80 protein-coding genes and 4 pseudogenes are annotated in these 88930 nt (G+C 47.9%); 26 read left to right on the top strand and 58 right to left on the bottom strand.

Going from position 1 to position 88930, the window contains the following annotated elements; all coding sequences use genetic code 11:
- Nucleotides 1–7: 7 nt before the first annotated feature.
- Nucleotides 8–88 (top strand): IS3 family transposase, encoded by an 81-nt coding sequence (locus RJP21_RS31370; protein WP_397386297.1) that lies wholly within the window; start codon nucleotides 8–10, stop codon nucleotides 86–88.
- Between the two features lie 135 nt (nucleotides 89–223).
- Here the strand turns inward: RJP21_RS31370 and RJP21_RS27715 are convergent, their stop codons facing one another.
- Nucleotides 224–1246 (bottom strand): SGNH/GDSL hydrolase family protein, encoded by a 1023-nt coding sequence (locus RJP21_RS27715; protein WP_310862146.1) that lies wholly within the window; start codon nucleotides 1244–1246, stop codon nucleotides 224–226.
- Between the two features lie 276 nt (nucleotides 1247–1522).
- Between RJP21_RS27715 and RJP21_RS27710 the strand changes: the two genes are divergently transcribed.
- Together RJP21_RS27710 and RJP21_RS27705 are read left to right on the top strand one after the other, a co-directional pair.
- On the top strand, nucleotides 1523–2584 hold the full coding sequence (locus RJP21_RS27710) for a GntR family transcriptional regulator (RefSeq protein WP_310862145.1): 1062 nt from the start codon (nucleotides 1523–1525) through the stop codon (nucleotides 2582–2584).
- 40 nt (nucleotides 2585–2624) lie between these two features.
- A complete protein-coding gene (locus RJP21_RS27705) occupies nucleotides 2625–3632 on the top strand; it encodes an SGNH/GDSL hydrolase family protein (RefSeq protein WP_310862144.1) in 1008 nt (335 codons plus the stop codon).
- Between the two features lie 358 nt (nucleotides 3633–3990).
- Here RJP21_RS27705 and RJP21_RS27700 read toward each other — a convergent pair whose 3' ends face one another.
- From RJP21_RS27700 to RJP21_RS27690, 3 genes are all read right to left on the bottom strand, one after another.
- The gene (locus RJP21_RS27700; protein ID WP_310862143.1) at nucleotides 3991–5538 is read right to left on the bottom strand and encodes an extracellular solute-binding protein; all 1548 of its coding nucleotides are present in this window, start codon (nucleotides 5536–5538) and stop codon (nucleotides 3991–3993) included.
- Between the two features lie 99 nt (nucleotides 5539–5637).
- The gene (locus tag RJP21_RS27695) at nucleotides 5638–6549 is read right to left on the bottom strand and encodes a carbohydrate ABC transporter permease (RefSeq protein WP_310862142.1); all 912 of its coding nucleotides are present in this window, start codon (nucleotides 6547–6549) and stop codon (nucleotides 5638–5640) included.
- Nucleotides 6550–6718: 169 nt separating this feature from the next.
- Nucleotides 6719–7585, bottom strand: a complete 867-nt coding sequence (locus RJP21_RS27690) for an ABC transporter permease (RefSeq protein ID WP_310862141.1) — start codon at nucleotides 7583–7585, stop codon at nucleotides 6719–6721.
- Nucleotides 7586–7884: 299 nt separating this feature from the next.
- Here RJP21_RS27690 and RJP21_RS27685 point away from each other — a divergent pair, with 299 nt between their 5' ends.
- A complete protein-coding gene (locus RJP21_RS27685; protein ID WP_310862140.1) occupies nucleotides 7885–10134 on the top strand; it encodes a helix-turn-helix domain-containing protein in 2250 nt (749 codons plus the stop codon).
- Between the two features lie 148 nt (nucleotides 10135–10282).
- Here the strand turns inward: RJP21_RS27685 and RJP21_RS27680 are convergent, their stop codons facing one another.
- From RJP21_RS27680 to RJP21_RS27650, 7 genes are all read right to left on the bottom strand, one after another.
- Complete coding sequence (locus RJP21_RS27680; protein ID WP_310862149.1) at nucleotides 10283–11902, bottom strand: hypothetical protein; 1620 nt, start codon at nucleotides 11900–11902, stop codon at nucleotides 10283–10285.
- A gap of 392 nt (nucleotides 11903–12294) precedes the next feature.
- The gene (locus tag RJP21_RS27675) at nucleotides 12295–12963 is read right to left on the bottom strand and encodes an SGNH/GDSL hydrolase family protein (protein ID WP_310862139.1); all 669 of its coding nucleotides are present in this window, start codon (nucleotides 12961–12963) and stop codon (nucleotides 12295–12297) included.
- Complete coding sequence (locus tag RJP21_RS27670; RefSeq protein WP_310862138.1) at nucleotides 12960–16007, bottom strand: alpha-mannosidase; 3048 nt, start codon at nucleotides 16005–16007, stop codon at nucleotides 12960–12962. Before RJP21_RS27670 ends, RJP21_RS27675 begins: the two co-directional genes overlap by 4 nt.
- A gap of 90 nt (nucleotides 16008–16097) precedes the next feature.
- A complete protein-coding gene (locus tag RJP21_RS27665; protein ID WP_310862137.1) occupies nucleotides 16098–17723 on the bottom strand; it encodes an ABC transporter substrate-binding protein in 1626 nt (541 codons plus the stop codon).
- 109 nt (nucleotides 17724–17832) lie between these two features.
- Nucleotides 17833–18729 (bottom strand): carbohydrate ABC transporter permease, encoded by an 897-nt coding sequence (locus tag RJP21_RS27660; RefSeq protein ID WP_310862148.1) that lies wholly within the window; start codon nucleotides 18727–18729, stop codon nucleotides 17833–17835.
- Nucleotides 18730–18740: 11 nt separating this feature from the next.
- Nucleotides 18741–19595, bottom strand: coding sequence for an ABC transporter permease (locus tag RJP21_RS27655; protein ID WP_160045632.1), 855 nt, complete (start codon nucleotides 19593–19595; stop codon nucleotides 18741–18743).
- 334 nt (nucleotides 19596–19929) lie between these two features.
- Entirely contained in the window at nucleotides 19930–20778 is an 849-nt protein-coding gene (locus tag RJP21_RS27650) for a helix-turn-helix domain-containing protein (RefSeq protein WP_310862136.1), read from the bottom strand.
- 163 nt (nucleotides 20779–20941) lie between these two features.
- Between RJP21_RS27650 and RJP21_RS27645 the strand changes: the two genes are divergently transcribed.
- A complete protein-coding gene (locus RJP21_RS27645) occupies nucleotides 20942–21883 on the top strand; it encodes an MTP-1 family protein (protein ID WP_310862135.1) in 942 nt (313 codons plus the stop codon).
- A 334-nt stretch (nucleotides 21884–22217) separates the two neighbouring features.
- Nucleotides 22218–23297, top strand: coding sequence for a substrate-binding domain-containing protein (locus tag RJP21_RS27640; protein ID WP_310862134.1), 1080 nt, complete (start codon nucleotides 22218–22220; stop codon nucleotides 23295–23297).
- Between the two features lie 75 nt (nucleotides 23298–23372).
- On the opposite strand, the gene RJP21_RS27635 is transcribed toward RJP21_RS27640, so the two are convergent.
- Together RJP21_RS27635 and RJP21_RS27630 are read right to left on the bottom strand one after the other, a co-directional pair.
- Nucleotides 23373–23579: a hypothetical protein gene (locus RJP21_RS27635; RefSeq protein ID WP_310862133.1), complete on the bottom strand. Its 207-nt coding sequence runs from the start codon at nucleotides 23577–23579 to the stop codon at nucleotides 23373–23375.
- A gap of 24 nt (nucleotides 23580–23603) precedes the next feature.
- Nucleotides 23604–24530 carry an AraC family transcriptional regulator gene (locus tag RJP21_RS27630; RefSeq protein WP_310862132.1) on the bottom strand — a complete coding sequence of 309 codons (927 nt, stop codon included), beginning with the start codon at nucleotides 24528–24530 and terminating at the stop codon, nucleotides 23604–23606.
- A 172-nt stretch (nucleotides 24531–24702) separates the two neighbouring features.
- Here RJP21_RS27630 and RJP21_RS27625 point away from each other — a divergent pair, with 172 nt between their 5' ends.
- Nucleotides 24703–25545, top strand: a complete 843-nt coding sequence (locus tag RJP21_RS27625) for an oxidoreductase (protein WP_310862131.1) — start codon at nucleotides 24703–24705, stop codon at nucleotides 25543–25545.
- 242 nt (nucleotides 25546–25787) lie between these two features.
- On the opposite strand, the gene RJP21_RS27620 is transcribed toward RJP21_RS27625, so the two are convergent.
- The 11 genes and pseudogenes from RJP21_RS27620 to RJP21_RS27570 form a co-directional block, all read right to left on the bottom strand.
- Nucleotides 25788–26582: a Cof-type HAD-IIB family hydrolase gene (locus tag RJP21_RS27620; RefSeq protein WP_310862130.1), complete on the bottom strand. Its 795-nt coding sequence runs from the start codon at nucleotides 26580–26582 to the stop codon at nucleotides 25788–25790.
- A gap of 347 nt (nucleotides 26583–26929) precedes the next feature.
- Nucleotides 26930–27360 (bottom strand): annotated as a pseudogene (locus RJP21_RS27615) (cyanophycinase); the annotation flags it as partial.
- Nucleotides 27361–27397: 37 nt separating this feature from the next.
- A pseudogene (locus RJP21_RS27610) lies at nucleotides 27398–27974 on the bottom strand (dihydrofolate reductase family protein).
- Nucleotides 27975–28101: 127 nt separating this feature from the next.
- Entirely contained in the window at nucleotides 28102–28485 is a 384-nt protein-coding gene (locus RJP21_RS27605; RefSeq protein WP_310862129.1) for a DUF4288 domain-containing protein, read from the bottom strand.
- Between the two features lie 65 nt (nucleotides 28486–28550).
- Nucleotides 28551–28682, bottom strand: coding sequence for a hypothetical protein (locus RJP21_RS27600; RefSeq protein ID WP_310862128.1), 132 nt, complete (start codon nucleotides 28680–28682; stop codon nucleotides 28551–28553).
- Between the two features lie 117 nt (nucleotides 28683–28799).
- The gene (locus RJP21_RS27595; protein ID WP_310862127.1) at nucleotides 28800–29783 is read right to left on the bottom strand and encodes a tRNA dihydrouridine synthase; all 984 of its coding nucleotides are present in this window, start codon (nucleotides 29781–29783) and stop codon (nucleotides 28800–28802) included.
- A 1247-nt stretch (nucleotides 29784–31030) separates the two neighbouring features.
- Nucleotides 31031–32035: a carbohydrate-binding protein gene (locus RJP21_RS27590; protein ID WP_310862126.1), complete on the bottom strand. Its 1005-nt coding sequence runs from the start codon at nucleotides 32033–32035 to the stop codon at nucleotides 31031–31033.
- Between the two features lie 506 nt (nucleotides 32036–32541).
- The gene (locus tag RJP21_RS27585) at nucleotides 32542–33258 is read right to left on the bottom strand and encodes a 3-ketoacyl-ACP reductase (protein ID WP_160044986.1); all 717 of its coding nucleotides are present in this window, start codon (nucleotides 33256–33258) and stop codon (nucleotides 32542–32544) included.
- Nucleotides 33259–34010: 752 nt separating this feature from the next.
- A complete protein-coding gene (locus RJP21_RS27580; protein WP_310862125.1) occupies nucleotides 34011–35237 on the bottom strand; it encodes an RtcB family protein in 1227 nt (408 codons plus the stop codon).
- Between the two features lie 41 nt (nucleotides 35238–35278).
- Nucleotides 35279–35422 (bottom strand): hypothetical protein, encoded by a 144-nt coding sequence (locus tag RJP21_RS27575; protein WP_310862124.1) that lies wholly within the window; start codon nucleotides 35420–35422, stop codon nucleotides 35279–35281.
- Nucleotides 35423–35454: 32 nt separating this feature from the next.
- The gene (locus RJP21_RS27570; protein ID WP_310862123.1) at nucleotides 35455–36954 is read right to left on the bottom strand and encodes a TROVE domain-containing protein; all 1500 of its coding nucleotides are present in this window, start codon (nucleotides 36952–36954) and stop codon (nucleotides 35455–35457) included.
- Nucleotides 36955–37562: 608 nt separating this feature from the next.
- On the opposite strand from RJP21_RS27570, the gene RJP21_RS27565 reads away from it, so the two are divergent.
- Nucleotides 37563–38873: a helix-turn-helix transcriptional regulator gene (locus RJP21_RS27565; protein WP_310862122.1), complete on the top strand. Its 1311-nt coding sequence runs from the start codon at nucleotides 37563–37565 to the stop codon at nucleotides 38871–38873.
- A complete protein-coding gene (locus RJP21_RS27560; RefSeq protein WP_310862121.1) occupies nucleotides 38860–39684 on the top strand; it encodes a WYL domain-containing protein in 825 nt (274 codons plus the stop codon). Before RJP21_RS27565 ends, RJP21_RS27560 begins: the two co-directional genes overlap by 14 nt.
- Nucleotides 39685–39913: 229 nt before the next feature.
- Here the strand turns inward: RJP21_RS27560 and RJP21_RS27555 are convergent, their stop codons facing one another.
- The 7 genes from RJP21_RS27555 to RJP21_RS27525 form a co-directional block, all read right to left on the bottom strand.
- Nucleotides 39914–40336, bottom strand: a complete 423-nt coding sequence (locus RJP21_RS27555) for a tetratricopeptide repeat protein (RefSeq protein ID WP_310862120.1) — start codon at nucleotides 40334–40336, stop codon at nucleotides 39914–39916.
- Nucleotides 40337–40364: 28 nt separating this feature from the next.
- A complete protein-coding gene (locus tag RJP21_RS27550) occupies nucleotides 40365–40547 on the bottom strand; it encodes a hypothetical protein (protein ID WP_310862119.1) in 183 nt (60 codons plus the stop codon).
- Between the two features lie 17 nt (nucleotides 40548–40564).
- On the bottom strand, nucleotides 40565–40768 hold the full coding sequence (locus RJP21_RS27545; protein ID WP_310862118.1) for a hypothetical protein: 204 nt from the start codon (nucleotides 40766–40768) through the stop codon (nucleotides 40565–40567).
- 195 nt (nucleotides 40769–40963) lie between these two features.
- On the bottom strand, nucleotides 40964–41476 hold the full coding sequence (locus RJP21_RS27540) for a hypothetical protein (RefSeq protein WP_310862117.1): 513 nt from the start codon (nucleotides 41474–41476) through the stop codon (nucleotides 40964–40966).
- An 85-nt stretch (nucleotides 41477–41561) separates the two neighbouring features.
- Nucleotides 41562–41933 carry a hypothetical protein gene (locus RJP21_RS27535; protein WP_236575894.1) on the bottom strand — a complete coding sequence of 124 codons (372 nt, stop codon included), beginning with the start codon at nucleotides 41931–41933 and terminating at the stop codon, nucleotides 41562–41564.
- A 439-nt stretch (nucleotides 41934–42372) separates the two neighbouring features.
- Complete coding sequence (locus tag RJP21_RS27530; protein ID WP_310862116.1) at nucleotides 42373–43185, bottom strand: hypothetical protein; 813 nt, start codon at nucleotides 43183–43185, stop codon at nucleotides 42373–42375.
- 74 nt (nucleotides 43186–43259) lie between these two features.
- On the bottom strand, nucleotides 43260–44207 hold the full coding sequence (locus tag RJP21_RS27525) for a DUF6891 domain-containing protein (RefSeq protein ID WP_310862115.1): 948 nt from the start codon (nucleotides 44205–44207) through the stop codon (nucleotides 43260–43262).
- Nucleotides 44208–44249: 42 nt separating this feature from the next.
- Here RJP21_RS27525 and RJP21_RS27520 point away from each other — a divergent pair, with 42 nt between their 5' ends.
- Complete coding sequence (locus tag RJP21_RS27520) at nucleotides 44250–44636, top strand: NAD(P)/FAD-dependent oxidoreductase (protein ID WP_310862147.1); 387 nt, start codon at nucleotides 44250–44252, stop codon at nucleotides 44634–44636.
- 164 nt (nucleotides 44637–44800) lie between these two features.
- On the opposite strand, the gene RJP21_RS27515 is transcribed toward RJP21_RS27520, so the two are convergent.
- Nucleotides 44801–45412 carry a TetR/AcrR family transcriptional regulator gene (locus RJP21_RS27515; protein WP_201452251.1) on the bottom strand — a complete coding sequence of 204 codons (612 nt, stop codon included), beginning with the start codon at nucleotides 45410–45412 and terminating at the stop codon, nucleotides 44801–44803.
- Between the two features lie 140 nt (nucleotides 45413–45552).
- Here RJP21_RS27515 and RJP21_RS27510 point away from each other — a divergent pair, with 140 nt between their 5' ends.
- Nucleotides 45553–46896 carry an MFS transporter gene (locus RJP21_RS27510; protein WP_310862114.1) on the top strand — a complete coding sequence of 448 codons (1344 nt, stop codon included), beginning with the start codon at nucleotides 45553–45555 and terminating at the stop codon, nucleotides 46894–46896.
- A 160-nt stretch (nucleotides 46897–47056) separates the two neighbouring features.
- On the opposite strand, the gene RJP21_RS31365 is transcribed toward RJP21_RS27510, so the two are convergent.
- Complete coding sequence (locus RJP21_RS31365; protein ID WP_397386295.1) at nucleotides 47057–47230, bottom strand: MmyB family transcriptional regulator; 174 nt, start codon at nucleotides 47228–47230, stop codon at nucleotides 47057–47059.
- A 9-nt stretch (nucleotides 47231–47239) separates the two neighbouring features.
- Between RJP21_RS31365 and RJP21_RS27505 the strand changes: the two are divergent.
- Both RJP21_RS27505 and RJP21_RS27500 read left to right on the top strand, forming a co-directional pair.
- Nucleotides 47240–47362: pseudogene (locus RJP21_RS27505) on the top strand (SDR family oxidoreductase); the annotation flags it as partial.
- Nucleotides 47363–47576: 214 nt separating this feature from the next.
- On the top strand, nucleotides 47577–48731 hold the full coding sequence (locus tag RJP21_RS27500) for an epoxide hydrolase family protein (protein WP_160044999.1): 1155 nt from the start codon (nucleotides 47577–47579) through the stop codon (nucleotides 48729–48731).
- A 285-nt stretch (nucleotides 48732–49016) separates the two neighbouring features.
- On the opposite strand, the gene RJP21_RS27495 is transcribed toward RJP21_RS27500, so the two are convergent.
- Nucleotides 49017–49493: a MarR family transcriptional regulator gene (locus RJP21_RS27495; protein WP_310862113.1), complete on the bottom strand. Its 477-nt coding sequence runs from the start codon at nucleotides 49491–49493 to the stop codon at nucleotides 49017–49019.
- 234 nt (nucleotides 49494–49727) lie between these two features.
- Here RJP21_RS27495 and RJP21_RS27490 point away from each other — a divergent pair, with 234 nt between their 5' ends.
- Nucleotides 49728–50129 carry a RidA family protein gene (locus RJP21_RS27490; RefSeq protein ID WP_310862112.1) on the top strand — a complete coding sequence of 134 codons (402 nt, stop codon included), beginning with the start codon at nucleotides 49728–49730 and terminating at the stop codon, nucleotides 50127–50129.
- Nucleotides 50130–50153: 24 nt separating this feature from the next.
- Entirely contained in the window at nucleotides 50154–51650 is a 1497-nt protein-coding gene (locus RJP21_RS27485) for a monooxygenase (protein ID WP_310862111.1), read from the top strand.
- Nucleotides 51651–52320: 670 nt separating this feature from the next.
- Here RJP21_RS27485 and rlmD read toward each other — a convergent pair.
- The 4 genes from rlmD to RJP21_RS27465 all read right to left on the bottom strand — a co-directional run bounded on the left by rlmD (nucleotide 52321) and on the right by RJP21_RS27465 (nucleotide 56482).
- Nucleotides 52321–53835 carry a 23S rRNA (uracil(1939)-C(5))-methyltransferase RlmD gene (gene rlmD / locus RJP21_RS27480; protein WP_310862110.1) on the bottom strand — a complete coding sequence of 505 codons (1515 nt, stop codon included), beginning with the start codon at nucleotides 53833–53835 and terminating at the stop codon, nucleotides 52321–52323.
- Nucleotides 53836–54435: 600 nt separating this feature from the next.
- Nucleotides 54436–55317 (bottom strand): diacylglycerol kinase, encoded by an 882-nt coding sequence (locus RJP21_RS27475; RefSeq protein WP_310862109.1) that lies wholly within the window; start codon nucleotides 55315–55317, stop codon nucleotides 54436–54438.
- Nucleotides 55318–55425: 108 nt separating this feature from the next.
- Nucleotides 55426–56202 (bottom strand): sirohydrochlorin chelatase, encoded by a 777-nt coding sequence (locus RJP21_RS27470; protein ID WP_310862108.1) that lies wholly within the window; start codon nucleotides 56200–56202, stop codon nucleotides 55426–55428.
- On the bottom strand, nucleotides 56192–56482 hold the full coding sequence (locus RJP21_RS27465; RefSeq protein ID WP_160045006.1) for a YerC/YecD family TrpR-related protein: 291 nt from the start codon (nucleotides 56480–56482) through the stop codon (nucleotides 56192–56194). Before RJP21_RS27465 ends, RJP21_RS27470 begins: the two co-directional genes overlap by 11 nt.
- Nucleotides 56483–56884: 402 nt before the next feature.
- On the opposite strand from RJP21_RS27465, the gene RJP21_RS27460 reads away from it, so the two are divergent.
- The gene (locus RJP21_RS27460) at nucleotides 56885–57430 is read left to right on the top strand and encodes a hypothetical protein (protein WP_310862107.1); all 546 of its coding nucleotides are present in this window, start codon (nucleotides 56885–56887) and stop codon (nucleotides 57428–57430) included.
- A gap of 234 nt (nucleotides 57431–57664) precedes the next feature.
- On the opposite strand, the gene corA is transcribed toward RJP21_RS27460, so the two are convergent.
- The 4 genes from corA to RJP21_RS27440 all read right to left on the bottom strand — a co-directional run bounded on the left by corA (nucleotide 57665) and on the right by RJP21_RS27440 (nucleotide 61954).
- Nucleotides 57665–58624, bottom strand: coding sequence for a magnesium/cobalt transporter CorA (corA, locus tag RJP21_RS27455; RefSeq protein ID WP_310862106.1), 960 nt, complete (start codon nucleotides 58622–58624; stop codon nucleotides 57665–57667).
- Nucleotides 58625–58885: 261 nt separating this feature from the next.
- Nucleotides 58886–59875, bottom strand: coding sequence for an inorganic phosphate transporter (locus RJP21_RS27450; protein WP_310862105.1), 990 nt, complete (start codon nucleotides 59873–59875; stop codon nucleotides 58886–58888).
- Nucleotides 59876–59890: 15 nt separating this feature from the next.
- The gene (locus RJP21_RS27445) at nucleotides 59891–60505 is read right to left on the bottom strand and encodes a DUF47 domain-containing protein (protein WP_036714980.1); all 615 of its coding nucleotides are present in this window, start codon (nucleotides 60503–60505) and stop codon (nucleotides 59891–59893) included.
- A gap of 336 nt (nucleotides 60506–60841) precedes the next feature.
- Entirely contained in the window at nucleotides 60842–61954 is a 1113-nt protein-coding gene (locus RJP21_RS27440; RefSeq protein ID WP_310862104.1) for a DUF3048 domain-containing protein, read from the bottom strand.
- A gap of 283 nt (nucleotides 61955–62237) precedes the next feature.
- Here RJP21_RS27440 and RJP21_RS27435 point away from each other — a divergent pair, with 283 nt between their 5' ends.
- Both RJP21_RS27435 and RJP21_RS27430 read left to right on the top strand, forming a co-directional pair.
- Entirely contained in the window at nucleotides 62238–62753 is a 516-nt protein-coding gene (locus tag RJP21_RS27435) for a DoxX family protein (RefSeq protein WP_160045011.1), read from the top strand.
- A 476-nt stretch (nucleotides 62754–63229) separates the two neighbouring features.
- Nucleotides 63230–63766: a DoxX family protein gene (locus tag RJP21_RS27430; protein ID WP_310862103.1), complete on the top strand. Its 537-nt coding sequence runs from the start codon at nucleotides 63230–63232 to the stop codon at nucleotides 63764–63766.
- Between the two features lie 91 nt (nucleotides 63767–63857).
- Here RJP21_RS27430 and RJP21_RS27425 read toward each other — a convergent pair whose 3' ends face one another.
- The gene (locus RJP21_RS27425) at nucleotides 63858–64637 is read right to left on the bottom strand and encodes a DODA-type extradiol aromatic ring-opening family dioxygenase (RefSeq protein ID WP_310862102.1); all 780 of its coding nucleotides are present in this window, start codon (nucleotides 64635–64637) and stop codon (nucleotides 63858–63860) included.
- Between the two features lie 294 nt (nucleotides 64638–64931).
- A complete protein-coding gene (locus RJP21_RS27420; protein ID WP_310862101.1) occupies nucleotides 64932–65759 on the bottom strand; it encodes an alpha/beta hydrolase in 828 nt (275 codons plus the stop codon).
- 261 nt (nucleotides 65760–66020) lie between these two features.
- Here RJP21_RS27420 and RJP21_RS27415 point away from each other — a divergent pair, with 261 nt between their 5' ends.
- The 3 genes from RJP21_RS27415 to RJP21_RS27405 all read left to right on the top strand — a co-directional run bounded on the left by RJP21_RS27415 (nucleotide 66021) and on the right by RJP21_RS27405 (nucleotide 68158).
- Nucleotides 66021–66143 carry a hypothetical protein gene (locus tag RJP21_RS27415; protein WP_310862100.1) on the top strand — a complete coding sequence of 41 codons (123 nt, stop codon included), beginning with the start codon at nucleotides 66021–66023 and terminating at the stop codon, nucleotides 66141–66143.
- A 74-nt stretch (nucleotides 66144–66217) separates the two neighbouring features.
- Nucleotides 66218–66880 carry a DUF1129 family protein gene (locus RJP21_RS27410; RefSeq protein WP_310862099.1) on the top strand — a complete coding sequence of 221 codons (663 nt, stop codon included), beginning with the start codon at nucleotides 66218–66220 and terminating at the stop codon, nucleotides 66878–66880.
- Between the two features lie 330 nt (nucleotides 66881–67210).
- Nucleotides 67211–68158, top strand: a complete 948-nt coding sequence (locus RJP21_RS27405; protein WP_310862098.1) for a hypothetical protein — start codon at nucleotides 67211–67213, stop codon at nucleotides 68156–68158.
- 178 nt (nucleotides 68159–68336) lie between these two features.
- Here RJP21_RS27405 and RJP21_RS27400 read toward each other — a convergent pair.
- From RJP21_RS27400 to RJP21_RS27350, 11 genes and pseudogenes are all read right to left on the bottom strand, one after another.
- Nucleotides 68337–68615: pseudogene (locus tag RJP21_RS27400) on the bottom strand (transposase); the annotation flags it as partial.
- Between the two features lie 80 nt (nucleotides 68616–68695).
- Entirely contained in the window at nucleotides 68696–70774 is a 2079-nt protein-coding gene (locus tag RJP21_RS27395) for a serine hydrolase domain-containing protein (RefSeq protein WP_310862097.1), read from the bottom strand.
- A gap of 59 nt (nucleotides 70775–70833) precedes the next feature.
- On the bottom strand, nucleotides 70834–72003 hold the full coding sequence (locus RJP21_RS27390; protein WP_310862096.1) for a serine hydrolase domain-containing protein: 1170 nt from the start codon (nucleotides 72001–72003) through the stop codon (nucleotides 70834–70836).
- Between the two features lie 1405 nt (nucleotides 72004–73408).
- Entirely contained in the window at nucleotides 73409–73840 is a 432-nt protein-coding gene (locus RJP21_RS27385) for a hypothetical protein (protein WP_310862095.1), read from the bottom strand.
- Nucleotides 73841–74003: 163 nt separating this feature from the next.
- Nucleotides 74004–74552 (bottom strand): hypothetical protein, encoded by a 549-nt coding sequence (locus RJP21_RS27380; RefSeq protein ID WP_310862094.1) that lies wholly within the window; start codon nucleotides 74550–74552, stop codon nucleotides 74004–74006.
- Between the two features lie 21 nt (nucleotides 74553–74573).
- Nucleotides 74574–77576 (bottom strand): hypothetical protein, encoded by a 3003-nt coding sequence (locus RJP21_RS27375; RefSeq protein WP_310862093.1) that lies wholly within the window; start codon nucleotides 77574–77576, stop codon nucleotides 74574–74576.
- 24 nt (nucleotides 77577–77600) lie between these two features.
- Nucleotides 77601–78302: a DUF4280 domain-containing protein gene (locus RJP21_RS27370; RefSeq protein WP_310862092.1), complete on the bottom strand. Its 702-nt coding sequence runs from the start codon at nucleotides 78300–78302 to the stop codon at nucleotides 77601–77603.
- A complete protein-coding gene (locus RJP21_RS27365; protein WP_310862091.1) occupies nucleotides 78303–78839 on the bottom strand; it encodes a hypothetical protein in 537 nt (178 codons plus the stop codon).
- A gap of 8 nt (nucleotides 78840–78847) precedes the next feature.
- The gene (locus tag RJP21_RS27360) at nucleotides 78848–79990 is read right to left on the bottom strand and encodes a pentapeptide repeat-containing protein (RefSeq protein ID WP_310862090.1); all 1143 of its coding nucleotides are present in this window, start codon (nucleotides 79988–79990) and stop codon (nucleotides 78848–78850) included.
- A gap of 16 nt (nucleotides 79991–80006) precedes the next feature.
- Nucleotides 80007–80675 (bottom strand): hypothetical protein, encoded by a 669-nt coding sequence (locus RJP21_RS27355; RefSeq protein ID WP_310862089.1) that lies wholly within the window; start codon nucleotides 80673–80675, stop codon nucleotides 80007–80009.
- 67 nt (nucleotides 80676–80742) lie between these two features.
- Nucleotides 80743–81561 (bottom strand): contractile injection system protein, VgrG/Pvc8 family, encoded by an 819-nt coding sequence (locus RJP21_RS27350; protein ID WP_310862088.1) that lies wholly within the window; start codon nucleotides 81559–81561, stop codon nucleotides 80743–80745.
- A gap of 442 nt (nucleotides 81562–82003) precedes the next feature.
- Between RJP21_RS27350 and RJP21_RS27345 the strand changes: the two genes are divergently transcribed.
- The 5 genes from RJP21_RS27345 (at nucleotide 82004) to RJP21_RS31350 (ending at nucleotide 84377) form a co-directional block, all read left to right on the top strand.
- Complete coding sequence (locus RJP21_RS27345; RefSeq protein WP_310862087.1) at nucleotides 82004–82630, top strand: hypothetical protein; 627 nt, start codon at nucleotides 82004–82006, stop codon at nucleotides 82628–82630.
- 262 nt (nucleotides 82631–82892) lie between these two features.
- Entirely contained in the window at nucleotides 82893–83279 is a 387-nt protein-coding gene (locus RJP21_RS31360) for a helix-turn-helix domain-containing protein (protein ID WP_397386294.1), read from the top strand.
- Nucleotides 83230–83601 carry a helix-turn-helix domain-containing protein gene (locus RJP21_RS27340; protein ID WP_310862086.1) on the top strand — a complete coding sequence of 124 codons (372 nt, stop codon included), beginning with the start codon at nucleotides 83230–83232 and terminating at the stop codon, nucleotides 83599–83601. The genes RJP21_RS31360 and RJP21_RS27340 overlap by 50 nt, the downstream gene beginning before the upstream one ends.
- A gap of 12 nt (nucleotides 83602–83613) precedes the next feature.
- Complete coding sequence (locus RJP21_RS31355) at nucleotides 83614–84180, top strand: DDE-type integrase/transposase/recombinase (protein WP_397386296.1); 567 nt, start codon at nucleotides 83614–83616, stop codon at nucleotides 84178–84180.
- Nucleotides 84168–84377, top strand: coding sequence for an IS3 family transposase (locus tag RJP21_RS31350; protein WP_397386293.1), 210 nt, complete (start codon nucleotides 84168–84170; stop codon nucleotides 84375–84377). The genes RJP21_RS31355 and RJP21_RS31350 overlap by 13 nt, the downstream gene beginning before the upstream one ends.
- Nucleotides 84378–84773: 396 nt before the next feature.
- Here RJP21_RS31350 and RJP21_RS27335 read toward each other — a convergent pair whose 3' ends face one another.
- The 3 genes from RJP21_RS27335 to RJP21_RS27325 all read right to left on the bottom strand — a co-directional run bounded on the left by RJP21_RS27335 (nucleotide 84774) and on the right by RJP21_RS27325 (nucleotide 88557).
- Nucleotides 84774–85043: a hypothetical protein gene (locus tag RJP21_RS27335; RefSeq protein WP_310862085.1), complete on the bottom strand. Its 270-nt coding sequence runs from the start codon at nucleotides 85041–85043 to the stop codon at nucleotides 84774–84776.
- An 81-nt stretch (nucleotides 85044–85124) separates the two neighbouring features.
- Nucleotides 85125–87200, bottom strand: a complete 2076-nt coding sequence (locus tag RJP21_RS27330) for an ATP-binding protein (protein ID WP_310862084.1) — start codon at nucleotides 87198–87200, stop codon at nucleotides 85125–85127.
- Entirely contained in the window at nucleotides 87184–88557 is a 1374-nt protein-coding gene (locus tag RJP21_RS27325; RefSeq protein ID WP_310862083.1) for an SIR2 family protein, read from the bottom strand. Before RJP21_RS27325 ends, RJP21_RS27330 begins: the two co-directional genes overlap by 17 nt.
- Nucleotides 88558–88930 lie beyond the last annotated feature (373 nt).

Genomic DNA, 88930 nt, shown 5'->3' with positions numbered 1-88930 from the left:
TCGTTATATTCGATTTTATAACTACCACCGATTTCAGAAAAAATTAAACAACCTTAGTCCGGTTGAATACCGAACTAAGGTTGCCTAGGTCTTTTTTATAACTGTCTACTTGACGGGGGTAACTCCAAGCATCCTGTTGTCTTCTTTTTATGTAGGCGTACATTCGGTGAATCTTATATCGAAATTACCTTTACCATCCGTTTTTCCCGATACAAGAACGATGTCAAAACACGCATTCCGTTGCGATCGTCGGACGCTGAAGCAGTTCCCAGCCAGTTTTTGCTGATATAAATGAGGCCAGCTCCGAGCCCATGCGGTAATGCGTCTGATAGCCGGGATGGTAACGGCCGCCCCATCCTTCGACCTCCGGATGAATCAATCCCAAATCAACCACGAATACCTTGGCGTTTCCGTTTTGATTATAATGGGACACGACTTGTTTCACGCTGGCAAGATAGTTGTTATTCATGGTTCCGACACAGCAAAAGACATACGGGTCGTTATATGTTTCCAGGATAACCCGGATGAATTCGATATAAGCGGCAATATACTCCTCATCAACAATCGGTGTCGAATAATCGTTCTGGCCCAGATTAATGACAACTCCATCAGGAATATACCGAGAAAAGTCCCATGGCGCCGTTCCTTTGCCGAGCGTCCCGGAAAAATGTTCCGGCAATCCTTGTTTGCCTCCTATCGCATCCTGCCAAACGCCGATTCCGCAGATGGCCATCGTATGATATTCCGCGTTTAACATTCTGGCGCTGATTCCGACGTAGGACATGTAGCCGTCATCCAGATCCGGAGCTTCTGCGAGCTCATGCGGATGGCCGATTCCCGCTCCATCCGTGATGGAATCGCCGAAGTATTCCAGCCGGACGGGTTTTGCCGGGGGCGGGGCAAGGAAGCTTCCGCCGTCAGGCAGAGAAAATTGATGAAACGTTATACTGCCGGTCAGAATCCCCGTACGCTTGTGGATCTCCAACGTATGTTCACCATCCGGCAGCCCCTGTTGGATGATGTATTCATGCACGCCCTTCTTCAGGTTGATCCAATTACGGGCGACGCCGTCCACTACAATTTCAACGTAATCCTGGCCGCTGAATCCCTCAGCCGTCATCGAGATGGCCGTACCTCGGAAGGCAACAAAAACGGCGCTGTTTACCCATCCGCATGTCGGCTTCTCTTTCTCGGCGAGATCGAATCTCCCCATCAGCCTGGCATATTTCGTAAAGCTAAATTCCAAAGCTGCTCCTCCCCCCAGCATCTGCATCGAAGTAGACTTTCTGAACAATCCCATTCCCATAAAATAAAGTATACTTTATTATTCGATAATTATATATTAATACTATCATCTTTGTTATATTAGGTCAATGAAAAACCTCGTTTACCGGTTCAATATATACATATATAATAGTAATATAAACGTTATATTGAATTCACTATATAATTAAAGTATACTTTTATATAATCTAAATAACGTCAGATAGAATTCAGGAGACTGTAAAAAAGGAGAGTTTTTGTGAACGAGCCGAAGTATAAGACGGTAAAACAAGCGCTGCTGCATCAGATTGAAGCCGGCGAGCTTCGACCTGGCGATCGATTGCCGAATGAAGAAGACCTGATGAAACAATTCCAAGTCAGCGGCATCACGATCCGAAAAGCGATGACGGAACTGGCCAACGAGGGCGTGATCACGAGAATCAAAAGAAAGGGCTCTTTTGTCAACGGAGCTCAAGCCGCGGACCATTCGAGCCGTTTGATCGCATTCATTTTATCGGCAGAGGACAATTACGATGTCTCTTATATGAAGATCATCAAGGGCGCGCAACAAGCGGCGGCCGAATTCGGTTACTCCTTGATCGTCGAATGGAGCAACGAAAATTTGGCCGTTGAACGAGCATCCATTCAGAAAATGCTGGACCGCAAAGTCGACGGCTTCCTCATTTATCCGTTCGATCCGAAGCAAAGCAAGGATAACTACCTGTTCATCGAGCAAAACAACATCCCCTACCTATTGGTAGACCGGTACAACGTGGATCATCCCAGCTATTTTTCCGGATGCAACAACTACGATGGGGCGATCCTCGCCACCCGGGAACTGATCCGCCTGAAGCATACGAAAATAAAATTCGCGAGCTACCACTTCTTCCTTCATTCCGAGCAGGAGCGGTTCGCAGGTTATTGCAGCGCCATGCGCCAAGCCGGGCTTCCGGTAACCGACGATCATTTGTTGACCCGCATGGATTATGACGCCTTAGCCGACAGCGTGATGAAGCGGGACGTTACCGCTTTGTTTTGCTCCAATGACAAGCTCGCCATTGAAACCATCGAACAACTGACCGGCCGCGGCGTCAATGTTCCGCAGGATGTTTCCGTCATGGGATTCGACGATTGGGACCATGCCGGCAACCTGTCGATCGGACTGTCCACCGTTCGGCAAGACTTCGAAGAGATCGGCAGAAACGCCACGAATTTGTTGAACCAGGTTATCCAGGGCAAAACCCATGGAGGCAGCACGAAAATATTGTCGGGCGTTTCGTTGGTGCTCCGGGAGTCTACATCCGAGAATCCTTACGCATAAACCCTTTACTCCAAATAGATCCATGAAAGGAAGGTATATTATGAAATTCGACTTTTTGAATTCAAGTCTGAGACACGGGCTCTTCCGTCAAGAGCAGGACGGAATCTCCTGCTTTCTTCCCGGCAGCGCGATAACCGTGCGTTTTCAAGGGCGGGAAATCACCGCCGAAATCAAGGACGTCAACGGGGAAGGGAAAAGCTGGGTTAACGTCTATATCGACGATCTTCCGGTACGGGTGATGAGAATCGATCCGGATAACCGGCTGTACCAGCTTGCGGATGACCTGGAGGACGTCCCTCATACGTTAACGCTGCAAAAACGTACGGAAGCGGCATTCGGCACCATTAAATTTACCGATCTAACGGCGGAGAACGGGTCCTTTTTAAGCCCGCCGTCCCCTTTGCCCCACCGGCTGCTCATCATTGGCGATTCGATCACGTGCGGCTTCGGCAACGAGGCGCAGATTCCATGCGATTGCGATGCTTCGCGCGAAAATATCGCGCTTGCTTACAGCTCGCTGACCGGTCAGCTTTTGGGAGCCGAAACGTTGATCGTCGGCGCGTCCGGCACCGGCTGCTATCAGAATTTCGGCGGTGCCAAGGAAGGCCGCATGTCGGATTATTTTATGGATACCCTCTGTCCTGTTCTCGATCAAGAAGCCATGGATCCGTTTCATCCTGACATGATTGTCGTTAATCTGGGGACCAATGATTGGTCCGCGCCCATCCAGCCTTCGGATTACATCGAACAATACCGCAAATTGACGGGCTTTATCCGCGGAAGATATCCGTCCGCCCCATTGTTCTGCGCCATCGGTCCGATGACGCTTGATCCCGCTCCCCATTTGAAGGCTCTCGTCCAGCGTCTTCGCGAAGAAGGCGACGACAACGTTCATTTTGTGGAATTTCCGCTCATCAAGCGGCCGGAAGACGGAATGGGAGGCTGCGGACATCCCTCCGTCAAGAAACATCGGCAAATGGCCGAACAATTGGCCGGGACGATCCGTCAAGTTTGTTCCGTTCCAGCCCCGTTTACCGGCAGCCGTTAAAAAACATAACGACCCGCAAAAAAGGAACGCTTCCGATACGAAGCTGTCCGAACTTATCAAGGGCGATTTCTTCAAAATATCCAAACATGCCTCGTAATTACTTTCGTTATATGTTGCGGCTCGATGCAGAAAGAAACGGAATAGCGTAAACTCAAACGCTAGTCCGTTTCTATTTCATGAGTCGCCATTTTGAGCCGTTTTCGCTCGACATGGGTCGCTCCCCATTGAAGCAAGGTTCAGCTTCGCTGAAAATTTATATAATCTAAAAAAAGCCTGCTGAAGTTTTTCAGCAGGCGGACCGCCTCTATAGAAAGCGGTCCTTTTTTTTGCGTGTGGTCGTTTCGATGAACGGCCATTTCTATTTTGCCAAGTAGGCGTCGACCTGTTTCTGCAGTTCGGTCTGGATTTTCTTAAGCACCGCTTCGCCTTCCGATTTGAACTTGGCGAAGTACTGGTCCGGATCAAGCGCGCCGTTAAATAATCCGCTGTAATATTTGGCCTGAATGGTCGAGAACTGGGCCACTTCGTTCTTCACCGGCGTCGGATCGAAAGTGAATCCGGTGAGGATGTCCTTCGTGAAGTTGTCGGCCTTCGTAATGAACTGACCGTACTTCCGAGTCTCTTCGTCCGTACCGGTCCACTCCCGCTCCAACGTAGGATTGAGCATGAGCTGGAACGAGACGATGCCGCCATCGTTGTTCAGCGTTTCGTATTGATGCTCGCCGGCCGCTTTCCAGTTCACGCCTTCGATGCCATGCTCCAGCAAATCATAATTCTCCTGCTTGTTCGCCCAGTCGAGGAACATCATCGCGCGGTCTTTATGCTTGCTCGTCTTCACGATGCAGATAAAGTTATCCATCTTGAAATTGGACAGGTTCTTCCCTGGGGTGAGGTCAAACAGACGCACGGCTTCCAGTTCGCCGCCCGGTACGACCTGTTTCAGCTGGTCGTTGAACGATTGGGGAATCCCAAAGGCCATTTGGGGCGTAGCCGCCACTTTATTCTGAAGCTGCATTTCCGCCGGACTGCTTTTATTCGTCAAGACGTCCTGCGACATGACTTTGTCCACGAACAGCTTGCGGACATCCTGGATGCCTGACCAGATCTTAGGTTCCTTGGTTTCAAAGAAGTTGTAGACCTTCCCGTCGTTGCCCTTGTAGTACAACATCAGGCTGGCTCCGGCAAAATTCGTCGGACGGATGTTGACGCTGGTATCGTCCCGGATCAGCCAGTTGACCCAGCTGTAGGTCACATCGTCCGCGCCTGCGAGAAGCGGCGTAATACCGGATTTGCCGTCACGGACGGCGTAGAGATAAGCTTTCAAATCTTCATACGTCTTTACGGGCGGCAGGTTTAACTGCTCCCTCAGATCCTTCCGGATGAAGATTGATCTCTGTTGGGTGTAGGCGCTTCCCAACGGAACGCCGTAGATGCTGCCGTTAATTTTGTTCGCATCCCACATTTGTTGCGGCCGCGTCTTTTTCACATTGGGGCCGTATTGGTCCAGAAGTCCGCTTAGTTCTTCGTAATAGCCCTGGGAAGCCATCGTATCCAAATGCAGCCACGGAGCGTCGAACATCAAATCCACGCTCTCTCCCGAAGCCAGCATGACGTTGGTCTTCTGATTCAGGTCGGCAAAGTCGACGAATGTAAATTTAACCTGCGTATTGATGTCGGCTTTTAATCTCTTGTTGACTTCTGCCAGCACCTCGTCATAGTTGGGCCCCTTTGCCCCTGGAATGACAACCTCCAAGGTGACCGGATCAAGGGATGAAGCGCCGGAAGCGCCGGATTCCCCGGAACCGGCTGGCGCGGCGGCGTCCCCGCCGGCGCCGGAGCACCCGGATAAAGCGACGGCTAGTCCGAGCAGCACCGGCATCAGAAACTTGCTTTTTGATTTGGCCATGTCAATGAACTCCCTTCAATATATTCATCTTTTCAACCTTTATAGAAAGCGGCTGGGACGATCCAGATCAACATGCTCAGCCATTGCATATCAATCCGTTCAACCTTTTACCGAGCCGAGGGTCAGGCCTTTGACAAAATACTTCTGCACCATCGGATAGACGAGTATGATCGGACCGATCGTCAGGCATACCGTCGCCAGCTTGACCCCTTCCGCAGGCGGCAGCGTCAGCACGTTGCCGTGATTGAGCGACGTGAGCTGCATCTGCGACATGAGCTGCCGGAGAAGCATCTGGAGCGGGTACATATCGCTGTTATCGATAAACAGAAGCGACAGCCACCAATCGTTCCAGTATTGCAGCGCGTAGAACAAGCTGATCGTCGCGATCACCGGCGTCGAGATCGGCCGGATAATTTTGAAGAAGATCGTCCACTCCCCGGCGCCGTCCATGTTAGCCGATTCGTTCAACTCGTAAGGCAGCGAGCGATAGAACGAGACCAAGATAAACGCAAAGAACGGATTCATGACGTAAGGGAGCACAAGCGCCCACAGCGAATCTTTCAGATGCAGCCACTGGACGACCAGAAGATAGAAGCCGACGAGTCCCGAGCCGAAGACCATCGGCACGTAGGTCATAAACGAGAGGAAGCCGCCGTATCGGTTCTTCGGATGGGCCAGCACGTAAGCAAACAACATGGTGACGACGAGGCCGAGCACGGTTCCGATGGCCGTTACCGCAATGGTGATGCCATAGCTGGTAAACATTTGCTTGCCCTGAAGGAGGAATCGATACGACTCCAACGTAAACTCATCCGGCCATATGGAGTATCCGTGTACCGCCAAGCTTCGGGTGCTGGAGAACGAATTGATGACCATCAGCCAAAAAGGAAGCAAGCAAACCAGCGCAAACAGGATCAGGAACAGTCCGAACAACCAAACCGCCATTTTATCGGATAACCCGCCCTTCCGCCGGACTCGCGCGGGCGGGATTAGAGCAACCGGACGATTCATATGGGATTCACCTCCCTTTGCTTTTCGCGAAATTTAAAGTGTGTGTTCAAAAAGACAGGTTTCCAGGACCGAGGCTTATGCTTCCGATGTGCGTTTTTTCAAAACGCTTGAGTTGGATGAAGCTAGGATGATTTGATTCGTCATGGGAAGATGACTTTTTGAACTTCCTCTAAAATAATCTGGAGTCTTTATCGATTTTCCGAACCAACGCATTAAACGAAACGACGGCGATAAGCCCCATGATCGACTGATAGAACACGATAGCCGACGACATGCTAAAATTGCCGAGCTGCCTTAACGCCCGATAGGAATATGTATCGATGACATCGGTCGTCGGGAACAGAATCCCGTTGTCCCCGATAATTCCGTAAATCATGCCGAAATCCCCGTAGAAGATCCTACCGACTCCCAGGAGGACGAGAATAATGATTTGCGGCTTCAGCAAGGGCAGCGTGATGTATTTCATCTGCTGCAAACGCGTGGCCCCGTCCAGGCGGGCGCTTTCATAATAATCGGAAGAAAAACCGGTAATGGCCGCAAGCAAAATAATAGAGTAGTAACCGGCGCTCTTCCAGATTCGCGTTAACGTGAGGATAATCGGCCATACCCAAGGGGTCTGGTACCAATCGACGGCTTGAAGCCCGGTCATGCTCAGCACGCGGTTAATCAGGCCGTCCGTATTGTTGAATAAAATGAATGCCATATACCCGACGACGACCCAGGAAATGAAATAAGGAAGGAAGACGACGGATTGGATCGTGCGTTTAAACCATTTCAAGCGGATCTCATTCAAGAAAAGAGCGATGAGAAGCGCAAAAACCATCTCGAAAATAATGAACAGCGCATTTAAATAAACCGTATTGACCGTCACTTGAATCCAATCCCGATTGGAGAAAAAGAAGCGAAAGTTGTCGAGCCCCACCCAATCACTGCCCCATATGCCTTTGCTGATCTGAAAGTCCTTGAACGCCAGCAGATGTCCGGACAGAGGAATGTAGGAGAAGACAACGAGAAAGACGATTCCCGGTATCGCCATTGAATACAAGCCCCGGTTCTTTGCAAGATCTCTTAACACTCTCAATGTATAGTATCCCTCCATTCGATTTGGTCTGTCCGATGTGGCCATATCCTGACAGTGTTTATTATGTACGGTAGGATGGCTTTGGGAATAGTCCTCATTGTGTCACAAGAAGTACTGAAATGCAGAAAGGATGCGCGCATTCGACTTCCGGCGCCGTCTTGATTTCTACTTTGTCAAAATGAGGACTTCACATGAACGTCAGGATATGATTGAGTAAGGAGGTCAATCCATCAGCAAGGGGTGCTGGAATTTATATGAGGATCAAGCCTATTTTGCAGAAGACCTATTTTCGTACCTTTTTATTGCTAACCACCGTTCTGATCTGTTCCATCCTTCCTTTCGTCTATTTACTCTCTGCGGAATTCTCAAAATATACCATGCTGGAGGTGCGCAGCAATTCGCAGAACGAAGTCAACAACCTGGCATCGAAGACCGAAATGATTCTCGGCAAATTGAAAGCTTACGGGCTCAGCATGTACGCCGATCAGAGCATTCAGAACTGGTTTTTCGATGCAAGCAATGACCCGCTCATCGATCACGCCGCACTCGTCGCCCAGTCCAATTTCATGTCGACCGAACCGCTCATCCAGCGATCCTATCTGATCAATCTCAAGCACGGTCTTGTCGTCGATTCCAAAGCCGGCATCGTCCGTTTTGAATCGTTTGCCGACCAGAGCATGCTGAAGCGGGTGAAATCATTCCACCGCGAATATTTGCACTTTTTTAATCATTCGGCGGATGGTTCCGACTGCCTGGCTCTCATCCTGCCTGCAACTCCCGAGAAGCCGTCTGACTTCTATCTCGTGCTGCTTGTCGATAAACCGCTGCTGTCGAAGCTTTTGTTAGGCCAAACGACCTCCACGGAGCAGGACATTCGGATTCTCGACGAGGACGGGCAGCTTCTATTAGGCTCGTCCGATCCCGCGCTGAGCGAACAGCTTTATCAAGCGGGCCGGGAACAGCAGCGCAGCGTTTTTCAGGTTAGGCTTCCGCATCAGAGATGGTTCGTCAATACAGCTAAGCTGAGTACCGAAAATTGGACCGTATACTACTCGAACGAGTATCATACTTTGACTCGCCACATATCCTCCTTCCAGCATAAATTGATAACGTATACATTATTGCTGCTGGGCATCGTCTCGGCGTTGTTCTTCTGGAGTTCGCGCCGTTCCTTGCGCTCCATCACCTTTTTGTCGGAGAAGCTGAAAGAGAAGGTTGGATTCGCAAACTCCGCGTCCGATGCCATACCGGATATCCAATGGATCAACGACGGCATCGATCTGCTGCTGAACAACGTGGAGCAGCTTCATACTTCCATGCGAAACCAATCCGAACTCGTTCGAACGGAGTTTCTCGCCCAGTGGATGCTGCACGGGACGCCGGGCACCAAGAGCTACGAATATATCCGGAGCCAGACCAAACTGGCTTCCTGCGACGTTCTGTTTTTGGCCGTCCTTCGGATCGAAACGTATACGGCCTTTTGCGAACGCTACGACTTCCCCTCCCGGAAATTGATCAAGTATGCCATACGCAATATTAGCGAAGAAGTGATTGGCACAGGCTCTTATGCGGCCGAAGGCTTGGATATGGGGGGTGACCATCTGATCCTGGTCATCGGGAGCCATGAATCGGGAGAGCTTCAGCTGCGACGTCTTCTGGAGGAGTCGCACCATCAGGTAGCGCGCATATTAAACGTCGAAACAACCGTTGCCGTCAGCAACGCCTTTGACTTCGGCACGAATATCCGGAACGTATATGATCATATCTACGAATTGACGATGCTGCGATTCCTTAAGGGAGAAAAGCAAATTTTCCTGGAAAGCGATTATGAAGAGTTTATGGCAGGATATCCTTCCGCATCCGAAGCGCTGGAGACGACCGAAATCATCAAGGCCATCCGTCGCGGCCGCCCGGAGACCGCCGTCCATTTGCTGCGCGAGCAAATGAAGCATGTCCATGAGCTGCCTTATCGCGACTATAAGCTCAACCTGACCTATTTTACCTACGATCTGCTCAAAAACTTCAACAAATCCAGCGTCCTGCACGAGATGAGCAGCATCCACCAACTGCTCGAGCGGTACGGCACGCTGTCCGAATTTCAAGCGTGGCTGGAGGGCATCGTCACGACGCTCGCGTCCGAGACCGAGGCCCCGAAATCCCCAAACCGCAAAGAAGAGATCGTACTGGAGATCAAAGAATACGTGGACAGCCACCTGCAGGATGCGCAATTATCGATCGAGCAGGTGGCCGACAATTTCTCCTTCTCCGTGAGCTATATCCGGCAGCTGTTCAAGGAAATCATGAACATGTCATTGTCCGAGTACATTCTTCAGGAGCGAATCGAAAGAGTAAAGGAGAAACTGGTATCCAGCCAGCTTTCGGTGCTCGAGATCGCGGATCAATGCGGCTTCCTATCCAAAGGCCATTTCTTCTCCGCGTTCAAGAAGTTCACGAATCTGACCCCGAAGCAGTATCGGGAAAACCACCGGGACTTCTCCAGGTAAAAATATCGCCGTTCCCGCTTCACATGAAGAAGCCGCAGGCAAGGATAATACGCAGGAACAAGCTATAGAACGAAAAGGACCTTTCCGGCAAAGCCGCTCAGCGCTTTCGGAAAGGTCCTTATTGTATGATTTCAAGCGGGTCGGCGCTCTATTGGCCTGCCGTTCCCTGAACCGGCTCAAGCCCCAGCTTAGGATCCGCCAAGTCGAGTTTATACATGACTTGGTTGTAGTTATACCGCGGCGTCGGGACATGATTCGTGAACGTATTCGTATAAGTCCCCTCGAAGTAGATGACCCGGCCGCCGGCCTTGTTGAAGGTTTTGTGCTGGGCCACGTTGTAAAACGTATAATTGTTATGCGTGACGATCTTTTTGGCACGGGTCCAAGGACCTTGAGGCGCAGGAGCTTCCGCGTACCAGATTTCCCCGAGCACCGACGGCTTGCCTTGCGTCTGCTGCCCGATCATCACGTAACGCTGCCGGTAGTCGTTCCATTCGACCGAGCTTGAGGCGATTTCAACCGCCTCGCCGGTATCGGCATCTTTCAATTGATAATAATGCGGATCGTCCGCTTGGATCAGGCCCAATTGGATCAGTTCCTTCTCCTGATTTTGGTTCAGCGGCGGGGTGTTCTTTTTCCAGCCCCATGCGAGCTTGCCGTCTGCGCCGCGTTCCAGCGACGTTTGGGCCCCGTTATATGTCGTTCCCGGCGTCAGGCAGGTAAACGACTCGTATTGGGTATAGTCGATGATGGCGTCGTAGCTGGCGGGAACGCGCAAATTCGGCATCCGGTGCTCGGTAAAAAGCCAGTGGCCTTTGCCGTTCTCCTCATAATAGGTCGCCTGGCCGCCCGGATGGCGCCAGTCGTCTTTGGAAGGGAATTGAACGACTTGCTCGAACTCCTTCGTATCGTCGTTGAAGGCAAGAATGCCGAAGGCGCTCAGATCGGGATTATGCGTGCTGTAGCCGGCGAGCAGGCGCTCCCGTCCGGTGCCGTCCTTGGCGGTCATCAAACCGAATACCCAGGCGATTCCGGCGTCGTCGGGCAGTGGCGGCACCAAGCTTTTGACGAAGCCATCCTCTTTCGTAAAATAGTTGAGGTTGACGCCGACGTCCTGATCCAATCCCCCCTTGCTCGGAAGCTTGGAAGTCGCACCCGTTACGCGGAAGTTCCCCAGCGGATAGGCCGGTCTGTCCGTATCCCCCCAGAACCAGTACAGCTTATCGTTGTACTCGATCGTCTGCACGGAATCCTGTCCCATGACCAGACCGTTGATCAGCGGCTCCTGAATCGGCGCCTGCAAACCAAGCAGCACGCTGTCGCGATAAATGCCTTGGCCCGTCACCCGATACAGCCGTTCGGCGATGTTGACCCGGTTCATCTTGATCGTCATCGTGCCCCCGGGTGATATCTGTACGGCCTGCCCGCGGTTGCCGAACATGTCGGCGGGGATCTCATATCCGTCGCTCGACAGATGGAAGAAGACCGTCTGATCCATCAGGCCGGGCTCGTTGAAGGCCACGACCCCCGCACTGTCCGTGTAATACAGGACGTTGTTCGTCATCTTCAGCTCGACAAGAGGAATGCCCCGGCCCGTCTCGGCATCCACGATCTTGATCATGAACGGCTCCTGTACCTTTTTCTTCGCGCTGCTCGCATTCAGCTCGGCGCCGCTTCCCTCTGCCTGCGCCGCCATCGCGGCTCCCGGCGCCGTCATGACCATCAGCAGCGCGCAAGTCCATATTCCCGCTCTTTTCCACGATTTCATTTTCACTGCACTACCTCCCGGTCTTTGTCGTTTGGATGGAATACAATCGATGAGCTGTCTCATACACCCCCTGTTCGAATCCTTTTTTCGCTTGAGACGACTCTTCATTTCACAAGACGACTCTCCATTTCATAACAAGAAGCAATAGCAACGGCCGGTCGTTTCGCCGGACACGAACTGCCCCTAACCACCTCCTTTCAAAGCATGGTTGCGATACAATAGGAGATAAATCGAATGTAAGCGGATACAATATTCTTTGTACGGAATACCGCTTTGGCGAATAAGGCAGGTCCGCTTCGGCGCGAACTTCGAAAGAAATTCGCGCCGAGCTCGGCCTGCATAGGGCGTATAGCGGGATCAGTTGCTGGAACGCATCCGCGGCCAATGCGGAATCAGTTGCTGGAACGCATCCGTGACCAATCGAAGCCGAATGCCTCCAGCAGCGCGCTCGCAATCAACAAATGGCCGGTCAAATTCGGATGCACCCGGTCGGAAGCCAGCAGCGTCGGATGTACGTAGTCGAAATGGCTGGCGAAAGCCGCCTGCGTATCCACAAACGATGCGCCTACCCGCTCCGCAACCCTCTTGGCCGCGCCTCCGAACTCATCCATCCGGCTGCGCATGCGGTCCAAGGCATTCGGCTCCAGATAGAACGGCGTCATGACCACGAGTCCTTGCAGGCCCGGGAGCGCCGACCGCACCAGCTCTTCCAGGGTCTGCTCGTATTCTTCGAGACTCACATGCGACTCGGGGATCGCGGGTTGGTCGAACTGCCGCCATACATCGTTAATGCCGATCATGACCGACAGCCAATCCGGCTTCAGATCCAGCACGTCCGTCTGCCATCTGGCCTTCAAATCCCGGACCGTATTGCCGCCGATGCCCATATTCGTCACGCGAATGGAGAGCTCCGGATATGCCGCCTGCAGCATCCCGTCGACAAGCGCGGCATATCCTTTGCCGACGCCCTGGAACAGCCCTTCCCCGTACGGATATTTACGTTCGCAATCCGTGATCGAGTCGCCGATCATGACCAGGCGTTGTCCTCTTTCCAGCTTCATCCTTTATTCCTCCCGTTCACTTGGAGTCGGATCGTCTTCACCTCGAACGGACGGAACTCAAGCCGTACATGTTCGCCTTCGTGCGGCAATTCCGCCATGTTCTCCTCCAGCATATTCGTATCATAAACCGCCTTAAGAGACAGCCCGAAATGAAGCTCGCACGCTACGGAAGCTCCCTTGCTCTCGTACAGACGCACGATCCAATCGCCCGATTCGTCTTCGGCCAGCTTGACCGTCTCCGCGATCACATTGGCTTGATCGATGGAGAGCAAAGATTGCATCTCTTGGCTTCCTCCCGGCACGAGGTTGACAGGATAGTTCAGCTCGTAGGCTTCCCGTACGACAGGACTGTCCAAGAACGCGCCGTTCCAGAACGTAAATCCGTAAGTAAAATGGTGCACCCCTTGGTCGGACGTTTCATCCGGCCACGTCGGAGCCCGAAGCAGCGTCAAGCTCATCGTGTTGTCGTTGACGGATATGCCGTATTTGCAGTCGTTCAGCAGCGCGAAGCCGCGGTTCGCCTCTGCAAGCGCAGACCACTTATGCTGAACCACTTCGTAACGGTCCGCATCATGCGGGCGCGAAGCATGGTTCGGCCTCTTAACGTAACCGAACTGAATTTCCTGCAGCGACTCGTTCGTATGGACGCGGACAGGGAAATCGACTTTCAGCAGCTTGTTCTTCTCGCGCCAGTGAATCGTCGTGTGGAATTCCACCCGGCGGCTGCCGGCACGCAGCCGGATATCCTGAACCATGGTCGATTGGTTCAATTCGCGCTCGACCCGAATCGTCGCGAAGAGCGGACCGTTCGCGGTGACGGTTACCTTGGCGCTTGCATTGAGCACGACAGGCGCCAAGCGGTAGCGCCGGTCGATCTCCCAAGCATCGAAATCCGAATTTTGATCCCGATACATCCGCATGACGTTGCAGCGGTCCGCCGCCCATTCCGTGCCGGCCTCTTTGTCGAAAATACGGGCAATCTCCCCCTTTTCGTTCACTTCGAGCGCGATCCATTCGTTCTCCATATACGTTTCCGTTGCCATGACGGCGGGCACGGCAGGGTTATCGGCCGCTTCCGGTACCGCCTTATACGTCGACCAGCCCATGGAAGGAGCCTCCACCTCGGCATAGCGGACGCCTTCGTGCAGTTGCACCGGCAGAACCTCTCCGTTTCCGTTTGCTATCCCATGGACGCCGGCTGGCAACGCAACCAGTTCCTTTCTTGGCCAGGAGAGCGAGTTAAAGACGGTAACGTAGGAGACATCCTCGTCCGTGAGCGCCTCTCTTGCGACGAAAGCCATGCCGTACACCTTCTGATTCAATTCCTTCAGCTCAATCTGCGCCTCCTCATGGACGCGATGGATGGATGAGCCCGGCAGGATATCGTGGAATTGGTGCAGCAGCAGATTCTTCCATAGACGGTCCAGCTCCGCGTGCGGGTAGGTTCGGTTATGAAGCAGCGCCGCCGCCGCTCCCCAAAGCTCCGCTTCGCGGAACCCGATCTCCGCCTTCCGGTTCAGCTTTTTAATGATGGCTTGCGTCGTATACGTTCCGCGGTGAGCGGGATAATAGAGCTCTCCTATGTATTTTTTATCAGGTATGCCCTTTTCGATCTGATCCTCGAAATATTCGATCGGCGAGCCATGCTTCGTCTTGGGAACTCCCTCCAAGTTACCGAGCCTGCGCATAAACTCGAGATCATCCCGATTGGAACCTCCGCCACCGTCTCCATGCCCGAATTGGGTAAGGCGCGTAGAAATGCCTTCAAGCTGAACGCGATCGTTCCACTGATGGATTAAAAACGACGGATTGATCCGAATCGGGTAGTAATCGCCGTAGTTCATCAGATGCGTCAAAATTTGCGAGCCGTCAATCCCTTCCCACATGAACGTATTATGCGGGAACGGATCCGCTATATTGTCATAAGTACCGAATAATTTTGTAGAAGCGAAATACTTGATCCCGCAGCCCTTCATGATTTGCGGCAGGTTTCCGGCATAGCCGAATACGTCGGGCAGCCACAGCATTTCGTTGTCCACGCCGAATTCGTCCTTGAAGAACCGCTTGCCGTGCAGCGCCTGGCGGATCAGGCTCTCGCCGCTAGGCAAATTCGTATCGGGCTCTACCCACATGGAGCCCTCGGGAACGATTCTCCCTTCCTTCACCGCCTGTTTGATGCGCTCATACAGCTCCGGATACAGCGTCTTGACCAACTGGAACAGATACGGCTGGCTCTGGGTGTACGTGTATTCCGGATATTCGTCCATGAGCGCCAGCTGATTGGACATGGTCCGCGCAATCTTCCGCTTCGTTTCCGCGAGCGGCCACAGCCAGGCGACATCCAGGTGGGACTGTCCCATCAGGTACAGCGTCGGCGCCGTTGAACCGTTCACGCAGGAGAGGAGCGGCTCCATGATCTTTCGGCACTCTTTTACATTCTCTCCCAACCTTTCCTGACGCAAGGTCAGGTCAAGCGTCGCAAACACCCGGGTCAGGCAACGGTCAATCTCCGCAACGCGGAGGGATTTGGCATCGAGATGGTTGCGGAGATCGTACAAGCATTCCAAATCGATGAAAAATTGGTACACTTCCTCTTCAAAAACGCAGAGCTGCGACTCTCCGAACGTCGGTCGGGAATCCGAATGGCCGGCGTACGCTTCCGCGACAATTTCAAATGGCTCGCCGGCTTTCGCCGAACGGGTTAAAGTGACGTAATGATGGTTAAGGTCTTTGGCGCCGCTCACGATACCGTTAATGTATACGGTCGCTTCGGATCCAAAATCAAGCATGGCCACAAGCCGTTTGCCTTCGGCCTCCTCGGGAACGACGATGGTCGCGCGGAACCAGCCGTATCCCCATTGTTCTCCCCACCGTTGACCTGGAGCGATGCTTTGGAACGGTTGTCCGTTCATTTCATGAATGAACAGTTGTTCCATCGTCGTAAAACCGGAAAAATCGATTGGGGAAACCTTCGTTATCATATATTGATCTCTTTTATTCAGCAGCTTTTCGGCATGGAATAAAATCTCTTTTTTTTCACTCATGGTTCTGTTCACATCCTATGGTTTCGTAATCTACGATCCTATCGCTCTTGATATACCTCCCGCTGCAGTCGGCAGCGGGAGGACTTATCTCTATTCATTAGCCGTGGCTCTTTGCGCGGCATCGTTATAGATTTTCAGCACCTCATCAATGTTGCCCATTTTCTTGACCTTATCTATGAATGCCTGCCAGTTATCGAAGCTGTTCTTGCCTGCCACGAATTTGGCCTGTTCTTCCGTAACGAACGTCTTTACCGGGTTCATAATTTCCGAAATTCGCTGGCTTTCGTTCCCCGTAAGCTGAATCGACGGTTCGCTGAGCCAGGAAGGAACATAGTCATTCTTGGGCATCGGCAGACTCGTCAGGAATTGCGACTTCTCGATCGGCACCTCTTCGTATTTGCCGTTAAATACCGTATAGTCTGTCGCGGCAAAATCCACGAACGCTCTTGCGTCGCTCACCATCTGCAAGCCGGGGTTATAGTTTCGGCTTGCGCGCATGCCGTATTTATCGCCTTCAAGCCATGGATCTTTGGCCGTTTTGAGCGAGTCGACAAAGGTCGGAACGCCGTCTTTCCCGACCGTATAGGTCGTGCCCTCGATTCCCCAAGTAATGAGCCGGATCATTTCATCCGAATATTGATAATCGATGAATTTGATCAATTCCTCAGGGTTTTTCACTTTGGAACTTACGCCGTACGCTCCCCAGCCCAGATCAGGGGTATTGCCGTTTACAACTTCCTGCCACGCCTTTCCGTACTTCGGATTGTCGGGATACAGCGAAACCGCGAAAATTTTGCCGTCGTCGGCCGTTCTCGTGTACTCGGCCGGCGTCGTGAACCACTGCGTCAGCCACATCAGATTGTCGCCGTTCAGCGCTTTTCTTTTCAGCGTATCGTCCGTATCAATCGTGTACTCCGGATCCAGCAGCTTCTCCGCATACAGCTTATTCGCAAATTGGAGCGCATCTTTATATCCTTCTTCCAAAACACCGTATACGTATTTCTCTCCGTTCCAGAAGATATCGTCCCGGATGTGATTCGCGGAGAACAGCGATCTCAGGCTGTTAAATTTGGTTGCGACGGGATATTTGTTCGGATAGAGCTCCTTAAGTTTTTTGGCTGCTTCATAAAATTCATCGAGCGTTTCCGGAATTGTGATGTTATTGGCCTTGAACACGTCATAGCGGTAAGACGACGTATTCTGAATGAGCATGCCGCGATCCTCGGGGAACCTGGGCGTAGAGGTTTCTTTGAAGGTGTACATCTTGCCGTCGGCATCCGTTACCCGCTTCATTCCGTTCTTGACCTTGCTAATGTAGTTCATATAGTTCGGCATTAAATCTTTATATTGGGTTAACTCGAGAAGCTGGCCCTGCTCGGCCATTTCGCTCGTATCATAGAATAATGGCGTCACGAAGAAGTCTGTCAGATCGTCGCTTGCAATCATGAGCTTGACCTTTTCGTCATACTCGGAAGATGGAATATAGTTATATTTAATTTCTACCTTCTTGCCCATGTAGGCTTCCATGCGTTTGTGCCATTCCTTGCCTACCAGGCTATTCGGATTGTCCACGCCGTTTGAAGGCAGCGTCACCGAGAAGCGCATCACGTCTTGATCGTCTTCGTCGGCAACGGAATTCCCGGACTTATTCGAACATGCGGAAAAAACCATCAGCACGGCCAGCCCAAGGACAAACATTTTTGCAAGTTTGCTCATTCGATTCCCCCCTAATTTGCACAATAAACCGCTTCTAACGAATCCGTTACTCATGACTTGTCATGAACCGTCTACGCAATCACCTCCTTACATCGCCGCATCCGCTGGTTTAGCCTTTGATGGATCCGACGAATATGCCTTTGGTGAAATGCTTCTGGAAGATCGGATAGATGCACATGATCGGAAACATGGTAATAATGATGACGCTCATTCGTACCGCCTTCGGATCAAGCGTTTCGCCCGGGGCATTAATGGCAACCGAGCCGCTTCCGACCCGCCCTTGAATCGCCGTCGTGTCCAAGGTGAACAGGTAATTTCGGAGCACCATCTGCAAAGGATACATGTCCTGGTTTCGCAGATAAATCAAAGCTTCAAACCAACTGTTCCAGCTTCCGACCAGACCGAATAGGGCAAAGGTTGCAAAAAGCGCCTTCGACAACGGCAGGATGATCTTGAATAGAACCACCAAATCGTTCGCGCCGTCGATCGCGGCGGAGTCCTTGAGTTCTGAAGGAATATTCAGAAAGAAGGTTCGAAACAGGAACACATTGTAAGCGCTGATCGCGCCGGGGAGAATCATGACCCATACCGTATCCAATAAATGCAGACTGCGCATAAGCAGATAGGTCGGGATGAGGCCCCCGCCGAAAAACATCGTAATCATAAGGAAAATGGTAAGAAATTTCTTGCCCGCGAATCCCGGAACCGTGAGCGGATACGCCATCAGCGCCGTGAACAGCAGCATAATGCCCGTAGAGCCGGCCGCATAGATGATGGAGTTCAGATACCCTTTAAAAATGTATGGATCACGGAACACCGTCGTATACGCATCCAGATTAAACCCCTTAGGCCAAATCGTTACGCTTCCGGAGGAGATGTAACGCGTGCCGCTTAGCGACGTCGCGATAATGTTTAGAATCGGATACAGCACGACAATCAGGATGAATAGCATGATAACAACATTGATCACATCGAAAGCTCTGGAACCGATGCTAGCCTTTTTCAACATCCCACCACCTAGAACAAACTCGTTTCTGAAACTCTCCGGCTGATCCAATTGGTCAAGAAAAGAATAATGAAGGATATGGCCGACATGAATAATCCAATCGCCGTCGTATACTCGTATTGCGCGCCTAGTATACCTTGACGATATACATAGGACCCGATGACATCCGCTACCTCGTAAGTCTCAGGCGAATAAAGCAAAATGATCTTTTGGAAGTCGCTTCCGAGGATGCCCCCCACGGCGAAAATCAGCAAAATGATCGTGGTCGGTTTGAGCGACGGCCATGTGATGTGCACGACCTTCTTCCATCGGCTGGCGCCGTCCACCTCGGCCACGTCATACAGCGTAGGGTCAATTCCGCTTAATGCGGCAAGGTAGATGATCGTCCCGAACCCGACGCCCTGCCATATGCCGGAAGAGATGAAGATCGTCCGGAAATAACCCGGCTCGAGAAGAAACATGATAGGGTCCCCGCCAAAAAAGGCGACAATTTGGTTGAACAAACCGTCTCTCGCAGTAAATTCCTTCAGCATGCCCGCAACGATGACGACGGAAATAAAATGCGGGAAATAAGAAACCGTCTGTACAAGCTTCTTAAAGCCCTTGTTTCTCAGCTCATTAAACAGTAGAGCCAATATAATCGGCGCCGGGAATGACCATAACAAAGTATACAAACCGAGAAGCAACGTGTTCTTTAAAACCCTGAACGCCATGGGATCGTTGAAAAAGGAAGCGAAGTACTTGAACCCCACCCATTCGCTCCCCCATATCCCCTTGGAAGCATTAAAATCTTTGAATGCGATTAAAATTCCGTACATCGGAAAATAGTGAAAGACTAACAGCGTCAAAAAGCCGGGAAGCACCATAAGGTATAAGTAGCGGTGCCTGACGATCCTGGCGACGAGCCTGTTATTGGTTTTCAAGGAAACACCTCCTGACGGTTAACATGTCGCGGCTGGATACGAATGACACGATGGCTCGCAGATCCATGAGCTTGGCCATTGGGTTCGCCTTTTATGTAAACGCATTCATTTTCACCTCCAGACTTGCATCGAAAACGTATAGCTTCCAGCTACCGTCCTACACAGATCGTTCCCCCATGACGTTTTTCGAAGTTATTATGATAGGTTAAAAAATAACACATACTATTTACTGCGTCAATATATAAAAACACCTGACCCTTCTTTGATTATTAGTATACTATCTGTTTATTATGCCGAACTGGCGATATCGATGGGGCGTTAGGTTATGCTTCCGCTTGAACAGGTCATAAAAGTAGCTGATGTTATCGAGTCCGATCTCCAGGCTGATATCCACGATTTCCATATCGGTGTTTAGCAGCAAATTCTCGGCGTATGACATTCTCAACTCGTTAATGTATTGGGTCGGGGACATGCCCAGATGCTTTCTGAACATTCTGCATACGTAAGCATGCGATTTGCCCGACAACCCGACAAGGGCCGCCGTTCCCCGCGTGAAGTGCTCTTTCTTTTTGGCTTCTCTACATAGGGCCTTGAACCATTCGGGCTGTCCGGTTCGTTCGATCGGATCCGCTTCGGCCTTGATGTACCGGGAGAACAGGTCGGTCAAGATGGCTCGAACCTCCGCTTTGACGGCCGGCTTCTTCTCCTGCGGGATCAGACTCAGCTGGTCCAGCCGGTACCGCACGTATTCCTTCTCCGTTTTGGACAGCAGGGTCGACGGCGGCATGGCCGGCTCAAGCAGCCTTTCGCTCGGGAACCCTTCTCCCAGGAAAGAAATCAGGTCGTCCAGAACCTCCCGATTGAACGACAAATTGATGAACTGGCAATCGCCGCCCATCGTCTGCTCATAGCAATGAACGTCCCGGTCGCGTATGAACACGAGCGCGTTCTCTTCCAGCAGCTGACGTGTGCCGTTAATGACATGCACGACGCTTCCCTTCAGAATAAGAAACAATTCAAAGAAGTCATGCGTATGCATGCCGATCGTATCGCGCACCGAAGAGATCAAACGATAGTGGGCCTGAATTTCCGAATCAATGCCGTCTGCCGCAAAAAGCTTCATCATTACTTTCCCCTCCTTGTTTGTACGGCGGTTAGCTCCTCCAAGGTCAAAACACCATAATGCATTCCAAAATGGAGCAAGATTGGGAGCAAAAATTTCGGTTAGGATGGATGTGAACTAAATAGGATGAATGCGTTATTGAAGTCTGAAAGGAGATTTGCCACGAATGAACTTACTCAAACTGCGTCAGCAATTCGAAGAAAACAAACATATTTATGAAAGCGCCAAGCTTGTCTTCCGCGGAGTCGAAGGCTTCGATGTCTACAATCCCTCGATTCCGTTCGAATGGAACGGCAAGCGTTACATGTATGGACGCGTAGAGAGACGGCAAGAGTGGGCGAGATCTTGGGTGCGCCTGTTCGAGCAGAGCGGTCCGGACGAATGGACCGTCGTGCCGAATACGATGATTTATCAGCTGGAAGACCCTTATATTAGCGTAATCGACAAACAGCTCGTACTCGGTGGTACGCATGTTCGTTACAACCTGGGACGGCTCGAAACCTTCTACGGTTATTTCTATAAAGGCCGCGATCTTCATGATCTCTTCTATTTCACGACCGGTCCGGATTATATGAAGGATATTCGGCTCGTCGAGCTCCAAGGCGGTAAGATCGGCGTCTTCTCCAGACCGCGCAGCGAAGAGGTGCGCAAGGAATTCGGAAGCGAATCCTTAGTCGGATTCACGGTCATCGATAGCCTGGGCGACCTGTCCCGGGAAGTCATCGAGAACGCCCCGTATATCCGCGGACTGTTCGGCAAGGATGAGTGGGGCGGCTGCAACCAGGCATACTTGCTGGAAAGCGGCAAGATCGGCGTCATCGGCCATATCTGTTACGCTCAAGGAGACCGATCGACCTATATGAATATGGCCTTCGTATTGGACCCGCAGACGAATCAATTCTCGGATTTGAAAATCATCGGCACCCGTCTTTGTTATCCGGACGGCCCCGCCAAGAAGGCGCATCTGACCGACTGCGCGTTCACCGCCGGCATCGAAATGCGTCCCGACGGCAAGGTTAATCTGTACAGCGGGATCGGCGATACCGAAGCAGCGCGCATCGTCATCGACTACCCGTTCGAAAAGGAAGGCGCCATTGTCACCTTCTAAATGAAGCTCCAAGCATCGAGCTGCCGGATTCCCCGGCAGCTCTTTTTCATGTCCGATCAGGAGCGTGGTATCTTACCCTTCATTTTGCAAATGGTTATTCGTCCAAGGTTATTATAATAACTTTATAAAAACACATACATTATCCAACCCCATCGTAATACAGACCATCATGAAATTCAAACGTATTCTATAAATTTCGCTCCTTTTCTACTTCATTTCTGAACATGAATCGGTCATTCGACAAAGCCCTTTTACAAGATAACCGGAATTACGTATACTTTTTAAAGAGATATGCGTTATAATTGAGGAAATGTTGATACGAGGTGAACCTGCTTTGAGCAATAAGGACTTGGCTCAGCCAAAGTACCAGATGGTAAAAGACTATGTCTTATCCCAGATCGAGAATCAGGAATTTACGAAGGACGACCGGATTCCAAGCGAGTCGGAATTTTCCAAGCTGTTGGACGTCAGTTCCATCACGGTGCGTAAGGCGCTGTCAGAGCTGGTCAACGAGGGCGTGATCTACCGCGTTAGGGGGAAGGGGAGTTTTGTCGCCAGCCAACCCGCCATCTCCGAAAAGACTTCGAATCTGGTCGCCTTCGTCATCTCCGGCGTCGACCTGTACGATAGTTCGTATATGCAGATTATGAGGGGCATACAGTCCTTTCTGGGCAAGCATGGCTGCAAGCTGATCGTCGAATTCGTGGAGAACGACTTCGAACAGGAACGCGAGCTCGTCCTGGGACTGATTCAAACGGAACTGCGGGGGTTGCTTATCTATTCTTCCGATCCCGAAGCGGCGAAGGGTTATCTCGGGGAAATTCGCAAAAAGTCGATTCCGTTCGTGATGCTGGATCGTTCCCCTTCCGGCTACCCGGTCAACGTCGTCACCTGCAACAACCACGACGGTGCTTATGAAGCCGTAGAATACTTGATACAGCAAGGTCATCGGCGAATCGGATTTGCGGCTTACGACTACCATTTAAGCCCGGAGGTCGAGAGATATAACGGTTACTGCAATGCCATGTCGAATGCGGCCATTCCGGTCCCCGATTCGCTTTTGTTTCTTGATAAGGAACTGGACTACGCCGAGCTTGCGCGCCTGATCCAAAGCGGAGAGCTGACCGCTCTGTTCTGCGCCAACGACAAGCGGGCCCTGGAGGTCATCGAGGAGCTCACCGCGCTAGACATTCGTATCCCCGAACAAGTATCCCTCATGGGTTTTGACGATTTCGAGAGCTCCAAATTCGCCAAGGTCGCCTTGAGTACCGTGAAGCAATATTTCGACGTCCTCGGGTATGAAAGTGCGAAACTGCTGCTGGAACTTACCGAGGGCTCGTCTTACGGCAGCAAGAAAGTCATGCTGCCTACAAGCTTGGTCTTACGTGATACGATCAAGCCAATCCAAGGCTAAAGCCATGCGAATAGGCTGATTTAAAACCTACACCCACTAGTTTTATGTTTCGCACGCTATCGCGTGCTCAACTGACTAAAATCGTAAACTAAAAAAGAAGACACACAGGGGCATCCTGTTGTCTTCTTTTCTTTTAGACTCAAACCAGGAAATCGACAGTCTGGCATGATCCAGCGCGGGCACGCTTGCTTCCAGCCACTTAAACAAATAATCTCCCATTTCGGTCAACAGCACGATGCCGATGTCCTCAGGAATGCCTTTTTGTACGGCCTGCTCCTTCAAGACGAAGGTTTCCGCCTTCTCGTATCAGTTCGCCCCTGTTAAGTAATCTCGAACTCTCTTCATATCTCTTATCGGCGGCAATCCAAACATTCTGGCGTACTCTCGATTGAACTGGGAGGGGCTCTCATATCCGACTTGGAAGCCGGCATCGGCTGCTTCCGATGTTTCTGAAAGCAGCAGCCGTCGAGCCTCTTGCAGCCTTAAAATCTTTTGATATTGCAACGGGCTCATAGCCGTGACTTTCTTGAAATGGCTGTGCAAAGATGAGGGGCTCATATTGGCATCTTTAGCCAGATCTTCAATGCTAAGCGGCTTGGAGAAGTCTCGATGAATGAGGTGAATGACTCGCGAGATCCGGTTCGCATGACTGCCCAGCATCGCAAATTGTTTGATGAGATCCCCTTGCTCGCCCTGCAGGACTCGGTAAAGAATTTCCCGTACGACGAGCGGAGCCAGAGCGGGAATATCCTCGGGAGTATCCAAGAGCTCAACAAGCCTCAATACCGCATTAAGGAACTGAGGATTCGATTTTTTTACGAAGATACCGCGCCTGGCATTTGAGTTCCCGTTCCATGTTTGATGGGAAGTCTTTATCGTATCCAGAATTTCGTCCAATTGGAATGTGATCTGAACGCATAAATAAGGTTTTTCCGAAGTGGCCTTCATAATCTGTCCGGTAATCGGCAAATGGACGGAAGCTACCAGATAGGAAGTCTCATCGTATTGATAGCTTTCCTTTGCCAATAAAGCTATTTTTGAGCCTTGGGCAATAATGCACAAAGACGGCTCATAAACGGTATGAACGGGTTCGGATACATGAGACTGGCGAATTAATCGCAGAGAAGGAATCGAAGTATGGTGGGTGCCATCAGAAAGCGCATGCTTGCAAATCATGGATACCAATTCATATTGGTACGTTAAAAGTTTCGTTTGTGATACCGAAATGTCCATCCTCAATAATTCCTTTCTGCAAATGGAGATATCCATATCTTATCTACCTTTGTAGGATTAGGCAATAACGAACGAGTATTAGGCTACCCGATCAAGCTGCTAATCCAATAAAATGAGAAAAGTAATCGCGACCTTTGAATAGATTAAATCGGATAAGAAAGTAGGAATGAAAATGCCCGAGAATCAACCGCAGAAAAAGACCTGGTTCATTACAGGCTGTTCCACCGGATTTGGCCGAGAAATCGCCGAAAAAGCCATTTCTACGGGATATAACGTCGTTGCCACCGCTAGAAACCCGGCTCAAATAGAGGATTTGGCCGCAGAGCATCCGGAGCATGTATTGATACTTCAACTGGACGTGACGGACAAAGCTCAAGTCCGGGCTACCGTGCAGACGGCTTTGGAGAAATTCGGCACAATAGATGTCCTAGTCAACAATGCCGGCATCGGCTATTTCAGCACGGTTGAAGAAAGCGTTGAAGAAGAAGCGCGGAGAATGTTCGAGATCAACTTCTGGGGATTGATGGCGGTAACTCAAGAGGTCCTGCCTCATTTCAGAAGTCAAAACTCCGGCCACATCATTAACTTTTCATCCGTCGGAGGCATTGCCGCATTCCCGTCCGTTGGCTATTATAATGCAACGAAATTCGCGGTCGAAGGCATTTCCGAAAGCCTTGCAAAGGAAGTAGCGCCTCTCGGAATCCATGTTACGCTTATCGAACCTGGGGCTTTCCGAACCGATTGGGCCGGACGATCTGCAAACCGAACGCAAACCGCGATAACGGCGTATATGGAAACGGTCGGACCAAGGATCAACCGACCAAGCGGGCAGGAGATGGGAAATCCGGCCAAGCTGGCGGAAGCGGTCATTCAAGTTGCCGAGCTCCCCAATCCGCCATTGCGTTTATTGCTGGGCAAAGACGCATATGCGGTAGCAACCGCAAAATTGGGCGACATGCTTAACGATATTGAGAATTGGAAAGAAACAACGATGAGTACCGATTTCGAGGAATAGGACGGGAGATTATGTCGGGAATTCGGGTAAAGTGGTCGCCATTACAGGGGCAAGCAGCGGGATCGGCGAAGTGACCGCAGGCTTCTCTAACATTACATTTCTATAAGATACGGTTTCCCGCGATTGATTCTTGAACTATGCTGCACGTTAGCTTAATCATATGAGCAGGCTGCTGTGGCCTGCTCAACATTAAGTTAGATTGAACTAACGTACCCGTTAGGTGAATCATTATCTGCAATTGATTACATCACAAACTTCTCAAGAGCAACAGCAACACCATCGTTATCATTTGATTCGGTAATGTGTTTTGCACAATTTTTCAGCTCAATTATTGCATTTTCCATAGCGATCGGAAATCCGCACTTATGGAATAGTCCTAAATCGTTAAAGTCATCCCCGAAAACCATTACATTTTCTGACTTCACCCCGATATCATTAAGCACCCATTGCACGGCTTCTTCCTTTGAGGCTGATTTTTGCATGATTTGAACCAATACTCCTCCATCAGTTGCGATTACGTTCACATGATCACCGAATTGCTCGATAACATCCATCCATGTGCTGTAACCATGAACCAATATTTTGGTTGGAGATAGTGAACTAATAAAATCCTTATCAACAACCAGGGGTTTAGGATCATTTGAACGGATACCGAAATGACTAAGTTGCGAGTCAGGAATTGGTGTACACGTATAGCATGAGTCATTGACCTCGTAATTAATTATCGATTGAGGTGCATGTAACTCGATGAAATTGTTGATCTGCTGGCTAATCTCCATAGGGATACTAATGTGCCGCTGAGTTTGCTTAGACTTGCATGCTATTAGAGCACCATTGTAATAAACCAAGTAGTCTACAAAAGGAAAATTCTTTACAAATTGATTAGCTGCTCTAGGCGGTCGAGCCGTGGCAACAATAATATGAATTCCAGAATCATAACATCTTTTAACTGTCTGATAATTTCTTGGTGATATGGATTTATCACTGCCGAGCAATGTTCCGTCCAAGTCTAATACAATTGCCTGTATGTCCGACATCTGCATCTCTCCTCACAAGTAATTCTTCCAATAATAACCTTTGTCCAAAAGAGAAGCTAGACCCACTATGTAAATAAATCTGCCAGTTTAGCTTAATGAAGCTACCAATCAGCGCCGGCAGTTTCGTCTTAGTCGTTTATGCAACTATGGTTTCCCGTTAGTTCAATAAAATGAGCAGCTAGCATCCGCCGAGCATAGAAAGACCGCCATTGAAGGCGGTCTAAAAGATTTATTATTTCTGCTCGACAATAAGTCCTTGGGATATTAAGATTGCATCTGTTTACAAACAGTATTCCAATAATAGTCAAAAGGAATTAATTCTGTTAGGTCACAGGCACTCACCCTAATTAGAGCGTCTCAACCAATTTCTGAATCTTTGAGTGGGAAATTAAATATACATTACTCATTATATCTATTTTGCCGTCCTTTACACGCATAGCGCTCTCCTGTTCTGACGCATAAACATCAATCTCCTCAGACAAGGGGAACAGGTAGCCTTGAACCAGCGCGGCGTAGTAGAGTCTAGAATGAGATTCATAGGCAAAACGATCAAAGCCTATACTATCATAAATAGTATTTGTTTCATCTATATAGCCAGCGTTTTTCGAGCGTAACCATTTTGCAGAGCACCAGCGCTGGCACCCATTATAAAGGCATTGCTGTTCTTAATCGCATCCGATAATTCATATTCAACCAAAAAATCGTTCTGCAAAACAGTATTTCCACCGCATAAAAAAATGACAGAAGCGTTTTGAATTAATCGCTGGGCATCTTCCTTATTTTCGTAGCCCATCTACGCATTCTACGAAACAAGGTCATCTAACCGCCTGGTAAACGAGACCAATGGCCCCGGAATCAAAAGTTTTGTTTTCGATAAGTTTAAGATTGACCTTCTCTTTGAGGCCTTGGAATAACCGCAACCCGCTGCCGATCAGGACAGGAGAAACCGTGATCTTATACTCATCAATTAAATCAAGCCCCATAAGGTAGTGCGCGAACCTAGGAACTGCCGAGGATGACCATATCTCTGCCTGGCTGCTGTTTGAGTTTCTTGATCTCTTCCTCGACATCTTCTTTCACCCGTCTGGAATTGTTCCACTCGACTTTCTCCAGCGTTGTGGAAAAAACGATTTTGGCTGTCTTTTCGATCCACTCGGCATGATCCCGTTCATGCTGCGAAGCTGATGGGTTCGAAGGCACAGATGGCCAGTAACTGTGCATCATCTGATAAGTCCCACGCCCCCAAATGACCGTGTCGGCAGTACTCAGAATTTCTTTCGCATGTTTCTCCAAATCAGCATCGTAGGAAACCCAGCCAATGTCCATTTCGCCGTTTGGCCCTTCTACAAACCCGTCAAGCGATGAATGCAAAAATAAAACAAGTTTCCTCATTTTCAGTTCTCCTTTGTTCATGTGGTATGCTTGCCATTAACTACACTTTACAACATTTCAGTTCAGGCTGTTTTATTATGGATTGCTAATTTAAACTGCCGCTAGCTTAATAGATCTCCGCGTTGAACTATTCTTCCTCATGAACTTCTGGATAAAACCGCTGTAAAACCTCACTCATACTTTTGTCTTTTGACACATCAAACTGTCTGGAGTAAATCTCCGTTTTATCTCTAATCTCATCGTCAAAAAGATGAAAACAATCTAATGGTTGGACATACACCCACTCCACTAGTTCACCATAAGGATTGAAATGCTTGGTTTCTGAATCTTTGGCTTCACATTCTGCCTTTTCATACGCTTCCTCAAATGAATCGGCATGTATAAGATATAACCTTTCTTCGTAAATTTTCGATTCATCATAAGCGTCATCGATCGTTAAGGGATTTGGCTCACCAGTGATTTTAGCTTCAAACAAAAGTTTTACAGAATACCATTTTACGTTCTCATGCACTACTTTGTTACCTCCTTAAAATATCAATAATCCTGCCCGTTAGCTTAATAGCTGCAGAAAACCGATCAACGTTCATAGATCATCGAACCTGCCATTTCCTGTCCATAGTTAACCTCATACGCATAGATATCGTCGCCAAACTTTCCTACAGATTGGTATCTGCCTGTTTTCAGGCGGATGTAATCGGTGTATCTCAAGGTCATCACTCCATATGGATCATGAATATCGTACACTGATCATAATATGCCCTTCAGTACAACACAAACGCAAAAAACTCCATCCCCTAAGGGACGGAGTTACTCCGCATTCCTTATTTAACTTTCTCCACCCTCATCCATATGCTGCGCAAATTCGTCCAGAAGGGCGCGTACTTCATCGGTAGACTTCGTGCTCATCAATTGATTTCTTAGTTCGCTTGCTCCTCTGAACCCTTTGACATAAATCTTGAAAAAGCGATGAAGAGCTTTGAATGGACGGACCTCTAATTGTTGGGAATAATGATCATGGAGATCCAGCTGCAATCTTAAAAGATCAAGGTATTCGCTGCTACTATGTTCCCTCGGCTCTTTTTCAAAGGCAAACGGATTTTTAAAAATACCGCGCCCGATCATGATCCCATCCACGCCATATTGTTCAGCCAGCTTCAAGCCTGTTTGACGGTCAGGAATATCTCCATTAATCGTAAGCAGCGTATGCGGCGCCACACGATCCCGAAGTTCCTTAATTTCAGGAATCAGTTCCCAATGCGCATCGACTCGGCTCATTTCCTCTCTTGTACGCAAATGGATCGAAAGGTTAGCGATATCCTGCTTCAAAATATGGGTCAGCCAGTCCTGCCATTCATCCACCCTCGTGAAACCAAGTCTGGTCTTCACGCTGACAGGCAATCCTCCTGCCTTGGCTGCTTGGATGATGTCAGCCGCAACCTCTGGCCGGAGAATTAAGCCGCTTCCCTTCCCATTGCATGCCACATTATGGACAGGACAACCCATATTGATATCGATCCCTTTAAATCCCAACTTCGCCATACCGATACTCATCTGTTCAAAATACTCCGGCTTATCGCCCCAAATATGCGCAACCATCGGTTGTTCATCCTCGGTAAAGAGCAAACGGCCGCGCACGCTATGATTGCCTTCCGGGTGACAATAGCTCTCCGTATTCGTAAACTCCGTAAAAAACACATCCGGTCTTCCTGCTTTACTTACGACATGACGAAAAACAACGTGCGTCACATCCTCCATCGGTGCAAGCACAAAAAAAGGCCGGGGTAAATCAAGCCAAAAATTGTTGTTCACTTCAAACTCAAATCCTTTCTAGAATACAGCTTCAAACGTTGACCCAAAATATTGCGCCTAATGTTCGACTTCTTGTCCACTTATATCATGCCTAATAACTTATTGATTAAACAGGAGTACACTTGGTCATCCAACCAAGCAGCTTCTTCAAAAATAATTTATTTACAGTTCTTCCTGACAATATTATATATCAAATTAAACGGAAATTTTTATCTTGTCATGCCTATAGGAAAAAGAACCCATTCCCCAATCAGAAATTCGTTCTCTTTACATTATACTAAATCCAGCCAAGCCATGCTCTCCACATGAGCGGAAGGCTCAAGTTCTCATCTCCCTTGCTAGCCGTTCTATTGGATCTAAACTAACTACGCATGCTTACAAACTTCACGAACGAGCTGTCGCCATCCCTCTTTCGCCATACAGCCCTTTAACCAATTCAAAAGAAAATAGGTATGAACTTCTCTATCCATCTCGCCAATACTCGCTTACCAAATATCCTCCTGCAGCCGACCCCTTCCAAAATCATTTGATCAGCAGCGGACAAGTGATAGAATTTAAGTATAAAGAAACAATTTTTCGGCATACACTAAAAAGAGCCTTTGCCGTTTCAGCGGCAAAGACTCGCAGGACAAAAGGCTGTGGAACCCACGGCGCGCAAAGAATTAATCTAAGCGAAACCCACCGTTAGGCGGCAACCTCATGCGGTGGGTTTTCGCTTGTTTAGCTTCCGTTTAATCCATCGATAGAGCTTCCGAATACTAAACGCAAGGCTTAGTAAAGCCGCGATCCATTTGAGGATATCCTGTAGCGCCACAAGTGCGGCCATGGCAACACCTCCTTTCGGAGTGTGCTACGCCGTGACCGCTTCACCGCTTTAAGTCCTTTGTCTATTTATCATGTAAGACTTGGAAAATCGCCCATGCATAATACCGAGGTGATATGGACATACTGATAGTATTAGCCAGCTGCCAAAGAAGAAGCCCAGGGCGATGTTCGCTCTTGGCTTCTTTTTGATGGCTGGACACAAGCGTTATTATCGATATAACCAAATATAGGGAGAAAGCAGAACTGACCTTACGCACTGCATGTCGGCTTTGCACTTCCGCCACCTGCGGTATGCTCGGGACTTTCATACGTTAGTCGATTGCGCTGCCAAGCGCACCAAAAGCCCAAGCTATTTTTGCTTGAGCTTCTCCTTGATCTATAGGGAATCTCCGTGTCAAAGATGTAACTTTCTTTAATTCATTCTAGTTCTTACCGCCATAACCCTTATATGTTGCATAAACTTCATCTGCATATAGATTTGCCAGAATAGGACGGCCATAAGAATCTGTAGCTCCCGGATACCAGTAATCTCCTCCGTTATAGTGCAATAAGCCGTTATATATGTTGCCGAATTTAACAATCTTTTCATCTAAAATCAGTGCGCCCATGCTTACCTGATCTTGTTCACTGCTGTGATTATAAGTACGGCCAAATGTTGAGCTAAATTGGGATAAATAAGCATTACGCGTGTTTGGTTCTACCTGCATCAATCCGTCGCCGGCTGATGGACTGCCTGGTAAGCCTGCTCCAAAGCTACTTTCCTTTTTGATGACAGCACTCAGCAATAAAGCAAAATCTCCGCCTTTGCCAAATCTATTATCCACATTCATTACATATGTCCATATGTTGCTTGGAACTTCGGAAGGCTTTGTTACTGAAGGAGATGGTGATCCCGTATAAATTTTTACCGATGACATTTTGTCATTGACATCGTTGCCGACCCAGGAAGAATCCGAAGTATAGGTCCATTTTGTTCCTCCAAAATTATCATGCTCATATACTTCAACAGTCCAGCCGCTAGGAACCTTGAGAGAGGACATCCAGTCATTCGGAATTCCGTTTGCGTTCAACTGGGACAGCGTATAATTGCCTATTCCGAGTGTTACTGCTTTTCCACCATAGTTTATATCTGCATAGAATGTTACTCCGTTTGTTGTCGGTGGTGGCGTAGTTCCGCCGCTACCGCCTTTCTGCCATAATGCAGGAACATTGGGTGGTTCCCAACCTACGAGAGAAGTATGTGCCTGAAGACAGGAATAAGTACTTCCACTATATGTTACCGTATCATTTACTGCATATGAAGTATCTGGAGCCCATGCTCCTCTAGCGGCTGCGCTCACCGGTAAGACTGCGCAAAATGTCGATATGAATACTGCTAAAACTACCATAAGTGGGAGGGCTTTAAAAGAAAACTTTTTATTAGTCATTTTCATACCTCCTTGTATCTATCTGTGGCTCACCCATGAGACGATCCACAGGTTTTAACTGTATTATTTTCAATGTATGTAAGTAAGCACTATTTGTGAACCCGTAATTATTCCGAGATTCCAGTTTTTTTGGCCAGGACATTAAGCCTTTAAATCCGGAATAGCGGATTCTGAAGTTGGCATGTTCCACCATAGGATGTTCCTTCAGGTAATCCAGAGCTTTCTTCATTTCTGCAGGATTGATGCAACCCAATTGTAAGCGCTTAAATTTTTCGTCGGATTCTGCTCACCCAAATACCATAAATCCAAAACTGTCATAAAAGTCCACTGCATGAGGATTTTGCTCGTTTACATCAACCTATGATACCGCATACTCTTGAATTACCTTGGTAATCTGGCTCTTGCCTACCCTTTACCAATCCAAGCTGGCTGGCTTTTTATGATATAAAAAGGAAAACGCCACCCCAAATACATAGGGATAGCGTCTTGATATTTCGAATATTATTTTAAGGGTTGGTTGACCAAAGTCCAGCATGTTTTAGTAAAACACGTGGATGAAGTTTTAGCTGTGCAACCATTAAGTCTGCCAAATCCTCTGCTTGCATCACTTTATCCGGATTGCCGTCCGTTAAGTTGAGCTCAACAGCCATATCTGTTGCCACCGTGCTTGGCGTTAACGTTGTAACACGAATATTATGCTTACGTACTTCAAGCATTAATGATTCACTTAATCCGATCACTGCGGCTTTTGAAGCCGAGTATGCACTTGTAACCGGTGCGCCTTTTTGACCGGCTGTTGAGGAGATATTAATGATGTCGCCTGTTTTGCGCTCTATCATTTCCGGTAATACCGCACGTGTTGTATAGTACACGCCTTTTACATTGACATCGATAATATTGGTCCATTCTTCTGGCGTTAATTCCATGAAGTTGCCGAATTTGGAGATGCCCGCATTGTTTACTAAAATGTCGATGGCTCCAAGCTCTCCGCGAATGGATTCAACCGCTGCAGTGATCGAGTCTAAATCCGCTACATTTGCCGCGGCGATGGCTACCTTCACATCATACTGTTTAAGTTCCTCTGCTACGTGTTGTAAATTTTCAAGCGTACGTCCAACAAGACCTACGTGAATACCTTCTTGAGCAAAAGCTATTGCTGTTGCACGTCCAATTCCACGCCCTGCTCCTGTAATTAACGCCACTTTACCTTTGATTGTTTGCATGGTGATCACTCCTTCATGAGATCGTTTTGAAACAACGCCGAACCCAGCATTTCCACCGTTGCCTCAATATATAAACTTACAAAACAGTCATTTTCTCAATATTCGACCCTACTTATTGTATCACGACTTTATTTGAATCTGAAATGTCTTGGTGGAAAAACAGGAGTGGCTCCCTGATTTTTGTTCAGTTCTACTTAATTCAACTTATCTATCTTTTCGAATTCATCAAAGTTCTCCGGCGACTTATATCTCTTCTCCTTGTTGTTGTCTTATTTTAAAAATCATTCGTTACTCCCTTATCTTCGGCTTGTAAACATAAACGGCCGTAGACACTACTTCTACGGCCGCATATCCCACTTTTAAAAGCATTCTACTTTTTATCAAAACCGTAATTCAAACTTTCTAGCCTTACAAGATCAGACTTAGGCAATCCCATTTCCCTCGTTTTTTTTCTGCAATAAGGGCATGAACAATGAATCTTACCCTTAGCAAGGTTACCGGCAAACTTCACATGCCATCCGAGCTGCTGAGCGATCCTGCCCCTTCGCTGAATCACCCTTTTTCGATGATGCCGATAATACGCTCGAGTCCGATTTCTAGATTTGGTTTTCATTCCATCACGCCCCTTGGGAAAAGGCTCAGCCTGCAAAGAAGCCAAGGGAATTCACATCATCCATTACAGGCCGGGCGTGATGGAACTCTTAACATGAACGAACACCATATCCCTCCTCGAATCAAACCTTGGAAATACCTCAATCTTTGTACGGATCAAACTCATTCGCTCCAGCCATGCAAACACCAATCGGTTTCAGAACATGCATGACGTCGATTGTTTCGGCATGCGCATCCAGCACTTCTTGAAGCTTGCGGTAGACAAACGGACTTTCGTCCGTACCTGCGCCGCGCAGCTCAACACCGAAATCCCGAACAGCCTCAAGCATTTGCTCTGTAGTAATTTGACCGCCGCTTCGGGTGCGGGTTTTCCAGTTCATTTTGCCTGCCGCTTGGGTCCGGCTCATGATTCGTCCCGCTCCATGAACGGTGCTGTAGTAAGACTCTCTGTTCTCTATGCTGTCCTTCCCTTTTACGATTACGGATATATCTCCCATACTGCCGCCGATAAAACCAACCTGACCGGGTGCAGACGGGGTTGCCCCTTTGCGAACGACGACGACTTCTCTACCGTTGTGGGTCTCTTTCCAAGCATAGTTATGATGGTTATGTACTTCAAGGTCCGCATCCGTCCCCAGTATGGCTAATACTTGCCGGATCACATATTCCCTACCGGCATAGGCATAACGCCCAGCTAGTTTCATCGCTCTGTAATACATATCGCCCAGTTCGCTGTTCAAATCCAGCAATACTGGTGGCTGGTCCATCTTTTCACCGGGGGCGTTCGCGAGAAACGCTCTGCCGGCAGCCAGGTTGATAAAACCGCTCGCCGTCTTATGCCCGAAACCTCGGCTCCCGAAATGATTCGCAATCCACAAACGGCCGGTTCCCGTTTCTTCAAACAGGTCTACAAAGTGGTTGCCACTGCCGACTGTGCCGAGCTGACTCTGTGCCAATGCTTTCAGCTTGTCGTGCTCCTGCTGTCCTACTGCTCTGTAAACAGCCCAATCCGGATCATCGAAAAGGTCATGGTCAACCCTCTCATTATTGACACGACCTACTCCGAAGGAGATTTTGCGAGCGATCTCATCCATGATCTTCTTCAATCCGGGCTTTATATCTTGGGCAAACAGGTTGGTTCGCACCGCTTTATTTCCGCACGCAATATCATAACCAACGCCCGAAGGAGAGATTTGTCCGTCGTATACAACTACCCCGCCGATCGGCTGACTGTAGCCCTTATGATGATCTGCCATGAGCAAGGTTTGAACGACATTGCCTGTTTCTGAACACGTTTTTGCTTGAGCCAGCGCTCCGCTGTCGGGATTACCCCAGACCCGCACGCCGTCTATATTTTGATAAGCCATATAACCATTCAACTCCTACATAATGATTGCTTTCCCCATACTTACAAACCTTTTGCCTCACGGAGTTTGTGAAGTCGTTCTTTTACCGAGTCTTCAGGTTCCACTTCTGATAAGCGAGTGACCGCTTCAACAAGCCGCTCGCCCCCAGAAGCAACGTTCCAGCCCTCCAATGCCTTGATCGCCATGTTTAGATCGGCATCCAGGCCGATTCAACATTTTAACCGTCCAAACTTACTCCCTCTACCCGCTCCACCAGCGAAGAATAGCCTTTAACTGACTGCGCGATATAGGAAAGCACCGTATCGCTCCAACCATAAATGTAGAAGGTTTGAGGATCTTGATCCGGTACCATCGCATGCCGGTACGGAGCAATATCCACGATAAATGCCTTCACGTCCCGGTTCACTTTCGAACGGTATAGTCTCAGCTGCTCATAAAACGGACTGCCGCTGTTTTGCTGCTCATCCGTGATGATGATGATTTGATCTACCTTCCTCCGCTCTTGGATCAGCTTCCGAACAGGCGCACCTGTATCGGTTCCTCCACGGGCATGGATTTGCGCCGCCTGTGTTAATATACTGTCTTTGCGGGAAGGCTTGGCATCCACAACCTCCGTATCAAACAGCCAGAACAACGAACTGCCCTGCGTCTTTTTATACAGTGCCAAAGCAAACACCGCGCCGATCTCTAAGTACTGGCCGTTCATCGAGCCGGAGATATCAAGGAAAATTGCCGTCTTTTCTCCGAGTTCAGGCAGGTTGTCGAACGTAAGCTCGGCAGCTTCTCGCAAAGCATCCCGAAGCTCCGGATGATCTACCTGGCGGAATGCCGTTGCTAAACGGAATGGCAGGATTTTGGCCTTCTTCAGTGCCTGTTCGTCGGTTATGCGGTTCACGACATAGTCCAGATTGCGTTTATCCTCCAAAACCCCGGCTCGCTGCAAAGCATTCATATGCCGGAGCAGCGCAAATGTCGGCATCTGGTAAAGCAGCGCTTCCCAAACGGCTTTGGACGGCTTGATTGCACCCGAAACCGTTTCATAAGGAAGCTTGCCGCGTTCGATCCACGCGATCTGCTCCTCCTCGGTTGAGGCGAGCTTCAGATTTTCCAGAGCCTCGACTTGGGGCAACAAGGCAAGGTTTGCCTCCAGACCCCGCAAATATCGGAACAATGCCTGCTGCTTCAAGTCTTCCGGTTTCGGATGAGCGGTTGCAATGGCATCACCCAAACTGTAGCCGCGTCCACGGCCGTTATATTTTATAGCCCAATATTCGGACACTCCGGACAAGAAACGGTTTACCTGCCGCTTGACGGCACGGCCGCCCTCTCCACGCCCCATACCTTTCAATATCATTAGGAAGTCGGACAAATCGGAAGGAATCCGAACCACGAGCAGGAAGATCTTCGAAAACAAATCCGGCCGATAAATCGAGAGAATCGCCAAGCCAAACAACGGCTGCAGTCTCATAAAGCCCTCGTTCCGAGCAAATATAATTGCCTTTGCCATAAAATTCGGGTTACTGTTCGCCATCTCTTGATGAAGCTGTTCTGCATCGGATAGCAGTTCATTTTGATCCGCGTAAAAGGTATTACTCATGGTATTGGTCAGCAGCGTCTGTAAATACTGCTCCTCCAGGGATCTTGCGAATGCTGGATAGTGATCTTTATTGAATGTATTCAGTCTAAACGAACCGAACAGTTTTTTGGCCATACTCATACTGGATTGACCTCCTCAAAGTTTTCGAAGAAAACTGGCATCGTAAGCAATGTAACAATGGCGAGGAAAAGGCGGGAAAGGTTTGCTGCAGGAGTCGAACCTGCCGTATTGCCCGGGTAAACCATTGCTCGATTAAGCTCGAAGTAACCCATCCCAGCGCCTCACCGGCTGCTTAAGTTATTTCTTAACGAAGCGAGGAAATGTTTGAAAAGGCCGTTAGTGCCAAAACAGACACCATCAATACTTATCCCATATAAGTCGAAGTAACCCTTTCTGGCGCCTCGCTTCGCTATTCTTTTATTAAGGATCATCGAGGAAGTTGGTCGGAAAGGTACATGCTGCTCTACCAACTGAGCTATTCCTCCATTGGAGAAAGTTGGACTCGAACCAACGACAAGCCGATTAGAAGTCGAAGTAACCCTTCCATGCGCCTCGATGATCTTTTTTAGCCGCCGCATTATCGCATCGGCTTCTGTATCTATATTCGCTTATTTTTGGAGTAACGAACATGGCGAAAGTATTACGACTGGGCATAAAGTTTTCCATTTCACCCAAATCGCCCCCCTGTTACAATGGAAGAAGATGTTTCATTTGAACGGGGGATACCTTTGGCCAAGGAAAGCTTTGATAAAGAAATTCAATTCCTGCGTATGCTGGTGCTGACAAGCGGGGCGTTCAGCAGGCAACAGTTCGCAGAAAGATTGGGCATTTCCGTCCACACTTTTGATAAAACGATCAGGCGGCTTAAAGAGGTCGTCAGCTCCGTGCATCATAACTTATCACAGGAACAGGGCAAAGAATTTTCTGAAACCGTTCGTTTCAGCTATTATGACTCCACCGACCCGCTGCTCTTGTTTCTGTTTCGCGCCAAATCCGTCAAGGAATCGGAAAGCCAGAGAATCTCGCTGCTATTAGCCGCGATGAATGAGCAGGCTTTGACTGTAATGGAGCTCCTGGATATGTGCTGCAGCAGCCTTCCTTCCGATCTTCCTCTGCCTGACGAAAAAACGATTCGGTCGGATCTCAAGTACCTGGAGGAGGTCGGAGTCATCAAGAGGGAGACCGGGCCTCGCCCCTTCCGGTATCGTATTCAAGACGACTTGATTCGCAGCTTATCGGACGAGGAACTTCTCGATTTGTACGATTTTGTGGATGTAATGGCGAACACCCAAATTCCTTCCGTTCAAGGCTATCTGCTGCGTGATGGGCTTAAGAAACATCTTTTGCGCAATCAAGTCGAGCAGTATGCCGTAGAGCCATTTTTATATAAATATCATTACTACTCGCGGATTCTGGATGAGGCACATCTATTCACGCTCCTACATGCCATCCGTCACCGCCGCAAAGTCCGTTTTCTGTACTTCTCGCCGAAGTCGGAAAAAAGCTATGCCTCCAAAAACACCAATCCCCTGTTTGAACGGGATACGGAAGGCAAAGCCGAAAAGACGCTGCCGCTTAAAATTGTCTATGATCATCAGTACGGAAGATGGTATCTGCTTTCCCACGGCCGAGAGGGGATTCGAAAATACCGCATGGAAGGTATCACGCAAATTGAAGAGGACGAATCCGTTGACGAGGTTTGGTATGAGGAAAAGAAAAGCGAGCTTACTGCGAAAATACGCTACAGTTGGCTGATCGATACCGGACGGCCAGTGACGGTACGCGCCAGATTTTATAATCCGGAAGGTTCTGAGCCGAACTTCGTCAAAGAGCGGGTTATGCTGCAGGGACAATGGGGACAGATTGTGTTTGAAGACGAACATTCTTTTATTTATGAGATAATCGTAAACGGAACTACCGAAATCAAGCCGTGGCTGCGGAGTTTCGGTTCCAGCTGCGAGATTCTGGAGCCCGCTTCGTTTCGCCGGGAAATGATTGCCGAATGGAAGGAGATCCAGTCTTACTATGAATCTGTTTGAGAAAGTATTCAATCACCAGATCATCTCCCGGTTAGAGGATTCCGGTACCTTCATGGTCACCTCGCACGAACGGGCGTGGCTGAAGACCATGCTGGAGCATCCCGCGGCGGCAGATGCTTTCACTGCGGACACTTTGGACCTGCTGCGTTCAGCTCTCGAATCTGATCAGGTGATGGATATATCCCACCACTTGATTGAAAAAGCCCGTACAATGGAAAAGCAGGTCTATCACCCGCTTCTGCGGCCTTTGCGCCGTTACATCATGAATAAGACAGGCATATGTATTACCTATGAGATAAAGGGTGGCCGTGTGAACACAGATCATTCGGGCTTTCCCTACAAGCTGGAATACTCGATGGTCAAAAGAGAGTGGTATTTGCTCTGGTATCACATCCGTCATCATGCCTTCATGAGCACTAGGCTGAAGAAGATCCATTCTGTCACGCCAGAACCTATCGATCCGTCGGCAGCGGAAAGTATTCTTGAGAAGATCGAAAAAGCTCTCGAATCGCGTAGAAGTGAAGTTGTCATTGAAATTGTCCGAATTTATAACGCTGAATTGTCCCGTATCCTGTATGCCTTCTCCAGCTTCGAGAAAAATGTGGAGTACGATGCGGAGAACGATACCTATCGAGTCAGGGTTTCTCTGCTTGGGGACGAAATGGAGTATTTACTTTCCAAGATCCGTTTTCTGGGGAAGCGGGTTCGGGTGGCCCAGGGCGATTATTTGAAAAGACGGATGCTCGAATCATCGACGAAGGCTTTAGAACGCTATGGGGTTATTGCGGCCGATGAGGAGCTGTCTTCGTAGTAAAAAATATGCCGTTGGAGGAGTAGCACAGCAGCGTCCAAGCAGATGACGACTGGAGAGATTTATTTTTGTCTGCTTTGATGATGAGAATTTTAATCATTTGAAAGAACTTTATTTTCCCTCGTCAAAGCTGATGTAAAAAAATAAAGTTCTTTCATGTGGCAGTTCCAGTGAAATGAAAATGGAGAGTCTTTTGAAAAAGTCAGCGACCTACCGCTCTCCCGGAACTTCAAAGCTCTATTTTTGTCTCCAAAAACTCAAGGTACTTTGGGTCATCTTCCATAAAGATCGCCATACCGGCACCCATGTAAGCCCGGGTTAGCTCGTCAGCTGCCTTTTCAAAGTTTTCCTGTTCGTAATACAACTGCCCCAGCCGAAGATGAATGTAGGGATTTCCCAACCCCTTCGGACACTGTACAGCATTAAAAAAGCACTTGAATGCCTTATCGTAATGCTTCATTCGAAAATGGACATCCCCTATAGCCACATAGATCCACGTGGCAGCTTCCCATTCTTGGTGATTTTCCGGCAATAAGCGGAGTGCCTCGACGTACTTATTTTTGCCCGCCTCAAGATCGCCTGCCTTCACCAAATCATCACCTTGTTGACATAGAGCCGTAATTTCGGAATGAGTGGAATCTGAAAGCTTCACATCATCTCTCCTGTCCTATTCGTGAATTTTAACGAATAATCGTTTGCTCGCTTTCGCCAAAAATAATCGCGCCCGGTATTTCCAATAAATAGTTTATCGCCCAAATGATATGGTTCGTGAAATCCCGCCCTTCATCAGGCGCGAATACGAAGCGAATGCGTGCGACACAGTCTTTGATTTCAGGCGGACAATCCTTGACGACGCTTGCCATGTAATTTGCATCTTCGGCTACAATACGGCTAAATGCGCCGTAAAACTCCAACCCGGCCAACGAAGAATCACGTATTTCTCTTTCGTAAACGGATTGGCTGATGCTGCAATTTCCAGTCCATTCTTTGTTTCAAAATCAAAGTAGGCGCTTAACTCCGAGGCAAGGCGCTCATAAGAGTAAGGACTTGACGACTTCGCAAGGTAGGCATGGATCACAGACATAATCCGATTTTCCTATTCAATAAGATTAGCTCCTTTGGTTATGTTAGCTTGTCAAGCGTACCGGATATTCCTGACATTGATAGAATACCTTTTCTTTCTTGATTCTCTAATCCTTAGCCAACACACCTGCATCACCAAATACACGACACAGATCCCTCTCAAGCTCAATTGTTTGGCTAGAAAGCACTTGAGAATTCATATTCGCTTCTTCGTCTTCCTTTCGTGCAAAAATCTTGCTCCGCTATTTCGGGGATTCCAAGAAGAGAAGTCAGCCACATAGATTTCGTTAAATATCAAATCGAGCGGCATGTGCTCCATTGCATCAGCAATTTCATCATAAGGCGAAGGAATTACAAAAGAAAATCCAAAGTCATCGTCAATGATCAGTGATCCATTAAAAATACGCTGCCTTGATGTCAGCCCGATTATATCCCTCATGGATTGCCCGGCATACAAGCGCTCCCTATAGCGCCCCGTATAATTTTGATTGCAACCAATAGAGGCGATCAGGCCATTAGAATCTACAACAATTGTCATAGTGCCATCCAATGTATATGCAGATCTTACCTCGTCATCCGGAACGGAATATTCTTTAAGCTGAGCCCTGTGCCGCGAATATAGTTCATCGATATACTCAGATATATTTCTCCCCAAAACAACATTACCCATCGAATACCCCGATATGATTTCCGCATTAAAATCAATCACCTATGGCCCTCCATCATTCTGCCCTGGATCGCGTTCTACCGGAATCCTGCGAATTTACCATTTTATTAGGAACCGTATGCATCACTCATATTAATAAATCAATATCTCCAACATATTCTATTGAATACCAATTAACGGAAATCAGAAACGAAAGACTTTCATCGGAGATGAAATACTCCATGCCATGGCTATTTTCCATTAACGGGGAAATATTTTTTGCATCGTTAACAACCACAACATCGCACTCATTTATATAGTTTTGCTCGAAAAATATGAAAGCAGGGACGCTTTCCATGGAAAGGGAGAAGGAGTATTCATAATCGTCTGTGGATAATCTATTTGCACCTTCACCAATAGAAAGGTGCCCCTCCGTCTTCCAAGGCTTATATTTTTCGAGTATCTCAAGGATATATTTGCAGCCTTGCTCCTTCGGGAGTAAGGCTGCTTTTATGGACATCGTATCCGCAACGCGCATTAACTCTTTCGCGTGACTAAATTTATGCAAATTTATAGCTTATCACCTCAGATATGATTTTGCCGCCGCTTGCCCGGACCTGCAATCCAATTCTCGGTTTATGCCTATTCCCATTCTCGTTCTTAAATGCATGTACTTTTCCATTAGCGGATGATCGTTTCCAAAATAAGCGCTAATTCTGCCGGTCACCAAGTCCTCCTCATGCTCGTTACTCCATTGAAACAACTCCCGGTAGAGGTCGAATACAGACTTGATTGAGCGGGGAAAACCTTAGGCCGTACCGTTACTGTACATTTCCCACAACGGTTCCATTAATATTATATTTAATTTTTACTCCGTACTGCCAAACGTGGAAATGCCAAGGATATCAGTCCCGCATTACAATCCGTTGATGCCTGTTCTCCCCACGCAAGTGGCTTGCCTATGACTGTTCTTCCAGAAAATCATCATTATGCTGGAAAATCGTCTTCTCCAGTCTGCTCCAGAACCGAAGGGCCGTTCGAATGTGATGGATTTCTGCGGCTTCAACTGGCCGGGTATTTCCCTCGTTATGCGGCTGAAACTTTAATACAACTTTCTTTATGCCGTCATCGCTTGTTTCGATATCAAAGTGATATAAGAGGACATCAAAATCGCCATCAATCGTAGGGAATAACGACAAATCACGTCTTTCTTTCCCTACACCGATGCGGGGGTTATCTTTTCCTTTGGGCAATCGGAAACAGTAATGAAGACTGCCGCTCCAATAGCCGCTTTTATCTTCATCATAGTAGTCATTGAACTTTTCCGTTACGATCGGCAAAGCAAGTATTCTCTCGATCTTTTCCACCGTTATCGTTTCATGGAGCTGCTTCTGCCAAAAGGAAATCGTTTCCACATCAAGGCTTTCCCTGTAGGTGATTTCCTTCAGCATCCGGGGCCAATATTGATTCAGAAGCTGCACGTACGGTTCAGGAGAATGGTCTTTCAGCGGATGCCAATCGTCTTCGGCATGGTTTTGATAGAGCATTTCAAGAGAAATCTTCCTGGTGCGAAGAGGCTTTTTAACCTCGTTTAAGTAAAGGAATACAGCGTAGGTATCATCCTGCAGCATATAAATATAACCGCCGACTTCCTTGCCATCTTCATTAAGGGAAGGCCGGCTCACCTTGATGCTGACATCGTCTATAAAAAATCTGTAAGTGTTATCCTCCCCGAATAAAGGAGATGCTAGGATTCGCTGCATATTGTTCACGCTGGGTTCTTCATTCTCAAAAATCCGCGGCGATTCTTCCGCCCATCCTTTCTTGAGAAGGGGCTGATTTGCCTTCAGTCTTTCGAATATTCCTTCCCTATAGAGAGGTATTTGACCCTCGTCATATTCCTCGTGATCTTCAAACCAATAGCATCCTTCTGCGAGCAGCGTTTGAACCCGCTTTCCGCAACGATTCCCAATGGATCATCAAGATGAATATGGTCGACGGCCAAGTCTCCGTCATATACAAGGACCGTTTCATTGTCAAATTCGCCATCATTCTTTTCGTTGCGAGAGTAAGCCCAGCAATCTGCAGGGAGCAGGTGCTTGATTTCAGAGAAAGTGTGCTTGGTGCAGGCAGGTAAGTTCGATCCCGCTTTTCCGCCGTCAACATCCAGAGGACGCCGGGCATTGAAGGCAAGGTCGTAGCTGGATTCTGCAATGATTTCAACAGCGCGTTCCAACCCATAAGAATCATGCTCGCTATACGTCTTTCTCCATTCAAAATTCAGCAATTCAATACGGCTATTGATATCTCCATCCCAATGAACGTTAAAACCGAAACTTTCAAGAAACGAAACGATGACATTCGCCACTTTGGCAGCATGCTCCGGATTTTCTCTGAACGTGCCGAAGGCAATAAGCAGTACATTGCTATCGATAGCCCTCTCAATATCCTGCTCGTGATAAAAACAGTAGCCCGCAGGCAATTTTCCTCGTTTGATCAGTTCTTCATAACATTCATTAGCATCGTCAATGCCATCGTTCATCGTAATGCCGGCATTATGCAGCGCAATGATACCTCCATCGCAAAGCATGTCAAAGACCATTACTAGATTTTCAAAATGCGTTGGACGAGCCCATTGTTCAGAAGCTTCCACATGACGATTGAACAAGCTGTTTATTTCTGTCTGAAGCTGCTCCTCTTCGATTGAAATGTCATATTGTTCCGTTACTATTTCGAAGATTTCCTCTAAGCTATGAAAGCCTGTTTTGACAAGCAACTCAATTTGTTCGATCATACTCTTGCGTCATCCCCTCCGATTTGACTACTTCCATGATTAATCATCTCATATTTAGGCTCTTCAGGTGCGCATATCTTCGATTATTATTTCGCTACAGCTGGTTTGAATGATAAAACGTCAAAAAAGCTAGGCATTGAAATAAAATCCGTTTACTTGGAACAAGAGACGCCCCTCTTTTCTCCGGAGACGACCGTTATGTTCAAGCTGGTTTACGATCCAACAACTTTAGAGATTTTAGGAGGACAAATCATGTCTAAAGTTGATTTGACTGCTAATATCAATACGGTCTCCCTTGCGTTTCAAACCGGATGCACATTAGAACAATTAGCCTATGCCGATTTCTTCTTTCAGCCAGAATTAAATACACCATGGAACGTAATGAATACGGCAGGATTAAAAGCATTACTACAAGAGAATTTAATGTAACAGACTTTCATTTCGCATCAATGGGGATGTAAAAAGGGCATTTCCAATCTAAGGAAAAGCCCTCAGATTGCAGACAAACTCCTTTGTTCCGAATAGAGACGTGGCGACTAATTTGCTGCGTAAAGTATTTTTTTCGCTGAAGATCATCCAGATTATAAACTGCATCAAACCCCTTTAATGAATGTTGAGCAAAGGTGTTCCAAAATTTCATCGGGTGAATAGCCGCGAACATCTCTTTGATAAAAATATGAATCAATACTTATGGCGATCAGCAGCATATCTGCTTTAAATATACTATTTGGGCTTGGATGATCCGCTGCTGCCATCTCATCGAATAACTCGACTGCGATTTGATGCATTTTGTTATAGAGCGGATTCTGTGATTGATACGGAAGTCGCTGAGCTGACGCGGACCCCTTGCCTCCTGTTAGTAGTTGTGCCTTCTTCTCGATGAAAGGCATGAAAATTTTGAGAATTCCCTTTAACCGTTGGTCCGGCGGCTCTTGCTGATTCTGCAATAGATATTGCTCTATATCTTCGAAGAACCGAACGACACTGTCTTTTATTAAATCCAAACACAATTCAGCTTTATTGGCATAACGACGATATAGGGTGCCCGGACCTATCTGGGCTTCCGCCGCTATCTGATTCATGCTTACCTGGTCCACGCCGTTCTGCTCAAAAAGTTTATGGGCTGCGACCAATATTCGTTGACGATTCTCGGCGGCATCACGTCGTTCAATTCGCGACTGAATTGCCTTGATTTCCTCCGACATATTAACACCCCTCATGCTAAACTTGGTTCATATTGACATGCGGAGACCTCTCCGCTTAATATAAAGAGGAGAGCTCTCCGTTTAATGTTAATCTAAATTTAGTGCAAATTCAACAGAACTATGGCCGAAGGAGATTGAGGATGGATTCTATCGCAAAACCTATAAACGAAAAAGCATTACTAGCCCTATTATTAATTGCCTCATCATTGGCAACGATGAATGTCTATATGTTCAACATTGCTGTTCCATTTATTATTAAAGACTTGCATCTGTCCACTTCCGAAAGCAGTCTGATAACGACGCTGTATGCAGTTGTATTAGCAGCAGGTTCGGGTACGTATGGAAAGCTTACCGACCGTTTCTCTGCTCGGTCATTAATACTAATAGGGATAGCCCTATTCACTCTTGGTTCGCTAATGGGGCTTTTTTCGAGCTCTTTTCCGGCCGTTGTAACCGCAAGAATTATTCAAGCAGCTGGTGCTGCGGCTATTCCCTCCCTAGCGTATGTAGTTCCACCTAAATATTTCAAACCCGAGAACAGAGGCAAAGCATTAAGCCTTGTGTCTACTACTTTCGCGTTGATGGGCGGAGTAGCCCCGGTCCTCAGTGGATTTATTATTCAACTGTTTGGTTGGCACGGTCTTTTTGTTGTTTCTCTCTTGATCGTATTTATTATCCCATTTGTTGTGAAACACTTCCCTACTAATGTTGCACAAGGGGAGAAATTCGATGTCTTAGGAGCTATTTTATTCTCCTTGGCAGTTGGCATTCTGGTACTAGGTATCAGCCTAAATCCTTATCTTTTAATAATTGCTGTCCTGATGCTTATTGCGTTTTCATTCCACATACGCGGGAAGAACGCACCTTTTATCACCATCTCTTTACTCGCTAACAAAGGCTACAGAAATTCCTTGCTCTCTGTATTTGCAGGCACATCTGCATATCCGGCCGCTTTATTTTTATTGCCCTTGGTTCTAAAACAGGGCGGTAACTTGCAAGCAAGCTTGATCGGCATCGTCATGTTCCCAGGCGCACTGATTGGTTCGTTGTTCGGCCCTTACATGGGAGCACTTTCTCGCAAGTACAATGGCAGGATCATGATCCTAGCTGGTCATGGTTTTATGATTCTGGGAGCACTGCTTATGGCGGTTTTGCAAGACATGCCCATCGGCATTGGGATAGTCATGTTCATCTTTGCGCTCGGCTATACCACATTAGTATCATCCGCTGCCAACGTTGTGCCATCGACCTTGAAAAAAACGGAGATTGGTATCGGGATGGGGCTCTTCACGCTTTTAAGTATTTTAGGAGGTGCATTTGGTCCTTCTATTCTAAGTCGATTTTTATCCTTCAATACTAACTTTACAATCTCCTTTATCATTGTCATTGTTATGTCAGTTATTGGCATTTTTCTAATACTCGCAACAAGAGCAGATCATTCCCAAGACGATCTGAACAGGCATCCGGCCAATGGCTTAAAGTGAATTTAAGGGTATCCCAGTGTACGTAGGAACGCTATCAAAAAGGCCATCCAGCAACTTAACTGTGACTCATGGAAACAAAATACAGCAGCGGAACAAGGAAAAATGCCGGCTGAAAGCGGGAGGGTTTGCCCCCCTGCTCCGCCGCTCGCCTTTCCGCAGCTCAAGACCCTAATGCACCTGATTCGCCGAGCATGCACTTCCCATTGGTCTCCCTTGACATAGCGGAAAGGGGAGAAGTAAACGTCATCCAGACCAAATTCCTCTCCCTTTCCGACATAACCGTGAGATTCCCATTTAATGCGCAGTAGGCATCATTCCAGGCTATGATGTTCATGCGCCCATCCTGAACGCCTTTGGACGTCTCAGAGAGACCGAGGACATTGCAGGCGTGATCCTCTTTCTTGCGAGCGAAGAATCACAGTGGATTACGGGACAAACCATCCGTGTTAATGGTGGATTCATTTAGGACGTGTCTGAAAACTAAATCGATTTATGGAATGATTTGAGAAAACGATTGGAGCATTCCATCATGATTGTACACCATACGGTTTTTGCACCAGTCTAGTTGCGACATGGCATTCACCTACAAATAATATAGTTAGATATTTCATTTATGCCAGTGCACCACATCGGCTTGATGGATATAATGACGATGTATTAAGAAGAGGAGGAAAATCATTTTGACTATTGAACGTTTTCAAATTCAGGTCTCTGATGAAATCCTGGACGATCTGCAATACAGACTCCATCACATCCGTTGGCCGGATCAATTGGGAAATGCGGATTGGGAACGGGGCACGGAATTAAATTACTTAAAATCGCTAGTTTCGTATTGGAGGGACCATTATGATTGGCGTGCACAAGAAGCCAAGTTGAACCGCTTCTCCCAGTTTCGCTGCAAGATCGATGGGATCGACGTGCACTTCGTACATGAACGCGGTAAAGGACCTAACCCTTTGCCCCTGATTCTTACTCACGGATGGCCAGACAGTTACCTTCGTTACCAAAAAATCATCCCGCTGCTTACGGATCCGGCCAGCCATGGCGGCAACCCCGAGGACGCTTTTGACGTAATCGTCCCTTCATTGCCTGGCTTTGGATTCTCCAGCCGCCCTAAACATCCCGGGGTCAACAATTTTCGTGTCGCCGAAATGTGGGTTAAACTCATGACCGAAGAATTAGGCTACAGAAAATTCGCTGCCGCCGGTGGGGATATAGGCTCCGGTGTGACCAGATACCTGGCGGCAAACCATCCCGAACGGTTATACGGAATCCATCTAACCGATATCGGGATTATCCGAGATCTCATAGCATCATCTGATCAGGCCAAGCTTTCGGAAGAAGAGCGGCAATACAAGAATAATGCTTCGGCATGGATGGCTCAGGAGGGCGGCTATATGTCCATTCAATCGACGCGCCCCCAAACCCTCGCATATGGACTTTCCGACTCGCCCGTAGGTTTGGCCGGTTGGATGATGGAGAAATTCCGATCATGGAGCGATTGTAACGGCGACCTTGCGCAAAAATTCAGCGAGGATGAGCTCCTTACGCATATTATGATGTATTGGGTGACGAACACTATAGGATCGACAGCGCACATGTATTATGATAATGCGCACTCTTTGCCGCCAATCGGCTACATCGAGGTTCCGACAGGCCTTGCCCTATTCCCGGCGGATATCCTGTTGCCGCCCAAGGAATGGGCCATGCGCAACCTGAATGTAACCCGCTGGACTTCGATGCCCCGCGGCGGACATTTTACCGCTATGGAGGAACCGGAGCTTTTTGCCGGTGACATTCGCGCATTCTTCAGACCTTTTAGAACGAGAAGCTGATGAATCTGAACCGTTTCGAAATCATAACCACCCGTTGGGCGGGTGGTTTTTTGTTTCGCACGCTTCGCGAGCTCAACTGGCTAAAGCCACTAACAAAAAAGGCTAACCGCTTGGTTAGCCTCTGCCCCCTGTTTAATTCCGCTCACCGAAAAATAACCATCTCACTCGCTTCGCAAAGTTTTCGATACCGATGCAGCGCAAATTTTCTGAAAAGCAGCCTCTCATTTGAACTGCATCCACAATTGTTATTGCTGCCGAACATATGTACAGTTTGTTGAGGTATCGTTAGCGATAGAAGTCAACCATATCTCCAAACAGCCGTTTGATAAATTCAAGCTCGCTTTCGTTGTATCTTTCCAAAAATTCGTACATTCTTTGCTTTTCCTTCGTATGGAGCTCATCATGAGCAGCAAATAGCTTTTTGCCGACAGGCGTTAGCCGAAAGTACACTTCCTTTTTGTTATCGTTGAGTTGGGCTTTTCGCACCCAACCTGCCTTTAGTAATTTATTTGCGATCTTGGAGGTATTTCCTTTGCTTAAATTTATCCTTTCCGCGATGGAAGTGACATTGATCGGCTCCTGCTCTCCGATGCACGCAATGGTGTGCAGTTCCGTCATATTCAAGCTGAAATCCGATTCAATATGCTTCCGGATATCCTCCAGGTATGTGGCAGTTATTCGGGTTTCATATTGCTCTTTTTGCTCAAGAAACTGAATGAAAAATTCATGAATGGCGGTTTTGTTTTTACTGGCAGTATCCATGATTATGCTGGCTCCTCGACTTATTTGTTTTATTATATCATAGATTGTTTTCTGAGAAACAAACGGTCATACTCATATTAAGCTTGGGGTTGACAGGATAAAGAGTTAGCAAGTACAATGATATTGTTTCATATGAAACAAAAATTATATATAATTCTTATCACTCCCTTTTTAACAGGCAATAAAAAGGATTCTAACGAAACAATAATTAATGAAGGAGGTGCATACCTACCTATGGAAATCGTGAATCCGAAGACATTGACGGATAAGGTTACATCTGTAATTTCTCATGTCGTGGTAACTACTGCCTCCAAACTGGCCTTCATCTCAGGCCAGGTTTCTGTAGATGAAACAGGAGCATTGGTCGGTTCAGGGGACTATTACGCGCAAGCGATTCAAGTGTTCACCAATCTTAAGTATGCATTGGAAGCCGCGCGAGCGGATCCATTGTACATTGCAAAAATGAATATTTTTGTGGTAAACCACAACCCGGAATTGATTTCGATTATTTTTGACGCAGGATTTCAAGTATTTGGCCCTAACTGGCCGAAGACAGCAAGTACCTATATAGGCGTTCAAGCACTAGCCGATCCTGAATGGCTTATCGAAATAGACGCTATCGTGATCTTCCCATAATGTTTAAGAAAAGAGGTTATTGATATGAAATATGAAGTCATCCTTATCGGTGGCGGACCTGTCGGCATGATGCTGGCTGGAGAATTGGCATTAGCCGGTGTAAAGGTCTGCGTCATTGAGCGATTAAAAGAGACAACTCCATATTCACGTGCGCTTACCGTACATCCGCGAACCCTTGAAATATTAGATATGCGTGGAGTGAAATCAAAATTAATCAGTAAAGGCCGCTTACTTTCAAGAGGGCATTTTGCCGGATTAGAAACTCCTTTGGATTTCTCGGTTTTGGATTCTTCTTCCAATCACACTCTCTTTTTACCGCAGAGTGAGACGGAGAAGGTGCTGGAGGAATGGGCTCTTGGCCTTGGCGCAGAGGTCTGGAGAGAGGTTGAGGCTCTATCTGTGCATCAGGATGAGGATGGGGTCGACGTTAAGATCGCAGGACCTCATGGAGAAACAACGTTAAGATCTGCTTATGTGGTAGGTACGGACGGAGCCAGAAGTTTGGTTCGCAAACATGCAAATATATCATTTGAAGGTACAGACGCGACCTTCACGGCTATTCTGGGGGATGCTGTTCTATCTGATTTGGCTCCTATGAGTGTCATATCCCGGATTACAGAAAAAGGATTGGTCAGCATCATGCCAATCAATGATCATATCTATCGAGTCTTGATGATCGATATGGAGAGACGTAACATCTCTAAGGATGAGACCGTTACATTGGAAGAGTTTCGTTCATCGCTCATCCGTACGACCGGAAGCGACTTGGGATTGAACGATGTGAAGTGGATGTCCCGTTTCGGAAATGCTACGCGGCAAGCGGGACGCTATCGGAATGGTCGATTGTTCTTGGCGGGAGATTCGGCGCACATTCATTTTCCCGCCGGTGGACAGGGAATGAACGTCGGCTTACAAGAAGCGATGAACTTAGGCTGGAAGCTAGCAGGAGCAATCAAAGGCTGGGCTCCGGAATGGCTATTGGACAGTTATCATGCCGAACGTTTTCCATGGAATACGGCCTTGCTCCGGAATACCGAGGTCCAAACCCTGCTTCTGGACGTGACTCCTCCCATCATGGAACTGCGAAGCATGCTGGCTGATCTGATTCAAATACCGGAGGCTAATTATCAAATCGCTGCACAGATTTCCGCCATGGATGTACATTATGCACCCGACGCCGAAGCGCCTTTCCATCCTTTAAACGGGAAACGGTTCAAGGATCTCAGCTTAAAGCTGAAAGACGGACAATTGATTAACGCCTATCCGCTCCTGCACAAAGGTACTTTTCTTCTGTTGCATTTCCATTCTAATGAACAGAATAGCGGTCAATGGGAAACGTATAGCAACCTTCAAGTTGTACATGCCTCTTTGGCTGAAGCTGACGCGGATTGGAACGACGTCCATACGGCGCTTATTCGGCCGGATGGACATATTGCCTGGGCGATTCCTCTATCCGATCCGAATCCAATGCAAACCATAAATGAAGGCATCACTCGCTGGTGCGGAAACATTACGGAATAGTAATTCGTTTGAGGTGTGTAACCGCCTCCCCCTTACAGCTACGGCAAGGTCTGTAGATGATTGAACAAGCACCGTCCTTTATGTTAATGGAATCAAGTTCTTGTCCTCAAATTGGATAAAACTTGATTCCTTAATTCCCTCTACGTTATGGCTATCTTAGTTTTGAAGACACGCTCCAGTGGAAACTTACCGCCAGTTCATTTTCGTGCTGTATCCTGTTGCAGGAATGTTAGTATAAAGATGACGTTTCAGTCGGCTAGATCGGGACACAAACGCCATTTCGAACCGTCAAGGCCAGTGCACGTCCGACGTCATCTCCACGTCCAGCAAGCCGGCTTCGATTGCCGATTCTGAGGCTTAATTTAATTTCCGCTTCGATCTCTTACTCCTGCAAGATGCGCCCGTAGCTTTACATGATACGGTTCAGCTTAACGGGTCTATCGGCGAAAAGCGCGAAAGAAGCTTGTCACCTCCGTAGTTACCTACCTTTTTAATACCCGACCCAGAAGCTGTAATCAAGCTAACATGCACAGAAGGCCACCGAAGAAATCGGCAGCCTGATCTGTCAGTGATTCAAAGGTAAGCGAGTGAAAGAATGCGGGAGAAGCAAGCGTATGCTTCCGAAGCGAAAGCCCCTTCACCGCGTTTCGTCCCCAAATCACCTAACCACCTACTCGAAACCCTTATAAATCAAGGAACAAACAGCTTCAACATGCACCGTATGCGGAAACATATCCACCGGCGTAACCTCCACCGTCTTGTACCCGCCATCCTCCAAAACTCTCAAGTCCCGCGCCAGCGTAGAAGGATTACAGCTCACGTAAACCACCCGATCCGGCTTCATCTCCAGAATCGTCTCCAGCAGCTTCGGATCGCAGCCCTTGCGCGGCGGGTCGACGACGATGACGTCCGCTTCGATGCCCTGCTCCTTCCAGGCAGGAATGACATCTTCTGACGCTCCGACCTCAAACGTAACGTTGTTCATTCCGTTCAGCTCCGCGTTACGGCGGGCGTCCTCTATCGCTTCCGGCACGATTTCAACGCCGTACACCTTGCCCGCATGCTGAGCCAGAAACAGCGAAATCGTCCCGATGCCGCAATACGCATCAATGACGGTCTCTTTCCCGGCCAGCTGCGCATACTCCACCGTCTTGCCGTACAGCACCTCGGTCTGGGCCGGGTTTACCTGATAAAACGAACGCGCCGAAATAGCGAATTTCACGTCGCCGATGTAATCATAGATGACCTCACTGCCCCACAGGACGCGAGTGACGTCTCCGAAAATGACATTCGTTTGCTTCGTATTCACGTTCTGGCAGATGCTGACGACAGACGGCAGCTGCTCGCGAATCGCGTTGATCCACTCGTCCACATGCGGGATCTTGTCCCCGTTCGTGACCAGAACGATCATCATCTCGCCGGTACGGAAGGCGACCTTTACAACGACGTGACGAAGCAGGCCTTGGCCGCTCTCTTCGTCGTAGGCGGGGATGCCGAGCTTGCGCCCGATCGCTTTCACGCGGGCCACGACCTCGTCGTTGCTTTCGTGTTGGATGAGGCAGGCTTCCATGTCGATGATGCGATGGCTGCCGCGGGCGTAGAAGCCGCCCACCAGGCCGCCTTCAGTGACGCCGAACGGCACCTGGGCTTTGTTGCGGTAGCGCCAGGGATCGCTCATGCCCAGCGTGGCATGAACTTGGATGCCTTGGGAACATCCTGCTTCCGAAGATGACGACGCCTCAGTAGGCTCTCCCGAGTCCCCACGCCGCAGCTCCGGCTCCCCTGCCACCTGCAGCTTCCCGATGCGCGTCAGGTTGTCCACGACAAGCTGCCGTTTCCAGGCCAGCTGCGCGGCATAGTCCATATGCTGCAGCTGGCAGCCGCCGCATTTGTCGAAGATCGGGCAAGGCGCGGCGATGCGGTCCGGGCTGGCTTCGACCAGTTCGAGCAGCTTAGCGTAGCCGTACTGCTTTTTGGTCTTCAGCACCTTCACCCGCACTTTTTCGCCGGGCAAGGCACCCGCAACGAATAACGTATATCCTTCTGCCCGTCCCACGCCTTCGCCGTCATGGTTCATCCCGATGATGTCGATGACGACCTCGTCGTTTTTCTCCACCGGCAGTCCGGCGATGGGCGCAGGCGTGCTGCGGCGGCCGGCGTTCCGGCGGCTGTGTCGCTTGTTCATGCTGCTTACGTCACTTCTTTCTTTATATATTCATCGTAAAATTGAGCCCCTTGTAGGGTCCATTTTTTCGCGTTTATTCACTTATTAACGGTATATCTTTATTTAAAAGGGTCGGAACAGAGATGGTTGAAGCACGCAGGACAGTATGATGAACCTCAGTTAGCCCTCCGGTGTCACAATCCACCGCTAACTAACCAGGCTCGATTGCAGACAAACACTACGGTTCAACTCCCTGCTTCACTTTCTCCGTCACGAACCGAGCATCAAAGCCCTTGTAGAACAGGGAGCAGACACCACGGTTCATCCTCCCTGCTTCACATCCACTCTATTATACCAAACATCTCCCCAACGCAAAAAAAGATCAAGATGTCCCGCTCCCCTTCCCGGTGCGATGAGCAGCGACTGGACATCTTAACCTGCGTGAACTGCCGGTATGTATCGGTTTACGGCCGCTTGGGCCGTCTTGCAAACCGTCTAATCTTGCTAAGAGTAAACTTGCTTGAAGCACACCCATAGGCCCTTACCTTCTTCGATCCGTCTGCCTTAGCCTAACCTTCCTGGAATCACCGAGCCAAGATCGACCCAGGCTCTCCCCCGCCCCTACGCAAAAATCCTCAAATGCTGATGCAGCACCGAAAACCGGCCCGGAAGCGTTCCGCCCAGCTCGCCGTCGAGGTTGAGCAGCACCTTGCCCGGGGAAGTGACTTCCATCGAACGGGTGCGGAAATATACGACCTTCTTGTCGTTGAAATGCTCGCCGCGCAGCGCCAGCGTAACGACCCGGACGAATTCGGCCAGGTTGCATTTTTTGAGGGCGATCACGTCGAGCAGGCCGTCGTCGATCCGCGCACCGGGAGCGAGCTTTTCGAAGCCGCCGACCGAGTTCGTGTTGGTGATCAGAAAAATCATGAATTCGTCGTGGATCGTCTCTTGCCCTTCGGCTTCGATGATCAGCTCCTGCGGCGACAGGCTGACCATTTTTTCGACCCCTTTAATGTAATAAGCGAGCTGCCCGATCATCGTCTTCAGGCGGCTTGGCACGTCATAGGTCAGTTCCGTCAACGTCCCTCCGCCCGCAATGTTGATAAAATATCGGTCATTGGCTTTCCCGACGTCGATCGGACGGGTCTGCTGCCGGATCACCAGATCGCAGTAGTCCTCCCAGCTTCTCGGGATGCCCAGCCCGCGCGCAAAATCATTGGTCGTTCCCACCGGAAAAATGCCGAGCGGAGGCACGTTCTCCTTGCCGGCCATTCCGTTGATTACCTCATTGAGCGTGCCGTCGCCGCCCGCGGCGATAATCATATCGTATCCGCGTTCCACGGCGTCCACAGCCGCCGCCGTCGCGTCGCCTTCGCCCGTCGTTGCATGGCAAGAGGCCTCGATGCCGCCCAGATCAAGCCGCTGCAGCACGTCCGGCAGACGCCGCCTCATTTCCTCCCGGCCTGAGGTGGGATTATAAATCAATCTTGCTCTTTTCATTACCAAACGCCACCCATTTTAGGAATTCACACCGTATGATTGCTCCATGGGGATATCACCAAAACATAAAGCTTCAGAAAAACGCTCCCCACAGAAAAATATAGCTCATTATTCCTTTTTTAACCAGTCTTGAACCTGCTGGTCGATCCACGCCGTCAGCAGCGGATGCGGCAGCAGCGCTTTCCCGGAATACAGGTAGCTCAAGCCTTCCAGACGTTTCGGAATCACTTCGCGGATAAAATAGCCTTCACTCAAAAAAACCGGAGCCGCAATCGTCTGCATTCCCCGTTCCTTCTGCCAATATTCCACTTTCGCGCGAACATTGTCCGGCCGCAGCAGCGCAACATCGCTGGCGGCGAAGCCGCCGATGTCCCGCACCTGATCCGCAAGCCGCTCGAAGCCGTCTTCCCAGCGTTTGCGAAAACTTTCATAGCTGCTTCCATGTCCGATCAGGACAAGAGCTTCCCGCTCCGGATTTCGAGATATCGGCCGTATTTTATCCCACAACATTTCGGCCACGTAAGGACCATGCTCGATCGGCGAGCCGTAATGAATGGTCGCGCTGACCCGGAACGGCTCCAGATCGCTGTCGAACGAAGGAGCGTCCAGCACGCCAAGCGCGTATGCGATTTCGTTCACATGAGTGCTCCCGAAAGAAACGAACAGCGGAATCACCAGGATGTCGGTGACCCCCTGGCTTTCAAGCTGATCGATGCCATCCTGAATCAGTCGTCCTTCCACGATTTCCAAGAACGAAGCCGCCACAGGGAGGTCTCCCCGCAGCGGCAGCTGATGGATGGCGCCATCGACCAGATCAACCCAAGCCTGTTCCCTTGAGCCGTGGCTGATGATTAATACGCCCCGTTTGCGCATCTTATCGTCCAAGACGGTCTAACGTCATTTTATACCCTTCGTTGCCATAATTCAAACACCGTTTCACGCGGGAAATGGTTGCGGTGCTCGCTCCCGTTTCGGCTTCGATCTGGTTGTACGTGCAGCCTTTGCCAAGCATGCGCGCAACCTCCAGACGCTGGGACAGGGACTGGATTTCGTTCACCGTGCACAGATCGTCGAAGAACACGTAACATTCTTCAACGCTCTTCAGCGTTAAAATGGCCTCAAATAATTGATCAATACTTTTATCATTAAGTTTCTTCAGTTGCACTGAAATCATCATCCTCTACTATTACTATGTATTTTCATTGTACCCGAGCGGGTATAGACTTTTCAAGCATTAACGGATTCACGCACTACAGAGCTGCAAGGCAGATGTGCCGTAAAAGCCGGTGCGGCGCTGGGTTCCCGTTCCCGGATTTTTTTACCATCACCCATGAAAACGCTTTAATTATACCCTACCAAAACGGGATTGTATAGCTTTGATAGCAAAAGAGAACCTCCCCGCTCCCCGGCCCATATCATGAATACAGCCGGCCCGGCCCGTTCCGCCGGTTCTCTGGGTATTCGCCCGATTCCGCTCCTATCCCTGTCTACCGGGCATTCGTCCATACCGTATGTTTGCCCATGACATACAGTATAATAAACCATTCCAAAAAGGAAAGTGATATCCATGCCTGAGCATTACTATCACCGCAAGCAGCCCCGCAACCATCATCGCTCGCTGGACGGCGGTCCTTTCTCCCCTTATCCATCCTATTCACCCTATCCGGGTATCCCTTATAGCGATTTCGCCGGCCCCGGCACGGGTCTCGTTCCCGTTCAGGGAGCCGAAGTCTTGGCAGGCACCGAAGCGTTGGCGGGAGCGGCCGAAGTGACCGCAGCTGCAGCCGCACCGGCAGCCGCCGCGGCCAAAACGGGATTTTCCCTCGCCAACCTCGGGGAGCTGAAAGGACTGATCGACCGGATGGGCGGCATCGACGGCATCGTCAATTCGATCGGGAAGGTGCAAAAGGTGATGACCGGCGTGCAGCAGGTGGCGCCGATGTTCAAATTGTTTTTCGGAAAAGGGAAAACCAACGCCGCCGATGATTCGTCGGGATACCGGCCGCGGCGCAGAAGAAATTCCGGCCGCAGAAAATCCTCGTCCCGCAAACGCTCGAACACTACGAACCGTCCCGGCAAATCCGGTAAGTCCTCCCGCAAAAAGCGGCGCTGACCAGACACATATCAGCCTTCCCTTCCGTTTTCCCGGACGGACCGTCGTTCAGCCCGAAATCCCCGCGATTCCGGGCTGAGCGCTGCCCGCATGGCCGCAAGGGATACGTTTAACCGTTATAGAAAGGGGGCGCTAGCCGCCCCCTGTTTCCACGTTTTCACATCTCCCTCCAAAATTGTTCCGGATGATCGATCACAAAAAAAGCCGCTATAGCGCGGCTTCAACCGAATATTTTCACTTAAACCATCCCCGCCGCTGAAACCAAAGCACCATGCCGACGGCCAAGGCGAACATAAGCACGAGCACCGCAGGGTAGCCGTATTTCCAGCCCAGCTCCGGCATATTCGTGAAGTTCATCCCGTAGATCCCGGCGATCAGCGTCAGCGGCATGAACACGGTCGTGATGACCGTCAGCGTCTTCATGATGGCGTTCATCCGGTTGGAATTCAGCGAAATGTAGCTGTCCCGCAGATCGGCCGTCATTTCGCGGTCCGCCTCGATCATGTCGGTCAGCTTCAGCAGATGGTCGTAAATGTCGCCGAAATACACCTTATGCTCGGTGCTGCTTTGGACATGCTGGGAGTTGACGACCCGGTACAGCAAATCGCGCATCGGCACCACGGTGCGGCGCAGCTTGAGCAGCCGTCCGCGCAGCTCGAATACCTGCCTCATCAGTTCGTCCACCGATTCCCGGCTGCCCCGGTTTTCCAGCTCCGCCAGCTCGTCTTCGATCGTGAACACGCCCGGAAAATATTTGTCGACCAGCTTGTCCATCACATTGTATGCGCAGGACACCGGCCCGCGGGACCAGATTTTCCGGTCATGGGCATGCTGAATGATTTCCTTCCACGCCTCGTCCACCTCTTCCAGCTCTTTGCTGTGGAACGATACGAGCAGATCCTGCCCGAGAAACAAATCCACCTCTTCGACTTGGAGCGTTTCGGGATCGATCGCATGCAGCACGAAAAATTGCAGATCCTCGTAATTGTCCAGCTTCGGGCGCTGCAGCACATGGAGGCAGTCCTCCACCGCCAGCGGATGGAAATGAAAATAGGTCGTCAAAAGAGCGGATTCTTCCTCCGTCGGCGCGTTAAAATCCACCCACATCCAGGCGTAATCCTCCGGACGGATGTCCTGAAGCGGTATGTCCGTGACCACCTCATGCAAATGGGTCAAAGCCAGCGTGCGTATCATCGGTTATCGGTAAACTCCTTTCCAAACGGGATGAGGGCCAAACGTCCGTCCCTTGCATCGTTCCTTCCATTGTACAGCAAAGACCGCCCGTTCGCGAAATCCGCATGAAGCGGTGCGGCTGCTGCACGGAGTGCGAGAACCCCGCCAACGACTGAAAAACACGCCTTTGCAACCTGAAAACGCGGGCGAAGGCCGATCCGGGCATACAAAAAAGCCAACCTCATCGATTGGCCCCCACTTCATATCCATATGTTTGTATGTCTAGAATAAAATCTTATAAATAATGCCTGCCAGTACCGCGGAAATCGGGATGGTGATAAACCACGTAACGACGATCCGTCCGGCCAACGACCATTTCACTTCGGAAAAACGCTTGGCGCTGCCTACCCCGAGAATCGCGGAGGTTACCGCATGCGTCGTACTGACTGGCAAGTGCAGCAGCGTGGCGCCGAAAATGACGGAAGCCGACGTAAAATCCGCGGCAAAGCCGTTGATCGGCTCGATTTTGAAAATTTTTGTTCCCATCGTCTTGATGATCTTCCAGCCGCCAATGGAGGTGCCGAGCGCCATCGAGGTGGCCGCAGCGATTTTGACCCATAGCGGAACTTCAAGATGTTCAAGGCGTCCGGAGGACACGAGCGCGAACGTAATGATCCCCATCGCTTTCTGCGCGTCGTTCGTGCCGTGCGTAAACGATTGGGCGGCTGCCGTGACGATCTGCATCATCCGGAAACCTTTGTTCACGGTATGCGGGCTTTTTTTCGCAAAAATCCATTTCAGGATCGTCATGATGATATAACCGACCACAAACGCGATCAACGGGGAAAGCAGCAATCCTTCCACGATTTCGACGAATCCGCTCCATTTGACATGATTCGCACCGGCTCCGACGAATACCGCTCCCGCCAAGGCACCGATGAGCGCGTGAGAGGAAGAGGACGGAATCCCCAGCCACCAGGTCGCAAGGTTCCATATGATCGCGGCCAGCAGCGTGGCGATGACGACCTCGATCCCGTTATCGAGCGAGGCAGGATCCGCGACGCTTCCGCCGATTTTTTTCGCGACGCCCGTAAACATGATGGCACCGACGAAGTTCATGACCGCCGCCAAAATGATCGCCGTCCGCGGCTTGAGCGCCCGGGTCGAGACCGAAGTCGCGATCGCGTTCGCCGTGTCATGGAAACCGTTGATGAAGTCGAACGCCAGCGCCAGGAAGATGACAATGCCTATTACAATGATTGGTGTCTCCATTTGTCTGTAAACCCCTTACGAGTTGCTCATAATGATCGATTCCAGCATATTGGCCACATCTTCGCAGGTATCCGTGGTCGTTTCGAGACGTTCGTAGATTTCCTTGCGTTTGATCAGTTCGATCGGATCGGATACTTTGGCGAACAGGGCTTTGATGGAAATGCGAAGCAGCTCGTCCGCTTGGTTTTCCAGATCGTTCAGACGAATGGTATATTCGCGGATGGCAAGAAGCTTTTTCTGGGACAGAAGGTGAACCGCCTTTTGGATCTCGTAGGCAGACTGCCGCAAAATTTCCGCAAACTGAATGATATATTCGTCAGGGTCCGGCAGATGGTACATATCGAAGCGGGAAGCGCAAGCTTCCAGTCCGTCCATGACATCGTCCATGCTGGTTGTCAGATCCATAATATCGTCGCGTTCGATCGGCGTTATAAACGTTTTGTTGAGTTCCGTAATAATGGTGTGTGTAAATTCGTCACACTGCGACTCAAACTTTTTCATTTCGTTGGCAAAAAGAACCACATCTTGGAGATTGGCCACATGCTGGGCGAAATAATCGGCAGCCTGCACAATCGTATCGGCCATATTCTCCAAAGTTTGGAAGAATATGTCCTTTTTCTTCAATTTCATACGATAACCCCTTTACTTAAGATTGCTTGTATAAATTGAACAAAAGTTTAATCCTCCATATGCCGCTTCCTGCCGGGGTTCACATGGCCCTTATCTTTCATCCAATTTATATAAGAACGCGCGAAAACAGAAAAAAAGACAACCCTAGTTATCTTATCAATCCACGGCGTATTTTGTAAAGATTACGGCTTTCAATTTTCGCGTATGCGTAAGGGTTTGGCGGTTGTCTTACCTTAAAATTACCCAATCTTCCGATAAATTATCCAAGCGCTGGATATGCCCCTGCCAGTATTTACATAACGCCGTCGAAATGGGGCCCTTGATCCGAGACGCAGCCTAATTTTGTTGAAAAATCTGAACATGGCTTTCGAAGGTCGGCGCGTTCGGCACGATGTTGAAGTAAGTTGTACCCGGGTAAAGCGGCACTTCCTTGCCGTCTTTAACGAAACGGATGACGTCTCCCTTGGCCCGCGCCCAGCGGCCTTTGATCAGCTTTCCGCGCTGCAGCAGCATCGCTTCCCCGCCCGAGACGGTATCCACGGCCAGACGGCCCACGTCGTCGAGCGTTTTGTGGCCCGCGCCAAGAATAACGACGTTGGTCGCAGTCAACTGCTCCCCGGTGTTCAGATCGATATGCGGTTTGCCGTTGATGGAGCGCTTGTACAGCTTGGTCGCTTCATCATACCGGTATTCGACCTTATAGCTTTTGAGCAAAAACGTAATTTCGGCGCCGGACGCGTTCTCGCCCTCTGGAAGGTCCTCCTCGGCCCGGAACGGGTAGGCGGGGATATCCACTTCCTTTTTGTAACCGCGCTTGTCGGCGCCCTCTCTGAGCTTGTCTGCGTCCGAATACAGGTTATGCGGAGCCTTGCGCGATTTATCCCTCCAAAAGTATGCCCCTGCGTTGCCGATTTCATCAAGATCTTCCTTATGCTGCTTTTGCAAAATCGCGTAAGCGTCGTTGCTGCCGCCGGCATGCACGAGCACGCCGCCGTAGCTTTCCCCGATATCGATCAAATACGGACGGATGCTGCGGATCGGGCCGATTTTTTCGTTTGTTCCCCTGCTTTGAAAAATGCCGATCAACCGCGTAATGCCGCCTTCGGCCAGCACTTCGTACACGATATCCGCCTGGGTGAGCCCGGACTGCGGGCGCGCAGCGGCCGCGTTGTTGATCATAACCGCGAGCGGGCGTGCCGTTGCCGGCTTGTCCACCGGAAGTCCCGTCAAAGGCGCCGTGTATGCGGCCGTCTCCGGCTCGCCCGAAGTGATCGGGTCATCCTGCGCCGGCTCCTCCGGCGGCGTTTGTTCCTCCACAACCGGCGCCTGGGGCGCTTCCGCTTTCGGCTGTCCGCATGCACTCAGCGCCGTCCCCAGCATCATCAGGCAGATCAGTCCGGTCCCAAGCTTGTACCACCTGCGCGTTTCCCCATTGCCCTGCTTCTTCATTTACGAATAATCCCCCTTTTCTTTTTAACCGTGCTTCCTTTTTCCCCCATTTAATCACAAACAACAGCGTTTGTCTTTGATAAACGGCAAATTTCGGCCTTTGCTGACGGTCGCTGCGGGAAAAATATGAGTATTTTATTATAAATCGTAGATTAGGCTACTTGTCGGCGGATCACTTTAATTTATAATTTAAGGATGTTATACCATTAAGTGTCAAAATACGAAACGGAAAAAGAATGACCAGGAGACACTTTGTACTAATGAAAAGGAGGAGTGGCAAAACTTGTTCAACAACTGGCTGAGAAAAAATCAAATCGCAATGTGGCTGCTGACGGTCGTTCGGGTCTATTTGGGGTACACCTGGATGGAGGGCGGGATCAAGAAGTTGATCGGGGGTTTCGATGCCGGAGGTTTCCTCAAAGGCGCGATCGCTAAAGCATCGGGCGAGCATCCCGCCGTGCAAAGCTGGTGGGCGGCTTTTCTGAAACACGGGGCGCTGCCCGGCGTCAAGCTGTTCAACATCCTCATCCCGCTCGGCGAAACGCTTGTCGGCTTGGCTCTTCTTCTGGGAACCTTCGCAACCTTTGCCGCCTTGATGGGCATGGTCATGAACTTTGCCTTCCTCTTATCGGGCAGTATTAGCGTCAACCCTCAAATGATTCTGCTTGAAATGTTCCTCGTTGTCGCTGCCGCCAATGCCGGACGCATCGGTCTGGATTATTGGATCATGCCTTACCTGCGCAGCCTGTTCTCGAAAAAACAGACGATTTCCGCTTCCACTCCGCAAAGAATTATTTAACAGCAGCAACCGTTCAAGTCTAATCGAAACTGCATGAATTCTCACACGGAGCCGGGCCGGATTTCCGTCCGGCTCATTTTTTGCATTTCCGCCGGCATTTAGGTTCCTGCGCACAATTTAGATTGTGACAATTAGATTTCTGGGCATACTTAGAATTTTCCGTATAACTAGATGCCTGTGCGCAATTTGATTCCTACACTCATTTAAATTCCTGCAACATTTTAGATTCCGGGTGCACATTTAAATTCCTGCAACATTTAGATTCCAGCACACATTTAAATTTCCTGCAAAAATAATTTTAAATTTTATATAAGATTGTGATTTATATCACATATATTGTGAAAATTATCACATATAATAAAGACATGAAAGAGATGATCATCTTCCAAATCAACAACAAGAAGCGAAACACCAAGATCCAAGCAGGCTAGACGCTTCTCGAAAAAATATGACATCAAACCAAGGAGTGGTTCAAAATGTTCAACAACTGGCTGAGAAACAACAAAGTGGCAATGTGGTTACTGACGGTCGTCCGGATTTACCTCGGGTACACCTGGTTCAAGGGCGGAATCGAAAAATTGACGGGCGGATTCGATGCGGGAGGCTTCCTGAAAGGAGCGATTGCAAAAGCAAGCGGCGATCATCCCGCCGTGCAAGGCTGGTGGGCCGCCTTCCTGGAACATGGCGCGCTGCCTGGCGTGAAATTGTTCAACTTCCTCATACCGGTAGGCGAAACGCTGGTGGGACTCGGACTCATCCTGGGCACCTTCACCACCTTCGCGGTCCTGATGGGCATGGTGATGAACTTCGCGTTCCTCTTCTCGGGCACCGTAAGCACCAACGCCCAAATGCTCCTGCTTGAAATGTTCGTCCTTGTGGCTGCCGCCAACGCCGGACGCATCGGGCTGGACCGCTGGGTGATCCCTTACCTGCGGAACCTCTTCCGCCGCAACGGACAAGGCAATACCCCATTCCCGCAAGGCGGAATGACCAAAACGAAAGGCGCCGCCTAAAAAGCGAATCTGAAGACTCACCTCTCGGGAGAGCCAACAAAAGCCGGGCTGAAATTTCAGCCCGGCTCTTTATTTTATTTGTGACTATTAATTACGAACCAAACATCCAGCAATTCAGGCTTAAGTTCCCGAGCTGGTAATCCTGGAACAGCCGCTTGGCCTTGCGGTCGTCATCAGCCGCGCCCATCGCGTAAAACAGCGGGATAAAATGCTCCACGCCGTAAGACGGCACCGCCTGGCGGGCATGCGGAGCTTTTTTGTCGTAATCGAAAAGATCGCCAATCTTCCAGCTTTCAAGCTTCTCCGCAACCCATTCGTCGAACTCCACGGCCCATGGGTCACGCGTATCGGTTTGAGCAAGCATCCGCAGATTATGGACAAGGCCGCCGCTGCCGATGATGAGCACGTTTTCCCGCCGAAGCTCCTTGAGCATGGCCCCGATGGCATACTGTTCGGAAGGGGAACGTTTGGAGTCGACGGACAGTTCGACGACAGGAATGTTCGCTTCCGGATACATTTTTTGCAAAATGACCCAAACCCCATGGTCAAGCCCCCGGCCGGAAACGGTCTGGTACGGCAGATTGCCCGCCTCGAACAAGGCCTTCATCCGCCCGGCAAGCGATGGCGAACCCGGAGCCGGATAACGCAACTCGTACATCGCGTCCGGAAAGCCGTAAAAGTCGTGCATCGTCCCGTTGGTTTCATCTACGCTCAATAACTGGTCGGGTTCATCCCAATGCGCGGAAAATACGGCGATCGCCTCCGGTACGGGCAGTTCCCGGCCCAGGTTTTCCAAAAACCGCGTGTACCCGTTATCCTCCAGGGCGAGCATGGGTGAACCGTGCGCTACAAATAGAGATGGTAATGTCATCGATGTCAACCTCCACACGCCAGTATAAGTTGCTACTTATATTTTACCGCGTCGAAAAAGATATTCCAACTTCTGTGCGCCGGCCCCTCTTGATGGAGAAGGTACCTAACGTACATCATGAAGCCGTTCCATTCTCCGCCGGCAATGGCCATCGGACTTAACGGTTAACGAGGGGTTTCGCGCGACTGCACCTGGTCTCCATTTGCCCAGCCACGGGATGAACCGGTCAACGGGAGCGACAGAAGCAACAGGAGCGACAAGAGTGGATGCATTTAAGCTCCCTTTCGAAAAACTTCAGATGATCCAGTGCTGCCAGTCCTGCTGCTGTTTTTGCTGCTCCTTCAGCCACTCTTTGGTCCGGTGGATCAGCTGGTTGCAATGCGGCCCCGAGGAAAAGGTGTGATTGCCCTGAAAAATGATTTCCTTGTCGCAGCGCCCTTCGGGCCGCGTCCAAAATACTTTTTGATACAAAAACGCGTAATCGACCGGAATCGTGTCATCCGACGTCCCGTGCACGACCAGCACGTTGCCGCCAAACTTGACCGCCTCCTGAAAAGGCTGGAACATGCCAAGCGAATCGAAAAAGACCGGCGTAAACTCGAAGCCGAGGAAATCCGCGCTGCCCTCCTTCACCGCATGTTCATACACTTCCCGTCCCGTAATCTTCAGAATGTCGCTGAGCGGGTATCCGACCGCCGACCAGAGCACCAAATTTTTTACCCTGCGATCGCGAACCGCCGTTAAAATCGCCACCGCGCCTCCAAGGCTGTGTCCGATCAAGGTCACCTGCGACGGGTCGACGTTTCCGCATTCCAGCGCATAATCGAGCACCGTCCGCGTTTGCGCGATCATCGATTCAAGCCCTTCCTTGCCGTACGAGCCGCTGCTTTCGCCGCATCCGGCATAATCGAAGCGCAGCACCATGTAGCCGGCCCCGGCCAGCTCGCGGGCGGTTTTGACGAACAAACGGTCCACGCCGACCCGGCTGCCGACAAACCCGTGGCAAATGACGATCAGCGGAACCCGCTCCCCTTCACCCTTTTTCCCCTCAGGATGCACCGGATAATGCAGGCTTGCGGTCAACTCCTCCTGCCCGTAACGGATCGAAATTTGTCTTTCCATGGCTCCACTCCCCTTATGAATGATCGATATATTTTAAGGATTTGAAATCAATCCTCTTATGCTCGTTTTCATTTAACTTATAATTCCGATAAGTTTAATCAGATATAATATGTAACAATCATATTAGCACCGCCGGACAGCTGTGTCAAATTGAAATCTTTTCTCCTTTTGAACCCTAAAACCGCCCGCATGGTATGGATTGGGTTCGCATCGCAGAAACTAGGGTCAGACCCGATTATTCACAGAAAGGGACGTGTCGTTATGTGGCAGCAATGCATTTCCCATATTCGCGAGCATCCCCTGTCGTGGGTGCTGATCATCTGCGTCATCGCGGCCGTCATTTACGTGTTTGTTCATCGCGAACAGCTTTTTTATCAAGAATAAGGCGCTTGTCCGCCCGGGCGGACTTGAATCCGGCACTTCCAATTCCTATACTTGTTGTATACGGAGGAACGGACATGACAACAAGAGAGTTAATTAAGGAAAACAACCGGCTGCGGGAGCAAATGACGCCGGCGAATAGGGATTTTTACGAGGATATCGTCGTTTACGTGCGGGTTAGCCGGGCCGAACAGCTTCGCGGCGAGCAGCGGCTGCTTGAATTGGCCCATGAGGTGCTGGAGGCGCAGCAAAAGGGAATTTCGGCCTCCGAGCTTTTTGGCGGCGATGCGGAGGCCTTTGCCCAATCGGTGGTTGAAACGCTGCCGGCCGCAAGAAAACTCGAAGGCGCAGCCTACTACATCATGATCGCGTGGACCGCTTTGACGATTTTGTTCCTGGCGGAAGCGGTCATCGGTTTTGGCGCGCAGCTTGCGGGGTACGGCGGGGAAAGCGTGAACCGCATCAGCGTGCTGGCGATCATCCTGGTCGCGGCGGGTGCGATCGTCTTGACGGAGATCTTTATGAAATCCCTCGGCAAAACGGCGGAAGCCGGCCCGCAAAAACCGGGAATCAACTTGAAGGCGATCGGCGTATATTTGGTCATCATGGTCGTCGTGATGGTCGCCGGCTTTTCGCTGCGCGGCATGCTGCCCGTATTTACGGTGCCGCCGTGGGTCAGCCTGGTCCTGTGCGTTATCGGTTTTCTGGGGCTGCGGTTTATTTTTTTGCGGAAAAGATAATTAAAATCATTTTCACGAAAAGGGCTTTGGCCTTCGGCCATAAGCCATCCAAACATCTTAGACTGAACAGTACGCGTACGCGGCAGTCCAAGATGTTTTTTTATGTGAGGATTTTGCAAAAATCCAAAGAGCGACTTCCAATCGGCAATATATAGAGCGAAACGGTTTAGTTCGTCTATATATTGTACCCGGGAGCGACCGGAATCGAATTTTGCAAAATCCTTATGTTTCATTTTCGCCAAAAAAGTTTACAAGTCCGAAACAAGCGGACACGAGCATGAAACAAAGCACGGTTAATATGGGAGTAACGAAACCTTGGAGGTGCTTTACATGATGAAATGGACCAAAACAACAGCGACCGCCGCTGCTTTAATCGCAGCCATCAGCTTGCAGGGAGGCGCCGCAGCCGTTCATGCGATGAATGCCGCGCCAAAAGCCGCCCCTGGAGGTGCGCCAATCGTCGTTCCGGCCAAAACGGCGCATGCCAACGCCGTGTTCGACCATATGATGAATTTGCTTAAATCCCCATCCAAACAAGCCGAAGCCGTCGCCTATATGGAGAAAAACATCTATCAAGTGACGCCGTGGCAGGCAACCACCATGGTGCTGAAGCTCGAAAACGCCGAAAAAGCCAATCTCGACGCTTGGAACGACAAATTTTACAGGGACAACGTGCAGCAAAAGCTCATGAAGCTGATGAAGAAGGGTGACGACCTCACTTCCCTGATCAACAAAACAAGCGATAAAAGCTTGAAGACCCTGTTCAAAGGCGCCCGCGACAGCGGCTATCGACTGGAAACGTCGGAGGGCATGTTCTATCTGGTACTCGACTATCCGCGGTTCCAAAAGGTGCGCGCCTACGTCACCAACGACATCAAGAGCTATATCGACATCATGACGGTCGAAACGAAATCCCCGTTCGCGAACGATGCCGCTTTGTCGGTCGGCTGGACGGAAGTAACGAAACGCGCTTTGTCGGATGAGGCGTTCCTCAAATCCTATCCGGCTTCAAACCGGGCGACGCAAGTCAAATCGCTGTATAACCTGTATCTGGGCGTTTCCATGTACGGCCTCAACAACACGCCGATGTTCGACTATGACACCAAAAAGGTCGATCCCGAGGGAAAAGCGGCCCTGCAGGCAGCCGTAAGTAAAGGAGACCCGTCCAAAAGCGGCTACCTGAAAAAGATTAAAGGATTTCTGGAAGTGCTTGAAAAAAGTCATGACGTGCTGACGCCGGAGGTTGAGAAATATCGGAAATCTGTTACGAGCAATTGATTGTAGATTACGGTGAAAAAAAACAAAGTCAAGTCGCGCTTCCTTTGCTTAAGGGAAGGGCGACTGGGCTTTTTGTTTTGCAGTAAGTGTTTAGAAGTGTTTAGAATAGATTAATTAAATTTGAGCAACTTTGACAAGCATCTAGCATCTATATAAGTTGAACTAAAGAAAATGGCAATCAAAATCGAACACATAGGCGGTCGATGATCGCATGAGGTTGCTTCATAATCTCATCCATAAATTGTCCGACACGCTGGCGGATCTCGGAAACGATGGAATAGAATACATTATTAATGACACTGGATTTGAGCCATTTCCAGAGCCCTTCCACGATATTCAACTGCGGACTGTATGGCGGCAGAAAGACCAACTCAAGCCGACTTTTCTGTTCTTCCAGAAACGGCAGCAGCAGCTTCGCATGATGAATTCGGGCGTTATCTAACACAAGGGCCGTTTTGCGATATCAATACAAACAAAACCAGCAAAACATATTTCTATGTCTTGCTGGTTTTGTTGAAAGTTCATCATAAATTGCAGCTAGTTTAACGTAACTGTAAATTCCGAGTGAGGCGCGCCAGCAAATACAACCGTTCCGTTCTTCGGCAATTTTACTTTGTTATTGCCGCTCAGAACGGTAAAGTTGATACATACTCCCTTCTCATCATACACCGCGAACGAACTGTTCGATGGCAACGCCACGGTCATCGTTTTCCCTGCTGCCGCTTGCGGGATCGTAAACCATTTCGCATGCCCATTTGCTTGCAGTGTAACTTTCGATGATTGACCTGCATCAAGCGGTTTTACGTTGGATTCACTTACGTATAAGAAGCTGGCCATCTCCATATATTCATTGCCATCTTCTGAATAGAAACGAGCTTCCTTCGTATCACGCCCATCCATCACAGGAATCTGGAGTTGATGCGTCGCCGTATTCGGACCTGTAATTTTTTTGCCGTCCCAATAGCCTTCCTTGACAGTAATTTGTGTGGTATGAGGGACTAGTTGTCCAAGATAGTTCATAGAACTAAATTTCTCGTTAACAAGATAGAACTTGCCGCCTTCCCGCTTCGCCCATGCAGCAGCGGTTTTCTTTGATAGCACATTGTCTTCTAGCTTCTCGGCTAAATAGTTATTCATTGCAATTTGCCCCAAGCCCGGCGATAATTCATAGGTGCTCTCTCTCAAATAAGTTTTGCCATTCTTCTCGGTGACGAAGTTGAGCTTGGAGGTACCCTTCTCATTAATAAAGCTTCCATCCGCCGTATATACATATTTTTCTTCTGGCTTAAGAGGTAAGGTCAGTTCTCCCTTCTTCGTAATTTCTATTTTGAAATGACTGTAGGTATTCCCGTATAAGCCCGCTTTTTTTGCCACATCTTGAGGCATCTTGGCCTTGACGGGCTTGCCGAAGGATTTATCCGGCTTTATATCTTTAATTGCACCCTTCTCTTTAAGCGCGGTGAGCAGTATTTTAGTTGCCACCATTTGATTTGTGAGGCTGCTGCCGCCGGATGACAACACAGCCGCTGCCATCTTCTGTTCTGGAAGCACGACCAGTGCGGCATGTTGCAGTACGGTGTCTCCGCCCTTAGCCAAGGCCTTTATCCCATATCCATCAAATGGATATAATTCAACACTATCCCATCCAAGGCCATAGTTGAACACAGTATCTCCGTCCTTCGGCCACATTCCTTTTTTATATTCCTCTTGCTCCATCTCCTTGACTGCCTTATTAGAAAGAATTCCTTTTCCCTGTCCCATAAATAATTGTGAGAATCGCACCACATCTTCTGCCGTGGAAGAGATCCCTCCCGAACCAATCACATTCACTGATTCAATAGGAAGCTGTCCTTGGTACGTCGGAGAATAAAGTCCAGCCCGCTTTTCGTCTTCCCCATTGTCCCGCGGCGTCTTCGTATGATTCAGTTTTAATGGCTCTGTAAACTTTTGATGTAAAAATTCAGTAAAACTCATACCGCTGACTCTTTCTACCAAAATCTCGGCCAGCGTAAAGCCGTCGTTACAGTATACCGAGAACGCGCCAGGGTCCGCCTTCAAGCTTTGGCTGGATAGTTCCCTCAACAAGATATCATGGGCATAAGTATCATTATCTTTAAATAAAAATGCGTTATTAAACGTCATGCCTGGCAAACCCGAGGAGTGGTTCAACAGCATACGCGGCGTAATGCGCTTGTAACGCTCATCTTTCATCTTGAAATCAGGAATATAGCGAACGACAGGAGCATCCAAATCGACTTTTCCTTCGTCGACCAATTTCATTACAGCTGCAGCTGTATATACTTTACTGGTTGAACCAATCCCGTATAGAGTATCTTTGGTCAGCGGCTGTTTCCCTTCCATATCGTTCTTGCCTGTCTGACCCGATAAAATAATTTTGCCATTATCAATTAGCGCATACTGCACGCTAGTCGTCTCATAGGACTTCGTCAGTAAAGCGGCTTTCTCTGCCGCAATCTTCTCCAGTTCTGTGCTAGCAACTTCTTGACTTCCTACTACTGTAGTCTTACTGCTGGAAGATGCTATCGCGCCTGTTGGTAGGGTCATCATCGCTAGCGCTAATGCAGGAGCTAACAACCCAGATAGTTTATTTTTCATAATAGAATTGCCTCCTTAGATAATGACAATGACATAATTTATCCGTTTTTTCTCTTTGCCTAATTGCTAAATTCAGCAAGTAAAATATTTTTAAAAAGATCTGAACTGCTAACTTTACCCATTCTGTTCAAACTGACGGCCAACGTATGCTTACCTCCATGCGTACCTCCAGCAAAAGTATCAAATCCTGGTATGCCACCTGTATGCCCCCATATCTTGTCACCGTTTGGAAGTTTAGTTTCATAGATTCCAAGACCATATCCATCGATTCCTTCTATTCCTGTAGGAACTGTAGTAAGCATTTGTTTTAGTTGCTGTTCTTTTAGTAATTTGCCACCGAGCAAGTAAGAAAAAAATTTGTTTAAGTCGTCAGCAGTAGAAATCATCTCTCCAGCCGAGAGACCCATACTTGGGTTATAATATGTAACGTCTTTTAGCTCGCTTTCTCCGTCTAGTTGGATATATCCACGGGGATGCTTGGTGCCTGGAATAATGGTTGAATTGCCAGGTAGGAATGTATTCGACAATTCAAGCGGTTCAATAATCCGATCTTCAATCTCTTCCGCATAGCTGTTCCCGGTTACTTTTTCAATAAGGATACCCAGTAATACGTACCCTGTGTTTGAATAAGACCAGCCCTTTCCTGGGGTAAAGTCTGGGGGCAGAGAAATCCCCATCTTTACTAATTCATCAGCCATATACGTTTTTTTTGTGTCCATAAGATTAAAGTCCTTTGACCTTGAGTATTCAGCGATGCCACTTGTATGGTTCAATATCTGCCGGATCGTAATCTGGTTACCATCATATCCGTTTCCTTGAATGACACCGGGCAACCATTTTTCAATGGAATCGTCTAGATTCAGGCGGTTCTCTCCAGCTAATTGAAGTAGAACTGTTGCGGTGAACGTCTTCGTCACGCTGCCAATGCGAAAGCGAAAATCTGTTTGCATTGGTTTCTTGGTTCTCAGATCCGCTATCCCAACGGCATAGCTCCATGTTTTTCCACTCTCAGAAGTTTTAGCAAGTATCCCCGGGTATCCAAGTTGCAATGTATCCCGCATTGCTTGCTTGACGGAAGTACGATCCCGTTGAATACTTTTTTGTAACGAACTAGATACATTTTGAGGGGGCTCTGCTTTTACAATTGGGGTTGGAGTTGTGTATAACAGGGAACTTCCAGCTATTAAAAGGGCTAAACTTGCAAATGTAGTTTGACTGCGTGTTTTCATAAGACATTCCACTCCTCTATTCATATTTTATGGGTGGTTGTTTGTTGTTCCGTACTAACTACACAGCTATCAACGCACTAACAAAAGGGCAACATGGAATTCGCAATCATCTTCATAATGATTGTTCTAACAAGCGCCATTCTGTCCCGGCAAACGTGAATCCCCCTTTCACTCTTCTTTATATTTTTAATCCTATACAATAAAAATTTCTTTTTTCTTATCCATTCATTACAAATTCCTTACGTTCAAAATTTAGGATGGCGGACTGAAGCAACATGAGATGTAATAAATGAGTTTTTCAAAAAAAAGAAGCAGCGTAACGAACGACTCGGGCGAGGCATTAAAGGATGTGCACTAAAACGGGATGATGTGAATAAGTCAGCCGAAAGCTCGGATAACTGCCCTTGAACTTTCACCGCATTCATATTTGGGTCCACCCCTTAAGACCTCATAAAATTATTCTATATAAGTTGAACTAAAGAAAAGGCTAAGGATAGGCAAGAGGAGGAAATGATTCTGGAGAAGCTGAAAGCTTTTTGGAAAAAAGCTGCTTCGGAAGCGTATACTGCGTTCGCCTAAAAGCTTTCCGTAGGAAAGCTGGCATCGTGAGCATACGCTTTGTGAGCGGATTTCTGCCATAGATAGGTTCAAATCATAGAAATCTGAGAGCAACAGCGATCGAAAGAACATTTCAGCCGGGCTGCCTTCATTCGTGCAAATCATTGGTTCAACTTATATAGTTTTATGAAATAAGATTTTGGAATTTGTATCGGGACAGTATACTGTTTTTGGGGCGAAAAAAGCTTATTCCTCCTCTTGGTCTGGGTCTTCATCATCGAAAATATAATGTTGTAATAATGGTACAGCATACGCTGCCCAAGCATGTAATTTAAATCCAGCTGAGGATTCGACTGTCTTTTTAAGTTCATCATACCCACGAATCGTGTAAATCATTGTCATTTCAATATTGGGTGTGCAATCTCCCGATTTTTCGCCAGTTAAATATGTGTAACGAAAAAAGAGAAACCCGAGTCACCGGGTTTCTCGACACTCTGAGACCACTTCACTTTGAAGTGGCCTTTTTTTGCTTTAGCGCCCTCAATTCACATAACTTGAGGTGTATTCAACCGTATGCTAAGATAAAATTAAATAAGGAGCAGCAGGGCCAGGCTACTCCTCAGTACAAACATCTTGAGTGGATTACCCTCCAGGATCATGTTCAGATCAAAAAGTAACCCACTTAGGCTCCAACCTTAGAGTGGGTTACTTTCGTTTATCGATGTAAGTTAGCAACGCCAACAGGAAAACCCCGAAGGTGAGCACTTCACCAAACGAAATGTTCATTGTTGAGAAGCTTGTTATCACAACTTCTAGTAGGATTCATGTCACAGAGTCCTAGTTTTATTTAATGAATAGTTATGTGTTTTATAGCAGTTAAATCTTTTCTAGAATATCCCCCATCATCAAGCGGTACGTAAACTATAATTGAAATTTTAATTTCATATTCTCCAGACAATAACTCTGATTCATCATGCTCAGCAACATCTATAATCATATACTTAGGGTTTTTTTCTGAAATTGTAAAGGTATATTTAGGAAGGCTTAGAGTAGAGACAATGAATGAGCCAAAAGTTTCCCTTCCATTCTTATATAACATGATTTCCTTCATATCGATTTTATCGGAGATTATTTCTTTGGTCTCAGATGATACCTCTAGTACTAAAGGGATTGATTTCGCATCGGCTGCAGCCAGTAAATACAGGGAGGCTCCTTCCGTCGGGATCGCAGCAATGATTGCTACTACGCCAAAGATAATGTTAAACTCGGCAACCAGCATTTGTGGGTCTATAATCAGGACCTGGAATGTATATCGGGATAAGTATACCGTTTTGAAGGCGTGAAAAAAGCCTATTCCTCCTCATTGTACAAGTTGGAATAAGCCTTTGAAAGTTTATCAAGTGTACTTATCAAGTAATTAAAACTTTAACAAACTCAAATTGTTAAAAGTCTATCTCCTCTAAATTATTTAATGTAACTTCGCTTTTAGAGCCTTCGAAAGACAGTAACAAATTAACCTGAATATTATTAGACTGCATAGGTATAAAACCTTCTGTGAGTATAATCTCTTTTGTAGATACCCTCAACCAACCATACCCTATTGTGTTTTCTACAGAAAACGAGCAAGGAATCCAATATAAACTAAATGTATCCTTCCAAATATCTGTAACAGTATATTCTTTAAATGAGTATCTTTTTACCTTCGACAAATCATTAATTTTTACAAAAATCTCATCACATTCAATTTGAACAGCTTCTTCATTTAATGTTGCTGGAATCATATTACTTATTTTATATACATCCCTTAATTCAGGAGCAGCGATTAATGACCCACCATGATTTATTAAAATTACTCGTTGATGACTCCTAACACCAACATATTCGCCGTCCTCTAATGTATCCTTGTTAAAGACTGATATTGTTGAGGGTATTACTTTTTTCCCTCTTAATTTTATTGGTCTTTTTTCATGTTCTATTAATATAAATGACATATTATCCTCCCAGTTAAACAATCATTGTACATATTCACCATTTAGTACCCTTTTAATATCGTTTAACAACTCTTTCTTTAAACTAATATCTAACGGATAGTTATTAATGATGGCTCGTTTAGCCATTAACTCCAATGCCTCTGGAGAATAACCTGCCTTTTGCAAGCCATTTTTATACTGCTTCCAATGATTAATTTCCTCGAGCATATCAACAATTCTAAGTTTTTCGGGATTCCATCGAAACCAAACTCCTTCTTCAATAGAATTACCTCCAAACACAGCATATGTTCCTCCCATATCGGCTTTTCTTATAGTTCCTCCCGATGCTCGAACTTCTCTCAACATTCGGGCAAAATTGGTGCGCATTGGATCCCACTTTGGTAGATCTTTAAGCAATTGTCCAAATCCATCGCTAGGTAAACCAAAATTATCCTGCCATGGGTCAATGTTTTTAGCTAGATTACCTATCCCCTCAGCCGTCCCCTTAACCCTCGCCGTAGCCAGATCATGCTCCACCTGCCTCTTCCACGCCGCCCATGTATCATCCAACGCCGACATCGTCTTGCTGTTCACCAGCTTGTCCGCTGCCTTATTCAGCCCGTGCTTGGCCAACATGGACAGGTTCACCACCATTAGAGCGGTTCCCAATTGGTCCAGCATCTTCTGGTCCATTCCCAGAAGTTTCGGATTGGTATACGCGTCCCCGTTCTTTAGATCCGACAGCTTCTCCATGTTCACGATAATCATGGACGCTCCGAGTGCCGCATCGGCTGCGGCCAGTAAATACAGGGAGGCTCCCTCCGTCGGGATCGCAGCAATGATCGCCACTACGCCAAAGATAATGTTAAACTCGGCAACCAGCATTTGTGGGTCAATAATAAGTTCCTGATACGTGTATCGGGATAAGTATACCGTTTTTTGGGTTTGCTTACTAAGATAATCCGGTTTTTGCGGAATGACATATTCGAGCTCCATTTGTTCGAGCCAAGGGCTGAGCTTCTGCAGCGCATTCCCAATACCGGTCGCTTCTACAAAACGTTCGATCAGTCCAGGTTTCCCGCTCGAAGTCCTCTGATGGGATGAGCCCTGGCCGCCCAATACCGGAGCAGCCGGCATCATCGCCCGAATTTCGGCCTGCGACTTGCCTTCAGTTCTCCCTTGTTCCATGACTTGCTTGGAGCGCTGCTGCCATTCATAGATGGCTGTTCGATCCCGATCCATCTGGTCATAGGCCTGCTGCTCCTTTTCCAGTTCCGCTTGCTTCTCCTTTTTGCTCTTCTTCTCAGGCTCGACAGCTGGTTGATTCACGTATTTTTGCTGGTAGAGCGTCTTTTGTTCGTCCGGCGATTTGCTGCTCATCCAGTTCCGTGCCTGATCTGCTAGACCGGGATCGTTCTTTGCCTCCTCGGCAACCTTGCTGCGAATGTCGGCTCGTTGTTTATCCGTTAACTGAACTGCCGTCATTAATTGTAACGACAAATCAATCTCCTGTTTCATTATCTCGCCCTGAGCCAGCATATCCACATACAATTCTTCCAGCTCTTTCTCTGTCAGCAGATCCATAAAGTCCACTTCGACCTTCTGGAAATCAACCTTTGTGCTCTGAATCCCAACCCGATTTCCGTTAAGCACAACGTACTGGTCGGTATTGGTCTGAAGCACGATCTGCTGCTCGGCTCGAATGCGGAAGCTTTCCAGAATGCCCTGCTCGTTTCCACTGCCCGCTTCAATCCGGCTGCTCGCAACAACGAGCAAATCCTCGCTGGCATTCAGGGTAATATTCCCTCCATCCAAATGCAGGCTTACGGTTCCCTTCTCGAACAATACCCCGTCGTCGCCAAGCTGCATCCTGGCCTCGCCCGGCATTTCGAACACTTTTGTCGTGGGCTTCTGGAATACGGTCCGGCTCTTCATCTCCTCGCCGCCGCCACGAACGGAGTTAATGGCAATTGCTTGCTTTTCCGTACCGCTGGGGAAGTAGACCTTAATTCGGGCCCCTTCATCCGGCAAGCAGTGAAAAATATTGTTGCCTTCCCCCGAATACGGGAACCACCAATTGCCCTGCTCGTCATGCTGAACATCAATGTCCAGATGCACTTTCACCATATTGTTGGCCCTTTTGACTACGCGTCCTTCCAAAGACCTGCCCTGAAGCTGATCATTCCGGCGGTATTTGCGCCGCAAGCTCTGGCGCTGGACCAGCAGATACTCGTATTGCAATAATCCGCCGGAGGCATAGCTGATTACAGACTCGGAGACCACCCATATCTGGTTCCTGAACGATACGTCATCCCCGACCTGAAAATACTGCTCACTGGTTACCCGATAGCTTACAAAGTCGGCTTCGACCAGCTTCTTCGCATCCTCGTCCTCCGCATGGGCCTTGAGCTCCTGATAGATCGCCCGATCCTTTATCACTGTGTAACGACGGGCATGCAATTCCTTACCCCAGGAAAAATCCGGAACGCCGAAGTATACGCGGGGAGCATCCATTGCGACATCCGGTAAAATAACGGTGCCCACGCGGGAAGCCAACCGCTTCAGGAACTGCCAATCCGTCTCTTCATATTGGATCAGCAGCGCACCAATGGAGGCCTCGTCACTGGTTGCCATGTTCTGGGCATCCCCTCCGGGGTAGTCCCTGGCGAGCTGCCGAATTGCATCGGTGTAGGTAAGATGTTTGTTCTGGTACGACCGGCTCTTCGGCTTCATATCCATGATATAAGACCGTGAGAGCGCATGGATTTCCACCAGAGGAATCCCATCTTCCATCTGGATATCCACCTTGGTGATTCCCCCGGCGAACCAACTCTCGGGTCTGGACTCCGTTCTCTTCTGCAGGACCAGGCTGTCGTTAAAGCTGCTGTGAAGAAGGCACTGTTCAGCCTCCTCTTCACTCATCCGGGCTGTAATGACACATCTCGTATGTGCATTAAAAGTCCGCTCAACCCGGAAGCTGCATAGGTCCTTGATCTTGTAAGGCCACTGCAGCTCGTATCCATCCCCTTGGTAGCTCACTTTCATGATCTTCATCTCCCCCCTGGGCTGTTACCTGGCGGCGAACTCCGGGGGAGCCGGGTCCATGCCATTGGTCAACAATCGTATCTGCCCGCCACACGTACAGAACAGGCAGGACTTGCTGGTGAGCGCAGGTACTCCCTGAATGGATACATTGGGACTACCGTTAGTCCACTGCAGCTTCGCTTCGGCTAAAGCACCGAGCAAGGAGCCCAACACAGGTATAATGCTTAAAGCGCCCTGTTGAGCTCCCGCCTGGGCTGCGAAAGGAGCTGTCGCAGGAGGCGATGCCGATACCGTAGGCATGATTTGCGGCGAACACGGATAAATGGCTTGCCCAAAAGTCGGCTCCGTTGGATCCGGATCAATGATATACGACGGATCGGATTTCGGACCGGCTATACGTTCAGCCTGTTTCATCGGATGCAGCTCACTCCGGCAAAAACCGAAGGAATAGAAGTTCCCGTCGATTTCCTTTCCCATTTTCTGATAGGGAATACCGCAGATCGTCCCCGGCTCTGAAGTCGAAGGTACGCAATCCTCCACCGTCAGCATCGGTTTCCCGTTAATGTACACCCCGTTCGGCTCCAGCTTGTTCAACACCTCTTCATGGGTTCCGAATGAACAGTGCATATAGGCTCCTGCTGTTACATATGTATCTTCGCTCCTCCATGGAGAGGAAAGCAGCTTGTTCAGCGTATCTTTGGATAAAATCGTATCTGTAACTCCCATCTACATTTCTCCTTCGATGATCTGAATTGGTCTTACAGTCAGTCCATATATGCCCGCTCTCAACAGACCTTCAGCAATGTCGAGACGGACAACCACCAGTTGGGCGGGAGAATAGGAAATGCTAAATATCGGGGCCTTTGTAAGCCCGCCAAGATCGGCCCCTAACCCCATAATTTGTCCCCCCTGGATCAAAGCCCGTTCAGGACTTGTGCAAATCGCCTTCGGCAGATCCACCCAGTCATAGAAAGAATGCCTTTGTTGCTCCAGGTCCATGACTGCGACCCTTTTGCGGGGAGTATCAGGGGCGGCTTTCAAAATGACTTTGGACAGTTCTTCGCCAAGCAGCAGCAAAGGAGGGTGCTCCAGAATACTGGGGAAGGCAAAAGGCTTGCCCTGCTTTACATAGACAATCTCTTCATCTGCAGCATATTCGTAGCCCTGAAGCATGCGCTCCGGCCATTGCAAACTGCCTCCGTTCACTGGAAGTCTTCTGTCGTATTCAATCACATAGTATTCCGTCTCCCGTTTTTCCTTCATGAATCCTCCTATGCCTCCACCCATTCCACTGCAGCCCGCTGCTCAGAGGTCAACTTTACCCGAAATCGGTCTTGCGCAAGCATCCGGCTGCCTGTTAAATCGGCTCCTGTGAAATCCGCGTGCTCCAAATCCGCTCCCGTAAAATCGCCGGCTATTTTTGCATATCTAAAGCTTGCTTGGCTCAGATTCGCTCCCTGGAACTGAACGCCGTTCATGCCGAATAATAGACCATGCGTCTCCACGAACGCATCACGCCCGCCCAATGCTCCGTCGAACCTTGCTCCGGTCAAGTCGCATCCGCGAAAGTCCGTATCATACAACAATGTTTTTCCATAATCGACATGCTCGCATCGACACTGTTCAAATCGGGTTCCAAGCAGACTTGCCCCCTCCATACGGCTGCCTGTTAATACGGCTTTTTCGAATCGGGCGTAATTGAAATTTAGCCCCCTATAGTCCCCTTGCATCAGATTCACTCCTGCAATGTGTTCATAGATGTATTCATCAGGCAGCCGGCTCTCCAGCCATCCTTTGCAGGTGACAGGGCTTCGCTGGATTCCATTGATCCGGAATACCGATTCGGTCACCTCATGATCCCGATACTCACCCACGCGGACTTCAAATTGCAGATCCTTGCCGATGCCCTTGAATGAATCCAGCTCTCGAATAACATCCATAGCATATCGGACAGCATGAACCATATAGACGTGAAAAGGATACAGTTGCCCGGTCTGCCAGGTCTCAAACACTGCCCGGTCAATCCGATTCATATATCTCCTACGGGCGTTCTCGCATTCCTCAAGCCATTGATCCATATAACGATAGATCCAGCCCGCATCATACAAAAATCCGGTGGATGCCGCATCGCCCTCGCTGTTCCTGTCGCTCGCATGCAGCATGTAGGCGGGATCCCCCTGTTTCAATCTGGTCCGCATCAGGGACACGTGCAGCGTGCTGCATGCCTGAAGCTCCCCCCGCTCCTGCTGCTGCTTTACCTGATTGCAGAAGGCATCGAACAATGAGACAATTCCCTCTAAAATCTCTCTTTTATGTGCCAGATAATAGTTATGCAGCTCGTGTATTTTCGCATTGCGAAGCGGCAGCACTTCCTGCTCCAGAAACTGCTGCCACAGCTCCATATGGTGCATCATTCCATCCCCCGTGTTCCTACTGGTTCATTAATATCTCGATCCCCTTAATAACAACCTGTCCCTGATCAATCGTCAGCCCCCCGTTGCCGTCCTTGGTGGACATGTCAATCTGGTTGGCAAGCAGAGAAACTGACTCCGATACCATCTCGATCTGCTTGCTAGCCTGAAGAGTGATTTTGTTCTCGCAATTCAGGATAATGGTCCCCGCACTGGTCAGAGTCAGTGTAGCTCCCCCAGTAGCACCGGTAATCGTGATTTTGTCCTCTTCAAAGGTGATCTTCTGCCCCGTCGGCGTAAGCAAAAACTTGGTATTGGGATTCGCCATAAGGTCTTCCTTCAGGTCCTTGTCATACGTTACGATCGGCTGCAGCTGCTCCTGCTGCACGACCGTCGTGATGGTACTTCCTCCTGCCTGGCCGTTAGAAGAACCTGCGGGATGGGAAGCAGGCGCCGATTGTGCCTCTTCGGGTAATTTTTTGCGAACGGAGCTAAGTGCGATGCCTTCGGCTTCCTTTTCATTGGGAAAATAGAGACGGATGCTGTCTCCTTTTTCAGGCATGCAGTACCATCCGGTCTGGTCATCCGAAGCATACATCGTGGAATAAGGAAAAAGGTGCGCCGTCGCCAGGCTCCACTCCTGATCGCAATCCAGATGAACCTGAACCTCGTCCCTCACAACGCCCATAATATTGCCGGAGATGGATGCGCCGACAAGCCGGGAATTGTATCGCTTGCGCCGATACGCAGACTTCTTATGGCCCAGAATGTAATGATGTGTAAGCAGGCCCCTGCTGCATCTCCGTTCGGACCTCGAAGACGTGCAGCGAATGCCCTTTGAACTGAACCTGGTCCCCAAGCTGGAGCACCCGGTCACGGACCTGTACCTCATACCGGATATAATCCTGTTCACTGAGATCGCTTCCTCCCGCCTTCGCTTCTTCCTGATACGCCAGCAGGTCCTTATACATGCGATAATGGGTAGCTTCCAGTTTGCCTGCATTCCGGTGCTCCGGCATACCCAGATATATTCGAATGCGTTCTTCCGTTGATACAGGAACTAGAACCGTATGGTAGTGGGATGCAAGCCGCTTCAGAAATTCCCAATCGGTCTCCTGGTATTGCAGGGTGTAGCCGCCGAGCTTTTTTTTCTCCGCAAACGTATTAAGCGTCTGTCCGTCCGGATAGAGGCTGGCAATCTTCTGCATGACGTCCGGGATCAGTAACGCCGCATTCTGGTAAGAGCGTGTTTCTCGTCGGAGATCCATGACATGCGAATGGGACACCGCTTCCGCCTCAAGCCAATACACCTGATTTTCTACTCTCACCTGGAGATTCAGAATGACACCGTGAAATAATCGCTGCTTTTTCCCCTGCTCATCCATATAGAACAGCTCAACCGGAGTGCTCTCATCCGCCATGCGCACATATTGCTCTTCCTTTTCTTCCGGAATCACTCCGGCGAAACTAAGCTTCCCATGATCGTGAACGGTCATATGTAATGCAACCTTGTGGATCCGAATCTCGAATGGCTGAATCTGCAGCTGCTCGTAACTGACTGTCGATAGAGACATACCTTCCTCACCCGCTGACTATTTTTTTATTCAGATGCTTTAATTGTCTATATATCGACCTTTTCCATGGATTTATTTACATATTATCCCTATTTTTCAATTCGGAGGATATAAAATAAATCTTTATACACATCCTGAATTTTCCTGATTATGCACAAAATTGAGCTGATTGGCGGATGTTCTTTCTTTGTGCTTTTTGCTTATTTTCTATTTGAACTTTTAATCCTTCGATGACTACAACTTAAAATCAAAAACTAAGGGCTAGTTATTGCCGCTTTAAAAGCTTTGCGGGGATATATAAAATTCCAAAAAGGAGAGAGATTTGAAGATTATAGTAGAAATATTTTTAATGGCGTCGTTTCTTTGCTCTTAAAATAATGGAACCTTTTAAAAGTTAAAACGTTTAGGATTAATATTATTAATTATTTTGAGGTGACTATAAATGAACGCCATCATACCAATTTCATGCGTTGCAATAGCTTTGTTGCTTATAGCAGCTTCCTCAAGTCTTTCGTTATTCTCAAGAATTTCTTGGGTCCGAAATGAGTTAAAGAAACCATATAAAAGATTCAAAAAAACATATACTCCCCCATCAGCCTTTCAAAATGGAGGTTTTCAATTATCAAAGAGTACCCAATCTTTGTTAGATTACTATGCTATAAATTTTGAAAAGTCAGAACTTCTAGACCTTGTTTTCGAAATCCGATTAAAATCACAGGTTCAAAATGAAAGTAAGCATTTAGTAAACTATATGACAGTCATGGTATCGCTGTTCTCCTTGCTAATTGCTTCGCTTGCTTTATTTGCAAACTCATTACCTACAAAACTATTAATACCAATTTTGGTATTTACTATAATTCTGATGACTGCAATAATTATAGTTGTTTTCTTTGACTTCTGTTCCAAGCTTTATGTACAAGAACCGATGAGTAAGCATCTTATTGCGATAGAAAAAGCCCTAAGTTTAATCGACGAAAAAAAACAAGAAGTCATAAAACCGACCAGTAGCCTGAAGCCAAATTGTGCTCAAAAGAAAAGCCAGAAGAAAAAGAAAATAAAACAAATATAAGAAGGTCGACTCTATCCGAGACGGATAGAATAATGATTGTTGCACAAAGTATTCTTGAGCCTGGGGCAGACAACCCAGGTTTACTTAATTCCCCAGTAATATTAGTATAAATTTAAAGAAGCTGAGTGCTCCAACACCCGGCCGAAACAATTGGCTTGAAGGGGTTTATCCCTTCTTAAAGTCTAACCGGAAAAGAACCCACCTCTGGCGCTATGATAAGCTCCCATCATAGTAGACAGTAGAAAAAACAAAAACTTCTACAATGATGGGAGTTTTTATGATGTCCAAAAGGAGTCCAATTTCTTTAGAGGTTAAGTTACGTGTAGTAAAGCGATGCCTTCAGAATGAAACAAACCCAGGTTATGAAGTAAAACAGCTGGGGGTAGATAGGCTCACAGTCACAGATTGGATAAGGAAGTATAAAGCAGATGGCTATGAAGGGTTAAAGGTATCTAGAAAGTGCAAAGTATACTCAAAGGATCTGAGGCTTGCAGCAATCATGGATGTTCTATCCGGAAATCATTCCATACGAGAGGCAACAAAAAAGTATCATATTTCGGATAAAAGTGTTTTGACGGGATGGATCTCCAAGTATACTAGTGGGAAAGAAAGGAAACCTACTCGTAAAGGAAAGGACTATCTCTCGTAGGAACAAGGGACGTAGAACCACTCTTGAAGAACGTAATGAAATTGCACAATATACAATCGCCAATGATTTAGATTATCAGAGATCCATGGAAAAATATGATGTTTCTTATCCACAGGTGTATGCATGGGTTCGTAAATATAAATCTGGCGGTGAGGAAGCGCTTAAGGATAATCGGGTCCGTAATAAGCCTGCAGAGGAGCTAGACGATCATGAACGACTCAAGCTTCGGATCAAAGAACTTGAAGCGCGGAATGAATACCTGGAAATGGAGAATGCCCTCGCGAAAAAGTTGGCAGAGATCCGGCGACGAAATACACGCTAACCCTTGTTCGCCATGCAGACTTGTTTCAAGCCATCCATCCGAGAACTTGAAAATCTTTCGCTCGCTAAGGAAGTGAAACTTCGCTATGACAAGCGAAAGGGAGCGCTCGGATACCGTCAAATTCGCACGCAATTAAACCGAAAACTTAAAAAGAATTACAACAAAAAGCGTTATTATCGAATCATGTGTGCTCTTGGATTAAAAGCGGTCATTCGCAGGAAACGTCCGAGCTACGTGAAAGCCTCTGAGATCCATGTAGCTGAAAATGTAATGAACCGTGATTTTCAAGCAGATGCTCCTAATACGAAGTGGTGCACAGACGTTACAGAATTTAAGTATGGGAATGGCCGTAAAGCCTACCTGAGTGCAATTCTTGATGTATACGATAACTCTATCGTTTCATGGGTGTTAAGCCCCTCCAACAACAATAAACTCGTCATGGATACGATGAAGAAGGCTTATCGGCGGAATTCAGGGGTGACTCCACTTCTCCATAGCGATAGAGCTTCCAATATAGCTCACATAACTACAGGCGACTTCAAGATAAATACAAATTTAATAAAAGTATGTCTCGTGTAAGCCGATGTCTGGATAACCAACCTATTGAACGATTTTGGAATACATTTAAGGCAGAAAGCTATTATCTCACGAAACACGATACCTATGAGGACGTCCTCGAAGACGTGAGAAATTATATCCGTTACTACAACAATTATCGCTATATAGAGCGTTTAAATGGCTTGTCTCCTAACGAATATCGGAAACAAATTGTATGAAGATAATAGAAAAAAACCTCAGCTCTGTTTAATTGAGCTAAGGGAACCAATGATTTTTGTTTTTTTTACACTGTCTACTTGACAGGGAGCACTTCACTAACCTTGTTGGGTTCTTATTTTTTTGTAATTGACCTTTTCTGACTCTATTATTTTACATAACATGACATAATTTTTTAGAGAGGAATTATTCTTAAGGACGGGGTGAATTTTATGCAATGGCAAGAAGTTCGGACCAAAATTACTTATTGTTATTTTTTCTAGCATAAGACCTCCTTCTTGCAGAACAAGAAACCAAAGAATTGAAAATTATGTTGAATAACGTAATTTTCTTCGACTAATCAACATTCACTCTTGACACTAACTCACCCTACTTCGAGCTTGGCTCCGCCTACCAAATCACTTACAATTCAACTTATAAAGACTTTGGTTGACTGCGCTAATCCAGTGCTCCTTTTCCTTCACTTGTCCCGAAGCTGCTTTTGTGTATGCAACAAGTTCAGCAAAAATATTTTTCTGTGGAGCTTGTATGCTTAATGTTTCTGTCATAAATTCTAAGCGTCTAATAAATGGAACAGCAGCTTCTTTATTAATCGCCATAATTGCCTTATTGACAAGTCCTTCAATTTCCCCTAATTCTTCATCAGTAATTTTTCTTTTACTCTCCATCCTTCTGCCCTCCTCAAGTCAATTTTTGTTTTAAAAGCAAAGTTCTAACGTCGCTTTACAGATTTTGCAATTTACTTTTTGTTATTCAACCTGCCATTCTCTGGCTATGGCTTTCCAGTCGACTTCTCGTTCCACTTTCCTTGTCCACACATCCCAAAAATCAGGATCAGAGGAATGCGGCCGTTCTTCCTCTTTTAATTGTTTCATTTCAACTAGAATCGGAATTGAAGATGCTGCCCCAATCAATAAAGCCTTTCCTGTTGGAAGTACAGGCAGTTCACTTAGCATTTCTCCCAAATTATCAGGAACCAAACGTTTGACTAATTCTTGATCACGATCGTTTACTATACGGTGCAACAGGAAGGTATTGCATTGTGACAATACTGTTGGAGATAACTCAGATGGTCTCTGAGAAGATATCATTAGTCCAAGGCCAAACTTTCTCCCTTCGCGGGCAATTCTCTCGAAAGTCTGCGTGCACATAGATGCTGGCGATAATTCTTCCGAATTTTGTACATACCGACTGAGAAAATGATGAGCTTCTTCTAATACCATGACTGTTGGCAACGGTTTTCCATTTTTCCTTCGATATCGTTGTAAAGACTCAAAAATAATCCGTGACATTACAGCAACGATTAGATGTATTATTTCTGATGGGACAAGTGATAAGTCAATGACCACGGCTCCGCTTCCTTGACCATCCCCAATATATGTCTCTAACCATTCAGATAAAGTCATTTCGCTCTTGTTATTAATAATAGAAGACATTTTAATGTCAGCTATCATTGTTTGAATACGCATAATTAAATAGTCTACATACTGTATGGCGTTTTGTTCTTTAGATATTTGAGCAATTTGGGCGGTTAATTGATCGAGATCAAACTCAACTGGCGTATCCTCATTAGGTCCTTCATATTCCACCTCACCTCCCCATGAATCTAGGACTTCCTGCATATTTGCAACTAAATTGTCAAAGTCAGCCCTCGAGATACTCTCAAAATATTGTATCGTTTCCTCATCTCTAACAAATGACTTAGAATACTTATTAATTATGTCCTCAATCATTCGAAGAATTTTCCCTAGTCCAGCAACAACCTCAGAAAGGTGATCATATAGAGTTATCATATGCTCAAAATCACCCTTAAACATAACAAGCCTTTTCCCGAATGCTGTACGCTCATTCTTATCGGACAAAATATCATAGCCTCTGGCAACATGAGTTTTAAGCGCTAAATGGTAGCTCGTCAAATCTATTCTTGCTTTGAAGATATCATTTGAAATAGTACCGCCATTTCGCAATTCTCTCAATGCACGCCTTAGTATTGGTCGTTGCATTTTTCCACTGGCTTGTGCAATCGAACTCCATTCATAGCTATTCCACATCCAGGCAGGTACTTGAAGTTGAGTACTTTCATGAATCAAATCCTCACCTATATTTACCCTAAACTTCCTTGGTTCCCCTAAAGTATCAAAAGTTTTAGAGTATTCTCCATTTGGATCAAAAACAATAAAACGCGCATTTAGTGCCCCTGATTTTTTATTGTTGATTTTAGCAGTCTCAATTGACCAACGAACCAATCCAGCCACTGAGCAGGATTTTCCGCTCCCTGTGTTCCCTAAAACAGCAACATGTCTACCAAATAATGTATCTGGGTTTATCTTAACGGGAACATTGCCTGCTATTGGGGCTGTGCCAATAATAACATTCGCGTTCCTTTCTCTATTTTCAACAATAGCCTGCATTTCCTCATTTGTAGGAATAGAAACAGCATCCCCAACAGAAGGAAATTGATAGACACCTCGTTCGAATTCAAAAGTTCCATCTCGTTTTGTTTTTAAAGTTCCAAGTAAATTAACTTGCATTTTCCTTTGGGGAAATGGAAGGTCGATTAAATCAAAATCTTTTAATCCTGTTCTTTTGGGATAAAGCGAATTTTCAACGCCAATCCAAGATATCATTCCGACTATAGCCCCGACTTCATTAGGAACAAGTACAAATCCGTTTATTTTAGGAAAAGATACTGGAAAACCAGCATTAAAAGCTGTGTTTACTGGTGTATTGAATTCTAATTTCACTCTAATTGTTGATGGACTGACAAATTCGACAGTACCAATTGTGAGATCTCGGAGATAATCAAAATCAGGAATCCCATTCATCAAATCTACCTTCTCCACTTTTGTTTTGAGGTTCTTTATCTCCTCGACGTTCCTTCAATTCATGCGCTTTTACAGAAATCTTGTCTATTGCAGCTTTTGGCAGATAACAATCAACCAGGTTCTTTAAATCACTAAAATGGCTTCCAATTAATAAAGTAATCTGCGCAGGGTTATGCTTTTCATAGAAACGTTTTATCCGCTTCGCGCTATCTTCATATGCAATGATAACTAAGTGAGTTGAAGGGAGTGTTAACATGTCCTCAATGATCCGATTTATATGGGAATCACCAAAACTGTAGCCATAAACAACAAGTGCAGAGTTAGGGCGACAAAGCGCTGCAGAAAAATCTCGAAACATGTCCGCATATGGAAAAAAATCAGTTTCAATATCCTTAGAAGAGTTAGGGTAAATAACTACAGCTTCTGTTGATTCATTCATAAAGCTTGAAGCTCCAAATTGTAATGGTTCTCTTACAATCTTTTTTCCACGAAACTTCCAGTCGATTGAACCATGCATTTTTGTTAATCGTGCTACGCCTTCAACATAGCGAGGTTCTCCTCTAATACCTGGTGGATTGTAGTGATAATCTAATTCAAGTTTAGTCGAACGCATAATCGGAGAAATTTTCCCTATAAAGCGATCCAACAATAATATACCTGCCATATCACATGCGTACTCAATAAATCGATCGTAATTCGTAGTGAAGATGTTAAGGCGATCTCTGCTGGCAGTCCGACTTGCGAAACTTGTAAGGAATGACTTTAGATAGCTTAACGCTTCTTCCGCCTTCTTTTGATAATCTAGTTTTTCTTGTTCTGCCTTACTCCCGTACTCCACATCAAATATCATCTCTATATCAAATTTTTGAAAGTCGGCTTCCAGTGCTTTTTTAAATTGTTCCTCAGTTTTTAAGATTGCTGAAATAAATTCAGATAATGCTGTCTCTATACTTGTCTTTAGTTGCAGGGCATCCACTTCATGGTCGGCGATTTGCAAACCAGCTAATAATTCAAAGGCAGTTCTCAAATCATCTTCCAAGTTAGCTTTGCCTCTATCGCTTTTAGTAGCCTTATTATCTGCGTAAGTCTTTATACGTTCTTTATATGCTCCATCAAAATCAATCCTCCACATCCCTTGAGAGGGTAGGGATGCTATGGAAGTAACTGCAGTCGTTAACCCTGCGCCCAGTAAAACAGACAGATGTTCACTTTGAAAAATCGCTGACAACCATGGTTCTATTTGTTTCCTTACCTCCTCCTCCACAATCTCATCCTTAACATCATATGTAGAAATAGATCTATTAACCTTCAATATGTGTTCGCGATCCCAATTTATTGTATTTTTTAAATTCTCCATAATCCAAATTCCTCCCTCAGCTGAAATCAGTTCTACTTCTCTACCAGCTCACTGTTGAGATATACAATTTCAGTAAATTCTAGGCATGTCTCTATGGCGAATCTTTCCGATATTTAATATTGCGGATATCGTAATTTTATTAAAAGTAATTGATTGCACGACACTATTTTATCAAAATAGTCAAATTTTACCTAGGCATACATTTCCATAATACGGAATAATTTGACGAACAATATATCTTTCCTCCTATAATAAAAAAACTCCTGCTGAAATTATCAGCAGGAGTTTTCACTGATATTCGAGCCACGTCACGGCAAGTACATAATATCCTCCTGAATTTATGCTTTTCATCACCTACTCCCCAATCCCCTTC

This window comes from Paenibacillus sp. VCA1, from assembly GCF_031583795.1.
Lineage (GTDB): Bacteria > Bacillota > Bacilli > Paenibacillales > Paenibacillaceae > Paenibacillus_AQ > Paenibacillus_AQ albilobatus.
The sequence above is the reverse complement of the archived record's forward strand: the minus strand, read 5'-3'. Positions and strand labels throughout refer to the sequence as shown.

Excerpts from the sequence above, each read along its gene's own strand:
- RJP21_RS27620 (WP_310862130.1), bottom strand. The coding sequence starts at position 26,582 with ATGTCGGACATACAGGCAATTGTATTAGACTTGGACGGAACATTGCTC.
- RJP21_RS27370 (WP_310862092.1), bottom strand. The coding sequence starts at position 78,302 with ATGGGAGTTACAGATACGATTTTATCCAAAGATACGCTGAACAAGCTG.
- RJP21_RS27690 (WP_310862141.1), bottom strand. The coding sequence starts at position 7,585 with ATGGCGATACCGGGAATCGTCTTTCTCGTTGTCTTCTCCTACATTCCT.
- RJP21_RS27415 (WP_310862100.1), top strand. The coding sequence starts at position 66,021 with ATGTGGCAGCAATGCATTTCCCATATTCGCGAGCATCCCCTGTCGTGG.
- RJP21_RS27410 (WP_310862099.1), top strand. The coding sequence starts at position 66,218 with ATGACAACAAGAGAGTTAATTAAGGAAAACAACCGGCTGCGGGAGCAA.
- RJP21_RS27685 (WP_310862140.1), top strand. The coding sequence starts at position 7,885 with ATGAGGATCAAGCCTATTTTGCAGAAGACCTATTTTCGTACCTTTTTA.
- RJP21_RS27430 (WP_310862103.1), top strand. The coding sequence starts at position 63,230 with ATGTTCAACAACTGGCTGAGAAACAACAAAGTGGCAATGTGGTTACTG.
- RJP21_RS27475 (WP_310862109.1), bottom strand. The coding sequence starts at position 55,317 with ATGAAAAGAGCAAGATTGATTTATAATCCCACCTCAGGCCGGGAGGAA.
- RJP21_RS27375 (WP_310862093.1), bottom strand. The coding sequence starts at position 77,576 with ATGAAAGTGAGCTACCAAGGGGATGGATACGAGCTGCAGTGGCCTTAC.
- RJP21_RS27585 (WP_160044986.1), bottom strand. The coding sequence starts at position 33,258 with ATGCAAACAATCAAAGGTAAAGTGGCGTTAATTACAGGAGCAGGGCGT.
- RJP21_RS27705 (WP_310862144.1), top strand. The coding sequence starts at position 2,625 with ATGAAATTCGACTTTTTGAATTCAAGTCTGAGACACGGGCTCTTCCGT.
- RJP21_RS27350 (WP_310862088.1), bottom strand. The coding sequence starts at position 81,561 with ATGTCTCTATCGACAGTCAGTTACGAGCAGCTGCAGATTCAGCCATTC.
- RJP21_RS27390 (WP_310862096.1), bottom strand. The coding sequence starts at position 72,003 with ATGAAAACACGCAGTCAAACTACATTTGCAAGTTTAGCCCTTTTAATA.
- RJP21_RS27550 (WP_310862119.1), bottom strand. The coding sequence starts at position 40,547 with ATGGCAAGCGTCGTCAAGGATTGTCCGCCTGAAATCAAAGACTGTGTC.
- RJP21_RS27510 (WP_310862114.1), top strand. The coding sequence starts at position 45,553 with ATGGATTCTATCGCAAAACCTATAAACGAAAAAGCATTACTAGCCCTA.
- RJP21_RS31355 (WP_397386296.1), top strand. The coding sequence starts at position 83,614 with ATGCAGACTTGTTTCAAGCCATCCATCCGAGAACTTGAAAATCTTTCG.
- RJP21_RS27645 (WP_310862135.1), top strand. The coding sequence starts at position 20,942 with ATGAACTTACTCAAACTGCGTCAGCAATTCGAAGAAAACAAACATATT.
- RJP21_RS27485 (WP_310862111.1), top strand. The coding sequence starts at position 50,154 with ATGAAATATGAAGTCATCCTTATCGGTGGCGGACCTGTCGGCATGATG.
- RJP21_RS27385 (WP_310862095.1), bottom strand. The coding sequence starts at position 73,840 with ATGCTGGTTGCCGAGTTTAACATTATCTTTGGCGTAGTAGCAATCATT.
- RJP21_RS27650 (WP_310862136.1), bottom strand. The coding sequence starts at position 20,778 with ATGATGAAGCTTTTTGCGGCAGACGGCATTGATTCGGAAATTCAGGCC.
- RJP21_RS31350 (WP_397386293.1), top strand. The coding sequence starts at position 84,168 with ATGTCTCGTGTAAGCCGATGTCTGGATAACCAACCTATTGAACGATTT.
- RJP21_RS27395 (WP_310862097.1), bottom strand. The coding sequence starts at position 70,774 with ATGAAAAATAAACTATCTGGGTTGTTAGCTCCTGCATTAGCGCTAGCG.
- RJP21_RS27625 (WP_310862131.1), top strand. The coding sequence starts at position 24,703 with ATGCCCGAGAATCAACCGCAGAAAAAGACCTGGTTCATTACAGGCTGT.
- RJP21_RS27695 (WP_310862142.1), bottom strand. The coding sequence starts at position 6,549 with ATGAATCGTCCGGTTGCTCTAATCCCGCCCGCGCGAGTCCGGCGGAAG.
- RJP21_RS27345 (WP_310862087.1), top strand. The coding sequence starts at position 82,004 with ATGAACGCCATCATACCAATTTCATGCGTTGCAATAGCTTTGTTGCTT.
- RJP21_RS27450 (WP_310862105.1), bottom strand. The coding sequence starts at position 59,875 with ATGGAGACACCAATCATTGTAATAGGCATTGTCATCTTCCTGGCGCTG.
- RJP21_RS27630 (WP_310862132.1), bottom strand. The coding sequence starts at position 24,530 with ATGGACATTTCGGTATCACAAACGAAACTTTTAACGTACCAATATGAA.
- RJP21_RS27545 (WP_310862118.1), bottom strand. The coding sequence starts at position 40,768 with ATGTCTGTGATCCATGCCTACCTTGCGAAGTCGTCAAGTCCTTACTCT.
- RJP21_RS27420 (WP_310862101.1), bottom strand. The coding sequence starts at position 65,759 with ATGGAAAGACAAATTTCGATCCGTTACGGGCAGGAGGAGTTGACCGCA.
- RJP21_RS27580 (WP_310862125.1), bottom strand. The coding sequence starts at position 35,237 with ATGGCTTATCAAAATATAGACGGCGTGCGGGTCTGGGGTAATCCCGAC.
- RJP21_RS27440 (WP_310862104.1), bottom strand. The coding sequence starts at position 61,954 with ATGAAGAAGCAGGGCAATGGGGAAACGCGCAGGTGGTACAAGCTTGGG.
- RJP21_RS31360 (WP_397386294.1), top strand. The coding sequence starts at position 82,893 with ATGATGGGAGTTTTTATGATGTCCAAAAGGAGTCCAATTTCTTTAGAG.
- RJP21_RS27590 (WP_310862126.1), bottom strand. The coding sequence starts at position 32,035 with ATGACTAATAAAAAGTTTTCTTTTAAAGCCCTCCCACTTATGGTAGTT.
- RJP21_RS31365 (WP_397386295.1), bottom strand. The coding sequence starts at position 47,230 with ATGAACATCATAGCCTGGAATGATGCCTACTGCGCATTAAATGGGAAT.
- RJP21_RS27560 (WP_310862121.1), top strand. The coding sequence starts at position 38,860 with ATGAATCTGTTTGAGAAAGTATTCAATCACCAGATCATCTCCCGGTTA.
- RJP21_RS27405 (WP_310862098.1), top strand. The coding sequence starts at position 67,211 with ATGATGAAATGGACCAAAACAACAGCGACCGCCGCTGCTTTAATCGCA.
- corA (WP_310862106.1), bottom strand. The coding sequence starts at position 58,624 with ATGATACGCACGCTGGCTTTGACCCATTTGCATGAGGTGGTCACGGAC.
- RJP21_RS27700 (WP_310862143.1), bottom strand. The coding sequence starts at position 5,538 with ATGGCCAAATCAAAAAGCAAGTTTCTGATGCCGGTGCTGCTCGGACTA.
- RJP21_RS27490 (WP_310862112.1), top strand. The coding sequence starts at position 49,728 with ATGGAAATCGTGAATCCGAAGACATTGACGGATAAGGTTACATCTGTA.
- RJP21_RS27380 (WP_310862094.1), bottom strand. The coding sequence starts at position 74,552 with ATGTCATTTATATTAATAGAACATGAAAAAAGACCAATAAAATTAAGA.
- RJP21_RS27575 (WP_310862124.1), bottom strand. The coding sequence starts at position 35,422 with ATGGCGATCAAGGCATTGGAGGGCTGGAACGTTGCTTCTGGGGGCGAG.
- RJP21_RS27495 (WP_310862113.1), bottom strand. The coding sequence starts at position 49,493 with ATGGATACTGCCAGTAAAAACAAAACCGCCATTCATGAATTTTTCATT.
- RJP21_RS27680 (WP_310862149.1), bottom strand. The coding sequence starts at position 11,902 with ATGAAATCGTGGAAAAGAGCGGGAATATGGACTTGCGCGCTGCTGATG.
- rlmD (WP_310862110.1), bottom strand. The coding sequence starts at position 53,835 with ATGAACAAGCGACACAGCCGCCGGAACGCCGGCCGCCGCAGCACGCCT.
- RJP21_RS27535 (WP_236575894.1), bottom strand. The coding sequence starts at position 41,933 with ATGTCCATAAAAGCAGCCTTACTCCCGAAGGAGCAAGGCTGCAAATAT.
- RJP21_RS27335 (WP_310862085.1), bottom strand. The coding sequence starts at position 85,043 with ATGGAGAGTAAAAGAAAAATTACTGATGAAGAATTAGGGGAAATTGAA.
- RJP21_RS27525 (WP_310862115.1), bottom strand. The coding sequence starts at position 44,207 with ATGATCGAACAAATTGAGTTGCTTGTCAAAACAGGCTTTCATAGCTTA.
- RJP21_RS27330 (WP_310862084.1), bottom strand. The coding sequence starts at position 87,200 with ATGAATGGGATTCCTGATTTTGATTATCTCCGAGATCTCACAATTGGT.
- RJP21_RS27570 (WP_310862123.1), bottom strand. The coding sequence starts at position 36,954 with ATGAGTATGGCCAAAAAACTGTTCGGTTCGTTTAGACTGAATACATTC.
- RJP21_RS27670 (WP_310862138.1), bottom strand. The coding sequence starts at position 16,007 with ATGAGTGAAAAAAAAGAGATTTTATTCCATGCCGAAAAGCTGCTGAAT.
- RJP21_RS27460 (WP_310862107.1), top strand. The coding sequence starts at position 56,885 with ATGCCTGAGCATTACTATCACCGCAAGCAGCCCCGCAACCATCATCGC.
- RJP21_RS27355 (WP_310862089.1), bottom strand. The coding sequence starts at position 80,675 with ATGGGCGTTGTGAGGGACGAGGTTCAGGTTCATCTGGATTGCGATCAG.
- RJP21_RS27325 (WP_310862083.1), bottom strand. The coding sequence starts at position 88,557 with ATGGAGAATTTAAAAAATACAATAAATTGGGATCGCGAACACATATTG.
- RJP21_RS27665 (WP_310862137.1), bottom strand. The coding sequence starts at position 17,723 with ATGAGCAAACTTGCAAAAATGTTTGTCCTTGGGCTGGCCGTGCTGATG.
- RJP21_RS27425 (WP_310862102.1), bottom strand. The coding sequence starts at position 64,637 with ATGACATTACCATCTCTATTTGTAGCGCACGGTTCACCCATGCTCGCC.
- RJP21_RS27445 (WP_036714980.1), bottom strand. The coding sequence starts at position 60,505 with ATGAAATTGAAGAAAAAGGACATATTCTTCCAAACTTTGGAGAATATG.
- RJP21_RS27655 (WP_160045632.1), bottom strand. The coding sequence starts at position 19,595 with ATGGTGCTTCCCGGCTTTTTGACGCTGTTAGTCTTTCACTATTTTCCG.
- RJP21_RS27365 (WP_310862091.1), bottom strand. The coding sequence starts at position 78,839 with ATGAAGGAAAAACGGGAGACGGAATACTATGTGATTGAATACGACAGA.
- RJP21_RS27360 (WP_310862090.1), bottom strand. The coding sequence starts at position 79,990 with ATGATGCACCATATGGAGCTGTGGCAGCAGTTTCTGGAGCAGGAAGTG.
- RJP21_RS27675 (WP_310862139.1), bottom strand. The coding sequence starts at position 12,963 with ATGAAGCTGGAAAGAGGACAACGCCTGGTCATGATCGGCGACTCGATC.
- RJP21_RS27515 (WP_201452251.1), bottom strand. The coding sequence starts at position 45,412 with ATGTCGGAGGAAATCAAGGCAATTCAGTCGCGAATTGAACGACGTGAT.